General features: G+C 73.3%; 93 protein-coding genes and 4 pseudogenes (1 of these 97 running past the window's edge). 46 read left to right on the forward strand and 51 right to left on the reverse strand.

Annotated elements, in window-relative coordinates; all coding sequences use genetic code 11:
• A pseudogene (locus tag ABTY40_RS16530) lies at positions 1–97 on the reverse strand (serine dehydratase beta chain); the annotation flags it as partial.
• Between ABTY40_RS16530 and ABTY40_RS16535 the strand changes: the two are divergent.
• Positions 93–173, forward strand: a pseudogene (locus ABTY40_RS16535) (serine dehydratase beta chain); the annotation flags it as partial. The pseudogenes ABTY40_RS16530 and ABTY40_RS16535 overlap by 5 nt on opposite strands.
• A gap of 773 nt (positions 174–946) precedes the next feature.
• On the opposite strand, the gene ABTY40_RS16540 reads toward ABTY40_RS16535, so the two are convergent.
• The 5 genes from ABTY40_RS16540 to ABTY40_RS16560 all read right to left on the reverse strand — a co-directional run bounded on the left by ABTY40_RS16540 (position 947) and on the right by ABTY40_RS16560 (position 7053).
• Positions 947–2758 (reverse strand): S8 family serine peptidase, encoded by a 1812-nt coding sequence (locus tag ABTY40_RS16540; RefSeq protein WP_352060141.1) that lies wholly within the window; start codon positions 2756–2758, stop codon positions 947–949.
• Between the two features lie 640 nt (positions 2759–3398).
• Positions 3399–3617 carry a hypothetical protein gene (locus tag ABTY40_RS16545; RefSeq protein WP_352060142.1) on the reverse strand — a complete coding sequence of 73 codons (219 nt, stop codon included), beginning with the start codon at positions 3615–3617 and terminating at the stop codon, positions 3399–3401.
• 213 nt (positions 3618–3830) lie between these two features.
• On the reverse strand, positions 3831–4865 hold the full coding sequence (locus tag ABTY40_RS16550) for an MASE1 domain-containing protein (RefSeq protein WP_502990596.1): 1035 nt from the start codon (positions 4863–4865) through the stop codon (positions 3831–3833).
• Between the two features lie 147 nt (positions 4866–5012).
• Positions 5013–5855, reverse strand: coding sequence for a PP2C family protein-serine/threonine phosphatase (locus ABTY40_RS16555; protein WP_352060144.1), 843 nt, complete (start codon positions 5853–5855; stop codon positions 5013–5015).
• A gap of 280 nt (positions 5856–6135) precedes the next feature.
• Positions 6136–7053, reverse strand: a complete 918-nt coding sequence (locus ABTY40_RS16560; RefSeq protein WP_502990597.1) for a LysR family transcriptional regulator — start codon at positions 7051–7053, stop codon at positions 6136–6138.
• A gap of 98 nt (positions 7054–7151) precedes the next feature.
• Between ABTY40_RS16560 and ABTY40_RS16565 the strand changes: the two genes are divergently transcribed.
• Positions 7152–8363 carry an MFS transporter gene (locus tag ABTY40_RS16565; RefSeq protein WP_352060146.1) on the forward strand — a complete coding sequence of 404 codons (1212 nt, stop codon included), beginning with the start codon at positions 7152–7154 and terminating at the stop codon, positions 8361–8363.
• A 590-nt stretch (positions 8364–8953) separates the two neighbouring features.
• Here ABTY40_RS16565 and ABTY40_RS16570 read toward each other — a convergent pair.
• Both ABTY40_RS16570 and ABTY40_RS16575 read right to left on the reverse strand, forming a co-directional pair.
• A complete protein-coding gene (locus ABTY40_RS16570) occupies positions 8954–10345 on the reverse strand; it encodes a cellulase family glycosylhydrolase (RefSeq protein WP_352060147.1) in 1392 nt (463 codons plus the stop codon).
• Between the two features lie 62 nt (positions 10346–10407).
• Positions 10408–12645: pseudogene (locus ABTY40_RS16575) on the reverse strand (glycoside hydrolase family 9 protein); the annotation flags it as partial.
• A gap of 38 nt (positions 12646–12683) precedes the next feature.
• On the opposite strand from ABTY40_RS16575, the pseudogene ABTY40_RS16580 reads away from it, so the two are divergent.
• Together ABTY40_RS16580 and ABTY40_RS16585 are read left to right on the forward strand one after the other, a co-directional pair.
• Positions 12684–12982 (forward strand): annotated as a pseudogene (locus ABTY40_RS16580) (hypothetical protein); the annotation flags it as partial.
• A 280-nt stretch (positions 12983–13262) separates the two neighbouring features.
• Positions 13263–14399 carry a lytic polysaccharide monooxygenase gene (locus tag ABTY40_RS16585; protein ID WP_352060148.1) on the forward strand — a complete coding sequence of 379 codons (1137 nt, stop codon included), beginning with the start codon at positions 13263–13265 and terminating at the stop codon, positions 14397–14399.
• A gap of 735 nt (positions 14400–15134) precedes the next feature.
• Here ABTY40_RS16585 and ABTY40_RS16590 read toward each other — a convergent pair.
• Positions 15135–15275, reverse strand: coding sequence for a hypothetical protein (locus tag ABTY40_RS16590; protein ID WP_352060149.1), 141 nt, complete (start codon positions 15273–15275; stop codon positions 15135–15137).
• Between the two features lie 594 nt (positions 15276–15869).
• Here ABTY40_RS16590 and ABTY40_RS16595 point away from each other — a divergent pair.
• The 13 genes from ABTY40_RS16595 to ABTY40_RS16655 all read left to right on the forward strand — a co-directional run bounded on the left by ABTY40_RS16595 (position 15870) and on the right by ABTY40_RS16655 (position 27699).
• Positions 15870–17318: a serine/threonine-protein kinase gene (locus tag ABTY40_RS16595; RefSeq protein ID WP_352060150.1), complete on the forward strand. Its 1449-nt coding sequence runs from the start codon at positions 15870–15872 to the stop codon at positions 17316–17318.
• 193 nt (positions 17319–17511) lie between these two features.
• Positions 17512–18342 (forward strand): YihY/virulence factor BrkB family protein, encoded by an 831-nt coding sequence (locus ABTY40_RS16600; protein WP_352060151.1) that lies wholly within the window; start codon positions 17512–17514, stop codon positions 18340–18342.
• 104 nt (positions 18343–18446) lie between these two features.
• The gene (locus ABTY40_RS16605; protein WP_352060152.1) at positions 18447–19325 is read left to right on the forward strand and encodes a DUF72 domain-containing protein; all 879 of its coding nucleotides are present in this window, start codon (positions 18447–18449) and stop codon (positions 19323–19325) included.
• Positions 19326–19539: 214 nt separating this feature from the next.
• Positions 19540–19932: a hotdog family protein gene (locus ABTY40_RS16610; protein WP_352060153.1), complete on the forward strand. Its 393-nt coding sequence runs from the start codon at positions 19540–19542 to the stop codon at positions 19930–19932.
• A 50-nt stretch (positions 19933–19982) separates the two neighbouring features.
• Positions 19983–20417, forward strand: a complete 435-nt coding sequence (locus ABTY40_RS16615) for a hotdog family protein (RefSeq protein ID WP_352060154.1) — start codon at positions 19983–19985, stop codon at positions 20415–20417.
• 3 nt (positions 20418–20420) lie between these two features.
• Complete coding sequence (locus tag ABTY40_RS16620; protein ID WP_352060155.1) at positions 20421–21671, forward strand: cytochrome P450; 1251 nt, start codon at positions 20421–20423, stop codon at positions 21669–21671.
• 26 nt (positions 21672–21697) lie between these two features.
• Positions 21698–22459 (forward strand): 4'-phosphopantetheinyl transferase family protein, encoded by a 762-nt coding sequence (locus ABTY40_RS16625; RefSeq protein ID WP_352060156.1) that lies wholly within the window; start codon positions 21698–21700, stop codon positions 22457–22459.
• Between the two features lie 94 nt (positions 22460–22553).
• Positions 22554–24230: an AMP-binding protein gene (locus tag ABTY40_RS16630; protein ID WP_352060157.1), complete on the forward strand. Its 1677-nt coding sequence runs from the start codon at positions 22554–22556 to the stop codon at positions 24228–24230.
• A gap of 46 nt (positions 24231–24276) precedes the next feature.
• Positions 24277–25068, forward strand: a complete 792-nt coding sequence (locus ABTY40_RS16635) for a ferritin-like domain-containing protein (protein ID WP_352060158.1) — start codon at positions 24277–24279, stop codon at positions 25066–25068.
• Positions 25065–25610: a PaaI family thioesterase gene (locus ABTY40_RS16640; RefSeq protein WP_352060159.1), complete on the forward strand. Its 546-nt coding sequence runs from the start codon at positions 25065–25067 to the stop codon at positions 25608–25610. The genes ABTY40_RS16635 and ABTY40_RS16640 overlap by 4 nt, the downstream gene beginning before the upstream one ends.
• Positions 25611–25675: 65 nt before the next feature.
• Entirely contained in the window at positions 25676–25939 is a 264-nt protein-coding gene (locus ABTY40_RS16645) for an acyl carrier protein (RefSeq protein WP_352060160.1), read from the forward strand.
• A 6-nt stretch (positions 25940–25945) separates the two neighbouring features.
• Positions 25946–26797: an SAM-dependent methyltransferase gene (locus ABTY40_RS16650; RefSeq protein ID WP_352060161.1), complete on the forward strand. Its 852-nt coding sequence runs from the start codon at positions 25946–25948 to the stop codon at positions 26795–26797.
• Between the two features lie 11 nt (positions 26798–26808).
• Positions 26809–27699: an acyl-ACP desaturase gene (locus tag ABTY40_RS16655; protein ID WP_352060162.1), complete on the forward strand. Its 891-nt coding sequence runs from the start codon at positions 26809–26811 to the stop codon at positions 27697–27699.
• Between the two features lie 66 nt (positions 27700–27765).
• Here ABTY40_RS16655 and lgoX read toward each other — a convergent pair whose 3' ends face one another.
• Positions 27766–29688: an L-glutamate oxidase LgoX gene (gene lgoX, locus ABTY40_RS16660; protein ID WP_352060163.1), complete on the reverse strand. Its 1923-nt coding sequence runs from the start codon at positions 29686–29688 to the stop codon at positions 27766–27768.
• A gap of 219 nt (positions 29689–29907) precedes the next feature.
• Here lgoX and ABTY40_RS16665 point away from each other — a divergent pair, with 219 nt between their 5' ends.
• A complete protein-coding gene (locus ABTY40_RS16665) occupies positions 29908–31782 on the forward strand; it encodes a CASTOR/POLLUX-related putative ion channel (protein ID WP_352060164.1) in 1875 nt (624 codons plus the stop codon).
• Positions 31783–32039: 257 nt separating this feature from the next.
• The gene (locus ABTY40_RS16670) at positions 32040–32543 is read left to right on the forward strand and encodes a MarR family winged helix-turn-helix transcriptional regulator (protein ID WP_352060165.1); all 504 of its coding nucleotides are present in this window, start codon (positions 32040–32042) and stop codon (positions 32541–32543) included.
• An 11-nt stretch (positions 32544–32554) separates the two neighbouring features.
• Here ABTY40_RS16670 and ABTY40_RS16675 read toward each other — a convergent pair whose 3' ends face one another.
• The 6 genes from ABTY40_RS16675 to ABTY40_RS16700 form a co-directional block, all read right to left on the reverse strand.
• Positions 32555–34363 (reverse strand): PP2C family protein-serine/threonine phosphatase, encoded by a 1809-nt coding sequence (locus tag ABTY40_RS16675; RefSeq protein ID WP_352060166.1) that lies wholly within the window; start codon positions 34361–34363, stop codon positions 32555–32557.
• Positions 34360–35436 carry a SpoIIE family protein phosphatase gene (locus ABTY40_RS16680; protein ID WP_352060167.1) on the reverse strand — a complete coding sequence of 359 codons (1077 nt, stop codon included), beginning with the start codon at positions 35434–35436 and terminating at the stop codon, positions 34360–34362. Before ABTY40_RS16680 ends, ABTY40_RS16675 begins: the two co-directional genes overlap by 4 nt.
• Positions 35433–35876: an anti-sigma regulatory factor gene (locus ABTY40_RS16685; protein WP_352060285.1), complete on the reverse strand. Its 444-nt coding sequence runs from the start codon at positions 35874–35876 to the stop codon at positions 35433–35435. The genes ABTY40_RS16680 and ABTY40_RS16685 overlap by 4 nt, the downstream gene beginning before the upstream one ends.
• The gene (locus ABTY40_RS16690) at positions 35876–36295 is read right to left on the reverse strand and encodes an STAS domain-containing protein (RefSeq protein WP_352060168.1); all 420 of its coding nucleotides are present in this window, start codon (positions 36293–36295) and stop codon (positions 35876–35878) included. Before ABTY40_RS16690 ends, ABTY40_RS16685 begins: the two co-directional genes overlap by 1 nt.
• The gene (locus ABTY40_RS16695) at positions 36292–37188 is read right to left on the reverse strand and encodes an STAS domain-containing protein (protein WP_352060169.1); all 897 of its coding nucleotides are present in this window, start codon (positions 37186–37188) and stop codon (positions 36292–36294) included. The genes ABTY40_RS16690 and ABTY40_RS16695 overlap by 4 nt, the downstream gene beginning before the upstream one ends.
• 108 nt (positions 37189–37296) lie before the next feature.
• A complete protein-coding gene (locus ABTY40_RS16700) occupies positions 37297–38490 on the reverse strand; it encodes a PP2C family protein-serine/threonine phosphatase (protein WP_352060170.1) in 1194 nt (397 codons plus the stop codon).
• 187 nt (positions 38491–38677) lie between these two features.
• On the opposite strand from ABTY40_RS16700, the gene ABTY40_RS16705 reads away from it, so the two are divergent.
• Positions 38678–39112 carry a MarR family transcriptional regulator gene (locus tag ABTY40_RS16705; RefSeq protein ID WP_352060171.1) on the forward strand — a complete coding sequence of 145 codons (435 nt, stop codon included), beginning with the start codon at positions 38678–38680 and terminating at the stop codon, positions 39110–39112.
• Between the two features lie 315 nt (positions 39113–39427).
• Here the strand turns inward: ABTY40_RS16705 and ABTY40_RS16710 are convergent, their stop codons facing one another.
• Positions 39428–39799 (reverse strand): hypothetical protein, encoded by a 372-nt coding sequence (locus ABTY40_RS16710; protein ID WP_352060172.1) that lies wholly within the window; start codon positions 39797–39799, stop codon positions 39428–39430.
• Between the two features lie 269 nt (positions 39800–40068).
• On the reverse strand, positions 40069–40686 hold the full coding sequence (locus ABTY40_RS16715; RefSeq protein WP_352060173.1) for a hypothetical protein: 618 nt from the start codon (positions 40684–40686) through the stop codon (positions 40069–40071).
• A 152-nt stretch (positions 40687–40838) separates the two neighbouring features.
• Between ABTY40_RS16715 and ABTY40_RS16720 the strand changes: the two genes are divergently transcribed.
• Positions 40839–41165 (forward strand): DUF1232 domain-containing protein, encoded by a 327-nt coding sequence (locus ABTY40_RS16720; RefSeq protein ID WP_352060174.1) that lies wholly within the window; start codon positions 40839–40841, stop codon positions 41163–41165.
• Positions 41166–41189: 24 nt separating this feature from the next.
• On the opposite strand, the gene ABTY40_RS16725 is transcribed toward ABTY40_RS16720, so the two are convergent.
• Positions 41190–42998: an ATP-binding SpoIIE family protein phosphatase gene (locus ABTY40_RS16725; RefSeq protein ID WP_352060175.1), complete on the reverse strand. Its 1809-nt coding sequence runs from the start codon at positions 42996–42998 to the stop codon at positions 41190–41192.
• A 584-nt stretch (positions 42999–43582) separates the two neighbouring features.
• On the opposite strand from ABTY40_RS16725, the gene ABTY40_RS16730 reads away from it, so the two are divergent.
• Positions 43583–44029, forward strand: a complete 447-nt coding sequence (locus tag ABTY40_RS16730; RefSeq protein WP_352060176.1) for an SSI family serine proteinase inhibitor — start codon at positions 43583–43585, stop codon at positions 44027–44029.
• A gap of 292 nt (positions 44030–44321) precedes the next feature.
• Here the strand turns inward: ABTY40_RS16730 and ABTY40_RS16735 are convergent, their stop codons facing one another.
• Both ABTY40_RS16735 and ABTY40_RS16740 read right to left on the reverse strand, forming a co-directional pair.
• The gene (locus ABTY40_RS16735; protein WP_352060177.1) at positions 44322–44534 is read right to left on the reverse strand and encodes a hypothetical protein; all 213 of its coding nucleotides are present in this window, start codon (positions 44532–44534) and stop codon (positions 44322–44324) included.
• A gap of 75 nt (positions 44535–44609) precedes the next feature.
• Positions 44610–45620: a TerC family protein gene (locus tag ABTY40_RS16740; RefSeq protein WP_352060178.1), complete on the reverse strand. Its 1011-nt coding sequence runs from the start codon at positions 45618–45620 to the stop codon at positions 44610–44612.
• Between the two features lie 841 nt (positions 45621–46461).
• On the opposite strand from ABTY40_RS16740, the gene ABTY40_RS16745 reads away from it, so the two are divergent.
• Entirely contained in the window at positions 46462–47784 is a 1323-nt protein-coding gene (locus tag ABTY40_RS16745) for a hemolysin family protein (RefSeq protein ID WP_352060179.1), read from the forward strand.
• A complete protein-coding gene (locus tag ABTY40_RS16750) occupies positions 47781–48800 on the forward strand; it encodes a hemolysin family protein (RefSeq protein ID WP_352060180.1) in 1020 nt (339 codons plus the stop codon). Before ABTY40_RS16745 ends, ABTY40_RS16750 begins: the two co-directional genes overlap by 4 nt.
• Positions 48801–48958: 158 nt before the next feature.
• Here the strand turns inward: ABTY40_RS16750 and ABTY40_RS16755 are convergent, their stop codons facing one another.
• Positions 48959–49513: a helix-turn-helix domain-containing protein gene (locus tag ABTY40_RS16755; protein ID WP_352060181.1), complete on the reverse strand. Its 555-nt coding sequence runs from the start codon at positions 49511–49513 to the stop codon at positions 48959–48961.
• Between the two features lie 188 nt (positions 49514–49701).
• On the opposite strand from ABTY40_RS16755, the gene ABTY40_RS16760 reads away from it, so the two are divergent.
• Positions 49702–50826 carry an aryl-sulfate sulfotransferase gene (locus tag ABTY40_RS16760; protein WP_352060182.1) on the forward strand — a complete coding sequence of 375 codons (1125 nt, stop codon included), beginning with the start codon at positions 49702–49704 and terminating at the stop codon, positions 50824–50826.
• Entirely contained in the window at positions 50823–52175 is a 1353-nt protein-coding gene (locus ABTY40_RS16765; RefSeq protein ID WP_352060183.1) for a uracil-xanthine permease family protein, read from the forward strand. The genes ABTY40_RS16760 and ABTY40_RS16765 overlap by 4 nt, the downstream gene beginning before the upstream one ends.
• A 33-nt stretch (positions 52176–52208) precedes the next feature.
• On the opposite strand, the gene ABTY40_RS16770 is transcribed toward ABTY40_RS16765, so the two are convergent.
• The 3 genes from ABTY40_RS16770 to ABTY40_RS16780 all read right to left on the reverse strand — a co-directional run bounded on the left by ABTY40_RS16770 (position 52209) and on the right by ABTY40_RS16780 (position 57224).
• A complete protein-coding gene (locus ABTY40_RS16770) occupies positions 52209–53252 on the reverse strand; it encodes a LacI family DNA-binding transcriptional regulator (protein WP_352060184.1) in 1044 nt (347 codons plus the stop codon).
• Positions 53253–53396: 144 nt separating this feature from the next.
• Positions 53397–56405 carry a serine/threonine-protein kinase gene (locus ABTY40_RS16775; protein ID WP_352060286.1) on the reverse strand — a complete coding sequence of 1003 codons (3009 nt, stop codon included), beginning with the start codon at positions 56403–56405 and terminating at the stop codon, positions 53397–53399.
• 297 nt (positions 56406–56702) lie between these two features.
• Positions 56703–57224: a GNAT family N-acetyltransferase gene (locus ABTY40_RS16780; RefSeq protein WP_352060185.1), complete on the reverse strand. Its 522-nt coding sequence runs from the start codon at positions 57222–57224 to the stop codon at positions 56703–56705.
• 329 nt (positions 57225–57553) lie between these two features.
• Here ABTY40_RS16780 and ABTY40_RS16785 point away from each other — a divergent pair, with 329 nt between their 5' ends.
• The 4 genes from ABTY40_RS16785 to ABTY40_RS16800 all read left to right on the forward strand — a co-directional run bounded on the left by ABTY40_RS16785 (position 57554) and on the right by ABTY40_RS16800 (position 63492).
• Positions 57554–58039 (forward strand): cation:proton antiporter regulatory subunit, encoded by a 486-nt coding sequence (locus tag ABTY40_RS16785; protein WP_352060186.1) that lies wholly within the window; start codon positions 57554–57556, stop codon positions 58037–58039.
• Positions 58040–58595: 556 nt separating this feature from the next.
• Positions 58596–59822, forward strand: a complete 1227-nt coding sequence (locus ABTY40_RS16790) for a cation:proton antiporter (protein ID WP_352060187.1) — start codon at positions 58596–58598, stop codon at positions 59820–59822.
• Positions 59823–59908: 86 nt separating this feature from the next.
• Positions 59909–61537, forward strand: coding sequence for an adenosine deaminase family protein (locus tag ABTY40_RS16795; RefSeq protein ID WP_502990598.1), 1629 nt, complete (start codon positions 59909–59911; stop codon positions 61535–61537).
• 158 nt (positions 61538–61695) lie between these two features.
• Complete coding sequence (locus tag ABTY40_RS16800; protein WP_352060188.1) at positions 61696–63492, forward strand: thiamine pyrophosphate-requiring protein; 1797 nt, start codon at positions 61696–61698, stop codon at positions 63490–63492.
• Between the two features lie 31 nt (positions 63493–63523).
• Here ABTY40_RS16800 and ABTY40_RS16805 read toward each other — a convergent pair whose 3' ends face one another.
• On the reverse strand, positions 63524–64747 hold the full coding sequence (locus ABTY40_RS16805) for a cytochrome P450 (protein ID WP_352060189.1): 1224 nt from the start codon (positions 64745–64747) through the stop codon (positions 63524–63526).
• A 319-nt stretch (positions 64748–65066) separates the two neighbouring features.
• Between ABTY40_RS16805 and ABTY40_RS16810 the strand changes: the two genes are divergently transcribed.
• From ABTY40_RS16810 to ABTY40_RS16820, 3 genes are all read left to right on the forward strand, one after another.
• Complete coding sequence (locus ABTY40_RS16810) at positions 65067–65264, forward strand: hypothetical protein (protein ID WP_352060190.1); 198 nt, start codon at positions 65067–65069, stop codon at positions 65262–65264.
• A gap of 63 nt (positions 65265–65327) precedes the next feature.
• On the forward strand, positions 65328–65537 hold the full coding sequence (locus tag ABTY40_RS30890; RefSeq protein ID WP_502990599.1) for a hypothetical protein: 210 nt from the start codon (positions 65328–65330) through the stop codon (positions 65535–65537).
• A gap of 1 nt (position 65538) precedes the next feature.
• Positions 65539–66036 carry a DUF5709 domain-containing protein gene (locus tag ABTY40_RS16820; protein WP_352060191.1) on the forward strand — a complete coding sequence of 166 codons (498 nt, stop codon included), beginning with the start codon at positions 65539–65541 and terminating at the stop codon, positions 66034–66036.
• A 26-nt stretch (positions 66037–66062) separates the two neighbouring features.
• Here ABTY40_RS16820 and ABTY40_RS16825 read toward each other — a convergent pair whose 3' ends face one another.
• Positions 66063–67094 carry a DNA topoisomerase IB gene (locus ABTY40_RS16825; RefSeq protein ID WP_352060192.1) on the reverse strand — a complete coding sequence of 344 codons (1032 nt, stop codon included), beginning with the start codon at positions 67092–67094 and terminating at the stop codon, positions 66063–66065.
• Positions 67095–67306: 212 nt separating this feature from the next.
• Here ABTY40_RS16825 and ABTY40_RS16830 point away from each other — a divergent pair, with 212 nt between their 5' ends.
• Entirely contained in the window at positions 67307–67780 is a 474-nt protein-coding gene (locus tag ABTY40_RS16830; protein ID WP_345279637.1) for a hemerythrin domain-containing protein, read from the forward strand.
• A gap of 236 nt (positions 67781–68016) precedes the next feature.
• Here ABTY40_RS16830 and ABTY40_RS16835 read toward each other — a convergent pair whose 3' ends face one another.
• Both ABTY40_RS16835 and ABTY40_RS16840 read right to left on the reverse strand, forming a co-directional pair.
• Positions 68017–68433 (reverse strand): STAS domain-containing protein, encoded by a 417-nt coding sequence (locus ABTY40_RS16835; RefSeq protein WP_352060193.1) that lies wholly within the window; start codon positions 68431–68433, stop codon positions 68017–68019.
• Between the two features lie 133 nt (positions 68434–68566).
• Positions 68567–68968: an ATP-binding protein gene (locus ABTY40_RS16840; protein WP_352060194.1), complete on the reverse strand. Its 402-nt coding sequence runs from the start codon at positions 68966–68968 to the stop codon at positions 68567–68569.
• Between the two features lie 432 nt (positions 68969–69400).
• Between ABTY40_RS16840 and ABTY40_RS16845 the strand changes: the two genes are divergently transcribed.
• Together ABTY40_RS16845 and ABTY40_RS16850 are read left to right on the forward strand one after the other, a co-directional pair.
• On the forward strand, positions 69401–70630 hold the full coding sequence (locus ABTY40_RS16845; protein WP_352060195.1) for a family 2 encapsulin nanocompartment cargo protein terpene cyclase: 1230 nt from the start codon (positions 69401–69403) through the stop codon (positions 70628–70630).
• A 16-nt stretch (positions 70631–70646) separates the two neighbouring features.
• Positions 70647–71537 (forward strand): geranyl diphosphate 2-C-methyltransferase, encoded by an 891-nt coding sequence (locus tag ABTY40_RS16850; protein ID WP_352060196.1) that lies wholly within the window; start codon positions 70647–70649, stop codon positions 71535–71537.
• A 58-nt stretch (positions 71538–71595) separates the two neighbouring features.
• Here the strand turns inward: ABTY40_RS16850 and ABTY40_RS16855 are convergent, their stop codons facing one another.
• Positions 71596–73992, reverse strand: coding sequence for an ATP-binding cassette domain-containing protein (locus tag ABTY40_RS16855; protein WP_352060197.1), 2397 nt, complete (start codon positions 73990–73992; stop codon positions 71596–71598).
• A gap of 121 nt (positions 73993–74113) precedes the next feature.
• Entirely contained in the window at positions 74114–75067 is a 954-nt protein-coding gene (locus tag ABTY40_RS16860; RefSeq protein ID WP_352060198.1) for a glycerophosphodiester phosphodiesterase, read from the reverse strand.
• Positions 75068–75277: 210 nt separating this feature from the next.
• Between ABTY40_RS16860 and ABTY40_RS16865 the strand changes: the two genes are divergently transcribed.
• On the forward strand, positions 75278–76027 hold the full coding sequence (locus ABTY40_RS16865; RefSeq protein WP_352060199.1) for an IclR family transcriptional regulator: 750 nt from the start codon (positions 75278–75280) through the stop codon (positions 76025–76027).
• Positions 76028–76192: 165 nt separating this feature from the next.
• Entirely contained in the window at positions 76193–76663 is a 471-nt protein-coding gene (locus ABTY40_RS16870; RefSeq protein WP_345279653.1) for a hypothetical protein, read from the forward strand.
• 83 nt (positions 76664–76746) lie between these two features.
• On the opposite strand, the gene ABTY40_RS16875 is transcribed toward ABTY40_RS16870, so the two are convergent.
• From ABTY40_RS16875 to ABTY40_RS16890, 4 genes are all read right to left on the reverse strand, one after another.
• Entirely contained in the window at positions 76747–78189 is a 1443-nt protein-coding gene (locus ABTY40_RS16875; RefSeq protein ID WP_352060200.1) for a GH1 family beta-glucosidase, read from the reverse strand.
• Positions 78190–78308: 119 nt separating this feature from the next.
• Positions 78309–79223 carry a carbohydrate ABC transporter permease gene (locus ABTY40_RS16880; RefSeq protein WP_352060201.1) on the reverse strand — a complete coding sequence of 305 codons (915 nt, stop codon included), beginning with the start codon at positions 79221–79223 and terminating at the stop codon, positions 78309–78311.
• A 4-nt stretch (positions 79224–79227) separates the two neighbouring features.
• Positions 79228–80232, reverse strand: a complete 1005-nt coding sequence (locus ABTY40_RS16885) for a carbohydrate ABC transporter permease (RefSeq protein WP_352060202.1) — start codon at positions 80230–80232, stop codon at positions 79228–79230.
• An 89-nt stretch (positions 80233–80321) separates the two neighbouring features.
• A complete protein-coding gene (locus ABTY40_RS16890) occupies positions 80322–81662 on the reverse strand; it encodes an ABC transporter substrate-binding protein (RefSeq protein ID WP_352060203.1) in 1341 nt (446 codons plus the stop codon).
• 403 nt (positions 81663–82065) lie between these two features.
• Between ABTY40_RS16890 and ABTY40_RS16895 the strand changes: the two genes are divergently transcribed.
• Positions 82066–83106, forward strand: a complete 1041-nt coding sequence (locus tag ABTY40_RS16895; protein WP_352060204.1) for a LacI family DNA-binding transcriptional regulator — start codon at positions 82066–82068, stop codon at positions 83104–83106.
• A 109-nt stretch (positions 83107–83215) separates the two neighbouring features.
• On the opposite strand, the gene ABTY40_RS16900 is transcribed toward ABTY40_RS16895, so the two are convergent.
• From ABTY40_RS16900 to ABTY40_RS16910, 3 genes are all read right to left on the reverse strand, one after another.
• On the reverse strand, positions 83216–83965 hold the full coding sequence (locus ABTY40_RS16900) for a D-Ala-D-Ala carboxypeptidase family metallohydrolase (RefSeq protein WP_352060288.1): 750 nt from the start codon (positions 83963–83965) through the stop codon (positions 83216–83218).
• A 184-nt stretch (positions 83966–84149) separates the two neighbouring features.
• On the reverse strand, positions 84150–85886 hold the full coding sequence (locus ABTY40_RS16905) for a glycoside hydrolase family 6 protein (protein WP_352060205.1): 1737 nt from the start codon (positions 85884–85886) through the stop codon (positions 84150–84152).
• 17 nt (positions 85887–85903) lie between these two features.
• Positions 85904–87442, reverse strand: a complete 1539-nt coding sequence (locus tag ABTY40_RS16910) for a cellulase family glycosylhydrolase (protein WP_352060206.1) — start codon at positions 87440–87442, stop codon at positions 85904–85906.
• A 264-nt stretch (positions 87443–87706) separates the two neighbouring features.
• On the opposite strand from ABTY40_RS16910, the gene ABTY40_RS16915 reads away from it, so the two are divergent.
• The 5 genes from ABTY40_RS16915 (at position 87707) to ABTY40_RS16935 (ending at position 94868) form a co-directional block, all read left to right on the forward strand.
• Entirely contained in the window at positions 87707–90637 is a 2931-nt protein-coding gene (locus ABTY40_RS16915) for a glycoside hydrolase family 48 protein (protein WP_352060207.1), read from the forward strand.
• Between the two features lie 179 nt (positions 90638–90816).
• Positions 90817–92412 carry an arabinosylfuranosidase ArfA gene (gene arfA / locus ABTY40_RS16920; RefSeq protein WP_352060208.1) on the forward strand — a complete coding sequence of 532 codons (1596 nt, stop codon included), beginning with the start codon at positions 90817–90819 and terminating at the stop codon, positions 92410–92412.
• A 188-nt stretch (positions 92413–92600) separates the two neighbouring features.
• Entirely contained in the window at positions 92601–93665 is a 1065-nt protein-coding gene (locus tag ABTY40_RS16925) for a LacI family DNA-binding transcriptional regulator (protein ID WP_352060209.1), read from the forward strand.
• Entirely contained in the window at positions 93646–94185 is a 540-nt protein-coding gene (locus ABTY40_RS16930; protein WP_352060210.1) for a SigE family RNA polymerase sigma factor, read from the forward strand. Before ABTY40_RS16925 ends, ABTY40_RS16930 begins: the two co-directional genes overlap by 20 nt.
• Positions 94185–94868 (forward strand): hypothetical protein, encoded by a 684-nt coding sequence (locus ABTY40_RS16935; RefSeq protein ID WP_352060211.1) that lies wholly within the window; start codon positions 94185–94187, stop codon positions 94866–94868. Before ABTY40_RS16930 ends, ABTY40_RS16935 begins: the two co-directional genes overlap by 1 nt.
• A gap of 3 nt (positions 94869–94871) precedes the next feature.
• On the opposite strand, the gene ABTY40_RS16940 is transcribed toward ABTY40_RS16935, so the two are convergent.
• The 12 genes from ABTY40_RS16940 to ABTY40_RS16995 form a co-directional block, all read right to left on the reverse strand.
• Positions 94872–96023: a pectinesterase family protein gene (locus tag ABTY40_RS16940; RefSeq protein ID WP_352060212.1), complete on the reverse strand. Its 1152-nt coding sequence runs from the start codon at positions 96021–96023 to the stop codon at positions 94872–94874.
• A gap of 170 nt (positions 96024–96193) precedes the next feature.
• A complete protein-coding gene (locus ABTY40_RS16945; RefSeq protein WP_352060213.1) occupies positions 96194–97489 on the reverse strand; it encodes a pectate lyase family protein in 1296 nt (431 codons plus the stop codon).
• A gap of 3 nt (positions 97490–97492) precedes the next feature.
• Positions 97493–98299 carry a rhamnogalacturonan acetylesterase gene (locus ABTY40_RS16950; RefSeq protein ID WP_352060214.1) on the reverse strand — a complete coding sequence of 269 codons (807 nt, stop codon included), beginning with the start codon at positions 98297–98299 and terminating at the stop codon, positions 97493–97495.
• Positions 98296–99636: an ABC transporter substrate-binding protein gene (locus ABTY40_RS16955; RefSeq protein WP_352060215.1), complete on the reverse strand. Its 1341-nt coding sequence runs from the start codon at positions 99634–99636 to the stop codon at positions 98296–98298. The genes ABTY40_RS16950 and ABTY40_RS16955 overlap by 4 nt, the downstream gene beginning before the upstream one ends.
• A gap of 105 nt (positions 99637–99741) precedes the next feature.
• A complete protein-coding gene (locus ABTY40_RS16960) occupies positions 99742–101286 on the reverse strand; it encodes a glycoside hydrolase family 43 protein (protein WP_352060216.1) in 1545 nt (514 codons plus the stop codon).
• Entirely contained in the window at positions 101283–102128 is an 846-nt protein-coding gene (locus ABTY40_RS16965; protein ID WP_352060217.1) for a DUF6807 domain-containing protein, read from the reverse strand. Before ABTY40_RS16965 ends, ABTY40_RS16960 begins: the two co-directional genes overlap by 4 nt.
• On the reverse strand, positions 102125–103294 hold the full coding sequence (locus ABTY40_RS16970; protein ID WP_352060218.1) for a Gfo/Idh/MocA family protein: 1170 nt from the start codon (positions 103292–103294) through the stop codon (positions 102125–102127). Before ABTY40_RS16970 ends, ABTY40_RS16965 begins: the two co-directional genes overlap by 4 nt.
• Positions 103291–104208 carry a carbohydrate ABC transporter permease gene (locus ABTY40_RS16975; RefSeq protein WP_345279695.1) on the reverse strand — a complete coding sequence of 306 codons (918 nt, stop codon included), beginning with the start codon at positions 104206–104208 and terminating at the stop codon, positions 103291–103293. The genes ABTY40_RS16970 and ABTY40_RS16975 overlap by 4 nt, the downstream gene beginning before the upstream one ends.
• Positions 104205–105143, reverse strand: coding sequence for a carbohydrate ABC transporter permease (locus tag ABTY40_RS16980; RefSeq protein ID WP_352060219.1), 939 nt, complete (start codon positions 105141–105143; stop codon positions 104205–104207). The genes ABTY40_RS16975 and ABTY40_RS16980 overlap by 4 nt, the downstream gene beginning before the upstream one ends.
• Before the next feature lie 191 nt (positions 105144–105334).
• Positions 105335–107056: an L-arabinonate dehydratase gene (gene araD, locus ABTY40_RS16985; RefSeq protein WP_352060220.1), complete on the reverse strand. Its 1722-nt coding sequence runs from the start codon at positions 107054–107056 to the stop codon at positions 105335–105337.
• Complete coding sequence (locus ABTY40_RS16990) at positions 107053–107955, reverse strand: dihydrodipicolinate synthase family protein (RefSeq protein WP_352060221.1); 903 nt, start codon at positions 107953–107955, stop codon at positions 107053–107055. The genes araD and ABTY40_RS16990 overlap by 4 nt, the downstream gene beginning before the upstream one ends.
• A gap of 2 nt (positions 107956–107957) precedes the next feature.
• Entirely contained in the window at positions 107958–108608 is a 651-nt protein-coding gene (locus tag ABTY40_RS16995; protein ID WP_352060222.1) for a GntR family transcriptional regulator, read from the reverse strand.
• A gap of 317 nt (positions 108609–108925) precedes the next feature.
• Between ABTY40_RS16995 and yicI the strand changes: the two genes are divergently transcribed.
• Positions 108926–111169 carry an alpha-xylosidase gene (gene yicI, locus ABTY40_RS17000; RefSeq protein WP_352060223.1) on the forward strand — a complete coding sequence of 748 codons (2244 nt, stop codon included), beginning with the start codon at positions 108926–108928 and terminating at the stop codon, positions 111167–111169.
• Positions 111170–111248: 79 nt separating this feature from the next.
• On the opposite strand, the gene ABTY40_RS17005 is transcribed toward yicI, so the two are convergent.
• Positions 111249–114125: a glycoside hydrolase family 3 C-terminal domain-containing protein gene (locus ABTY40_RS17005; RefSeq protein ID WP_352060224.1), complete on the reverse strand. Its 2877-nt coding sequence runs from the start codon at positions 114123–114125 to the stop codon at positions 111249–111251.
• A gap of 362 nt (positions 114126–114487) precedes the next feature.
• Here ABTY40_RS17005 and ABTY40_RS17010 point away from each other — a divergent pair, with 362 nt between their 5' ends.
• A protein-coding gene (locus tag ABTY40_RS17010) for an extracellular solute-binding protein (protein ID WP_352060225.1) crosses the window boundary here: on the forward strand, positions 114488–115058 show its beginning. Its footprint extends 1130 nt past the window's final position; 571 of the gene's 1701 nt are visible here — the first part of the coding sequence; the start codon lies at positions 114488–114490; the stop codon falls past the right edge of the window.

Genomic DNA, 115058 nt, shown 5'->3' on the forward strand with positions numbered 1-115058 from the left:
CGCCGCCGACCGAGTAGTACGTCTTCTCGAGCACGAGGGCGCCCTCGTCGTCGTACGCGAGGACCGTCATGCCGTTGGCGTGGTACGGGAGCGCCCTCGGCGCCACCGGCCACGGCCACGGCACCCCGAAGGCCGTCCTGCTGGGCCTGGAGGGCCACTCGCCACGCACGGTGACACGGGTACAGCCAGCGCTCGGTGACGGGGATTTCCCGCACCGGCTCTGGCTGGAGAAAGATCATGAAGGCTCGGACCGTATGGGTGAACAAGCCGAGCCGCACAATCCCTTGATGTCCCATGCACTGCTCCGGCCAACCGGCATGCCCGTGGGGGCGACCATGCCGGTTGGCCGACGCCGCCGAATGTACTGACGCAGATTCTCAGTGCCTATACGGGCCCCGGCTCCTACGGATACGCAAAAAGGCTGGCCGGAACGCCGGGCTTCGACCACGTCGTGTTCGCCTCCAGCCTCGACTGTCTTACCCCGCTCCTCGAGCGCACCGCTGCGGACCGCGCGTAAGGTCGGCTTGGACGGCGGTGGCCTGGGCGAAGAGCTCCTCCTCCACCGCTTCTGCGTCCCGACATCGCCCGCCTGGCCGACTGGCGCGACGCTCCACCCTCGCGCCCGGGGCGATGGCGTTGAACTGCGTGCTGGGCCCGACGCTCTCACCCTCACCCGGCCGCGAGGCTGCCGACATGGTGCCGATTTCGGACGGGGCCTGGCCTTGGTCGACGCGTACGCCGTGGACCGATCCGTGGTGTGCACCGCGCGGGGCACACTGGTGCGTGCCGTGATCGCGCTGTGACGTAGCTCTGGACCGGCCTGCGAACGGGTTTCCTGGTCCCGGGAGACCCAACCTGGGCGTGCTGCACGCAACGGTGCGGGACCTGCCGGATGTCTGGGTGACCGGCAGGCCCCGCTGTAGGTCGGGCGGTGGATCAGAGCGGATCAGAAGGTGAGGCTCCAGGAGTCGATGTAGCCGGTGTCACCCGCGTAGGCGTCGGTGACGCGGAGCTTCCAGGTGCCGTTGGCGACCACGCCGGAGGCGTCGACCGTGTACGTGGTGATGACGTTGTCGGCGCTGTCGCTGGTGCTGGTGTTCTTGAGGACGGCGGAGCCGCCGTTCGGGGCGACGAGCTCGATCTTGAGGTCTCCGCGGTAGGTGTGCTTGATGTCCACGCCGACCTTCAGGGCGGACGGGGCGTTGCCGCTGATCCCGCTCACGGTGAGGGGCGAGGTGACCGCGGTGTTGTCCGGGATGTTCACATTCGCCGAGTTGGTGAACACGGTGCCGGTGGACGGCGCGGTGCCGCCGCCGAGGGTGGCGGTGGCGTCGGCGAGGCCCGCTCCGCAGCCGCCGGAGCAGGTCCCGGGCAGGGCACGGGCGTTGTTCTTGATGGCGGTTTCGATCTGGGCCGGCGTCATGGCCGGGTTGGCCTCGTTCATCAGCGCGGCGAGGCCTGCGATGTGCGGGGCGGCCATGCTGGTGCCCTGGTAGGCGGCGTAGGTCTCGCTGCCGACACTGCGGGTGCCGGTGTTCAGGGTGGACCAGATGCCGTTCGCGGAGCTGTCCGCCGTCTCGCCGCCGGGGGCGGCGATGTCGACGACGGTGCCGTAGTTGGAGTACGAGGCGCGGTTGCCCGCGCGGTCGGAGGCGGCGACGGTGATGACGTTGTTGCAGCTGGCCGGGTTGAAATCGGCCGCGTTCAGATTGTCGTTGCCCGCTGCCACGACCACCGTCGTGCCGCGGCTCACGGCGCCGTTGATGGCGCTCTGGGTGCCGGCGTCGCACGCACCGTCGCCGCCCAGGCTCATGTTGATGACGTCGGCGGGGTTGGGGTTGGCCGGAACGCCGGAGACGCTGCCGCCGGACGCCCAGATGATCGCGTCGATGATGTCGGCGGTCGTGCCGCCGCACTTGCCGAGCACACGGACCGGCTGGACGGTCGCGTTGTACGCGATGCCGGCGATGCCCTTGCCGTTGCCGGTGGTCGCGGCGATGGTGCCGGCGACATGGGTGCCGTGCCAGGAGTTGTTGGTGTCGCGCCGGGGTACGGGGAGCCCGAACTCGTCGGTGCCGCAGTCGCCCGTGTTCATCCAGTCGCCTGTGTCGGCGGCGTTGCTGTCGCGGCCGCCTCCGTCGTTCGCCATCCACGCGTCGGAGATGAAGTCGTACCCGGCGATCACGTTGGCGGTCAGGTCGGAGTGCGCGACGTACCCGGTGTCGATGACGGCCACCTTGACGCCCCGGCCGGTCGCCTTGTCCCAGGCGCCGGGGACGTTCATGCCGGCCGTGGTCTCGAAGAGGTCCCACTGGCGGTTGTACTCGGTGTCGTTGGGTGTCACGGCGGTGGCGTACATCCGCTTGTCCGGGACGGCGTAGGCGACGTCCGGGTCGGCGCGGAAGGCGGCGATGACGTCGGCGGCGTCCTTCTCTCCGAGCTTCGCGCCGAGGTCGACCAGGGCGGCTCCGGTGCCCAGGCGGCGGTCGAAGTCGAGCGACTCGCCGGTCTTCTGTCCCTTGGCGGTGGCGTCCCTGTCGGCGGCGGAGTTCGACGTGGCCTCCGCGGCCTGCGGCTTGTAGCCGACGATGAGGCGTTCCACCGGCTGCTCAGCGGTCGCGACCGGTGTGGCGGGTGCCGAAACGGCGGTGCCGGCCTGCGGCGCGGAGGCCCCGAGCGCCGTGACGGTGCCGGCGCCCAGCAGGGCCACCGAGGTCACGGCGACGAGGGATATGCGAAGCGGTCTGTACCCGTTCAAGGGATGGTTCCTCTCGTGGTCCCGCGAGCTGCCTGTCCGCCCATTACTGGACTGACCATGACAAGTCGCCCCCTGGGGCCAGGGCAGGGGCGTGGGGGGTCGGGGGTGGGGGTACCGGCCCGGCCGCACGGGCGGGGGCAACCCCCGCGCCCGTGCGGGCACCGGCACGGGGAAGGTGAAGGGGCGGCTCGTGCCGCCGACTTCATGCCCTCTTCGGCCAGTGGCTGGAACCTACGGTTGTGGGGGACCGCTGCCTATAGGGGTGCCCGGCCTCACGGATACCCGATTAACTCCCTCGGCCTCCCGGGCCGGCAGCACGACCGGCACCCCGACCCTGGCATGCCCGAAGACGGGGCCCTCTTCGGCGGCCGTGGCGCGTACGTGCGGGACGGGTGTGCGTACGGGAGCGGCTGTGCCGAGGCGTGGTCACATCCGGTTCGTCGGCCGCGGCGGTGGCGTTCAGGACGGCTGGTCGGCGACGGACGCCTCGGACGGTCCGGGGTCGCTCGCGGTGGGTGGCAGCCCGGTGAGGAAGGCGCGGATCTGTTCGGCCCCGGGGGCGGCGAGGGTGGCGTAGAGGTCGAGCGCCTGGCGGGCGAGGTCGGTGCGGCCGAGGTCGCGGTGGACGTGGGCCAGGCCGTCATGGCGCGGGCCTGCTCGGGGTGTAGCCGGACTCGCGGGCGAGGTCCGCGCGGAGCCGGGGCTGGTTCGCCAGGGTGCTGGTGGCGGGCGGTGCGGGGGAGTGGAGCCGGCCGGGGGCTTCGCGGAGGCGGTGGAGGGGTCGCGCGGTGGTCGCGGCCACGCGGGCGAGCAGGCTGGTGAGCGGGTCGAGCAGCCGGCGCAGTAGGAAGGTCTTCACTGCCCGTCCGGCCAACCGGGGCTGAGTCCGCGAATGCCCGCCGCAGCACGGCTTCTGATCCCGGTTCCTCCCCCCCGCACCGGTTCCGACGCCGCTTCTGTGAGACCGCCGCCCACGCGACATCGGAAATCTCCTGGCCCTCCCCCCGGACCGACGCCCCGACCGGTGAGTGCCGCACCCACCGTTGAGCGGATCCGTCGCGGACGCGGAAGGTCATGGATCCCGGGGGTCGCCGGGTGGGACTGGCCGGCTTTCGGAGGGCTCGGGCGGGGGCCCGGCGGGGGGACCCGGCGAGGGTTCGCCCGCCGCGAGGTGCTCCAGGACCTCCGCCAGTTCCTCGCAGGCGCGGCGCACCGAGCGGCGGGTCGCACGCTGCTCGGTGATGACGGAGGCGAGGAGCAGGGCGGTCAGGGCGGCGGAACCGTTGAACGTCTGGAGTTTGACCATGATCTCGACGTCCGACAGGCGCAAGAACGAGCCTTGGTCGGAGGTCGCCACGAAGGTGGCGAATACGGACGCGAAGAGGGCGCACAGCACGCTGCCGGCGAGCTGGAAGCGGAGCGCCGCCCAGACCAGCAAGGGGAAGACGAGGAAGAGCAGGCCCATCGGGCTGAGCACGGCCAAGGGGACGAGAACCAGGGTCGCAAGGCCCAGAAAGGCCGCCTCCTTCCAGCGTCGTACCCGGAACCGTCCGGCCTGCCCCGCGAGGACGAGCAGGAGCGGAGCGACGAGCAGAACCCCCATCGTGTCGCCCGCCCACCAGGCCAGCCACACGGCCCAGAACTCGCTCCCGTCCAGGGAGCCTGTCACCACCTGTAGTCCGACCCCCGCGGTCGCGCTGATCAGCATGGCGCTGAACCCCCCAAGGAAGATCAGTGAGAGTCCGTCCCGCAGCCGCGCCATGTCGAGCCGGAAGCCGACCCGTCCGAGCAGCAGGAAGGCGCAGAGCGGCGCGACGGTGTTGCTCACCACGGTGACCGTTGTGGTGGGCCCAGGGGTGGTGAGGGAGGCGATGACGAGGAAGGAGCCGAGGGCGATCCCGGGCCAGATCCGCGCGCCGAACAGCAGCAGGGCGGCGACGGCGACGCCGGTGGGCGGCCAGATGGGGGTGGCCACCACGCCTTCGACGACGAGGCGGCCCAGCAGGCCGAGCCGTCCGGCCGAGTAGTAGCAGACCGCCACGGCCAGCGAAATCAGCGCAGCCTCGGTAAAGGGCCGGAACTGCCGAATAACGAACACGCCAGCCATAAGACACCGGCCGGGCCGCCACGACCGGGCAAGAACCCCTGCGTGTCGGGCGCCGCCGTACGGCAGGAGTCCGGACCGGCTGGCGGAGTCCGGACCGGCCCGAGGTCTGGACCGACCCGCCCCGGGCCGACCCGGGGCGATCCCCCCTCAGCCTTCCACCGTCGACAGGGCGGGACCGCCGTCATGGCCGACGACCAGGACGGCCGCGTCGTCCTCGTGCCCCACCGTGGCCGCCAGCTTCATGACGGCGGTGGCGAGCGCGTCGACGTCCAGCCCGGCCACGGCGGTGATCCCGGCGAGCCTCGTCACCCGGTCCAGACCCTCGTCGACGTGGAGCGAGGGCCCCTCCACCACCCCGTCGGTCAGAAGGACGAAGACACCGTCGGCGGTGAGCCGGTGGCGCGTGGCCGGGTAGTCGACACCCCGGAGCACACCGAGCGGAGGCCCGCCCTCGCTGTCGTCGATGCCGGAGCGGCCGTCGCTGGTGGCCCAGATGTGGGGGATGTGACCGGCCCGGGCGCACTCCAGGGTGCCGGCAGCGGGGTCGAGCCGCAGGAAGGTGCAGGTGGCGAAGAGGTCGGCGCCCAGAGAGACCAGCAGGTCGTTGGTGCGACCGAGCAGCTCTCCCGGGTCTCCGCTGACGGAGGCCAGCGCGCGCAGTGCCACGCGGACCTGTCCCATGAAGGCGGCGGCCTCGATGTTGTGCCCCTGGACGTCACCGATGGACATGCCGATCCGCCCGCCGGGCAGGGAGAAGGCGTCGTACCAATCACCGCCGACGTTGAGCCCGTGGTTGGCGGGCTCGTAGCGGACGGCCAGCCGGGCGCCCGGAAAACTGGGCAGGTCCGAGGGCAGCATGCCGCGCTGCAGGGCCACGGCGAGCTCGACACGGGAACGCTGGGTCTCGGCCAACTCCCGAGCCTTGGCGGTCAGCGACCCGAGCCGGACCAGAAGGTCCTCGCTGTTGTCGGCCGGCCGTCTGCGGAACATCGATCACTCCGACGTCACGACGATCCTCGTATCACTCCGTCCCGTCCTCAGCACGCGGGACCCGGGGGACCACCTCGGTACGAACAGGTCCTTCCCCACTCTGCCCGCAGGGGACGACGCCCGCATCTCATCGACCCCGCACCCCGGCCCGAAGGCGCCGCCAGGAGGAGCGCCCGGGTCCGGGCGCCCCTCCTGGGCATCGCCCACCTCCGCCGGCGGTGAACCTGTCGCCCTGTCCCCGCAACCAGGTCACGGAAGGTGGCACCGGGAGGACCGCCGGTCACCGCCCCGGTGCGACGCCCTTCACCGCACGCGCGAAGGCGAGGGTGGTCGGGGAGGCATGGGAGCGGTGCCAGATCAGCCCCAGTGCGGAGGGGGGCAGGCCGTCGACCGGGACGAAGGCGAGGGAGCTGCGCCGTCCGTGGTAGTCGGCCGTGGAGCGGCACAGCAGCATCGCGCCCCGGTCCGCCGCCGCCAGGCTCAGGCCCTCCTGGAGGGTGTTGACGACCGGGCCCGCCGGGATCGGCCGCACTTCCGGGGTGTGGTCCGGGGCCTGCGCCAGGCGCCAGTACGCGGGCGCCGGACCGGGCGCCCCTCCCGCGCCCACGCCGATGAGCCGGCAGCCGGCCAGCTCCTCCGCCGACACCGACTCCCGGGCCGCGAACGGGTGCCGGACGGAGACGGCGAGGGTCTGCGGCTGCCGGGAGAAGACCGGCCCGAGCACCAGGTCCTCCTCCCGTACCGGCAGGAGTACCACCGCGCAGTCCACCTCCTGGCGGCGCACCGGCCCGAACGGGTCCGACAGCGGTATCTCCGTCAGCTCCAGGACGCACCCCGGGCACTCCTCCTCGAACACAGCCATCGCCTCGGCGAGGTGGTCGTCGACGGTGCCCTGGAAGCCGACCCGCAGCACCCCGCCCGCCTCCGCCCGGGCGGCGGCCCGCGCCTCGTCCAGGGTGGCGCGCAGCCCGTCGTACGCCGGCCGCAGGCTACCGGCGAACGACTCCCCGAGCGGGGTCAGCCGCACCCGGCGGCTGGTGCGCTCGACCAGCGGGGCGCCGATCCGCCCCTCCAGGGCGCGCAGCAGCTGGCTCACCCTGCTCTGAGAGACGTACAGCCGCTCGCCCGCCCTGCCGAAGTGCAGCTCCTCGGCGAGGACGAGGAACGCCTCCAACTCGCGGATCGCGATACCGCCCACGGAAGCCCGGCCTCCTCCACCTGATCGAGTAATCCCGCTCATGGAAGGATGAGGGATTGGCCGTTGTTCCCGAACGCCCCCGCGGGTTGGCTGGTCGTATGGCACAGACGGAGGAAATCGCAGGCAAGGCGCCCGGAGAGGGGCGGTCCGTACGACGCGGGGGCTGGCCCGCTGTCGCCGCAGTCGCCGGGGCGACGTTCACGGTGGTCACCTCAGAGATGCTGCCGGTGGGGCTGCTCACCCCCGTCGGCGGCGCGCTCCATGTGAGCGAGGGGACCGCCGGGCTCACCCTCACCATCACGGGGCTGGCCGGCGCGGTCTCCGCGCCACTGCTGACCCCGCTGCTCGGCAAGCTCGACCGCCGGGTGCTGCTGTGCTCCCTGATGGCGGTGCTCACGGTGGGCAACCTGCTCGCGGCGTGGGCCCCCAACTTCGGCGTGATGGTGGTCGCCCGCGTCCTCGTCGGCATCGGCATGGGCGTGGTCTGGGCGGTCGCCGCCGGTCTCGCCGTACGGCTCGTGTCCGGCACCGCCGTCGGCCCGGCCACCTCACTCATCTTCAGCGGGATCGCGGTGGCCTCGGTGCTGGGCGTCCCGGCCGGTACGTACATCGGCGAACTGGCCGACTGGCGAACGGCGTTCCTCGTCATCGCCGCTCTGGCCGCGGTCGTCCTGATCGCGCTCGCGGCCCTGCTGCCGCCGCTCCCGGCCGAGCAGGACATCCGGCTCGGTGGCGTGCTGAAGCTGTTCGGCAACCCGCGGGTGGCGACCGGGCTCGCCGTGGTGGCGTTCCTGGTCACCGGGCACTTCACCGCCTACACGTACGTACGGCCCGCGCTGGAGGAGATCTCCGGGGCCGGCCCCACGATGATCGGCGCCCTACTCCTCGTCTACGGCGTCGCCGGCGTCCTCGGGAACTTCGCGGCCGGCGCCGGGGCGGGCCGCTCCCCGCGCGGCACGCTCCTGGTGATCGCCGTCGTCCTGGCGGCCACGGTGGGGCTGCTGCCGCTGCTCGGCGGCTCGGTGCTGACGGCCGGCGTGATGCTCGCGGTGTGGGGCATCTCGTACGGCGGCGTGTCGGTGAGCACCCAGACCTGGCTGCTGGCCGCCGCGCCACAGGCCAGCGAGGCGGCGTCCTCGCTCTTCGTGGGTGTCTTCAACGGGGCGATCGCGCTGGGCGCCCTGGTCGGCGGTCTCACCGCGGACGGCGCCGGGATCGAGGCCGTGATGTGGCTGGGCGGCGTCCTGGCGCTCGCCGCCCTGCTGGTGGCCGCCCTGGGCCGGGCCCCGGAGAGCGGCCGCCTCGGCTAGACCGCCGGGCGGGGCCGCTCGGGCCTGTCGGGTCTGGGATGGTCCGCCCGGGCCGGGCCGCTCGGGCGCTTCCGGCCGGCGATGGTCCGCCGGACCAGGTCAACCCGGGCCTGTCGGCCCGCGCTGGACCGCCGGGCCCGGTCAACTCGGGCCCCGGGCGGCCCGGCCTCGGGAACCACTTGGGGACCGACCCGCCTTGACCGGGCGGACCATGACCAGGGTGGCCGGGGGCCGGGAAGTCGCTCCGCGAGACAACCGGCGTGCGCAACCTGGATCGCGGTGGCGCGGCATCGGAAGCGGTTGTCCCGGTGATCGGTGAGGCCTTCGCCGACGTGGCCCGCCATGCGCGCGCCCGGCGGGTTCCGGGCGCCATGGCCCTCCTCGGGCCCGTGCACCTGGCACCGCGCCCGCTGAGACACACGACCGCCACTCCGACCGCGTCGTCCTCGACGAGGACGCGCCGGCCGCCGGAGCCGCTCTCCGCACGGCCGCGGCCCTCACGGCCGGGCTTCACCCACCCGGCTGACCCGGAGCGCCTCCGCGCTGTCGGGGGCGGGGCTCCGGGCCGGCCGGAGCCCCGCCCCCCAGGGTCAGCCGGTGGGGAAGGTGTCGGTGGTGCTGATCCGGCTCTTGATCAGTGCGCCCGACTCCGTCAGCACGCCGCTGCTGCTGTAATCGGTGCCGTTGCAGGTGCCGGGGCGCAGTGCCGCGCTGGACTCGGGCGCGTCGGAGTAGGTCCAGTTCGCGTACCCGATCTTCAGCTGGTCGAGCAGGTCCAGCCAGGCCGTGGTGCTCGCCCGGTCCAGCGTTCCGCCGCCCGTGGCGCTCACCGTCCCGAACTCCGTCACGAACAGCGCCAGCTGGGAGGCCGCCCGGCTCACCGTGGCGCGGTAGTTGTCCTTGTGGCTCGCGGCGTAGAAGTGGAACGCGTACATGATGTTGGTGGCGTTGACGGGGTTGTTGACGATCTCGCTCTCGTTGGAGCCGTCCGAGACGCCCAGCGAGGACCAGCCGCGGGTGCCGACGATGACGACGGCGTCCGGGTCGGCGGCCCGGATCACCGGGATGACCTGCTCGGCGTAGTTCTTGACGGCCGCCCAGCTCACGCCGTTCGGCTCGTTGGCGATCTCGTAGATCACGTTCTTCTTGGCGGCGTTGCGGGCCGCGACGGACGCGAAGAACGTCTTCGCGCGGTCGAGGTTGTAGTTCGGGTCGCCCGGTGTCAGGGTGTGGAAGTCGATGATCGCGTACATGCCCCGCGCCCCGGCCATGTCGACGAGGCTGTTCACGCGGCTGGTGAAGCCGGCCGGGTCGGTCTCGTAGCCGCTCTCCTGGACGTACATGGCGATGCGCAGCAGGTCCGACTTCCAGTCCTTCGCGAGCGCGTCGAGGGACGCGGTGTTGTAGCACTTGCTGAACCACTGGATGCCGTGCGTGCTCATGCCCCGCAGCTGGACGGGGCGGTTGTACTGGTTGCACAGCTTCACGCCGCAGACGCGGAGCTGGCCGTTGACGTCCACGGGGGTGCCGGTGCCCGGGCCCGGCGTCGGCTCCCCGCCGCCCGGCGGGGTCTCCTCGACGCTCCCCGTGCAGGCGACGCCGTTGAGGGTGAACGCCGTCGGCTTCGGGTTGGCGCCCGTGAAGGAGCCCACGAATCCCAGGTCGGTCGACGCGCCGGTGCCCAGCGCGCGGTTCCAGTCGACGGGGGTGGCGGTGACCGTCGAACCGGACTGCGCCCAGGTGGAGTTCCAGCCCTGGACGACCTTCTGTCCGGCGTCGGGCATGGTGAACTTCAGGGTCCACCCGCTGACCGGCTCACCCAGGTTGGTGATCTTCACCGCGCCCTGGAAGCCGCCCTGCCACTGGCTGGTGACGGTGTAGTCGACCTTGCAGCCGACGGCGGCCGCCGCCGGCGGGTTCGACAGGGCCGTGAGCCCGAGGGCCGTCGCGCCGGTCGCGATCAAGGCCAGGAGGCGTTTCACCGTGTTCCTCCTCGTACGGGTCGGAAGGAGCCGTCGGGAGCGCTCCCGTGGGCCGCCGGTGTGCCCTGGTCGGCCACGAAGGAGGCCATCCAGGTCAGGGCGGAGTTCCAGTTGATGGTGAGCTCGTTGGTCGACCAGGACTGGATGTCGTCGATGAAGCAGAACTGCCCGGTGCAGCCCCGCAGTTTGCTCTGGGCGAGCGGGTCCTGGATGCTCGAGTTCGGCCCGCCGGAGAGCGAGCCGGCGGGCGGCTTGGGCAGTTTCGGGTCGAGCTGCCGGGCGTACCAGCGGCTGTGCTGGTTCTGCGCGCTGACCTCGCCGTAGTCCGTGACGTACGAGACGTTCAGGGCGTTGCGCCCCAGGATGTAGTCCATGCTCTGGACGGCCCCGTCGCGGTACTTCGCGCCGCCCGTGATGTCGTAGGCGGTGGCCAGGACGACGGCGTTGTTGAGCATCTGGTGGGTGGATCCCCAGTCGTACCTGTGACCCTCCGGGGCGTACGGCATGCCGTACGGGTGGGCCTTCAGGGTGGCCAGGTAGCGGTCGGCCCCTTCCCGTACGGACCGGCGGACCTGGTCGCGGCCGGGCAGCCGGTTCGGGACGGTGGCCAGGTCGAGGCGGGCGGGGACGGCCGTACGCGCCCAGTCGAAGCTGATCGGTCCGAAGACGTCTGCGGTGTGGACCGGGGAGTTCAGGATGTGGTCCCGGAACTCCCGGCCGCCCGTGGTCAGATACAGCTCGGTGGCCGCCCAGTAGAACTCGTCGCTGACGTCACGGTCGGCGTACGTGCCGCCGCCGATGCCGTCGCTCTCGGAGGCCAGCACGTCGGGGTGGGCGAGGGCCGCGGCCCACGCCTTGCGGGCGGCGGCGAGCGCGGTGGCGGCGAACCGGGCGTCGTACGCCCTGTAGAGGCGGGCCGCCTGGGCGGCGGTCGCCGCGAGGTTCAGGGTGGCCGCGGTGGTCGGCGGGTGCAGTTCGCGCTTCTGCGGGTCGTCGGAGGGCAGCAGGGGCAGGCCGGTCCACTGCTCGTCGTGGATCTTGTGGTGGACCATGCCGGCGAGCGGCTCGCCGTCCGGCACCTGCATCTTCAGCAGGAACTCCAGCTCCCAGCGAGCCTCGTCCAGGATGTCGGGGACCTTGTTGCCGCTCTCCGGAATGTTCAGGGTCCCGTCGCCCAGCTTCTCGGCGTGTCCGGTGCGGGCGATGCGGGCGCGCTCGTAGGTGCTGAGGAGCTGCCAGACGGAGATGCCGCCGTTGACGACGTACTTGCCGTGGTCGCCGGCGTCGTACCAGCCGCCGGTGACGTCGAGCGCGTAGTCGCACACGCCCGGCTGGCACGGCACGTTGCCGTCTCCCTGGTTCGGGGCGACGTCGATGTGCCCCGCCTCGCGGCCGTATCCGGGCCGCAGGTCGTCGCGGATCCCGGTCCCGCTGCGCTGGGTGTAGTAGAACTTCGCGGCGTCCAGGCGGAGCTTCTCGTACGCGGCGGTGCCGATGTCGAAGGGCCGGCTGGTCTCGCCGTCGGCGACCAGGGTGAGGCCCGACCCGGCCGCGCGGTGGCCGCCGAAGTCGATCGTGTGGACGTTCTGTCCGGAGGAGGGGTCCACCCCGCGCGGCACGGTGCGGCCGCTCGCGACGACAGCGCCGGACGGTTTCTTCAACTGCCAGGGCAGCGGCTCGGTCGCCTCGGTGACGAGCGTGGCGTTCTTGGGGCCGGCCGGCAGGTAGGCGACCTGGTTGACCCGGACCCGGGGACCGGTGTCGGGCTTGTACTCCTCCGGTGGCACCCCGCCGAGCAGGGACACGTCGTCGAGGCAGAAGCGCCAGGGTGAGGCGCCACCGCCGAGCTGGAAGGCGACCTGGCCCTGCGGTGTGTCGACGGGTGAGGTGAACGTGTAGGTGTACGTGTTGCCGGAGACGCTCAGCTGCGGGGTGACCTCGTGGTACGCGTCGTACGGCGCCACTTGGAGCCCCACGACGGCGCGGACGGAGTTGCCCTCGGGGGAGCCGGTCGCGCTGAAGCGGAACCGGTACGACTCTCCCTTGGCGAGCGTGAGGTCGTTCTGGCCGACGGCGGCGTCCCAGCGGTTCGCCGTGCCCCCGGGCACGTCGGCGCAGAGTCTGCCGTCGGCCGGTCCGACGGTGACGTTGCTCGTCCACCACGAGTCGGTGCCGGTGTCGAAGGTGCCGTTCCTGACCCGCTCGACCTCGTCCGCTCCCGCGGGGCCGGCCGGGACCGCGGTGAGCCCCGCCGCGAGCAGGGCTGTCAGGGACAGCAGGGCGGTTCTGCGTTTGTTCACGTGTCGGCTCCTCACAGGCGACAGGGAGAAACCCGCGAATGGGAGCGCTCCCATCGGGCGGGGTCATACTTGTGGCCGGTGCACCGGGCCGTCAACGCCCCGGACAGGACCGGTTGCACGAGAACACGCCGACGACTCCTCGCCCCCGGCAGGCACTTGGGGTCCAGTCCACCCGTCGCGCCGTGCGGCGGGCCGTCGGCGAACTGGGCCATGTGCCCGACCTCGCGGCGCGTTCACTGGCCGGGTGATCCGCCGGCGCTGTCGCCCGGTGGTGACGAAGACGGACCGGCGACTGTTCGGAGAGCCGTTCCTCTCGGAGGTCGTACGGGCGGTCGGGCTCATGGGGCGCGGATCGGCTCGGCCGCTCGCGCGGCCGGGACCTTCGACGCGCTCGACGTCGAGATGGGTTGTCAGCGGTCCGTGACTCTCCTACAGTCCCCTCCGAAGTCGCGAATGGGAGCGCTCCCAAATCCGAGCCCGGGGCCCCCGAGCCCGCGCCCCGGACCCCAGAGCCCGCGCCCGGGATCCCCAGACCCACGCTCGGGGCACCCACGACCGGCGAGCGCAAGGAGGAAGCAAGAGCCCGAACCACCCCCACACAGGTACAGGAGACATCCATGGTTCGACGCAAGAAACGACTGCTCTCGCTGGCGGCGGTCTTCACGACCCTGCTCGGCGGAATCGGTCTGGCCCTGCTGGGGCAAGGCAGCGCCCAGGCCCATGGCGTCACGATGATGCCCGGATCGCGCACCTACCTCTGTTACCTCGACGCCAAGACCAGCACCGGCGCGATGGATCCGACCAACCCGGCCTGCCGGGCCGCGTTCGACGAGAGCGGTGCCTCGTCGCTCTACAACTGGTTCGCCGTACTCGACTCCAACGCGGGCGGACGCGGCCCCGGTTACGTACCGGACGGAAAGCTGTGCAGCGCCGGTGACCGGTCGCCGTACAACTTCACCGGATACAACGCCGCCCGCGCGGACTGGCCCCGGACACACCTGACATCCGGGAAGACGATCCAGGTCAAGCACAGCAACTGGGCCGCGCACCCGGGCTCCTTCCGCGTCTACCTCTCCAAGCCGGGATACTCACCGACAACGGAACTGGGCTGGGACGACCTGGAGTTGATCCAGACCGTCACCAACCCGCCGCAGACGGGCTCTCCCGGCACGGACGGCGGACACTACTACTGGAACCTGAACCTGCCGTCGGGCCGCTCGGGCGACGCGGTGATGTTCATCCAGTGGGTGCGCTCGGACAGCCAGGAGAACTTCTTCTCCTGCTCCGACATCGTCTTCGACGGCGGAAACGGCGAAGTCACCGGCATCCGCGGCTCGGGCGGCACGCCGACCCCGACCCCGACTCCCACCCCGACTCCGACACCCACCCCGACCGCCACGTCGGCCCCGACCCCCACTCCGACCCCGACCCCGACCGATCCGCACACCGGGTGCATGGCCGTCTACCACGTGACCAACGCCTGGAACGGTGGCTTCCAGGGCTCCGTCGAGGTGATGAACCACACCACGACGGCACGTGACGGCTGGGCCGTGCGGTGGAAGCCCGGCGCGGGCACGAAGGTCACCAGTGTCTGGAACGGGGCTCTGACCACCGGATCCGACGGCACGCTCACCGTCGCGAACCTCGACTACAACCGGATCGTCCCGCCGGACGGCAGTGTCACCTTCGGCTTCACGGCGACCTCGACCGGCAACGACTTCCCGGTCGGCTCCATCGGCTGCGTCACCCCGTAGCCGCCGCCGCGTGAGAGAGCGCCGCTTCCCACCCCGCGCGGGAGGCGGCGCTGCTCCGCGCGGTGGCCGGGCATGCCGGGGCCCGTGCCGGTCGACGCATCGTCCGGCCTGTCCTCGACGGCCACTCGGCCCGTACTCGCCGAGCTGACCGCACACATCCGGCTCACCCACGGGCTTCCCGTGCGCTTCGGCTCCGCGGCGGGGCCGAGATCGCGCGGCGGGTGCGCGAGGGAGCCGAGTCCGACGTGCTGGCCGGCCGAAGGCGCGCCGGCCGCGGAGGGGTGCGTCCTCGGCGAAACGGTACGCCCGCTCTGGGTCTCCCGGCTCGTCGCTGCCGTGCCGGAGGGAACACCGGCACCCGCACTGCGCTCTGCATCCGACCTGCGAGCCGCGCGGTCGTCCGCGCGGAAGATCGCCTGCTCCACCGGCCCCAGCGGCACGGCCCTCGTCCTCCGGCCGGCCGGGCCTCGCCCGCGAAGGCCTCGACCTCCTCGGTTCCGACACGGCATCGGGGACCGCCCGCGCCAGGTGCATGCGGGCGGTCGGGAACCGGACCTGGACCGCCGGGTGGCTCACAGGAATGGGCCGCCCCGTGGCCGGCGGTCCGGCGCTCGGCGAGCGCGACCGCCCGCACGGTGCGGGCGCCGAGGGCGACGACGGTCCCTGTCGGGCGATGAAGAGGGCGGCCGGCCCGGGCGAGCACAGCGGGCCACCCTCACTCCTCCGCGCCGGCCCTCACGCCCCCTCGTCCTCGCCGTCCGTTCCCGCGGGCCGGGGGAGGGGGATGCGGGTCTGCCCCTCGATCGGCGCCGGGGTGCGCTCGCCGAGCCGGTCCTCCAACTGCCGGAGTTTCGTCCGGGTCTCCTCGGGCGTCATGTTCCCCTCCGTCACCGCTGTCGCCGACCGGGTTCCGACGGACGGCCGTGCCCCGGCGCCGCCGTCGATGCCGATGCCGATGCCGATGTCCCGGTCCGGGTGTACTCGCCGGTGGATCCGGTGATGCGGTGCGGCGGAACTCCGGCGGTCGTGGCCCGCACCGGCGGGGTGTCCCGTTCGTTCGCGCGGCCGTGGACGGAAGCGCCCGGCGGGCTTGCCGGACCGTCCACGAGGAACGGGTGGGCGTCGTGGGTCATGCTCGTCTCCTTCGCGGACGCGGCGGTCGTGTGCTGTCCTCACCTACCCCCTCCGGCGCGAACCACCACGGCTCCGGTCACCCCACCCCCGCGCGCCGACGCCTCCCACGCCACCGTCCCGCCCGCCACCGGCCGATCGCGTGCGCCCCGCTCCCTCATGCCGCGACGACGCCCGGCCCTCCTCCCGCGAAGCCGTCCGCGGGACGGGGGATGTACGGCGGCCGAGCGGGCACACGTGCACAGGTGCTCGCACCCGCGCGGCCGGCCATGCCAACGGCGGCGCACCCGTGGGCGGGCGGACGACGGCAGGTGACAACACGACGCAGGGAGCGCAGTGATGAAAGTCCGCTCGTGGCCGATTCGACCGGACCTCCGGCTCACCGCCCACACGGTGGCCGGCCGCTACCGGCTCGACGACCTGCTGGGTCGCGGCGGCGCCGCCGACGTGTACGAGGGAGTGGACCTGCGCCTGCGGCGGCCGGTCGCCGTGAAGGTCTTCCGTCCGGACGGTGCCGCCGGCACGGAGGAGCGGTTCGACGGCGAGGGCCGGCTGCTGGCCCAGTTGCAGCACCCCGGCCTGATCACCGTGTACGACTGTGGCCGGGACGACGGAACGCCCTACCTGGTGATGGAGCTGGTCAGGGGTGCGACGCTGCGCCGGCGGATCGCCACGGCCCCCCTGGCGCCCGCCGAGGCGTGCCGGATCGGAGCCGCGCTGGCCTCGGCACTGGCCCATGTGCACGAGGCCGGAGTCGTCCACCGCGACGTCAAGCCCGCCAACATCCTGCTGGACGAGGAAGGCGCTCCCCGCCTGACGGACTTCGGCATCTCCCGGCTGCTCGACACCACGGCCCAGACCGTGACGGGCGCCCTGGTGGGCACCGCCGCCTACATGGCCCCGGAGCAGGTGCTGGGGCGGGGTGCCGGGCCGGCGGCGGATATCTACAGCCTGGGACTGGTGCTCATCGAGTCGATCAAGGGGGAACTGGAGTACGGCGGGGCGCCGCTGGAGGCCGCGGTCGCCCGGCTGCACCGGCCCCCGGTCGTTCCGCGGGACATACCGGCGGCGGTCGCCGAACTGCTGGAAGCCATGACCGACGCGGACGAGGGCCGCCGGCCCGACGCCCGGGCCTGTGCGCGTGCCCTGGCCGCCCTGGCAGCGGAGGATCTCGCGGGAGCGGCCGACGCCCCCGCGGGATCCTCGCCGCTCGCGGCTCCGACCACGAGCGGCGAGGACGGCGCCGGCGAGCGGAATCCGGACACGCTGAGGTCGCACGGGGCGGGCGCGGCGGTAGGGGCCGCCGAGGCCGTCCCGGCAGAGGGCGGACCGGTGTCCGCACGATCCTCCTCCGGCCGGCCCGCCGCGCGCGGCGCCGGCCGGAACCTGCTGACCGCCGGCGCGGCGCTGACCGTCCTGGGCGTCGGACTGGCCGGCTCGGTGGGCGGGCCGTCCGCCGAGGCGGAGAACGCCGCGTCCGTTCCGCCCCGGCCCGCCGCGACCGCTCCCTCGCGCCCCGCCGCGACCGAGCCGGCCTCCCCGACCGCCTCGCCCACTCCACCCGCCCAAACCACCGCCGTCTCCGTGTCCGCGCCGCGCTCCGCCTCCCCCACGGGGGAGCGGCGGGCCGCCCGCTCCGAGGGCGCGGCGGTCGACAGCGGGACGCCGTCGGCTCCTGGCGTCTCGGAGCGGCCGCGCGGCCGTGGCCGTGCGGCCGGGCCGGCCCCCCGGAAGGGCGAGGCGCGGCAGGAGAAGCCGAAGCATGCCAAGGGCAGGCACGCGCGGTGACACCACCGCCGCGTCTCCCGGCGTTCACGCCGCCCGACGGGGTACCCGACGGTCGACCCGCCGACCGCCCCGCCGGGGCGGTGGCGGCCGGGTGGCGGCAGGTCCTGAAGGGAACGGTGGTGTCATGACGGTCGGTGTGCCCGCGAGGGGCTCGGCCCCCGATCGGCGCGAGCACGGAGCGTACGCGAGGGCCATGGCCCGTACACCGGTCGCCCTCTGGGAGGACGACCTCACCGACTGGGCGGCGGCGCTGACGTACTACGCGGTGCTGGCCGTCTTCCCGGCCCTGCTGGTGGTGGCCCTGTCCATCGCCCTGCTCGGCACCGACACCCCCCAAGAGGTCGTCGGGCAGCTGGCCGTCTTCGTACCGCAGGCGGCCCGTCCGGTTCTCGCCCAGGCCCTGGGCAACCCGCAGGAGGGCCAGTCGGTGGGCTGGCTGCTGCTCGTGATGACCGCCGCCGCCGCGCTGTGGTCCGCCTCCAGCTACCTGGCCGTCTTCCGGCGCGCGCTGCACGCGATGTACGGAGTCTCCGACTGCCGCCCGGCATGGCGGACCTTCCCCGCCATCGTGCTCAGGGCGTTGACCGTGCTCGCACTGCTGGTCAGCGGGGTGCTCACGCTCACGGCAGCCGAGTGGGCCGCCCGCGCCATCGGACGGGGCACGGGAACGGACCACCAGGCCGCCCTCATGTGGGCGGGCCTGAAATGGCCGCTGCTGTTCACGGTGGTCGTCGCCCTGGTCCTGCTCCTCTTCCGGTCCGGGCCGCCGGAGTCCCGCGGTGTCCGGCAGACGCTGCCCGGCGGCACCCTGGCGGTGCTGCTCTGGCTGCTGGCGTCGGCGGGCTTCGCCTTCTACGCGTCGCACATCGCGACGTACAACCGTCTCTACGGCTCCCTGGCCGGCGTGGTGGCCTTCCTGGTCTGGTTGTGGGTCTCCCACGTGGTGCTGCTGGCGGGCGCCCAATTCAACGCCGAACTGACGCGGGACGGGCGGCCGGAGCGGCCCGACCCCTGCTCGGGCTGACCGTGCCGGCGTCGCATCACGGTGACGCCCGTCCGGCCGCCGGGTCCCACGAGGGCGGCGCACGTTTTCCGGGGTACACGGGCCGTGACGAAGGGACGGCCGACATGGGCGAGATGCTGATCGGGACGTGTTCGTGGACGGACAAGGCGCTGGTGTCCAGTGGGTGGTACCCGTCCGGGCGGCGCGATCCGGAGGGGCGGCTGCGGTACTACGCCGAGCGCTTCCCCGTCGTGGAGGTGGACGCCGGCTATTACGCCCTCCCCAGCGTCCGCAACAGCGTGCTCTGGAGCGAACGCACGCCGCCGGGATTCCGGTTCGACGTCAAGGCGTTCTCACTCCTCACCGGTCACCCGACGCGCAGGGCCGCCCTGCCCGCCGACCTGCGTGACCACGACCTCCGGGACCCGGAGCTGCTCGACGAGGTGTGGCACCGTTTCGGCGCGGCCCTGCGGCCCCTCGGCGAGTCCGGCCGGCTGGGCGCCGTACTGTTCCAGTTCCCGCCGTGGTTCCGTCCGGGCGCGGGGGCGGAGACCGTGCTGCACCGCACCAGGAAGCGGGCGCATCAGTGGCCCATGGCCGTGGAGTTCCGCCATCCCGACTGGTGGGACGAGGACCGGCGGGAGCGCACCGCCGCCCTGTTGAGGGATCTGGACGCCGCCGCGGTGGCCGTGGACACGGCCCAGGGGCTCCCCACCTCCATGCCCGCCGTCACACCCGTCACGTCCCCCGGGCTCGCGGTGGTCCGCTTCCACGGCCGCAGCGCCGCCTGGGGGACCGGAAGCAAGGAGGACCGCTTCCGCCACACCTACACCCGGGAGGAACTGGCCGCCTGGCTGCCCCGCCTGCGCTCCATGGCGGACCGGGCCGAGGAGCTGCACGTCCTGTTCAACAACTGCTGCGGTGACGCCGCCGTACGCGCCGCCGAGACCCTGCGCGATCTGCTGGAAGATTCCCGGAGCCCGGGTGGTGCGCGGGAGGGCTGATCCCCGCCCCCGGTGGCCGCCCCGGCAGCCCGGCGCGACCCCGCGACGGCGGGGTCGGGACGGTGACAGCGATCCGGCCAATGTGACGCAGGCCACAATCGGGGAACGCCTTTCCGTGCGACCGCGCTGTGAGGCATGATTCGAGCAGGCCGCTACCTACCGGTAGGTAGTGACCGGCCATCTTTCGCCACGTCGGTTTCCCGTACTGGAGGGGATGTTGTCGTCCATCGCCATCAAGAACGCAGTCCACGGAGAGATCTCCGTCGGCACCGTTCTGACATGGGCCAAGCAGTACACCGACCAAGAGGTGCGCGACTACTACGCGTTGGCGGGCGAGCCGACCGAGTCGCTGCCCGAACACCTGCCGTACGTACTGACCGTCGCCCCGCTGACCAAGCTCGGCGGTGACCTCAACTACCTCTCGCAGCGCATGGACTGGCAGGCCGCCCGGCCGCTGGGGCGCAACGAGGAGATCGTCGCCGAGCTGGAGGTCACCCGCCTGGAACCGACCGCCGGGATGACCAAGATCGCCTTCGACGCGCGCATCCGGTGCGGAGGCGAGGTCGTGATCACCGGCCGCAGCAAGGGTCTCATCGTCAACGCGTGACCCTCCGTGCCGACACGTCAAGCGCTCCAAGAGAACGGATGGTTCTGCCCGTGAGCACCACCCGCACCAACACGCGCACGTTACGCACCGAAGACATCGACGTCTGCGCTCGCCTCACCGGCGATCTGGGCGCACACCACATGGGTGGACACGGCGACCGCCGGATGGCCCAGGGCGCGCTCACCCTCTCCGTGGTCCCTCTCCTCGCCGACCCGGGCGTACACATGCGGGACCTCTCCTTCACCTTCCTCGCCCCGGTGTACGAGGGCGACACCGTCACGGCGACCCTCCGCGCCACCGAGGCCGGCGCCGGGGAAGTCCCCGCCGGGACCGGGCAGGTGTCCGCGGACCGGGCGCTGATCACCTGTGAGATCAGTGTGGTCAACGACGCCGGCACGCCCGTCCTGACCGGCACCGGCATCGCCGAACTGCCCCGCGCGACGGCCGACGAACTGCTGAACGATCGTGACGGCGGGGGGAGTTGACCCGTGCCTGACGAGAACCCCACCGCGGGCCTCAAGCTGCTCACGCCGGAGGTCTTCACCGACCCCTACCCCACCTACGCGCTGCTGCGCGAGCACGATCCGGTGCACTGGGACGACCAGCTCAACGGCTTCCTGCTGACCCGCTACGACGACGTGAACGCGGCGCTGCGCGATCACGAGACCTTCTCGTCCCGGCGCATCCACCTGCTCGCCGCGCGCGGCGGGGCCAACCCGACTCCCGCGATGCAGCGCTTCATCTCGCTCGCCTCGCAGTGGATGTGGATGCTCGACCCGCCCCAGCACACCCGGGTGCGCAAGCTGATGAACCAGGGATTCAGCCCGCGCGACGTACGGCTGCTCGAACCACGGGTGGCGGGCATCGTGACCCGGCTCGTCGACGCCATGCTGGAGAAGGAGGACGGCTTCGACCTGATTCCCGACCTGAGCTACGCGGTGCCGGCCGGTGTGCTCCTCGCCCTCTACGACCTGCCCGAAGAGGACGGCTCGCTCATCACCCAGTGGTGCGACACCATCAAGATCTTTCTCGGTGGCGCCCCCGACCTGCTCGGCACGCACGCTCCGGCGGTCCGGTCGCTGCAGCAGATGATGGACTACCTGGGCGCCGTGATCGCCGAGCGCAGGAAGGCCCCCAAGGACGACCTGATCTCCCGCCTGGTACGGGCCGAGGAGGACGGCGAGCGGCTGGGCGACGAGGAGCTCTGCTCGAACCTGCTGCTGCTGTTGGTGGCCACGTACGAGACCTCCGTCGACATGATGGGCAACGGGCTGCGCGGGCTCCTCACCCAACGGGACCAGTGGGAATTGATCAAGGCCCGGCCGGAGCTCATCCCGGGCGCCGTGGAGGAGATCCTCCGCTGGGACGGTCCGGTGCAGCTCACCCACCGCCTGGTCACCCGCGACATCGAGCTGCACGGCACCGCCGTCAAGGAAGGCCAGCTCGTCTACCTGGTGCGGGGAGCGGCCAACCGCGACCCGGAGCACTTCCACGACCCGGACCGGATCGACGTGACCCGCACCGAGACGGGGCACGTGGCGCTCGGCACCGGCGTGCACTTCTGCATCGGGGCCGGCCTGGCCAGGCTGGAAGGCGTCTGCGTTCTGCGGGAGCTGACCCGCCGGGCACCCGACCTGGCGCTCGACGAGAGCCGCCCGTACCGCTGGCGCGCCGACAACCTGCAGTTCCGCGGACTCGCCACGCTGCCGGCCAGAGCCGGCGGCCGGGCACCGGCATAGTCCACGGCACCGCCGGCGGGGACCCCATGGCACCGTCGACCGGCGCCGGCCCGCACCGAGCTCCCTCCCTTCACGTCCACCTCGCGGATCTGTCCGCCGTGTACGCCGCGGCGGAACAGGGCCCGCCCGAGTTGCCCGCACCGGAGAACACGGCACTGCGCGACCGGTACGCCCCGGGCCGCAGACGTGCCCAGGCGCAGGCGTCCCGGCTTCTCGTCCGGGCCGCCCTGAGCCGGGCCACCGGATGGCCGGCGCACCGGGTGCCCGTCGTCACCGACGCCGGCGGCCGCCCGCACCTGTCCGGGACGCCGGCGCCGTGGCCGTACTTCAACGTCAGCCACGACAGCGGGCTGCTCGCACTGGTGCTCGGCACGGGGCCGTGCGGGATCGACGTGGAGGACACCGGCGAGGACGTGCTGCGCGAGGTCGCCGACCGCTTCTGCGGCAACGCCGATCGCGCGCTGCTCTCGGAACCGGGCGGGGCACGGCGCCTGTGGGCGGCCAAGGAGAGCGTGGCCAAGGCGCTCGGGCACGGACTGCGCGCCGGACTCTCCACGATCCACTTCACCGGCCACCCCGGCCGCGAGTGGACCGAGGCCACCTGGCGCGGCCGCCCGGCCGGGCTGCGGACGCGCGTGGTGAAGCTCGGCGACCGTCACCTGGCGGTCACCGCGGCGGCGGTGCCCGCCGTCGTGCGCCTCACCCGGTGGGCGCCGCACCCCACCGGCCCCGACGGCCGCTGGGAGCTGCGCCCCGGCGCCTCCACCCACATGACCACGGGTCGCTGACGACCTCAGCGACCTCGACACCAACGCCGTACGGAAGGCATGGACGTCCGGGTGACGCCTGCCGTCGTACGCCGTCGTACGAGAGGGGGAACCCATGGACGAACCGACCCTGCACGCCGCCCTGGACCGGATCGCCGCCCGACACGGGGACGTCACCGTCGACTTCCCGGCCGACAAGGTGGCGCTGAGCCTGACCGCGCTGAGTGCCCGATCCCGGGGGATCGCGGCGCACCTGCGAGAGTTGGGCGTAGGAGACGGCGACCGCGTCGGCGTGCTGTCCACCAACGAGCCCGACTTCCTGCTGATCCTCTTCGCGCTCAGCCGACTCGGCGCGTGCGTGTGCCCGCTGCCCATGCACGCGAAGGAGGGCGCCGACCGGCTCGTCGGCGTGCTCGACGACGCCGGGATCAAGGACGTGGTGGTCTCCAGCCGCCTGGCCGCGATGATGCCCTTCATCGAGGAGGCGCTCCCGGGCCGCCGGGTGCTCGGGGCGGCCGGGATCCTGGCCCACGGGGAACAGGACCATGCGGACGAGGTGAGCGGCGCGGACGTGCCCGCCACGAGCGAGATCGTCCTCCAGTACACCTCGGGCAGCACCTCCCACCCCAAGGGCGTCCGCCTGACCCACGCCAATGTCCTCGCCACCCTGCGCGCGATCCGCGACGGCATCGAACTCACGCCCGCCGACAAGAACTCCAGCTGGCTGCCGCTCTTCCACGACATGGGCCTCTTCGGCACGCTCACCGGCATCCTGACCGGCGTGCCCTGCACCATCTGGCGGCCCTCGGCGTTCGTCAAGGACCCGGCGCGCTGGCTGCGGCAGTTCGCCGACGGCGGTTACACCATCAGCCCGATGCCCAACTTCGCCTACGACTACCTGGTGGAGGCCGTGCCGGCCGACGAGGCCGCGACGTACGACCTGTCCCGCTGGCGGGTGGCGTTCAACGGCGCCGAACCGATCGCCGTGGACTCGCTCGAGACCTTCTTCGGGCACTTCGCCCCGTCCGGCTTCGACCCGCGCACGATGCTGACGGTGTACGGCCTGGCGGAGGCGACGCTCGCGGTGACCTTCCCGCCGCTCGGGCGCGGTCCGCGCTTCGACTGGGTCGACCGCGCCGCGCTCGCCGAGCGGGGCGTCGCCGTACCGGTCGAACGGACGGAACCGGGTGCGCGCGGCGTGGTCGCCGTCGGCCGGCCGGTGCTCGGGATGGACCTCCGGATCGCCGACCCGGACAGCGACGGCGGCGCCGTGCTCGGCGACCGGTCGGTCGGCGAGGTGCAGCTGCGCGGCCCGTCCGTCACGGCCGGGTACGTCGACGACGCCGGCACCCTCGACCAGCCGTTCACCGCCGACGGCTGGCTGCGCACCGGCGACCTCGGCTATCTCGCCGACGGTGAACTGCACATCACCGGGCGCAGCAAGGAGATGCTCATCCTGCGCGGCGACAACTACTACCCGGACGACGTGGAGAGCGCCGTACGGACCGACGAGGCCGTGCACCGCCGCCGCTGTGTGGCCTTCGTCCACCAGGAGCACGACCCCGGCCAAGGGCGGGACGACGAGCGGGAGTTCATGGTCCTCGTCGCGGAGACCGACCGCCCCGGGGCGGAGCACCCCGCCCTGTCCGACCGCCTGCGCACCCTGGTGCGCCGGGCTCTGGGCCTGCACGACCTGCGCGTCGTGCTCGTGGCCCCGGACACCTTGCCGCGTACCACCAGCGGAAAGCTCCAACGGCTCGCCGCCAGGAACGACTTCGCCACCGGCCGCTGAAGCCGGCTCCCGCCGCAGCTCACTGCCACGACCAAGGGATGAACTGATGCACAGTTACGACGTCTTCACCCAGTACGAGCGCAACCACTGGAAACTGACGGACATCGACTTCTCCGCCGTCGACAAGGACAAGGTCAAGCCCGAGTACGTGACGATCGCCAAGAGCGCCGTGATGGGCGAGTCGAACGTCATCGCCGCCGTGCACGGCTTCCTGAACGAGTTCGTCGACGACTACGACTTCTCGACCTTCGCCGTGGTCTGGGGCAACCAGGAGGTCCAGCACCACTACATGTTCAAGGCCTGGCTCGACGCCATAGGCGAGAAGGTGGACGACGCGGCGGTGGCGGCCATGCGCGCCCCGTACGACCCGGGCATCACGCCGTCCGCGACGCTGGCCACCAACATCATCTCCGAACTGACGGTCAATCATATCTACCGCAGGGTGGCCGGCGCGGTGGACGAGCCGGTCCTCCACACCCTGCTCCTGAACGCCAGCCGGGACGAGGCCGGACACGCCCGCGAGTTCATCCACTACTGCAAGGAGCGGCTGCTCCGGCACCCCGAGGAGACGGCATCGGTCCTCGAGACGCTGTACGTCTACACCTCGGACAAGCGCATCAAGCACCCCGTGGGCATCTTCAAGAGCGAGCTGACCGAGCTGGAGGACCACGAGACCATCGACACCGCCTTCGAGCTGTTCCTGGAGAGCATCGCCGACGCCGACGAACTGCTGGAGCTCCAGGGGAAGATCCGCAAGGTGTTCGGCGGCATCGTGAACATGGACCTGTCCAGCAACGGCAAGGTCCGCCGCGCCCTCGCCGAGGTGATCGCCGCGTGACCGGGCCCACCACCGACGCGGGTTCGCGGGACGGCGTCGCGGCCGAACTGCCCTGGCGGGTCCTGCCGGACTACCAGTGCTTCGGCTGCTCGCCCGCCAACGAGCGGGGCCTGCGGCTCCAGTTCCGGCACACACCGGACGGCGGCCTCACGTGCGCCCTCACGTTCGACCGCACCTTCGAGTCCTACCCGGGCGTGGTGCACGGCGGCATGTCCGCCACCGTCTGCGACGAGATCATGGGCAATCTGCTGGTGCTCCGCCTGGGCGTCTCGGTCTTCACCACCAGCATGCGCACCCGCTACGTCGAACCCCTCGCGATCGGCGCCACCTACCACTGCACGGCGAGCACCGACGCGGTGGCGGGCGACAACGGCCCGTACACCGCCCACGCCCAGATCACCGACGCCGCCGGACAGGCCGTCGTCTTCGTCACCGGCTCCTACCAGCCGATCACACCGGAGCAGGCCAAGGCCCGGATGGCGATGTCCGACGACGAGGCCCGGCTCGTGGACCAGGCGCTGTCCGCGCTGCGCACCGACTGACCGGCGAGCCGCCCGGCCCCCGGCACAGCTTTTTCCGCAGAGACACGTACGAGGAGAGAACGCACATGTCCCAGATCCCCACCAAGGACGAGATCATCCGCACCGTGACCGACCTGGTCGCAGCGGAATTCGGCCGCCCCGCGGCCGAGCTGACCCCCGACCGCGACCTCACCTCGGTCGAGGGCGCCGACTCGGTCAAGGTGCTGCGGTCCGTCGCCCGGATCGAGCGCACCTACGACATCGAGCTGGAGGACGACCAGGTCTTCGGCTTCAAGACGATCGACGACGTGGCCGACGCCGTCGCCGCCCTCCTCGCCGAGCGGGGCTGACCGCCCATGACCGTCGACTCCGTGGAACCGGCAGCGCCGAAGACCAACCAGCACTACGACCAGGACCCCAGGGTCTTCGAGCTGTACCTCGACCGGACCCGCAAGTACAGCGCGGGGATCTACCGCACCGACGAGGACACCCTCGACCAGGCCCAGCAGAACAAGCTGCACTACGTCGCGGACCGGCTCGGCGTGAAGGAGGGCGGCCGGCTGCTCGACATCGGCTGCGGCTGGGGCTCACTGATCCTCTTCATGGCGGCCGAGTACGGCGCGACCACGACGGGCATCAGCCCCGCGCCCAACCAGCACGCCTACATAGCCGAGCAGGCCGCCGCGAAGGGCCTGACCGGGCGGGTGGACACCCGCGTCGGACAGATCGAGGACCTGGAACTCGAACCGCGCTCCTACGACGCGATCACCATGCTCGGGTCCATCGTCCACATGCCCGACCTCGACGCCGTCTACCGCAAGGCCTGGGCGGCCCTCAAGCGGGGCGGCCGCATGTACGTGTCCGAGAGCTGCTACCGCAACAACGCCAAGCGCGCCGAGTTCGCCGAGCGCGAGAACTCCGTGTTCGTACGGGACTCGATCTTCGGCTGGGGTGACATGCGTCCGCTCTCCGACCTGGTGCGCGGCGCGGAGGACGCCGGGTTCTCGGTCGTCGCCGTGGACGATCTGACCGAGGACTACTGGCGCACCATCGAGGACTGGCTCGCCAACGTGGAGCGCAACGCGGCACGCCTGGACGAGATCGAACCCGGCCTGTCCGAGCAGCTGACCCGCTATCTCAAGACGGCCAACGCGGGGTGGGGCTACACCACCAAGCACTACTCACTGACCCTCGCCAAATCACGCTGATGGAGGGCACGTTGTCCAAGATCGACGCCATACCCGCCCGGGGGAGGCGCGGCCAGGTCGGCGGGCCGTTGCTGCCCGCCACGGAGGTGGACGCGGCGGTCGGCGCCTTCCTGCGCACCTCACCCCCGGAGAAGCGCTGGGACACCGACTTCAGCTTCGACTGGTCCCGGGCCGACGCCGGCCGCCTGACGGAGGGCGAGCGGTCGGCGGTGCAGTTCGTCACCATCATCGAGGACCACCTGCCCGGCTACTTCGCGCTGTACGACCAGAACTTCCCGGTGGACGACAGCGTCGATCGCGAGACGTTCATCCACAACCGGGAGCTGTACCACTTCACCGTCCGCTGGGCGCAGGAGGAGGACACCCACGCACGGGCACTGGCCCGCTACCAGCTGGCCGCCGGCCTCGCCGAACAACAGGAACTGTGGGCCTCGCTGGCCGACGAGGGACGGAAACACTTCGACCTGCCCTACGCGCAGGCGGTCCAGTTCTTCGTGTACCCCCTGGTGCAGGAGAAAGCGACCCAGATCTACTACCAGCACCTGCGCCAGGTCGTCGGCGATCCGCTCCTGAAGGAGATCCTGGTCCGGCTCAGCAGGGACGAGGCCCGGCACTTCTCGTTCTTCGCGGACATGGTCGGGCGCTATCTGCACCACCACGGGGACGCGGTGGTGGAGCCGATCCGGGAGGTGATCGCCGAGTTCCGGATGCCGCTCGCGGACACCATCCGCGGGTACTGGCGCTGGGCCCTGAAGATCGCCGACACGGCCCGGTACGACCACACCGAGGCGTACGACCACCTGGTGAAGGTCGTCAACCGCGCCGTGGACGCCAGGTCGGACAAGGTCGACGAACTCGTCTCGTTCGTCCGGGCGTGCGGGCAGCTGGGCCCTCGGCTCTGAGCCACCCGGTGGGGGTCAGGGGCCGTTCCGGCGGAGACCGGAACGCCCCCTGACCGTGGCCGCCGGTCAGGGGCGCCCCGACGCCACCTTCCCGGTGTGCACCTCCAGAGCCGTGCGCACGGCGGATTCCAGCGCGCCTTCGATCCACGCCGGCTTGATGGAGGTGTGACAGCCCGCGAAGTGCAGGGGGCCCTCCGCCACCGGCACATGGGGGAACAGCTCCGTGTGCTGCCCGGGGAAGAGGACGGACGCCTCGCCGTACGCGTAGGGGTCGCGCATCCAGGACTGGGTGCGGCCCACCCCGGTGTAGAACACCTCGATCCGCTGCCCGTACACGTCCTGGACCCCTCCGAGCGCCCGGGGATACCGCTCCTCGTCGTCGAAGGCGTCCCACTTCAGGGCGTCGTCCGCCCAGCTGTAGGAGGCGAGCAGGACGCCGCCCTCACTGCCCGGTACGGGGTGGGAGGGTTCGAACATGAACCGGTTGGGGTTGTCGGTCGTCGACCCGCCGCCGATCACCATGGCGGCCTCGGGCTGGTCGCGCAGGGCCGAACGGTGCGCGGCGTAGTGGACCCGCTGAGCGGGGGAGATGTAGCCGGCCGGCACCGAGGGGTGCGCGCCCAGGAGGGAGCCGTCGGCCGGGGCGGTGCCGCGCCGGTACCGCTCGTAGAGGCCGGGCCTGATCGCCTCCAGCTCGCGCCGCCAGTCCTCCTCGTCGAACTCCCACCAGCGGCGCGAGAACTCCAGCAGGACCTTGGTCGCCGCGTCGTAGTGGAGCTCCGTGACGGCCCGCCGCTTGCCGTAGGAGAGCAGAGGGGTGAACGTGACGTGGCGCAGCCCCGAGAACGGCACCGTGACGATGGCCTCGTCACCGGTGAAGGACTCCCGCTCGACCGGGCCGTCCCGGCCCTCGGACACCGTGTGCACGGTGACGCCGCCGCGCGGGCCGTGCTCGACGCGGACGGCACGGCGGTCGAGGCGGACCAGGTCCTTCACGCGCGCGTAGAGCGCGTCCGCCAGGGTCGCGGTTCCGTCGGGCAGTTCGTAGAAGGCGGTGTCCGGGCTGATCAGCGCGGAGGACAGGAAGCTGTGCAGGAACGACAGGTGCAGCCGCGAGGTGACGTTCTGGACGGTGCCGACGAGGTCGATCGTCCTCTCGTCGAGCCCCGCCTGCTCGGTGAGGTACCGGAACATGGACCAGTGGCCGTACCGCTGCAGGACGGTGGTCCAGCCCTCGACCAGGTCCCGGCCCTGCTTGCCGTCGATGAGGGCGCGGGCGGGCGCGAGGGCGGTGCGGTAGATCTCCGCGGCCGTCGTGTCGAGGTACTTCTCCGGTACGCCGAAGTGCCTGTTCAGGACGCGGGGCCGGCGCTCGTACTCCGCGCGGCGCACGCGGACGCCGTTGGCCTGGATCCACGTCCGGTTCGCCGGCCGGCCCGAGGGGTCCACGTCCGTGAGGTAGAACCTGCGCCGTTCCAGGCCCAGGGCGTCGATCAGACCGATGACCAGCGGGTGGCTGCCGGGAATACGCATCGCACCGGCCTCCGCGTACTGCCGGGGGTCGGCGAAGGGCTGCGCGGCGTTCTCGTGGCCGCCGGTACGGAAGGTCTTGATGCGGCCCCCGACCCGGTTGCCGTTGGCCTCGATCACCGTGACGTGGTGCCCGGCCCGCCGGAGGAGATCCGCGGCGACGAGCCCCGCGGGCCCCGCCCCGACGACCAGGATCCGCTTGCCGCCACCGTGCGCGCGCGGAAGGCCCGTCTCCAGGAGGATCCTGGCGTACCGCGGGACGAGGGGCTCACCGTGTTCGTCCAGCACCAGAATGGCCCTGGCCACCCGCTCGCAGACGTCCCGGGGAGCGCCCCCGGGCACAGGAGGGGCGGCGGCCGCCGGCGCGGCCGCGGCCTGGGGAGCGGTGGGCAGGGTGAGGGCGAGCGCGCCGGTGCCGGTCGCGGTGACCAGGGCACGCCTCGTGAGCTGAGTATCCACAGGCGCACACCCTCCGCGAAGCGCCCGACACGGCGCGCGGGACACGCCCGCTCCTGCCGGGGATTCACCTGTATGTGGTGTGGGCGGCCATCGCCGCTGGTGGGGCGGACGCGTGACGTGGGGGTCCGACCGGCCGGGCTTCGTTGGCCGGCGCGGTGCGGACTCGCATGATGGCTCCGACGCTGACTTCCAGCGGAGCCCCGCGAGGCAGGAGTTCTTGTGCTGCAGAAGTTCCGCTATCGGGTCGACAACGTCATGGGACGAGGCGCCCCCGCCCTGATCGGCGTCCTCGCCGTCCTGTGCTGCCTGCTCGCGGCCCTCAACGGTCTGCTGCTGCTGGCGTTCGCCCCCGACGGCATCCGGCCGGACAACGCGCGCTCCTCGGTGTGGGCGGGGTTCCACCGGGTCCTCAGCCCCACCGTCCTGCTCAAGGACCGGGGGTCGGCCTTCTTCCTCGTGATCGCCGTCCTCATGGCCTTCGGCGGCATCATGCTGATGAGCACGCTCATCCCGGTGATCAGCGCCGGGCTGCAGAACCAGCTCGCACGGCTGCGCGCCGGCCGGACCCCTGTGGTGGAGAGCGGCCACACCGTCATCCTCGGCTGGTCCTCCCAGGTCCACGTGATCGTCGCGGAACTGGTCGAGGCCAACCGCCGCGGGCGCCGCGCCTGCATCGCCATCCTCGCGGAAAAGGACCGGCCGGAGATGGAGACCGAGATCCGCGAACGGGTCGGCGACACCGCCGGCACCCGGATCGTCTGCCGCACCGGCAACCCCGCCGACCCCCAGGACGTCGGCATCGTCAGCCCCGGTCGGGCCAGGTCGGTGATCGTCCTGGGCACCGAGGACGAAAGCCCCGACTTCGCCGTCATCAAGTCGCTGCTCGCCGTCGCCGGAACGCCCCGGGAGGACGGCACGGGCCCGCTCATCGTGGCGGGGGTCGCGGACGAGCAGAACCTCGCCGCGGCCCGTCTGGCGGGCGGACCGCGCTGCCGCGTCGTCAGCACCCAGGGCTTCATCGCCCGCCTGCTGGTGCAGAGCAGCCTGCAGTCGGGGCTCTCCCTCGTCTACAGCGAGCTGCTCGACTTCGCCGGCCAGGAGATCTACCTGACGCACCGGCCCGAACTGGCCGGACGGCGCTTCGACGACACCCTGCTCGCCTTCCGCGCCTCCACCGTCATCGGCCTGATGCGGCAGGACGGTCACATCCTGATGAACCCGCCCGGCGACGTCCGCGTCGAGGCCTCCGACCGGATGGTCGTCATCAGCGAGGACATCACCACCCTCGCCCTCGCCGACCCGGCCGCGGAGCTCACCCCCGTACCGCCGCAGCCCGCGGTGACGCCCCGCAGCACGGGCCGCAAGGTCCTCGTCCTCGGCTCCAACCGCCGGCTCGGAGCCATCATCGGGCAACTGGGGGCCCACCTTCCCGCCGGTTCACGCGTCGACGTCGTCGCCGAGACGCCGACCGCGGTCGGGGAAGGACGCGGTACGGGACTGGAACTCACCTTCCAGCAGGCGGACATCACCCGGCGGCACGTCCTCGAAGGCCTGTCCGTGGACACGTACGACCACGTCATCGTCCTCTGCCCCGGCGACCGCGATCCGCAGGAGGCCGACGCCGGCACCCTCGCCACCCTGCTCAACCTCCGCGATCTCGCGGAGCGCACCACGGACCCCTTCACCCTGGTGACCGAGATGGCCGACGACCGCAACCGGGTGCTGGCCCAGGCGGGCAAACCCGACGACCTCATCGTGAGCGGCAACTTCCTGAGCCTGCGCCTCTCCCAGATCTCGCAGAACCCCCATCTCGACAGGATCTTCGACGAGCTGTTCGCGCCCACCGGCTTCCAGATCGCCCTGCATCCCGCCGCGCACTACGTGCCGGTGAACCGGCCGGTCACCTTCGGCTCCGTCGTCGGCGCCGTCCGGCACCACGGGCACCTGGCCATCGGCCACCGCATCGCCCGGCACATCCGTCAGGCACCCCACCACGGAGTCGAGCTCAACCCGGACAGGGAGCAGGCGCGGACCTACACGGACGAGGACCAGGTCGTCCTGCTCACCGGCAGTTCGCTGATCCGCCCCGACTGACCGCCGGCCCCGAGCCGTTGGGAACGTCCCGGCATCTTCACGATCTCGCCGCGTCCACCACACCCCCGTGCCGGTTTGTCCACAAGCGCCCTGGGGCGCCCCGCCCTGGGCTAGGTTGCTGGGTGATCCGTTTCCCTGTCCCGCCCGGCTTCCTACGATGGCTCGACCGGCGGTGCTTGCTCGGCGACTCATCGGGTAACGCGTTTGAATGAGGGTGTTATCCATATGGGCAGGCGAATGCTGAAAGCGATGGGTTCGTGACTCGTCTCAGTGGCTCCGGAGACGACCGGGTGGAGGGAACGGGCGGAGATCCGTTGTCCCTCGCGCTGGAGATCGCCGACGCGGTGGACGGTCTCGCGCACCTGTGGGCCGCGGCGAGTCAGGAAGCCAGCCTGCGGCTGTCGCCGCACCAGCTGCGGGCGCTGCGGATCCTGCAGTCCGAGCCGGGGCTCAACCTCACCATGCTGGCGGAGGGCATGGAGATAGGCCTGCCGACCGCCAGCCGGCTGTGCGACCGGCTGGCGGCGGCGGGGCTGCTCGAGCGGGTGCTGCACCCGCACAAGCGCCGTGAGGTGCAGCTGAACCTCACGACGCGGGGCCGGCAGGTGCTGGACGAGGTGGCCGCCCACCGGTCGCGGGCGCTCGCCGAGGTGCTGACCGCGATGAAGCCGGCCGACCGGGAGGCACTGAGCCGGGGCATGCGCGCTCTCCTGGCCGCTCAGGACGCGGCAGCCCGGCACGTGGGCGGCCACCGGTTCTGACCGCGACCGGGTCAGCCTTCGGCGGTCCGCCGCTCGCCGGCCGCCTCGGCGTCCTGGGCCGGCGTCACCATGTGGCACATCAGCAGGCAGACGTCGTCGTCCCGTTCGGAGTCGTGCAGGAGCTGCTTGAGTACGGCGTCGGCCGCCGCGTTCAGGTCCTGCTCCAGCTCCGCCGTGTCGAAGGCGGCCATGGAGCGGGCGAGGCGCTCAATGCCCGGGTCGATGCCGTCCGCGCGGCGTTCGACCAGGCCGTCGGTGTAGAGCACCATGGACGAGCCCGGGGGCAGTTCGGCCCGGTGGTCCTGGTAGGTGAAGGGCACGGGGATCCCCAGCATCACGCCCGGCTTGGCGTCCAGGACCCGTACGGAGCCGTCGGCGGCGCGCACCACGGCGGGCAGGTGGCCCGCCGACGCCCAGACCACCTCCGGTTCACCCGGCCGGAACCGGGCGATCATCGCGGTGGCGTACAGCTCCGGCTGCAGGTGACAGAGCATGCGGTGCAGGTGGCTGAGGATCTCGCCGGGGCTCTTGTTCTCGACCGCGTACGCGCGCAGCGCCGTGCGGAGCTGGCCCATGAGGACGGCGGCCCGCAGCCCGTGGCCGGTGACGTCCCCTATGACGGCGAGCAGTCCGCCGTCGGGCTGGAGGAAGGCGTCGTACCAGTCGCCGCCGATGTTCAGGCCGCGCGTGGCCGGGAGGTACCGGGCTGCCAGGAGCAGGCCCGATGGGTCGGGCAGGTCGGTGAGCTGGGCGCGTTGCAGGGCCTCGGCGGTGTCGCGGTACTGCTCGTAGCGGCGGGCGTTGTCCAGGGCGATCCCGACGCGCCGGGCCAGTTCGACCAGCATCACGCCGGTGTCGGCGTCGAAGCGGGGACCGGGCGCGGTGAGGGTGATGACGCCCAGCAGGCGGTGGGCCGTGAGGGGGATCGCCAGGAGCGGCCGGTCGGGGGAGAGGGCGGAGGCCGGGAGGTCGTCCGTGCCGGGCAGCCCGCCGGGGTGGGCGGCGGCGTGCTGAGGGCGTCCGGTGCGGGCGGCGGCCACCGCGGCCAGCGAGTGCTCCCGTGCCCGGTACGCGCGCCCGTCGTGCCCTTCGTACGCGCCGCTGTCGTCGCCGCCGTCCTGGTCCGCGCCCTCCTCGTCGAAGAGCCAGACGTCGAGGTGTGCGGCGTAGTCCGGTACGAGCATGTCGGCGAGGCGGCGCAGGACGGCGGTGGCGCTGAGGGAGGCGGTGATGGCGGCGCTGGCGTCGGCGAGGAAGGTGAGCAGCCGGCGGGCTCGCTCGGCCTCGGTGCGTGCGGTCCGCTCGGCTTCGAGCAGTTCGCGCTGGGCGACGGCCGCGGCCTCCAGGTCGGAGTGGAGCGCGAGGACCCCCTGGTTGGTCTTGTGCAGCTCCTCCTCGTGGAGCCGCAGGAGATCCTCCTGCTCGTCGAGGAGACGCAGCACGGTCGCGGTGTTCTCGTCGGCACGCAGCAGGGCCTCGCCCAGCGGCACACCGCGCCGCAGGCCGGCCCCGGCCGGAGGAACGGGCAGAGCACACGTGAGGTCCGGCGCCTCCTGCGGGGCCGGTCGGGTCCCGGCGGGCCGCAGCCAGACGTCGAGCCGGCCGTCCCCGGACGATGTGCCCTGCCGGACGTGGAGGAGGAGTTCCCCTTCGCCGCCCTGGTCGAGGCAGTGGCGCAGCCGTGCGGTGAGGGCGGTGAGGAAGCGGGCGCGCTCCAACGCCGGAGCACCGCCCTCGGTGACGATCCGGTCGAGGGCGGCGCGGGTCCGGGCCGCGTCGGCGAACGTCGCCAGCTTCCGGAGGTGTGTGGTGGGGGTCATGGACTCCGGTCCGTGGGGGCAGGGGCCAGTACGGCTACGCAGGTGTCGTCGCGTTCGGGGCGCGCGGCGCTGCCGGCGTCGCGGAGGATGACGGCGGCGACGACCGCCGGGTCATGGGTGGCGAGCAGGGGATCGTCGGGGGGCGTCCAGCGGCTGGGGAGGCCGTCGCTGTGCAGGACGAGCAGGTGGTCCGGTCCCCAGGCCGCCTCGCGCAGGGGGACGGTGGCGGGGAAGTGGGCTCCGACGATGCCGGGGTGGGAGACGAGGTGGTGCCATCCGTCGGGAGTGCGGAGCCTGGCGCCGATGTTGCCGACTCCGGCGAAGGTGAGGCGGCCGGTGTCCTCGTCGAGCGCGGCGACGCCGACGGCGGCGCCGCGCGTGGTGCGCAGCGCGGTGTGGAGGTGGCGCAGGATGTCGGCGGGGGGAAGGTCGGCGTTGCGGCGCAGGGTCTCGACGGCGGCGCTGGAGGCGAGGGCCGCCTTGACGCCGTGTCCGAGCCCGTCGGCGAGCATGAGCGTGATCCGCGATCCGGAGCGCACGGCGGTGCAGGCGTCCCCGGAGTGCTCGGCGTGGGCGAGGGAGGTGGTGACGCCCCCGGCACGCACGCCTTGGCGCGGGGAGCCGGCCCGTGCACGGGAGGCGGTCCTGGTGGGCCGCTCCCGGCCGACGCGCGCCACGGCGACGGTGCCGCGGCCCGGTGCGCTGTGCAGGTCGAACTCGTGGGACACGCGCCGGCAGGTGCCGAGGCCCGCCCCGAGGGACGACCGGGCGGTGGTGGAGCCGTCCCGCAGCGCGGCGGCGACATCGGTGATGCCGGGCCCGTGGTCCAGGGAGGTGATCTGTACGCAGGGCTCGGCGTCGGTGACGGGGTGGGCCGGGCGGGCCGGCTCGATCATCACGCGGCCGCCGCCCGCGTGTTTGACCAGGTTGGTGGCGAGCTCGGTGGCCACCAGCGCCGCGACCGCCGTGGCGTGGGCGTCGAGCCCGATGTGGGCGGAGGCGGCCTCGGCGGCGACGCGGACGTCCCGGACCCGGGTGGAGTCGTGCACCGGGATGTCCCAGACCCTGCTCATGACGCACCCGTACGGGGCGAGGGCACAGCGGAGACCCAGTCGGTGACGGTGACGGTGGTGCCCTCGCCGGGGCGGCTGTCGATGGCGAACTCCGCGACCAGGCGCTTGGATCCGCTCAGACCCTTCCCGAGCCCGCCACCGGTGGTGTACCCGTCGGTCATGGCGAGGTCGAGGTCGCGGATGCCGGGGCCCCGGTCGACGAAGGAGAGCCGCAGGCCCAGGCGGTTCCCTTCGGCCAGCGGCGTCATCTCCATGTGGCCGCCGCCCCCGTGGACGAGGGTGTTGCGGGCGAGTTCGCTCACCGCCGTCACCAGCTTGGTCTGCTGGACCAGTCCGAAACCGAGAGCCGCCGCGGCCTGCCGGACCTGCTGGCGCACCCAGGCCAGATCGGCGTCGGAGCCGATGGGAAGGCGCGTGGCCGACACGAATGGGGCATGCATCACGCGCCCTCTTCCGGGTGGGCGGGCGGGGCCGCGGGGGAGGGGCGGCCCAGCAGGGACAGGGCCCTTTCGACGTCCAGGGCCGTGTCCAGGCCGGGCATGGTCAGGCCCAGTTCGACGAGGGTGATGGCCACGGACGGGCGCATCCCGGCCAGGACCGTCCGGGTGGCCAGCAGGCGGGCACTCGCGGCGATCTCGGCGAGGATCCGGCCGAGGAAGGAGTCGACGACGTCCACGCCCGAGATGTCGATCACCACACCGCCCACCGGCCCCGGGCTCGACGCGATGTGCTGGGTGATGTCCTGCTGGAGCTGTTCCGCCGCCGTGTCGTGCAGATCGCCCTGCAGGGTGACGAGCAGGACGTCGCCCAGTACCAGGACCGGCACCGGTCCCGGTCGGGTGGCGAAGGGCTCGGTCACCGCGCGTTCCCTCCCGTGGCCGGCCGCGGGGAGACGACGATGCCCTGTTTGCCGAGCGCGTAGGCCAGGGCGTCGGCGAGGCCGGCGCGGGTGATGATCGTCCCCAGGTCGATGCCGAGCTGCACGATGGTCTGGGCGATGGCCGGCCGGATTCCGGAGACGATGCACTCGGCGCCCATGAGGCGGGCGGCGGCGACGGTCTTCATCAGGTGCTGGGCCACCAGCGAGTCGACGGTGGGAACGCCGGTGATGTCGAGGATGGCGTACCGGGCCCGCTGGTCCACGATCGCCTCCAGCAGATTCTCCATCACGATCTGGCTGCGCGCGCTGTCGAGGGTGCCGATCAGCGGCACGGCCACGACACCGTCCCAGAGCCGGATGACGGGCGTGGCCACCTCCATGAGCTGCTGGCGCTGCCGGGCGATGAGTTCCTCGCCCGCCTCGACCGTCGTCTCCATGACCACGAGGCGGAGCGTACCGACGAGGATCGTGAGCGCGATCTCCCCGGCCCGGCCCCGGGGGTCGGCGGGGTCGTCGTACTCCGCGCGCAGCAGGGCGGTGACCGGTTCGCGCAGGCCGGCGACCTCACCCGCGATCTGCGCCGGGGTGGACCCGGCCTTCGCCCGCGAGGCCGCCATGCGGCCCAGCTGTTCCCGCACGGAGTCGAAGCCGGGGGCCCGCAGGTCTTCCAGCCGGCCGCTGCGGGCCACTTCGGCCAGGGCGTCCACGACGGCCTTGCACGCCTCGACCGCCTCGTCACGTGAGACGGTGAACACCGTACGGAACAGGGCGGCCTCCGCCCACCGCTGGGCGATCTGCTCGCGCCGGTGCTCCAGGAAGTCGCTCAGCTCCCGCGTCACGTCGAGGGCCGTTTCGTGCTCCGCCACCTGCATCGTCTCCCTGCCGCGAGGTTCGAGGCCGACCGGTCGGCCACCCCCGAGCAATTATTGCTACATGACAAACATTAATGCGAGGGCGCACCCCCGACCCACACGCGATCGTCACATCCGTCGTCCGCCCGTTCCGTCACCGGAAGGCCTTCCCCGCCAGTCCAGGCACACCACCAGGGCGTCGTCGTCCGGCGACGGTCGCCCGCGGTGCCCGGTGAGCTCCCGCAGGATGGCGCGCGGCACCTCGGCGGCGGGCAGCAGCCGCGTGGCGTGGATGGCCCGGGCGAGGGCCTCCTGTCCGTACTCCTCCCCCTTGGGGGAGGACACGGCGTGCACCCCGTCACTGACGAAGACGAGCCGGTCACCGGGCTCGACGTGGAAGTCCTGCGCCACGTAGTCGGTCTCCTCGAACATGCCCAACGGCAACTGGGCCTCGAAGGTGACGCGTTCCACGACCCCGTCGCGCAGCCGCAGCAGCCGGGGCGAGCCGGCGTCCACCACCCGCGTCCGTCCCGTGGCGAGATCGAAGTCGAACATGAGGACGGACAGGTACGCCCGCCCCTGATAGTGCGCGTAGACGGCCTGGTCGGCCAGGGCCGCCTGGTCGGCGATGGAGATGCCGGCCCGCCGGGCGTTGCGCAGCGCGTTGATGGCGAGGTTCGTGAGCAGGGCCGCCTCTATGCCCTCGCCCATGCCGTTGGTGACGTACAGCATCAGATGGTCGGCGGTCGAGGACCAGTCGAAGTTGTCACCGAAGATGGCGTACGCGGGCTCCAGTTGAGCCCCCAGGTCGTATTCGTCGCGCGAGCACGAGCGGCCCGGCAGCAGCTGCCACTGCATCTCGGCGGCCAGGGTGAGCCGGTCCTTGCGACGCGCCTGCAGATATACGTCCGTGTCGCGCTCGGCCACGATCACCTCACGGGCCAGGACGTCGGCGGCCTCGGCCAGCTCGACCTCCCACCGGCGTGCCGCGTCGCTGCCGGGCAGCGTCACGGACAGGACGCCGAGCCGGTCGCCGCGCACGCTGACCGGCAGGTGCAGCCGCGCCCGTCCGTCCTTCCTCTCCTCGCGGTACGGCCGCTGGGAGCCGAAGGCCCGGCCGGCCGGGCTGTTGTGCACGGACACCGGCTCCACCGTGAGCGGCAGCTCCGCCACGGGCTGGAGCACGGTGAGGCCGTAGTCGGCCATGAACAGCTCGACGTCCTCCGCGCCGTACTGTTCCGTCAGTACGGCACGGATGGCGTCGAGCAACTCGTGGGGAGCCGCCGCACGCAGCGCGCGTTCGGCGGCCAGGAATCTCTTCATGTCGGAAACACACCATTCCTTCTCCGTTGCGGGTGCCCCTCGCTCGGGGCCGGGTGGGGAACACCCCGGCCCGGGGGCCTCGGTGATCAGTGCGTACGCCTAGTACGCTGACAGGCATCCCAGTGCCTGCGAGAGTGTGACCGTGACTGCCTTCCGCCGCCGCCCAGAGCCCGACGAGGTCGCACGTGTGACGACCACGGCCGTCGAGCTGCTGGAAGTCGTGTGGGGCCGGGCGTCGACCGCACCCACCTCGGCCTCCCAGCTGCGGGTGCTGCACATCCTCGAACACCACGAGGGCATCAACCTGCGCACCCTCGCCGAGTCGCTCGCCTCCACCCCGCCCTCCACCAGCCGCCTCTGCGACCGGCTCGTGGCCGCCGGATTCGTCGAGCGGGCCGTGAGCCAGGGGGACAGGCGGGAGGTGCGGCTGCACCTGAGTGCCCGGGGCCGCGCGTTCCTCGCCGATCTGCGGGCCCGCCGGGAGCGGGAGCTGCGGCAGGTGCTGTCGGACATGCCCGCCGAGAAGCGGATCGCGCTGCTGGAGGGGCTGGAAGCGTTCTGCTCCGCCGCCGCGACCCAGATACACGGCGTCACCCCCGACGCGGACAGCCGGACCGCCTGAGCGCCCGTTCGCCACGCCGGTGCCACCGGCGCCTCACGGTGCGGGTGACCAGCACACGGAGACATCCCCGCCCACCGGAGCATTCCTGGTCCTTCCCCGTGCGCGTCCGACACGCCTACTCTGTTGCTCCATAGCCATAGTTGTCAAACGGCAACAATACGTCCGACGGCTCCGCCCGCACTCTGTTACCCCGTCGGCGCGGACATGTGCGGTCGTTGTGTGCCATGTCTCCCGGAGGAGTGACGTCCACCCGTCCGGAGGGCCGGAAACCCCCTGGCGTCCAGGGGGTTTCCGGTCTTCGGGAGCTGGCCGGGCTCAGGCCCCGAGCAGCCGCCGCGTCATCTCGCGGTAGGTGCGCAGCAGCACCCGGAGCCGCTCGGTGTCCTCGTTCGGACCGCCGGCCCGGCCGTCCTCCCGCCAGCCCGCCCGCAACGCGGCCCGGCGGTCCCGCAAGGAGGCGAGGAGCTGTTCCTCCGCCTCCGCCAGGACCTCGTCCGCCTCGGCGACCGACTCGTGGGGCGCGTCGACGAACCGTACGAGCGCGTGGTGCAGGCGTTGCTCGAGACGGTCGCGCGTGCCCTCGTCGAACAGGCGGTCACCGTCGTCCGGAGCCGGGCTCTCGCCGCAGGCGGGGCCGGCGTCCGGGCCGCCGGCGGCGTCCCGTCCGTGCGGCGCGGCGGGGGTCACGGCGGGATCGTTCCTGTCGCTCCCGCCGTTCCGGCCCGTGGCACCGGGATCCTCGGACGGGACGGTCGGCCGCCGCTGCCGCGGCAGTGCGGTGGGTGGAGGTACGGGAGGCGGGGGAGCCGGATGGCCGGTGCGCTGGGCGGGGACGCCGGGGGACGCCGGCCCCGCCCCGCCGAGGGGCGCGCCCCGGTCCGACGGGGGCGTGGACGCCTGCCGGGGGTCCTCCTCGTTCCCGCCCTTGGCCCACCGGTCATGGTTCTCGTGCGCCATCACGCACCACTTCCCTTCGGCTTGAGGAGATGGGGTGCCCGGTGCCGCCCGGACGCCGGGCGGGGGGCGAGGGGGGAACCGGCCGCCGTCAGCTCCTCGAACAGGTCACGCGCCCGGAGCAGCGCCGCCCGCATCTCCTCGGTGGAGGCCGCCTGGGTACGCGCCGCGTGCCGCAGCGCGCGCAGACCCTCCACCTGGCGGGGGTGGTGCACCGACAGTGCGGCGAGCTGTTCCTCGCGCCGGTCGGGCTCGGGGAAACCCCGGCTCGCGGCGATCCGGGTCAGAAGGTCGTCGGCGTCGGCGAGGGCCTGCCCCGGCGCGTCGACGAAGCGTTCCTGGAGGGTGGCCCACTGCGCGGCGTAGTGCTCGCGGACCGCCGCCTCCAGCGGCAGCGGACGGATGCGGCCGTACCGCTCGGCCCGCTCGCGCAGGTCACGGTGGGCCGACTCGCGGTCGCCGCCGTGCTGTTGGAGAGTGCGATCGTATTCGGGGCCGAAGCGCCGCTCGAGGGAGCGCCTGCCGCCGTCCGCGCCGGTACGGGCCCGGAGCAGGACGCCGGCCGCCACCAGCGCGGCGAGCAGCACCGCGAGGATGAGAACTGCGGTCAGGGTCGACATGGTTGCCTTCCTGGACGGTGACTCCTGGCTGGCCTTTCGTCACGGTGTGGTGGGGCGCCCGCCGATCCGCATTGCCGCTCGCCGGGAGGTCAAACCCCGGGGCACGCCGAACTGACCCGCGCGGCGGAGGCGTGACGGGGTAGGAGAGCGCCATGGACAACGCACCCTGGCTGATCGCGGCCCTGGTTCTCGTACTCGCCCTGGCGGGATGCGCGGCCGTTCTGCTCGTCCGCGTCCTGAGGGCCCGCAGGCTGCTGCTCGACGCCGGAGTCCCGCTGCGTTCCAAGGCCCTCTTCTGGACCGCGGTCGTGTACACGGTCTCGCCCGTGGACCTGCTGCCGGACCCCGTGTACCTGGACGACATCGGCGTGCTGCTGCTCGCCCTGCGGGCGCTGGGGGCCGCGGCGGCCGGAAACGGGCCGGCCCGCCGGGAACCGCCCCCGGGCGGGGAGCCGAAGGGGCTGCCGCCGTCCCCCTGAGGCGCCCGCCCGGCGGGGCCGGCCTCAGGAGGGCAGGTTCTGTTCCGCCCAGACCACCTTGCCGGTGACGGTGCGGCAGGAACCCCACCGGCGGCACAGCATGTTGATGAGCTGGAGACCCCGGCCGCCCTCGTCGCTGAGATCGGCGTGCTGGATCTGCGGCAGGTCGGGACCGGTGTCCGAGACCTCCACGACCAGGCGCTCGCCGCGCAGCAGCCGGAGCCGGCCGGGGCCGTTGCCGTAGCGCAGGGCGTTGCCCACGAGTTCGGAGACGACCAGTTCGCACACGTCGGCGAGCTCCGTCAGCTCCCACGCGGCGAGCTGGTCGGTGACCAGGCCCCGGGCGACGGACGCCGCGCGCCCCTCCCGGGGCAGGGTCCACTCGCGTACGTCGGTCGGGGCGTCCAGGGCGTCCGCGGCGGTCGTCGCGACGAGGAGCACGGCCTCGTCGAACCGGGCGGCGCCCGCCGGGGCGCACCCGATGAGGCCGCCGCCTTCGACCGCCTCGGGCGCCAGGCCGCCCGCCGCCGAACGCAGCAGGTCCAGCTGCCGCTCCAGGTCCGCGTGCCGGGACTTCACCAGGCCGTCCGTGTACATCACCAGACTGCCGCCCGGCGGCACGCGCAGCCGGACCGCGTCGTACGGGATCACCCCCGCTCCCAGCGGCGCGCCGACGGGGACGTCCGCGAACGCCGCGGCGCCCTCCCCGCCCAGCAGCAGCGGGGGCAGGTGCCCGGCGCTGGCCAGCGTGTAGGTGGAGTCGGCCGGATCGAACACGGCGCAGAGGAAGGTGGCGACCTGCTCGTCCTCCAGGTCGCGGGTGGCGAGGTCGAGCCGGGCGAGGACGCGCTCGGGCGCCATGTCCAGGGTCATCAGGGTGCGGGCGACCGCCCGCAGGCGCCCCATCGTGGCGGCGGCGGGCAGCCCGTGCCCCATGACGTCGCCCACCATGAGGGCCGTGCGTCCGCCGGGCAGGGCCATCACGTCGTACCAGTCGCCGCCCACTCCGTGGTGGGCGGTGGACGGCGCGTATTCGCCCCGCACGCGCAGACCGGGCGTCACGGGAGTCGCGCGGGGCAGCAGGGTCCGCTGGAGCGAGACGACGTGCTCGCGCTCGCGGCCGTACAGCCGGGCGTTGTCGATGTAGACGGCGGCCTGCGAGGCGAGCTGTTCCGCGAGGGCCAGGTCGGTGGCCGAGAACGGCGGGGTCCCGGGGCCGCGGACGAAGTCCGCGCTGCCGAGGAGCAGTCCCCGGGCGATCAGCGGGACCGCGAGGTAGCTGTGCACTCCGGCCGCCCGCATCTTGGCCGCGGCGCTCCGGGTCGGCGCGACCCTGAGGAAGTCGTCGTCCCGCATCCGGCTCACCAGGACCGGCTTGCCCTGCCGCAGGCAGTAGCGGTGGAGCAGTGTCTCGTGCGCCTCCTCGGCCCGGAAGGTGGTCTCGCCGACCGGAGTGGGTTCGAGGGAGGAGAGGGCGTCGACGGCGCAGACCGCGGTGGCGCGCATGGGCGGGACGCCGGTTCCCGTCCACCGCAGTCCCTCGTCGCCCCGCAGGACGCTCTCCAGGATGTCGACGGCGGCGCCGTCGGCGAAGCCGGGCACCGTGAACTCGGCCAGCTCCTGCGCGGTGCGTTCCAGGTCGAGGGTGGTGCCGATCCTGGTACCGGCCAGATTCAGCCAGGCCAGCCGGTCACGGGTGGTGATCCGGTCGAGGGGCGTCCTCGCGCCGCCCCGCCCGAGCCGCCCCCGGGCACCGGCCGAGCGGTGCGCCGCCGCACCCCTCCCGGCCGAGGCACGGCCGACCAGGCGCCGTCTCCCCTTGCCGTCGTTCACTCTTCCGGCCTCCCGACAGGAACTCGACCGCTGTTGGTGCCCAGCATGCACGTTTTCCGGCCGCTTGGCTTCGTCCCGGCCGCTGCCGTACCGACGGGAGTCGAAGAAGGCGGCGCGGTCCTGCCGGCGCCCCAGGACCACCCGGGGGAAAACCCGCTGGTCACAGGCCGGACCGGAGGAGTTCGCCCGGAATTCGCCCCGGAGGGCGGCCCTTCTCGCTCCCGGCGGAGGCGGGATCCGGGAACGAGGTGAACGCCCCCGCCCGGCCTTTCCGGGGCGCGGAGGCCCTCGATTCCGGACGATCGTGAGTCCGTGCGGAAGGTCCTGTTTTGAACCTTTTTCTCGACGCCGCAGGCCAGCGGATCGTTCGCGTTTGTACGGCCGCACCGGCCGCGCCCCGGAGGCGGTCGCGGGGGACCGGAACACCGCTTCTCATCTGGCCGAACGACCAGTCGGTCGGCCGCGTCGCGAGTGACGGCCGGAACCTTGCGACCAGGTGTGCGATCAGCCCGGGCCTCGACAAAACTCCGAGCCGCGGCCGATCGGCCCGCATCCTCACTGTCACCTCACGAAGGGACATTCCTGTGCGTTACTTCCGCACCCTCGGCGCCACCGCCTTCGCCACCGCGACGGGCCTCGCCCTCGTCGGCACCGCTCTCGCCGGCACCGGCACGGCCGAGGCGGCGCCCGCGAGCCTCTACGCGCCGTCGGCGCTCGTCCTCACCATCGGTGAGGGCGAGGACCCGGCGACCGCCACCGTCACCCGCGCGGTCACCCTGAACTGCGCCCCGACCCCGTCCGGCACCCATCCCGCACCGGAGGAGGCGTGCGCGGAACTCGCGGCGGCGGACGGCGACTTCACGAGCCTGACGGCGATAGGGGAGGACCGCCCCTGTACGCGCGAATGGAACCCGGTCACCGTCACGGGGGACGGAGTCTGGCAGGGGCGGCGCGTCACCTGGTCGGAGACCTACGGCAACCCGTGCGAACTGACGGCCCGCACGGCGGCGACCACGGTCTTCGCGTTCTGACGGAAGGCCGCGCCGCGAACCCGCGGGCGCCGGGCGGTCCGGCGAAGCCGGAGGGAGCCGCCGTGACCCGGCGGAAGCCCTCGGGCGCCGTGGGACCCGGCCGGGATGCCACCGGGATGTGACCGGACCCGACGGACCTCGGGAACGGTCTTCCCCGGGCGGACCCGAGCCACCGGCCCTTCGGACCTCACCGGTCGGGGCCGGTGCCTCGTACCCCCTCGCCGTCATCGCCGCGGGCCCGCGGGGCAGGCGCGCCGGGGCCCCGGCCGTGACGGCCGGCGTCCCGGGCGCGTCAGGACGGGGAATCGCGTCGCGGCATCCGTGCGGGCGGAGGTTCCTCCAGGTACTCGGGGCAGTCCACATTGCGGCAGGGACCCGGCCCCCACTCGGGGACGAAGAGGCCCAGCGTCTTGTGGCGGCGCTTCACCACGGTGTCGACGGTCTGCTTGCAGACCGGGCAGACAAGCACACCATGCTGCCCGGTCGGGCGCTCGTTTTTACCCATTTTTTAACGATAATCCCGCACCGGGCGCGAGGGAAGCCGGTGCTCGGGTCCGTCTCCGCGCGCGTCCGGGGGTGGTCAGCCCGGTGTCCGGGGCGGCGGGTCACCCGGGTCGCCGGGGTCGGCGTCGGGGCCGGCGGCCTCCCGCTCCTTCTGCCGGGGCGGCCGGCGCAGGCTGAACCAGACGGAGGCGGCGAGGATCGCGGCGATGACGGCCAGGCTGACCGGGGACGGGATCTCCGGAACCGCGGGGCTGATCAGTTTGTGGGAGGCCTGGAGGATCAGCTTGACGCCGATGAACGACAGAATCACCGCCAGGCCGGTGTTGAGGTAGTGGAAGCGGTCGAGGAGACCGGACAGCATGAAGTAGAGGGCGCGCAGGCCCAGGATGGCGAAAGCGTTGCTGGTGTAGACGATGAAGGCGTCGTCGCTCACGGCGAGGACGGCCGGAACGCTGTCGACGGCGAAGATCAGGTCGGCCGCCTCGATCGCCGCCACCACCGCGAGCAGCGGCGTGGCCACGCGCTTGCCGGCCTCCTTGACGAAGAACTTCGCCCCCGCGTACTCGTCACGGACCGGCACGATCTTCCTCAGCAGCCTGACGGCGAAGCTGTTGCCGGGGTCGAAGGTGTCGTCCTCCTCCCTGAGCAGCTTGTACGTGCTGTAGAAGAGGACGGCGGCGAAGACGAACAGGATCGCGGTGAAACGGCTGACCACGGCCACGCCGAGCGCCAGGAAGACGCCGCGGAAGACCAGGGCCCCGATGACACCGAAGAACAGCACCCGGTGCTGGTAGGCGCGGGGCACCTTGAAGTACCCGAAGATGACGGCGAAGACGAAGAGGTTGTCGACGGACAGACTCTTCTCCAGCAGCCAGGCCGTCGTGTACTCCGTGCCCGCGGTCGTTCCGAGGACGAGGAAGACCACCACGCCGAAGACCAGCGCGAGGCCCACCCACAGGCCGCTCCAGGCGGCCGCCTCCTTGAAACCGATCACGTGCGCGCTGCGGTGGGCCAGCAGGTCCACCGCCAGCGACACCACGACCGTCGCGGCGAACGCCGCCCACAACCAGAACGGGACCTCGAGCACGACGGCCACACTCCCCGTGACCTGATGAGCCGACCTGACTTGCCTGACCTGCTGACGTGCCTGACCTGCGCGGCCGGCGGTGTCCGTCGCCGGCCCCTTGGTACGAGTCTGGGGCATGTCGCGCCATGTCGCCGCTCGTGGGGGCGGGGTGCCGCGGCCGGAGAGGGGGCGCCGGCTCTCGATACCGGTTTGCCTTTCCTTTACAGTTCGGGGAGAGCCCTGGTGCTCGCCGCACGCGCCGGCGCACCGTTTCCGCCCCGAGGACGAGAAGGAGTGAGCGACCCGCAATGGGTGAGCCTCCCAGTACGAGCCGTGCCACCACCCGCCCTGTCGCCGGATCGAGCCGGGGGAGCGGGGGGTGGCACGGTGATCGAAGTGCTGCTTCCCGCCCCGGTCCTCACCCCGGCGTGCGCGGTGTCCGTCACGGCCGTGTCCTCGCCGGCCACCGGCGTGCCCCCGGCGCCCGGATCATGAACGGGCTTCCCCCTGCCGCCGTCGCGAGCGGACCGGCGCCGTCCCGGCCACGTGACGGCGGACGGCGTCGCGGCGGAACCGGCCGGTCCCGTCGCGTGTGATTCCGGGCTCCCCCTCGCGTACGCGTCGATACTCGGTTCCGACGCCCCGACGCCCCGACGCCCCGACGCCTCCCGGTCGAGCCCTGCCCGTCTCGGTCCCCGCCGATCCCTTCCCTTCCTCGACCCCCGGGCATTCACGTTTCGCCGTTCGCTTTTCGACCACTCGCTTTCCGACCGTTCACGATCAGATCTGACGTCGCCCTCCGAAGGAGCCCCTGCTTGTCCGCCCGATCGAAGCACCCCTCCGCGAAGGGGTGCGGCAGCCGATGAACGCCCTCACCGGCCTGCTCGCCGTGCTCGCGCTCACCGCCGGCACCGGCTACTTCGTCGCCCAGGAATTCGCCTACGTCGCCGCCGACCGCATCGCGCTCGCCGGCGAGGCGGCGGCCGGCGACAAGCGGGCCGCCCGCGCGCTGAAGGTCCTCGAACGCCTCTCCTTCATGCTCTCCGGCGCCCAGCTGGGCATCACCGTCACCGGCCTGGTCGTCGGCTTCCTGGCCGAGCCGTCCGTGTCGGCCCTGCTGCGGCCCGCCCTGGAGGGGGCCGGACTGCCCGCCGGCCTCGTCGCGACGCTCTCCGTCGTGCTGGCCTTCGTCGTGGCGACCGTGCTCCAGATGGTGCTCGGCGAACTCGCGCCGAAGAACCTGGCCCTGGCCGTGCCCGAGCGGCTCGCCAAGTCCCTCGCCTCCTCCACCCTCGTCTACCTCAAGATCGTCGGACCGGTCGTGCGCGTCTTCGACAGCGCCGCCAACGGACTGCTGCGCAAAGCCGGCATCGAACCGGTCGAGGAGCTCCACCACGGCGCCACCCTCGAAGAGCTCAGCCACCTCATCGGCGAGTCCCACGAGCAGGGCCGCCTGCCCGCCGACACGGCCGAACTCCTCGACCACGCACTGGAGTTCTCCGAGCGGACCCTCGACGAGGTCATGGTGCCGCGCGTCGACGCCGTGTTCGTACGCGAGGACGCCACCCTCACCGAGGCCGTCGGTCTGATCGCGGCGCACGGCCACTCCACCTACCCGGTCCTCGGGGACCACCCCGACGACACCTCCGGTGTCCTCGGCGTGCGCGACCTCGTCCGGCTGCCCGCCGACCGGTTCGACACCCTCACGGCGGGGGAGGCGGCCCGGCGCCCGCTGCTGCTCCCCGACACGCTGCCGCTGCCCCAGGCCGTGGCGCGGATGCGGGAGGCGGACGACGAGTTCGCCGTCGTCCTGGACGAGCACGGCGGCGTCGCCGGCATCGTCACGTACGAGGACATCGCGGAGGAACTGGTCGGTGACATCGCCGACGAGAGCGACGTCGTCGTCGCGCTCGCCGTGAAGGACGGGGACGGCTGGCGGGTCGACGCGGGCCGCCGCCTCGACGAGATCGAGGACGCCACCGGCATCGCCCTGCCCCAGGACGACGACTACGACACCGTCGCCGGGCTGGTCGTCGACCGGCTCGGCCGTTTCCCGACCATCGGTGACGGCCTCACCGTCGACGGCGTCCGCATCGAGGTCCTCAGCCTGGACCGGCACGTCCCCGAACGCGTCCGCCTGGCGCCGGCCGCCGGAGCCCCGTCCGCCGAGGAGGCGCAGGCATGAGTTTCCCCACGGCGCTGTTCGTCACCGTTCTGCTCCTCGTCGGCAGCGGCTTCTTCGTCGCAGCCGAATTCGCGCTCGTCGCCGCCAGGCGCCACCGGATCGAGAAGGCCGCCGCCGACGGCCGGCGCGGCGCCAAGGCCGCCCTCGCCGGCATGCGCGAGCTGTCGCTGATGCTCGCCGGCGCCCAGCTCGGCATCACCCTGTGCACCCTCGGCCTCGGCGCCCTCTCCAAACCGGCCGTCTCCCACGCACTCGACCCGCTCCTGATCGGGCTCGGCCTGCCCCCGGCGCTCAGCTACGGCATCGCCTTCGCCGTCGCCATGGTCGTCGTGGTCTTCCTCCACATGGTTCTCGGGGAGATGGCGCCCAAGTCCTGGGCCATCGCGCACCCCGAGCGCTCCGCCATGCTGCTCACCCCGCCGTTCCGGGCGGTGGTCACGGCCGTACGACCGCTGATCGTGCTCCTCAACACCCTCAGCAACGCCCTGGTCCGCCTGTGCCGCGTCCAGCCCCGCGACGAACTGGCCGCCGTCCACAACCGCGAGCAGCTCACCCACCTCGTGGCGGAGTCGGCGCGTCTCGGCCTGATCAACGAGACGGACTCGCAGCTGATCACCCGCTCGCTGACCGAACCGCAGACCCCGGTCTCGGCCCTGCGGACCCCCGCGGACGACATCGCCGGCGTCCCGGCCGGCGCCGGTCTCGACGCGATCCTCGCCCGCGCCGCCACGGCCGACCGCTCCCGCCTCCTCGTCCGCGACGGGGACCACGTCGTCGGCTCCCTCCACGCGCGCGACGCCCTCGTGGCCCGCACCCGCGGCAGGTCCGTGACGGCACGCGACCTCGCCCGGCCGGTGCCCGAACTCGCCCCGGACACCACGGTCGCCGAGGCCGTCGAGCACCTCCGCCGCCGCCGCGCCTCCCTCGCCCTCGTCCGGGACGAGCACGGCGGGCTCACCGGCCTGATCAGCCTCGACGACCTGCTGGTCCGGATCATGGGGCCGCAGACGGACTGACACGGGAGCCGGGCGTACGGGGCCGGGGGCGCGGCCCCGGTCTCAGCCGGTGCTCCCGACCCTGCGCCGGGCGCCCCGTCCGGCTCCGGCTCCCCTCGGACGCACCTCACCTCCGGTCCGGGTCCCGGGCCGCGGGGCTCCGTCCGTCGGCGGCGTCCTCACGCCCCCAGCAGCTCCAGGTGTTCCCCGATCGCGACGACGAGGACCCGGGAGCCGGGGTCCGTGGTGCGCCAGCGGTGGCGGACGCCGCCCGACAGGAGCAGGGAGTCGCCGCGTTCCAGACGGTGGAGCCGGCCGTCCGCCTCCACCTCCACCGCGCCGTCCGCCACGTACATCAACTCGTCGTGCCGGTGCCGGAACTCACGGTCCGCCTCGTGCCGGCCCACGAACTCCAGCGCGTGCAGCTGGTGACGGCCCCGCACCACCGGCCGGACACGCCCCTCCCGGTCCAGACCGCTGTCGTCCCCGGCGCGCACCACGTCGACGGTACGGGTCTCGTCCGAGGCCGCGAGCAACTGGACCGCCGTGGTGCCGAGGGCGTCCGCGATCCGCTGGAGCGAGCGCATGCTGGGGCGCGCCCGGTCGTTCTCGATCTGGCTGAGGAACGGTGAGGAGAGCCCGCTGCGCCGGCCGACCTCGGCGAGCGTCAGATCGAGCGCCCGGCGCCGGCGGCGCACGGCGGCGCCGACCCGCGGTGTGTTCGCGGCCTCCATGACTGGTCCCGTCCTTCCCGCCCCGCGGCGCCGTTCTGCCCGGCCGACGCGCCTGACCGCAGCCTACGCCGCGCACGGCGGACCCCCGCCGACGATTTCGTACTGCTGACACACGCGCTTCACACCCCGGGCCTACCGTCAAAGTCGGTTGTTCTCATCAAAGAAAGTTTGAAGCGAGGAGCTCCGACATGCCCCTGATCGACCAGAACTCGCGCCGCCGACGCCCGACCGGCCTCATCGCCCTGGACGAGACCGCCGCGTCCGGGGGCTACACCCTCTACGCCCCCCTCACCGGCACCGGCGAGGTCTACCTGATCGACCTGCGCGGCCGCACCGTCCACCGGTGGAACCTCCCCTACCGCCCCGGTCGCCACGCCCGGCTCCTCGACGGCGGAACCCTCGCCTACAACGGCGTCCTGCCCGGCGAGGAGGCGCTGTTCCCGATGTGGCACAAGTACCGGGGCGGCGTCATGCTCCACGCCGCACCCGACGGAACCGTGCTGCGGGAACACCGCGACCCGCTCCAGCACCACGACGCCCACCACCTCGACGACGGCCGCGTCCTCTACACCGCCCTCGAACCCCTCACCGGTGCCGACGCCGCGGCGGTCCGGGGCGGAGTGCCCGGCTCCGAGGCCGCCGGCGGCACCGTCTGGGCCGACACCGTCAAGGAGATCGGCCCGGACGGCGAACTCCTCTGGTCCTGGCGGGCGGCGGAACACCTCGACCGGGACTCCTTCCCGCTCCACGAGGCGTACGCCCGGGAACACTGGCCCCTGATCAACAGCGTCACGCCCCTGCGCGACGGCAACGTCCTCGCCAGTCTGCGCAGCGTCTCCGCCGTCGTCGTCATCAGCCGGGACACCGGCGAGATCCTCTGGCGCAGCCGCCCCGGAACGGTCAGCCAGCAGCACGCGCCCACCGAACTGGACGACGGCCGCCTCCTCGTCTTCGACAACGGCGTCTTCCGGCCCGGCCACGACGTCCCGTACTCCCGCGTCGTCGAGATCGACCGGGCGGCCGGAGACGTCGTCTGGGAGTACCACGACCCCGCCCGCGAGTTCTTCTTCGCGCCGTTCATGGGTTCGGCGCAGCGCCTGCCCAACGGCAACACCCTCGTCACGGACTCCCCGTCGGGGCGCCTCTTCGAAGTGACGAGGGACGGCTACCTGTGCTGGGAGTACGTGGTCCCGCACTTCGCCGGCTACGGCGAGAGCGAGGTCCGCGGACTGTTCCCGTCCGAACCCAACGCCGTCTTCCGCGCCTACCGTTACACCGCCGACGAGATCCCGTGGCTGGAGGCGACGGCATGACGACCACCCCGCCCGCCCCCGCCCCGGCCGACGCGCCCGATCCCGTCGACGCGCGGGTGCCCCTGCGCCGCCTGGCCCCCCTGGCGGCGCAGCACGTCCTCGCGATGATCGCCGCCCCCGTCTCCACCGTCTTCCTCGTCTCCGGCACCCTCCGCATGCCGCCCGGCGCGACGGCCTCGCTGCTCAGCGCCGTCCTGCTGCTGTGCGGGGCGGGCGCGCTCCTCCAGTCCCTCGGCGCGGGGCGGATCGGCGGCCGCCTCCCGTTCGTCATGCTGCCCGGCGGCGCGGCGACCGCCCTGTTCCTCCAGATCGCGCAGGAGCACGGCGCGCCGACCGCCACCGGCGCGGTCCTCCTGGCGGCGGGGCTCCTCCTGGCCGTACTGCCCCTGTACACCCGGGTCGTACGGCTCTTCCCGCCGCTCGTCATGGGCGTGACCGTGCTGCTCATCGGCATCGCGATGATCCGGGTCGCCGCCCGCCTCGTCACCGGACCGGACGGCACCGGCGAGCCGCGCGCGGTGCTCCTGGCCGGGCTCACGGTCGCGGCGACCGCCGCCGCGTACGTCCTGCTGCGCGGCGTCTGGCGCCAGACCTCCGTCCTCCTCGGCATGGCGGCCGGCACCGCCGTGGCGGTGGTGACCGGCCTGGGCGCCTTCACCCCGGCGGCCGGCGGCGGCTTCGCCCTGCCCGCCTTCCTGCCCTTCGGCACCCCCCGCTTCGACGTCCTGGCCGCCCTCCCGCTGCTGGTGTTCAGCCTCACCACCCTGGCCGAGATCACCGGCCAGACCGTGCTCAACAGCGAGACCGTCGGCCGCAGGCCGCAGCCGGCCCGTGACGTCCCGCGCGTCGCCCGCGCCGACGCCCTGGTCTCGCTGGCCGGCGGCCTGTTCGGCACCTCGCTCATGGTCACCAGCGCCGAGAACATCGGCATCGGCCGCCTCACCGGCGTCCGTAGCCGCTTCGTGACCGCCGGCTCCGGTGTCCTCCTCGTCGCCCTCGGCCTCGCCACCCCAGTCTCCCGCGCGCTGGCCGGCATCCCCGAGGCCGTCGTCGGCGGCTCCTCCCTCGTCGTCTACGCCGTCATCGCCGTGCTCGGCGTCGACATGCTCCGCCGCGCCGACCTCTCCGCCACGGGCCACGGCACCCTGACCGCGGCCCTCGCCCTCACCGCCGGGCTCCTGCCCCTTCTCGCCCCCGGCCTGTACGCGGGTTTCCCCACCTGGGCCCGCACCGTCCTCGGCAGCGGTGTCGTCGCCGGTACGCTCACGGCCGTCGCCCTCACGGCGCTCCCGCGACCGCGCGGCCAACGGGACGCGGAGGGAGGGGACGACCCGCCCGGCCGGCCGTGAGCGGCCGTGCCGCGCGTACGGCGGGGCGGCCGGTCACGGGTCCCGCGAGTCGATCGCGGGTCCGACCGCCGCGCCGCTGGAGGCGCGGATCATCAGGCGCGGGAGAAGGCGGTGGCCGGCCGGGGTGCCGCCGGAGAGGTGGCGGAGGAGTTCGCGCAGGGCCGTACGGCCGAGGTCCTTCATGGGGGAGTGCACGCTGGTCAGCGGTACGGGCAGTTCCGCCGCGACGGGGACGTCGTTGAAGCCGGCGAGGGCGAGGTCGGCGCCGACACGCAGGCCGAGGTCACGTGCGGCGCCCATCGCGCCGATCGCCGCCGAGTCGTTGACGGCGAAGAGGGCGGTGGGGCGACGCGCGGAGCGGAGGAGTTCGGTGGCGGCGCGCCGGCCGCCGGCGGTGTCGAAGCCGCAGGCGCGTACGGCCTCCGGGGGCAGCGGCAGTCCCGCCTCGCGGTAGCGGCCGGCGAAACCGGCGGTGCGGTCCGTGCCCGTACTGGCGAACGGCTCGCCCGCGATCACACCGACCCGGCGGTGTCCCAGGCCGAGGAAGTGCTCGGCCACCAGCCGCCCGCCGAGGTGGTCGTCGCAGACGACGGCCGGATGGCCGCCCTCCGTACGGCGGTTGACGAGGACGAACGGCGTGCCGCTCCGTTCGAGACCGGCCAGCGCCGCCCCGTCCAGGTGGGCGTCGCCGATGATCAGCCCGTCCACCCGCCGGGCGAGGACCATCTCGATCCGCTCGCGCTGCGTCGCCGGCTCGTCGTGCGTGTTCGTGACGAAGGTGGAGAACCCGCGCGCGGTGGCTTCCTCCTCGATGCCCTCGTAGATGGTGGCGACCACGACCTCGGACAGCCGGGGGAACAGGACGCCGATGAGCCGGCTGCGGCGCGTCCGCAGGCTGGTGGCATGCGGGTTGGGGCGGTAGCCGAGCTCCGTGGCCAGCTCCTCGACGCGCCGCGCCGTCCGCGCCGACGCCGCGCGCCGCCGGGCGTCGGGCGAGCCGTGCAGGACCCGCGACACGGTGGAGACGTGCAGCCCGAGCCGCTCCGCGATCTCCTGCAGCGTCACCGAGTCCCCCATGCCGGCCCCTCCTTGGCGTCCCCGCGCTCCACGCCCGCCCGCGGCGGCCGTCACCCGTACCCGGTGGATCATCGCAGAACGGCTGCCGCGCGCCACGGCCGGTACCGGACACCGGGTCCCCCGCCCGCACCGCCGCCACCGCTGTCACCCCCGGCCGAACAGATCCAGCAGTTCCCCGCCGACGACCGGGCGGCCGTCCACCATGTGGCCGACGCGTTGCGCCTGGTACGTGGCCGCCCCGCGGCCCCGGGTGACCAGGTACACGTCGGGCGAGACGGCGAGGTTGGGGTGCGCCGCCCCGGCGTGGACCTCGGCGGCGGTCAGGGTGAGGACGGCGGCGAGACGGGCGACCGTGGCCGGCCGCGCGGGCGCCGCGAGAAGACTGCGCATCTGCGGGACGCACACCAGGATGCCGTCCGGCTCGGGGGTCCCGAACAGGGCCGGCGCCAGCCAGTCCGGAGCGACGGCGCGGGACGCCACGAACACGTCGTCCCGGTGCCACAGTTCCGCGATCACGTCACCGTCGCCCGCCTCGGTCCGGACGGTCCGCAGCCCGTCCAGCCGGCACACGTTCCGCCGCGCGCTGCTCCACAGCCCTTCGAGTTCGCCGTCGGAGAGCAGATGGGGCTGGACGAAGTCGACGTTGTCGCCCTGCCGGATCGCGAGGGCCGTCCTGAGGCCGGGCAGGACGTTCCGGTCGACCCGCTCCAGCGCGGGCGGGAACCGGTCGGGCGGCAGGAACACCGGATGGACCCGCTCCGCCAGTTCCTGTCCGAGCGCGACCGTCCGGGTACCGGGCTCCGTACCGGCGCGCGTACCGCCCTCCGTGCCCGCCTCCGTGTAGGCCCCCCGCCGGGGCGTGCGGGCCCGGTGCCCGGCCGCCCGGCCCGGCTCCTCCGGCCGGTCCGGTGCCGCCGGGGACGGAGTCGTACGCCGCTTTCCGGGCCACCACCTCGTGAGGCCCCTCCTCGCTCCGCGGCCACCCGGGGCCGCAGCGGCGTCCTGTGCCGGGGGCGCGGGTTCCGGGGCCGTCGCAGGTACCCCGGCCGCCACTCCCGGCAGGGCGGTCCGCTCGGCGGCCCGCCGCCGCCACACGCGGGCCTCCCGGATCCAGCGGGTGACCCGGGGGTGCGACTCGCCCCAGCGGCCCACCGCCGCCACCACCACCTCGGCGTACAGCTCGGCCGCCCGCGCCGGGTCCCCGGCGTCGCCGGTCCAGCCCGCCAGGTTCGCCCAGGTCTCCAGTGCCTCCAGGCTGTCCGCGCCGAAGTGGGCCCGGGCGCGGGGCAGCAGGTCCTCGTACATGTCCCGGGCGGCCTCGGCGTCCCCGGCGGTGCCGAGCGTGTACGCCACGCCCTCCAGTGCCTCCAGCGTGAGGGAGTGGGCCTCGCCCAGCTCCCGCCGGCAGTCCCCGTGCAGGTCCCGGAACAGTGCCAGGGCCCGTGCCGGGTCGAACGGCCGTGTCCAGAACGCCTCTTGGTGGCGCCACTGGGCGATCCGCTCGGCCGGCACCTCCGCGCCCGCCGCCCGCGCGTCCGCCAGGGCGTGCGCGTACTCCTTCGCGGCGGACTCCGGGCGCCCGGCCCGCCCGTACAGCTCGGCCAGCTCCACCCGCGCCTCGGCGACGGCCGCCGGCCCTGCGGAGGCCCGGGCGGCGAACTCGGCCGGGTCCGGCGAAGCCGCCGGTCCCGGCGTGTCCGACGACGCGCGGACACGCCGCAGTACGTCCTCCTGGAGCAGGATCGCCTCGCCGGTGTTGCCCGCCACCGCGAGCAGGGTCACCCGCAGCCGCCGCAGGCGCAGCACCTCCGGAGCGGCGGGTCCGAGCGCCACCGCGGCCGCCTCCACGAGCTCGCCCAGTTCGAAGGCGGCCTGCGCCGGCTCGGCCGCCTCGCCGCGCCAGCGGATCGCCTCGCCGCGCAGCACGAACGCCTCGGGATCCTCGGAGCCGTAGAAGTCGGCGGCCTCGCGGGCGAGTTCCCCGAAGGCCCGGCTCAGCTCCTCCGCCTCCCGCTTCGGTACGTGCCCGGCCCACTCCGCCACCCCCGGAACGGCCCAGGGCGGCAGCCCGCGCCCGGCCGGCTCCGCCGCACGCTCGCGGAGCGCGCGGATCCGCTCCCGCAGCCGCCGGTCCCGCCCCTGGTCCAGCATCGCGCCGAGCACCCGCGCCTCGGGCACGGCGTGCAGGACGGCGCGGGCGTACGACTCCAGCGCGGGGCGCAGGCCTCCCAGGGCCGCACCGAACGCGGTGGGGGCCTCCTCCGCCCGCAGTTCCGCGACGAGTTCGCCGGGTGTCGGGCGGTCCGCGGGACCGGGGGCGAGGCAGTCGGCGACGAGCCGCCGCAGACCGGGTGCGAGGCCCGTCAGGTCGGCGTCGCCCTCCACCGTCCGGACCTGGAGTTCGAGCGGGGTCGTGCCCCGCCACGGCAGCCGCGCCGTCGCCGCGTGGAACAGCAGCACGCCGAGCGAGAAGACGTCGCTCGCCGCCGTCACGCGCTCCGGGTCCGTGATCTGTTCCGGGGACATGAAGCCGGGCGTGCCCCACGCCTCGCCCCGGGTGACGGTCCGGTCCTCCATCCGGGCGATGCCGAAGTCGATCACGCGCGGCCCGTCGGCCGCCAGCAGGACGTTGCCCGGTTTGAGGTCGCGGTGGATGACACCCGCGCCGTGGATGCCGGTCAGCGCCACGGCGATGCCGCCGCCGAGGGCCCGCACGACGGGCTCCGGGAGCGGGCCCAGGTGCCGTACGAGGTGGTCGAGTGCGGGAGCGGGGACGAAGGCCTGCGCCAGCCAGGGCAGGGGAGCCTCGGTCTCGGCCGCGATCACCGGTACGACGTACGGGTTGCGGACCCGGCGGGCGGCCTGCACCTCACGGGTGAACCGGCGCCGGATCCGCTCCTCGCTCAGCAACTCGGCGCGGACCGTCTTCACCGCCGCGAGCACCCCGTCGGGACCGGCGCACAGGTGCACCTCGCCCATCCCGCCCGCGCCGAGCCGGTGCAGGACGCGGAACGGCCCGACCATGCGGGCGGTGGCCGTGTCCGCGCCGGCCGGGAGCCGCGCCGGCCGCGTCCACGGCGGCGGCGCGAGCACCGCGCCACCGGCCGCCCTTTCCCGGCCGGTGCCGGCCGCGTTCGGTGCCGTCCGTGCCATCACGTGCCGCGGGTCGCGGGGACGCTCCCCGTCCGCCCCGCCGCCCGGCCGCCGTTCCCCCGTCGCCCCCATCACGCACCCCCGTCGATCGCCCTCAACCGCGGTATGTGTCACGCCTTTTGACGCCGACACCATGGCATGCCCAAACGTTTGGCGCAATGGTTTGGGCAGAGGGTGGGCGCGGTGCTCACGAAGGGCCGGGGGCTCGCGGGAGGTCGTGGCGTACGGGGTCGGCGGGAGCCCTCGGCGCGGGGGCGGCGGGGCGGAGGGCCCGGTCGCTCCGCCGGGCCGGCGCCGTCAGCGCAGGTCGAGCAGCATCACACGGTGGAGGACGGTCCCGCCGCCGGGGCGCGTCTCGCCGACCGCGCGGTAGCCCCAGGACCGGTAGGCCGCCGACGCGGCGGTGTTCTCCGGGTGGACGTTGAGCAGCATCCGCTCGACCCGCAGGCCCTCGCGCAGCGTCTCGTGCAGCCGCCGCGCGATGCCCTGGCCGCGCCACGGACGGCGCACGGCGAGTTCCCGCAGTCCGAAGGTGCGGTGCCCGTCCTCCCGCCGCAGGTCGTCGGGGACCGCGTGGGTCAGTTCGTCCCACCAGACGGCGTCGGTGGGAAGCGGGTGGCCGTACGCGAGGCCGACCGGTTCACCGTCCGCGGTACGGGCCAGGGCGGCGCGGAAGCCCGGCCTCTCGGTGAGGGCGGGGAACCGGAGGAACGCGGCGGCGACGTCGTCCTCGGTCTCGAGGGCCGGGGGCTCGGCGAAGGCCTCGGCGTAGATCAGCCTGAACGCCTCCTGGGCCCGTACGGCGGCCGCGCCGTCCATGCGCTCGATGGTGACGGAGCCCCGTGACGTCCCCCGCCGCCCCATGTGTGCCCCCTCCGGCGGACCGCCGCCGCGCCCTCACTCCCGGAGCGCGGCCGCTCGAACTCGGGGATCCTACCGGCGTCGGACGTACGGCTGTTGAGGGGCGCCGCTCACCGGCGAGCCCGGGGGAGGGGCGCCGGCCGACGGTCCGCCGGTCGAGACCGGTCCCGCCACCCCCGGCCCCGTCCCGGGCCCCGCGTCTTCGCGAGCGGGTCGGGCTTGCCCGTCCGGTACGCGAGGGATCACGATCGACGGCGTCCGTCCGACCGCACAGTCCGGGAGTTCCCATGCCGGTTCCGCACACGAGCAGCACCCCCCTTCCCGGGATAGGGGTGCGCTACGACCTCACCACCCGCGAGCACCGCCGTCTGTCGGTCATCGCCCACCGCGACGGCAGTCGCACACTCAACGCCTACCGCCGGGACGACCCCGACGAGTGCGCCCTGTCGGCCCGGCTGACGGCGGGGGAGGCGGAGGCGCTGATCGGCGCGCTGATGCCGGCCCACCACAGCTCCAGCCTGCTGTCCACCACCGACCTCGGACTCGTCGCCGACCGGATCGAACTCTCCGCCCACGCCCACTGGAACGGGCGGACGCTCGGCGACACCCGGTTGCGCACGGAGACCGGGGCCTCCGTGGTCGCCGTGCTGCGCCGCGCCGAGGCGATCCCCTCCCCGGCACCGGACTTCCGGCTGGTGGGCGGGGACACGCTCCTCGTGATCGGCACCCGCGAGGGAGTCGAGGCCGCCGCCGTGATCCTCGGCCGGGAGTGAGCCCTTCCTCCCGGATGGGGCGCTCACTCCCCGTACGTGAAATATGTCCTACGGTAAGATTCTTTACCGGGCGCTTACGCTCGGTCGAGAGACGCGCTCATCTTTCGTGGGAGGGGAGCGAGCGGCCGTCCGGCCGCCGCCGGTGATCGGGTTCGGGGGTGCGCCGCGGTGCGAGACACACACGTCCCCGGTACGTCCGCCCTCGCGGCGCCCCGCAGGCGCCGCCGCCGTCCCGCCCGGGCCGTACGCATCGACAACACGGCCCGCGACAGCGTGCCCGATACCGGGCGCGCTCCCGCCCGCTCCTGACCGCCCGGCGACCGGACCGGCCGGGGCCCCGCGCCGCCGTCCCTCCCGGGCGGGAGCGCCGGCGTACGCCCCGCACCCCGGCCCCGCCGTATCCCACGGCCGCCGCCCGGCCACGCCCCGCGCCCCCGCCCCGCCCGCGCCCGCCGTCCCCTCGTACCGCACCCCGCACCGCTCGGCGGACCCGGGCCCCGCCCGCGTCCCGAAGGCACTGACGCCGTCACCGCACCCCACCGGAGGTCCGACGCCCGTGCACCACACGACCGCCCTGCTCATCGAACTCGGAGCCATCATCCTCGCCCTGGGCCTGCTCGGGCGCCTGGCCGGCCGGATGGGCTTCTCGCCCATACCCCTCTACCTGCTCGCCGGGCTCGCCTTCGGCCACGGCGGCATCCTGCCCCTCCAGGCCAGCGAGGAGTTCGTCGCCACCGGCGCCGAGATCGGCGTGATCCTGCTGCTGCTCCTGCTCGGCCTGGAGTACAGCGCCTCCGAACTCGTCACCAACCTGCGGACCCAGTACCCCTCCGGCGCCGTCGACCTGGTCCTGAACGCGGTGCCCGGCGCCGCCGCCGCGCTCCTCCTCGGCTGGGGCCCGGTCGCCGCGGTCGCCCTGGCCGGCGTCACCTGGATCTCCTCCTCCGGGGTCATCGCCAAGGTCCTCGGCGACCTCGGCCGCCTCGGCAACCGCGAAACCCCGGTGATCCTCGGGGTCCTCGTCATCGAGGACCTGGCGATGGCGCTCTACCTGCCGATCCTGACCGCCCTGCTCGCCGGGGTGAGCCTCGCCGGCGGCGCGGTCACCTTGCTCATCTCCCTCGGCACCGTCGGCGCCGTCCTGTACGTCGCCCTGCGCCACGGCCGCCTCATCAGCCGGGCCGTCTCCTCCGACAACGCCGAGATGCTCCTCCTCGTCGTCCTCGGTCTCACCCTGCTCGTCGCGGGCATCGCCCAGCAGCTCCAGGTCTCCGCCGCCGTCGGCGCCTTCCTCGTCGGCATCGCCGTCTCCGGGGAGGTCGCCGAAGGCGCCAGCACCCTCCTCACCCCGCTCCGCGACCTGTTCGCCGCCGTCTTCTTCGTCTTCTTCGGGCTCTCCACGGACCCCGCGGACATCCCGCCCGTCCTCGTCCCGGCCCTGATCCTCGCCGTCGCCACCGCCCTCACCAAGGTGGCCACCGGCTGGTACGCGGCACGGCGCGCCGGCATCGGAGGCGCGGGCCGCTGGCGGGCGGGCGGCACCCTCGTCGCACGCGGCGAGTTCTCCATCGTCATCGCCGGTCTGGCCGTGGGCGTCGAGCCCCGCATCGGCCCGCTGGCCACCGCCTACGTCCTGATCCTCGTGATCCTCGGGCCGCTCACCGCCCGCTTCACCGAGCCGCTCGCCCGGCGGCTCCCGCGCCGCCGCGGACCCGCCGGCCCGGCCGCCGCCGCCCCGGCGGAGGCCGAACGCACGGCCGACACGGTCGCGGTCGACGCCTGAGCACGTGAACGACCCGTGCCCCGGTCGGGTGGCCTTCGCCGCGAGATCCGCGTCGGGCCCGGCCGGGACGGTCACCGTACGTGATCATGTCGCGCGTGATCTCGACACCCACCGGAACCGGAGGCCGCACCGGCCTCCGCACCCGCCGTCTCCTGCCCGCCGTGCTCGGCGCGCTGAGCCTCGTCCCTCTTCTCGCCGCGACCCCGTCCGCGGCCTCACCCTCGGGCGAGCGCCCCGCGCCCCCGTCCGGCGCCCGGACCCCGGCGGAGGCGGCGACCGCCGCCTACCTGGACGCCGTCCGCGCCGACCCCCGCCTCGCCCGCCGCTTCTTCGAACGCCTCCCCAAGGGCGCCGACCTGCACAACCACCTCTCCGGGGCGGTGTCCACGGAGTACCTGATCCGGCTCGCCGCCGAGGACGGACTGTGCGTCGACACCCGCACGATGACCGCCGTCGCCGCCCCCTGCGGCACCGGCACCCGCCCGGCCGCCGACGCGCTGACCGACCGGGCCTTCCACGACGCGATCGTGCGCGCCTGGTCCATGCAGGACTTCCCACCCGGCGGCAACGGCCACGACCACTTCTTCGACGCCTTCGGCAAGTTCGGCGAGGTGACCTGGCGTCACCGCGGCAAGCTGCTCGCCGAGGTGGCCGACGACGTCGTCCGGCAGAACCAGTTCTACCTGGAGACCATGGTCACCCCCGCCTCGGAGGGGGCCCGGAAGCTGGCCGCGGAGGTCGGCTGGACCGACGACCTCGCCGCCCTCCACAAGCGGCTCACCGCCGGCGGACGCCTCGACCGGCTCGTTCAGGAGGCGCGCGCGGAGGCCGACGAGGCCGACGCCGAGTTCCGCGAAGCCGCCGCCTGCGGCACCGGGCGGGCGCGGCCCGGCTGCGCGCTGCCGGTCCGCTGGATCTCCCAGGTCTCGCGGGGCACCGCCCCCGAGCGGGTCTTCACCCAGATCGCCCTGGGCATGCGCCTGGCCGAACGCGACGGCCGCTTCGTCGCCGTCAACCTCGTCCAGCCCGAGGACGGAACCGTCGCGCTCCGCGACTACCGCCTCCACATGCGCATGATCGCCCACCTCCGGAACGTCTACCCGAAGGCCCACGTCACCCTGCACGCGGGCGAGCTGTGGCCCGGCCTGGTCAAGCCCGCCGATCTCACCTTCCACATCGCCGAGGCGGTCGGCGTCGCGGGCGCCGAACGCGTCGGCCACGGCGTCGACCTCGTCCACGAGGACGACTGGCGCCGCACCGCCCGCGCCATGGCGGCCCGCCAGGTCGCCGTCGAGGTCCCCTTCACCAGCAACGCCCAGATCCTCGGCGTCAAGGGCGACGACCACCCCTTCGCGACCTACCGCGCCCACGGCGTGCCGGTCGTCCTGGCCACCGACGACCCGGGCATCAGCCGCGTCGACATCACTCACGAGTACCAGTACGCCGCCACCACCTACGGCCTGTCCTACCCCGAGCTGAAGGACCTGGCCCGGGCCTCCCTCCAGTACGCCTTCCTGCCCGGCCAGAGCCTGTGGCGCGGTAACCCCACCCGCGACGGTTACCGCCTCACCGCGGCCTGCCGCGCCGCCCGCCCCGGCGCCGGCGAGCCCGGCGAGGCCTGCCGCGCGCTCCTGGCCGCGAGCCCCCGCGCCGCCGCACAGTGGCGCCAGGAGAGCGCCTTCCAGCGGTTCGAACGCGACTTCGCCGGCCACTGACGCCGAAACGCCCGTGCCCGCCGCGCCCGCCGGGGAGCGGCGGGCACCGTCACGAGCCCCGAGGTTTCCGCCCCGCCGCCCCGGGCAGCCGCGCACCGACCCCCGAGACGAGGCGTCCGACCCTTCGGGCGCGATCACAGGGACGGAGACGACCGGACATGAGCAAGACGACCGTCGGCGACCACCTCCTCGAACGACTGCGGGCCTGGGGGGTGAGCCATGTCTTCGGCTACCCGGGCGACGGCATCAACGGCCTGCTCGCCGCCTGGGGCCGGGCCGGTGACGAGCCACGCTTCGTCCAGGCCCGACACGAGGAGATGGCCGCCTTCGAGGCCGTCGGGTACGCCAAGTTCTCCGGCCGTGCCGGCGTCTGCGTCGCCACCTCGGGGCCCGGCGCGGTCCACCTCCTGAACGGCCTGTACGACGCCAAGCTCGACCACGTGCCGGTGGTCGCGATCGTCGGACAGACCGACCGCAGTGCCATGGGCGGTTCGTACCAGCAGGAGGTGGACCTCCACACCCTCTTCAAGGACGTGGCGGGCGCCTACCTGGAGACCGTCACCGTCCCCGAACAGCTCCCCAACGTCCTCGACCGGGCCATCCGCACCGCGTACGCCCGGCGCGCCCCGACCGCCCTGATCATCCCAGGCGACGTGCAGGAACTGCCGTACTCCCCGCCCGGGCACGCCCACAAGATGGTCCCCTCCAGCCTGGACGTCAGCGGCTGGGCGCCGGTGCCCGACGACGCCTCCCTCGCCCGCGCCGCCGAGGTCCTCGGCGCCGGATCCAAGGTCGCGATCCTGGTCGGACAGGGCGCGGCCGGCGCCGCCCGCGAGGTCGAGGAGATCGCGGACACCCTCGGCGCCGGCGTGGCGAAGGCCCTCCTCGGCATGGACGTGCTCAGCGACGAACTGCCCTACGTCACGGGCCCGATCGGCCTGCTCGGCACCCGCCCCTCGTACGAGCTGATGCGCGACTGCGACACCCTCCTGACGATCGGCTCCAGCTTCCCCTACTCCGAGTTCCTGCCCCCGTACGGGCAGGCGCGCGCCGTGCAGATCGACATCGACCCGCACATGGTGGGGATGCGCTACCCCTACGAGGTCAACCTGGTCGGCGACGCCGCCGCCACCCTGCGCCGGCTCCTCCCGCTGCTCACCCGCACGGAGGACCGCGCCTGGCAGCGGTCCGTGACCGAGGGCGTGCGCCGCTGGCACACCGTCATGGAACGCCGGGCCGCGCTCGCGGCGGACCCCGTCAACCCCGAGTACGTCGCCCGCACCCTCGACCCGCTGCTCCCCGACGACGCGATGATCACCACCGACGCCGGATCGGTCGCCACCTGGTACGCCCGCCACCTCACCATGCGCCGCGCCATGCGCGGCTCCCTCTCCGGCACGCTCGCCTCCATGGGCAGCGGCGTCCCCTACGCGATCGGCGCCAAGTTCGCCCACCCCGACCGGCCCGCCATCGCCCTCGTCGGCGACGGCGCCATGCAGATGAACGGCCTCGCCGAACTGGTCACCGTCGCCAAGTACGCCGGGGAGTGGGCCGACCCCCGCCTCGTCGTGGCCGTCTGGAACAACCAGGACCTCAACATGGTCAGCTGGGAGATGCGCGCCCTCGGCGGCGCCCCGCCCTTCGAGGCCTCCCAGTCCCTCCCCGACGTCGGGTACGCCGACTTCGCCCGTTCGCTCGGGCTGGAGGGCATCCGCGTCACTGCCCCCGAGGACGTCGAGGACGCCTGGCGGGAGGCCCTCGCCGCCGACGGCCCCACCGTCCTCGACTTCCGTACGGATCCGGCGGTGCCCCCCGTCCCGCCGCACGCCACCTGGGACCAGATGGAAGCCACCCTGACCTCCCTGGTCCGCGGCGGCGACCGCGCCCACGTCATCGCCCAGGGACTCAAGGCGAAGGCCCAGGACCTGCTGCCCCGCCGCTCCGACGACCGCTGACCCGCTCCGGCGCAGCCGGCCGGCCCCCGGCTCAGGCCCCGACCACCAGGCGGACTCCGCTGCGGGGCCGGGTCGGGATCCGGTTCAGCGGTATCCGCAGGTCCTGGTCCGGAACGGCGAAGTCCAGCCGGGCCAGCTCCCGGGCCAGCACCGACAGCACCGCGACCGTGACGTCCTCACCCGGGCAGCGGTGCCCCTCGCGCGGCCCCCCGCCCTGCGGGATCAGGTCGTCCCGGTGCGGCGCGGCCCGCAGGAACCGCTCCGGGTCGAAACGGTACGGCTCCTCCCACAGCTCCGGGTCGTGGTTCTGGCCGAACACGTCCAGGAGCAGCATCGTGCCCCGCGGCAGACGCTCGCCGTCCAGGATCAGACCGTCGGGCGCGAGGGCGCCCAGGAAGGGCACGAACGGGTAGAACCGCCGGACCTCGTGCGCGAACGAGACGGCGTACGCGCCCCGGTCGTCCTCCTGCGCGAGCCGCCGCCGCACGGCCGGGCGGCGGCTCATCGCGTGTGCGGCGAAGGCCGTGAACCAGGCGATCGCGACCGTGGGCCGCACGATGTTCAGGAGCTCCACCGCGGCCGTGTGCGGGTCCAGGAGCGAGCCGTCCGCCTCCCGGTGGGTCAGCACCGCCCCGAAGGGCGTGTCCGCGGCGGCGGCGCCGGACTCCCGGGCCTGAACCACCGCCCGGGACAGCAGCTCCTCCTGGCGTGCCCGCGCCCGGCGGGCCCGCAGATGCCGGGGACCGGGCGTCGCGAAGCCGTCGACCATCGCCACGCAGTCCCTGGCCAGCCGGTCGGTGGCCGCCCGATCGCCGCCGGGCAGCCCGGCCCAGTCGCTCACCGCGCGCGCCAGGACGAGCGCGGCCTCGTCGAAGAGGCGGACCTCCTGGCCGCGCCGGCCGCCGAGGGCCGCCCGGAACTCCTCCCGCACCCGCTCGGCGAGCGCGCCGACGGCGGCGGGTTCGGTGAGCCGCGCCAGGAACAGCGCCTTGCGTGCCCGGTGGTCCGTACCGTCCAGGGTGTGCACGGCCCCCCGCCCGAAGAGGGTGTCCAGGACCGGGCCGGGCAGCGCCCCGTGCCGCCGCGCGTGGCGCTCGTCGTAGAAGAAGGCGACCGCCTCCGGCCCGTGCAGCACCCGCACCGGCCGCCCCATCAGGCGGGTGCGCAGCGGTCCGTCGCCGGGGTGGTCGCGGCGCAGCCCGGGGAGCCAGGCGTAGCCCTTGAGGAGCAGGGCGAGGGTCTTGTCGGCGGTCACGGTGCCTCCCGTTCCGGCGGCCGCGCCGGTCGGCGCTCCGCCGCGTGTCGTCGCGTGCGTACGGGCCCGCTGCCGTCCCGTGCGGCCACGGCGGGGAGGGTGACGGGCCCGGTCCACCCCTGCGGGCCGGGGGCCCGGAAGGGTGGCTTCCGGGAGCGACTGCCCGGGGGCGGCGCGATCAACCACCACGGCCGCCGCAGGGCCCCACCGGGCCCGCGCACACCTCCGACCTGGGAAGAATCCTGTCGGGGATGTCTGTCCCGCAGTCGAGGGGGTAGTCGCTCAGGCGTAAGGAAGCGACGGCGGGAGGAGGCCCCCGATGCGCACCCGCGCGGAACGGAAGGCACCCGACCGGGCGCCGAGCGGCCGCCCCCGGCTCACGGACGAGGAGTTCCGGAGGCTGCTGGAGGAGGCCCGCGCGGAGGTCAGGCGGCGCTCGTTCGCCGCACCGCCCCCCGCGGAGCCCGCGCCCGCCCCCGGCACGGGGCACGTGGAACCCGGCGCGGCCGCCCACTGACCCCACCGCCCGACCGACAGGACCCGCCCGGCCGTCGCCGGCCCGACCCGCAGGAGAGCGACGATGATGGATCGCGGCAGCAACAAGTCCGGACCCCGCCTCGACGACGAGCGCAAGAAGGAGGTCGAGGGCCTGGTCCGCTCCGGCCGGCCCACCCGGGTCGAGGAGTGGCACGACCCCGAGCCGCCGGTCGACCCGCCGCCGTACGGCGAGCCGGGGGAGCGGTGGTCCCGCGCATCCGCCGGGGAACGCCGCACGGGAGAGGAGAGCTGACATGACCGAGGACTTCTCGGCCGCGGAGGACGCGCGCGGGGACGACGTCTACCAGCCGGAAGGCTCGGACGCCCCCAACCGGCCCAGCGGCCCGCTCGACCCCGAGAACGAACTCGGCACCCGTCCCACCGAATCCCTGGAGGGCCCGGGCTGGTCGCCGCCCGAGCGGCCGCGCGCCGTCACGGCGTACGGCACCACCCCGCGGGAGCAGCGCGAGGGCGCCCCGCTCGACGACCGGCTGGCCGAGGAACTGCCCGACGTCCAGCCCGGCGACGGCGACGAACTGGGGGACCTGCCCGACGGTGAGGGCGAACCCCTCGACCAGGAGGCCGGCGCCACCCGCGCCGGACGCCTGGCCGCACCCGACTCCGCCGTCCCGGGCGGCGTCACCGCCAGGGACGTGGGCCCGGACGACGGGATCGCGACCGCCGAGGAGGCGGCCGTGCACCGCGACACGGACGTCGACGGCGCCTACCCCGACGACCTGCCCGAGACGTAGAAGCGCTCCGGCGCCACTGGGCGGGGTCAGCCGCGTGCGGACGGGCCGTCCTCCAGCAGGTCGAGGACGGCCCGTTCGATCGCGCCCTGCGTCGCGGGCTGCCCGAACACGCCGTGCTCACCCAGCCGTTCGAGCGCCGGGGCGATGGTCACCCCTTCCGCGTAGCGCTCCAGCACGGCGGGCGCGATGTACGAGGCCCGGCAGACCGCGGGGGTGTTGCCCAGGTACGAGGCCACCTCCCGGACGGCCCGGACCACCGCCCGGCGGCGCGCCGTCACCGACTCGCGGCCGGCCCGCTCGGACACGGCGAGCGCCACCGCCGCCAGAACCGTGGCGTGCCAGGTGCGGAAGTCCTTCGCGCTCAGCTCCACCCCCGCCTTCTCCCGCAGGTACGCGTTGAGTTCACCGGCCCGCACCTCGTGCCAGGCGCGCCCCTCCCAGTACGCGAACACCTGGTCACCGCCGCCCCGGCGGCGCAGCAGGGCGCGCACCACCCGGCAGACCTCCTCGTCCACCACGGAGGCGGTGATGTAGTTCCCGGACTTCCCCGGGTAGGCGAAGGCGACCTCGCCCCGGGAGCAGCGGACGTGTTCGCGCAGGAGCGTCGTCAGTCCGTACGACTCGTTGTCCCGCCGGTAGCGGTCGCCACCCACCCGGAAGAACCCCAGGTCCAGGAGGCGGGCCGCACAGGCGAGCACCCGCTCCCGGCAGAGGCCCCGGCGGGCGAGGTCCTCCTCGACCGAACGCCTCAGCCGGGGGAGCGCGGCCGCCGCCTCCCGTACGTGGGCGTGCTTGGCGCGCTCCTGCCGGGCCCGGAACTCGGGGTGGTACAGGTACTGGCGGCGGCCCGCCGCGTCGGTGCCGATCGCCTGAAGGTGCCCGTTCGGCCAGGGGCAGATCCACACGTCCCGCCAGGCGGGCGGGATGGCGAGCGCCCGCACCCGCTCCTTCCCGGCGGGCCCCAGCGGCCGGCCCGTCTCGTCCAGCAGCCGGAATCCCTGGCCCTGGCGCACGCGCCGCCAGCCGGGTCGCTCGGGGTCGCTCGTCCGCAGTCGCACGCCTCACGGTTGCCCCCGCCACGCCCCGCGTACTCCTCGGCACCACCCGCACCGCTCACCTCGTCCGCACCACCCGACCCGTCCGCCTCTCCCGGCTCACCCGGCTCACCCGGACGGCGGCGCGGGCAGGTTCACCTCGGCGCGGCGGGGCATGCGTGGGAACGGAAGGGCCCGGCCGCGTGCCGGGCACGGTTCGGACAGGAAGGACGCCCATGGACGGCATCGTGCTGCTCCGCGAGGACCACAAGACGGTGGAGAAGCTGTTCAAGGAGTTCGAGCGGGCAGGCGAGGACGCGCACCGCCGCAAGCGGGAGATCGCCGACGAGGTCATCAAGGAGCTCACCGCCCACGCCTGGATCGAGGAGCGGATCTTCTACCCCGCCGCCCGGGAGGCGGCTCCCGACACCAAGGACCACGTCCTGGAGAGTGTCGAGGAGCACCACGCCGTGCTGTGGATGCTGTCCGAACTCGTGGACTTCGACCCCGAGGACGAGCGCTTCGACGCCAAGATGACCGTGCTCATGGAGAACGTCCGCCACCACGTCGAGGAGGAGGAGAAGGAGTGGTTCCCGGACGTCCGCAAGGCCCTGGGCCGCAACCGGCTCCAGGAGCTCGGCGAGGAGATGGAGCGGGAGCGGAAGAACGCCCCGGCCAACCCGCTGGACGTACCCAGCGCCGACGAGTGAACGCGCCGGGCGGCCGGGCGTGACGCCGGGGGCGGCCCTCGCGGGGAGGGGCCGTCCTGCCCGGGGCGCCGCCGCCCGGAGGGGGGAGACCGAGCGGCGGCTGGGGGGTGCACACCCGGCCCCGCGCCTACCCGGCCCCGCCGCGTTCACGCGTCGGAATCCCGGCGGATCCGAGACGGATCACAGGCGTTCCGCGAACGGGCCGCACCCGCTCCGGCCGGCGCCGGATCAGGCCGTCACGGCAGTCCGGCGCCGGCCCGGTCCGTCGCGAAGTGGAAGAGGCGGTGCGTGCCGGTGATCTCGAAGAGGCGGCGCAGCTGGCTCGGCAGCGGACCGACGAGCACCAGGCGGGGATGGCTGCCGTGGGCGGTGAGCAGCTCGTACAGGAAGGACGAGTCCCCGAAGGTGACGCGGGAGACGTCGAGGAACGTGCACACGCTCGCCGCCCTCCCGGCGTCCGCCAGCGCCTCGCGAAGGCAGCCGGCGCACTCGCTGTCGAACTCGCCGCTCGCCGTCAGCACCACGGTGCCGGGCGGCGCGGGCTCCTCCCATCCGATCCGGGCGTAACCTCTCGGCGCCCGGTAGAGGCGCCGACCGGAGGCGAGGAAGGTGTGGGGGACGAGACCCCGACCGGAGCGGTCGTTCGTCACCACGGGGATGCGCCTCGATCCTGGGGCCCGGGGAAGCGCGGGAGGACCGCACTCACGTCCCTCCAGTGTGCTCCCCCGGGGTGGGAGGCGCAGGTGGGGGCCCGGCTGCCCCGCCCGCGGCACGGCGCCGCGCGGATCAGCCGGTACAGATGTGCGCGTGCACGGTCTTGCCGTCGCCGTCCACGGGACGGATCGAGAGGTCGTCCGCCAGGCGGCTCACGAGCAGCCAGCCGTAGCCGCCGAGCGCGCCCGAGGGGTCGGGGGTCCGGGGGCGCGGCGGATCGGGGCTGTGGTCGGTGACGTCGATGTCGATGCCGTCGTGCCGCACGGCGAGGTCCAGCGAGCAGGGGCCGCGGGTGTGCCGGACGGCGTTCGTCACCAGCTCGCACGTCACGAGCAGCGCGTCCTCCTCGTCGCGACGGCGGACCGTCAGGCCGGCGAGCAGTGCCTCGTCGATGATGCCCCGGACCTCTTGCCGGGCCTGGGCGGCGGCCCCCGAGCCCCGCAGCTCGCGGTGTCGGCGGAGGAAGGGCGTCACGTGTCTCACTCCCTCGGTGAGCGGGGCGTTCTCTGAACCGTACGTCTGCCCGCCCCTCGCCGACAGATTCGTGACCTACGGGGAGAAACAGTGAAAAACCCTCGTATGGCTTGAAACAGCCGACACACGCGCCCGGTTGCCGGGTGGGCCGCCCGGAGGCGGAACGGGATTCCCGCGGACCGGCCGGGCGCCGTGGCCGAAGGGCCGTCCCACCCCGGCCGAATCCTGTCGCTCGCCGAAGTAAACCTCTCGCCGCGCAAGATCGCTGCATCGAGGTAATGCGCCCGTGCTCAAGGCGTACGGCAGGTCTACGGAGCGTTACTGTTCCCCCGGATCCGGACGGATTGCCGGAGATTCACCCCCCTTCTTTCCCTTTCGCTCGTCCGGCGTGCCCGTGTGCCGGACGCCGCCCCGCGAAGCAAGGAGCCACGGATGCCCGAACCCGGGCCTTCCCCCCTGCAGCCGAGCCCGCCCCCGGCCGGCTCCCCCGCGGCCGGTGCGCCGCGGGCCGTCACCCCCTCCGTCCTGGACCGGATCCTGCGCGGCCCCAGCGGCCTCGGCACGGCGGGCCTCCAGCTGGGCCTCGGCGGTGAGCCCCCGGCCGCCACGGCCACCGCGCCCGCGCCCTCCGGCACCACGGCCACCGCCCTCGCGCCCGAGCGCCCGGCCGTGCCGGAAGCCGAGGGCAAGGCCGTCCCCGGCCTCTACCACCACCCCGTCGCGGAGCCCGACCCCGCCCGGGTGGAGGAGGTCAGCCGCCGGATCAAGGCCTGGGCGGAGGACGAGGTCCAGCTCTACCCGGAGGAGTGGGAGGGCGAGTTCGACGGCTTCTCCGTCGGCCGCTACATGGTCGCCTGCCACCCCGACGCCCCCACCGTCGACCACCTCATGCTCGCCACCCGCCTGATGGTCGCCGAGAACGCCGTCGACGACTGCTACTGCGAGGACCACGGCGGTTCGCCCGTCGGCCTCGGCGGTCGTCTGCTCCTCGCCCACACCGCCCTGGACCCCCTCCACACCACGGACGAGTACGCCCCCGGCTGGCTGCGGTCGCTCGGCTCCGACGCCCCGCGCCGCGCCTACCGCTCCGCCATGGACTACTTCGTCCGGCAGGCGACCCCCTCCCAGGCCGACCGCTACCGGCACGACATGGCCCGGCTCCACCTCGGCTACCTGGCCGAGGCCGCCTGGGCCCAGACGGACCACGTGCCCGAGGTCTGGGAGTACCTGGCGATGCGGCAGTTCAACAACTTCCGCCCCTGCCCCACCATCACCGACACCGTCGGCGGCTACGAACTCCCCGCCGACCTGCACGCCCAGCCGGCCATGCAGCGCGTGATCGCGCTCGCCGGCAACGCCACCACCATCGTCAACGACCTGTACTCCTACACCAAGGAGCTCGCCGGCCCGGACCGGCACCTGAACCTGCCCGTGGTGATCGCCGAACGCGAGGGACTCTCCGAGCGCGACGCGTACCTGAAGGCGGTCGAGGTCCACAACGACCTCATGCACGCCTTCGAGGCCGCCGCCGCCGACGTGGCCGCGGCCCTCCCCGTACCGAACGTGGTGCGGTTCCTGCGCGGCGTGGCCGCCTGGGTCGACGGCAACCACTACTGGCACCGCACCAACACCTACCGCTACAGCCTGCCCGACTTCTGGTAAAGAACGGATCCTTCCAGTGACCACTGACCTCACCGGCACCGCCGCCACCGACGCCGCCCCGGCGGTCATCCCCGCCCCGGCGACGCCCTACCAGGACGACATCGCCCGCTACTGGAACAACGAGGCCCGCCCCGTCAACCTGCGGCTCGGCGACGTCGACGGCCTCTACCACCACCACTACGGCATCGGCGACGTCGACCACGCCGCCCTCGGTGACCCGGCGGACGCCGGCTACGAGGCGAAGCTGATCGCCGAACTGCACCGCCTGGAGTCGGCTCAGGCCGAGGTGCTGCTCGACCACCTCGGCCCCATCCGCGGCGAGGACACCCTCGTGGACGCCGGCTGCGGACGCGGCGGCTCCATGGTCATGGCCCACCAGCGCTTCGGCTGCTCGGTCGAGGGCCTCACCCTCTCGTCCACGCAGGCCGACTTCGCCAACAAGCGCGCCGCCGAACTCGGCATCGCCGAGCGCGTCCGCGCCCGGGTCTGCAACATGCTCGCCATGCCGTTCGAGACCGGGCAGGCCGCCGGCTCGTGGAACAACGAGTCGAGCATGTACGTCGACCTGCACGACCTCTTCGCCGAGCACTCCCGCGTCCTGGCCGTCGGCGGCCGGTACGTCACCATCACCGGCTGCTGGAACCCGCGCTACGGCCAGCCCTCGAAGTGGGTCTCCCAGATCAACGCCCACTTCGAGTGCAACATCCACTCCCGCCGCGAGTACCTGCGCGCCATGGCCGACAACCGGCTCGTCCCGCAGGCCGTGATCGACCTGACCCCGCAGACCCTCCCGTACTGGGAGCTGCGCGCCACCTCCAGCCTGGTCACCGGCATCGAGGAGGCGTTCATCAACTCCTACAAGGACGGCTCCTTCCAGTACGTCCTGATCGCCGCCGACCGCGTCTGACGCCCGGCACGCGCGGGGGCCGGGACCGTCCACCGACGGCCCCGGCCCCCGCGTCCGGTCAGGCGCCCACGTACTGCGCGAGGTGCTCACCGGTCAGCGTGGAGCGGGCCGCCACCAGCTCCGCCGGTGTCCCCTCGAAGACGATCCGGCCGCCGTCGTGACCCGCCCCGGGGCCCAGGTCGACGATCCAGTCGGCGTGGGCCATCACCGCCGGGTGGTGCTCGATGACGACGACCGACTTGCCCGAGTCCACCAGCCGGTCGAGCAGCCCGAGGAGCTGCTCCACGTCCGCCAGGTGCAGCCCCGTGGTCGGCTCGTCCAGGACGTACACCCCGCCCTTGTCCGCCATGTGCGTGGCGAGCTTGAGCCGCTGCCGCTCTCCGCCCGACAGGGTGGTCAGCGGCTGACCGAGCGTCAGGTAGCCGAGGCCCACGTCGGAGAGGCGCTCCAGGATCCGGTGCGCGGCCGGGGTGCGTGCCTCACCGGCGGCGAAGAACGCCTCCGCTTCGTCCACCGGCATGGCGAGGACCTCGCTGATGTCCCGCCCGCCGAGGCGGTACTCGAGGACCGAGGCCTGGAACCGCTTCCCCTCGCACTCCTCGCAGGTCGTCGCGACCCCCGCCATCATCGCCAGGTCCGTGAAGACCACTCCCGCACCGTTGCACGTCGGGCAGGCGCCTTCCGAATTCGCGCTGAACAGCGCCGGCTTCACCCCGTTGGCCTTGGCGAACGCCTTGCGGATCGGGTCGAGCAGCCCCGTGTACGTCGCCGGGTTGCTGCGCCGCGAACCGCGGATCGGCGCCTGGTCGACCGAGACCACCCCCGCCCCGGGAGGGATCGAGCCGTGCAGCAGCGAGCTCTTGCCCGACCCCGCGACCCCCGTGACCACGCACAGCACCCCGAGCGGGATGTCGACGTCCACGTCCCGCAGGTTGTGCGCGTTCGCGCCCCGGATCTCCAGCGCACCGGTGGGAGTGCGCACCGACTCCTTCAGGGAGGCCCGGTCGTCCAGGTGGCGGCCCGTCACGGTGTCCGAGGCCCGCAGCCCCTCCACGGAGCCCTCGAAGCAGACGCTGCCGCCCGCCGTACCGGCCCCCGGACCGAGGTCGACCACATGGTCGGCGACGGCGATGGTCTGCGGCTTGTGCTCCACCACCAGAACCGTGTTGCCCTTGTCCCGCAGCCGGAGCAGCAGGGTGTTCATCCGCTGGATGTCGTGCGGGTGCAGGCCGGTGGTCGGCTCGTCGAAGACGTACGTGGTGTCGGTGAGCGAGGAGCCGAGGTGGCGGATCATCTTGACACGCTGCGCCTCGCCGCCCGAGAGGGTGCCCGCCGGGCGGTCCAGCGACAGATATCCCAGGCCGATCTCCTCGAACGAGTCGAGCGTCCGCCGCAGTGTGCCGAGCAGCGGCGCCACCGACGGTTCGTCCAGAGCGCGCACCCAGGCCGCCAGGTCGGTGATCTGCATCGCGCAGGCGTCGGCGATGCTGATCCCCTTGATCTTCGAGGCCCGCGCCCCCTCGCTCAGCCGGGTGCCCCCGCAGTCGGGGCACGTCGTGAAGGTGACCGCCCGCTCCACGAACTCCCGGATGTGCGGCTGCATGCCCTCCTTGTCCTTGGACAGCATCGACTTCTGGATCCGGGGGACCAGCCCTTCGTACGTCATGTTGATCCCCGCGATCTTCATCCGCGTCGGCTCGCGGTACAGGAAGTCGTGGAGCTCCCGCTCGGTGAACTCGCGGACCGGCTTGTCCGCGGGGAAGAAGCCGGACTCGCTGTAGAGCCGGGCGCTCCAGCCGCCGCCCTTGAAGCCGGGCACGGTGATGGCGCCCTCGTCGAGCGTCTTGGACGCGTCGTACAGCTGCGCCGGGTCGAGCTCCGAGACGGTGCCCCGCCCCTCGCAGCGCGCACACATGCCGCCGGTGCGCGAGAAGGTCGCCTTCTCCGCCTTCGTGGTGCTGCCGCGCTCCACCGTGATGGCCCCGCTCGCCCGCACCGAGGGCACGTTGAAGGCGTACGCGCTCGGCGGTCCGATGTGCGGGTCGCCCAGCCGGCTGAAGAGGATCCGCAGCATCGCGTTGGCGTCGGTGGCCGTCCCCACCGTGGAGCGCGGATCGGCGCCCATCCGCTGCTGGTCCACGATGATCGCGGTCGTCAGCCCTTCCAGGACGTCGACCTCGGGGCGGCCCGGTGTCGGCATGAAGCCCTGGACGAAGGCGCTGTACGTCTCGTTGATCAGCCGCTGCGACTCCGCGGCGATGGTGTCGAACACCAAGGAGCTCTTGCCCGAGCCGGACACACCGGTGAACACCGTCAGGCGCCGCTTCGGGATCTCGATGCTGACGTCCTTCAGGTTGTTCTCGCGCGCCCCGTGCACGCGGATCAGGTCGTGGCTGTCCGCGACGTGCGGCGCGGCCGGCGCCGTACCGGCCTGTGTCCCCTTGGCCTTGCTCATCGTGTCTCCCCTGTGCCGGGCGGGCCGCTCGCCACGCCCTCGTGGCCCGAAGCGTAGGCGATGCCCGCCCGGCGGGAGAGGAGGAACGCCAGGCCCCCGGGCACCCCGCCCGGGGCCCGGTCTACGCCCCCGCGGCCCGGCCCGCGAGCCAGCCCGCGAGCTCCGTCGGACGGTTGGTGATGACTCCGTCGACGCCCAGGGCGTCCAGCTCCTTCCAGCGGGCCGGCCGGTCCACCGTCCACACGTTCACCGCCACCCCGGCCGCGTGCAGCTCCTGCACGGCGAGCGGGCGGGCCGACAGGCCGCGGTCGGAGACGTTGTACGCGGCCAGGCCCAACTCCCCGGCGACCGCCACCGGGTCGGGGTCCAGCGCGTCCCGCAGCAGTCCCAGGGGAAGCTCCGGGGCCAGCTCGCGGACGTACCGCAGGGCGGCCGGGTCGAAGCTCTGGACGAAGACCCGGTCGGTCATCCGCAGGCTCCGGACCTCCCGTACGATCCGGGCCACCTCCTCCCGGCCGTGCGGGCCCTTGATCTCCAGGAGCAGCCGGCCACCGCGCGTGTGCAGGTCCGTCAGCTGGGCGGCCAGGGTGGGGACCCGGGCCCCGGCGAAGGCGGGCGCGAACCAGGACCCGGCGTCCAGGGCGTCGAGCTGGGCGGAGGTGAGCGAGCGGATCGGCCCCGTACCGTCGGTGGTCCGGTCGACGGTGGAGTCGTGCAGGACGTACGGCACACCGTCCTTGCTCGGCTGGACGTCGTTCTCGATCCAGACCGCTCCGCCGCGGCGGGCCACCTCGTCCGCGATCAGGGTGTTCTCGGGCGCCGCCGAGGAGGCGCCCCGGTGGGCGATGACCGTCAGCGGCTCCCCGGCCCGGCGGACCCAGGAGCGGGAGGCGGCGGGCGCGCCCGGCGCGGCCGGCGCGGCGACGGGGGCGGACGCGGCGCGCGGCGCGCCGCCGGCCGGTTCGGACAGGAGCAGCGACGGGGCGGCGAGGACGAGGACGGCGGCGAGCGCCGTCGACCCGTAGCCGAGGTGGTGGGGACGCGCCGGGGGCGCGCTCGGTGGTACGTCGTTCATGAACGCCGAGCCTAGGGGCGGTGGATGACCCTGACGGGACCCCACACCGGACGCCGTGTGACGAGTCGGCAAAGGACGGCCTTCCGCTCCCGGAACGCGACGCGCGGAGCGAGCCCCTCGCCGGACGGCCCGGCCCGGGTGCATGGTGGAAGGCGTGCCCGGAGCCGTGCCATCGGGGGACAACGGCCGGGCGGAGAGTCAGGGGGACTCATGGACACCGGTACGACCACGGCGCGAAGAACGGCCAGGGTGACGGCGCCGCCGGCCGGGGGACAGGGCGCGGCGGCCGGCGGGCGCGGGCGCGGCGTGCTGGAGGGGGCGTTCGCCCTCCTCGACGCCCTCCGCAGGACCGGCGACGAGGCCGGCGTGACCGAACTGGCCCTTGCCTGCGGCGTTCCCAAGGGCAGCGTGCACCGGCTCCTCGACCAGCTGGTCGCCGTCGGCGCCGTCGAACGCAGGGGTTCCCGCTACCGGGTCGGGCCCCAGCTGTACCGCCTCGGCCAGGCCTGGGAGCCCCACCCCGGGCTGCGCCCCGCCGCCCGGCTGCCGGTCCAGCGGCTGCGCGCCGCCACCGGCGCCGGTGTCGTCCTCGTGGTGCTGCGCGAGGACATGGCGATCACCGTCGGCTCCGCGCCCGGCGAACTGGAGGCCCTGGTCCCGGTCCGCGACGGCACCGCCTTCCACCTCGACACCGCCGCCGGCCGGGCCCTGCGCGGCCCCCGGCGAGGCGGCGGCGCGGTCTTCGACCGGGAGGACGTGATGGACGGCGTCTGCTGCGTCGCGCTTCCGGTGCGCGCCCCCGACGGGCGGATCGTCGCCGCGCTCGCCGGGATGGTCCCGGCCGGCCGGCGGCTCGACGCGCTCGCCCAGGCCGTGGCGGAGGCGGGCGCCGCCATCACCCGGGTCCTCGCCCGGGGCGTGCCCCGCGGCACCGTCCCGTCCGCCGCGCTCGTCCGCTGACCGGCCGCCGGAGCGGGTCCGTTCCGTCCAGCGGAACGCGCGTAGAGCCGGCGGGACGGCCCGGGGCACAGTAGGTGTCGTGCCGGGGGGAACGGCACACCGGCCCGCCGGAGCGCGGGCCGGAACCACTGTCACGCGAGTGACCCGAGTGTGGGGGGACACCACATGCGCACCAACCGAGCCGTACGCCTCGCCGCCACCGCTCTCCTGGGCCTCGGCAGCGTCGGCCTCTTCGCCGGCACCGCCCAGGCCGAGCCGATCGACTACGTGAAGATAGAGCTGTTCGAGCTGCACTGCCAGAAGAACAGCGAGGGCGACCACGACGAGGCCTACCTCAAGATCACCGACGCCAACGGCAACGCCGTCAAGGTCTGGCCGGGCAACGGCATCAAGTACCAGACCATGGGCACCGGTTACGTCCGGTCCATGGCCGACGGCAACGGCAACGCCGCCCTGATCCTCGGCAAGGAGCAGGCCCGCACGATGACCCTGTGGGACTACGACTCCACCAGCGGCGACGACAAGCTCGGCGCCACGCTCGTCACCGGCAGCGAGGTCGGCGCCGAGACGCAGTGGCGGACCGTCGAGGGCTCCGGCGGCGTCTACGTGATCGGCTACCGGGTCGTCGACATCTGAGCCGTCCGACGGGTGCCCGCGCCCGCGAACGGGGGCCGTGCCGGAACCACCGGCACGGCCCCCGCCGTGTGCCCGCCCCGCCGTCAGACGCCGTCCGGGGCGTGCAGCTCACCCGAACGCGCCACCCGCGCATACCACCGCGCGCTCGACTTCGGCGTGCGCTCCAGCGTCCCGTAGTCCACGTGGACCGCGCCGAACCGCTTGGCGTACCCGTACGCCCACTCGAAGTTGTCGAGGAGCGACCACAGGAAGTAGCCGCGCACGTCCGCCCCGTCGGCCATCGCCCGGTGCACCGCCTCCAGGTGCGCGTGCACGTACGCGGCGCGCTCCGGGTCGTGCACCGTGCCGTCCTCGCCGACCACGTCCTCGTACGCCGCACCGTTCTCGCTGATCACCAGCGGAAGGTCGGGGTACGCGGCGGCGAGCCGGGTCAGCAGGTCGTACAGGGCGCTCGGGTCCACCGCCCAGCCCATGGCCGTCGGCTCGCCCGGCGCCCGGTGGAAGGCGACCGAGTCGGCGCCCGGCCACGGGGAGAACGCGCTGTTCCCGTGGCCGTCGTCCTGCGGCTTCTCCGCGCCCTCCGCGACCTGCGAGACCAGCGTCGGCGTGTAGTAGTTGACCGCGAGCAGGTCCAGCGGCTGATGGGCCGCCGCCGTGTCCCCGGGCCGGACGAACGACCAGTCCGTCAGGTGCGCCGTGTCGGCCAGCAGGTCCTCCGGGTAGGCGCCTTCCAGCATCGGGCCCAGCCAGATCCGGTTGCCGACGGCGTCGATCCGGCGGGCCGCCTCCCGGTCCGCGGCCGAAGCCGTGAGCGGCCGCACCTCGTGCAGGTTGAGCGAGACGGCGATCTGGCGGTCGGCCGGCAGCGCCGCCCGCAGCGCCTGCACCGCGAGTCCGTGGCCCAGGTTGAGGTGGTGGGCGGCCCGCAGGGCGGCCACCGGGTCGGTGCGGCCCGGGGCGTGGACCCCGGAGCCGTACCCGAGGAAGGCACTGCACCAGGGTTCGTTGAGCGTGGTCCACCGCGTCACCCGGTCACCGACCGCCCCGGCGACGATCGCCGCGTACTCGGCGAACCGCTCGGCCGTCGCACGCTCCGGCCAGCCGCCCGCGTCCTCCAGCTCCTGCGGCAGGTCCCAGTGGTAGAGGGTCAGGGCCGGCTCGATCCCGGCGGCGAGCAGCTCGTCCACGAGCGCCCGGTAGAAGTCCAGGCCCTTCTGGACGGCGGGTCCCCGCCCGGTCGGCTGCACCCGGGACCAGGAGACGGAGAACCGGTAGGCGTTCAGGCCCAGTTCGGCCATGAGCGCGACGTCCTCGCGGAAGCGGTGGTAGTGGTCCACGGCCACGTCCCCGGTGTGCCCCGCGAAGACCTTGCCGGGCGTGTGCGAGAAGGTGTCCCAGATGGACGGGGTGCGGCCGTCCTCCCGGGCCGCCCCCTCGATCTGGTACGCGGCGGTGGCCGCGCCCCACAGGAAGTCGGGCGGGAACGAACGGGTGGCGGTGAGCGGCCGGGTTTCGGACGCGGTCATAGGAGGGGGCTCCCAACGGGGTACGGGTCGGGTCTCCCACGGCCCGGCGCCTGCGACGGGCCGTGGGGGATCCGGTGACGGATGGGGACGCGCGCGGCGCGCGACGGGGTGCGGGCCGGTCAGCTCTTGACGGCGCCCGCCGTGATGCCGCCGACGATGTGCTTGCCCAGGAAGGCGAAGACGAGCAGCAGCGGCACGGTGGATATGAGGGCGCCGGTCAGGACGATCGCGTGGTCCACGCTGTGGTTTCCCGCGCCGAGCCCGGCGAGCGCCACCTGGAGGGTGGGGCTGCCGTCCGGGGTCAGCGCGATGAACGGCCAGAAGAAGTCGTTCCAGGACTGGACGAAGACGAGCATGCCGAGGACGGCCATGGCCGGCCGGGCCACCGGGAAGACCACGTGCCAGATGATCCGCAGGCTGTGCGCCCCGTCCATGCGGGCCGCCTCCACCAGCTCGACCGGCAGCGCCTCCACCAGGAACTGGCGCATGAAGAAGACGCCGAAGGCGGCGACCAGCGAGGGGAGTACCACGGACTGCAGCTGGTCGACCCAGCCCAGGTCGGTGATGATCCGGTAGAGCGGGATGACGCTGAGCTGCGGCGGGATCGTCATCGTGGCCACCACCAGGGAGAGCAGCATCGTGCGGCCCCGGAACGGCAGTTTGGCGAAGGCGAATCCGGCCAGGGTGGAGAACAGGACCGTGGACAGCGCGACCAGGCTCGCCACGATCGTGGTGTTGATCAGCGCCTCGCCCATGTCGACCTGGTCCCAGGCGAAGGCGAGGTTGTCCAGGAGCCGGGGACCGGGCAGCAGCGGCGCCGGGGCCTCGACGACCCGCTCGCCGGTGTGCGAGGCGGCGACCACGTTCCAGTACAGCGGGAAGAGGGAGACGAAGGCGGCCGCGGCCAGCAGGACGTAGGTGAGCGGACCCGCGTGGTGCTGCCGGCCGGCCGACGGACGGAACCGTCCGCGCGGCGGTGCGGGCGCCGCCGGGGCCTTCGGCTCGGCGGGCGTCGTGTCGAGTGTGCGGGCCATGAGGTCAGCCCCCCAGCTTCTTGCGGTGGTGGCGGGAGACGAGTGCCTGGACGCCGCCGATCAGGAGCAGGAGCAGCAGCATGACCCATGCGATGGCCGAGGCCTGGCCCAGCGCGCCGGTGACCCATCCCTTCTCGTACATCAGCAGGCTCAGCGTCTGGAACTGGTTGCCGCTGCCGCCGCTGATGCCGACGCTGCCGCCGTACAGCATGGGCTCGCCGAACAGCTGGGTGGCGCCGATGGTCGAGACGATGATGGTGAAGAGGATCGTCGGCCGGATCGACGGGATGGTGACGCTGAGGAACTGGCGCCAGCGCGAGGCCCCGTCGAGCGAGGCCGCCTCGTACAGGTCCTGCGGCACGGCCTGCATCGCCGCCAGGTAGATGAGCGCGTTGTAGCCGGTCCAGCGCCAGGTGACGATCACCGAGATGGCGATCTGCGCCGGCCACTTGGACGACTCCCAGTTCACCGGGTCGAAGCCGAACCAGCCGAGCAGGCTGTTGATCATGCCGTAGTCGGTGTTGAACAGCTGGGCGAAGACCAGGGTCGCCGCTGCGATCGAGGTGGCGTACGGGGCGAGGATCGCGACCCGGAAGAAACCGCGGGCCCGGAGCTTGTAGTTCAGCAGGTGCGCCAGGCCGAGGGCCATGAGCAGCTGGGGAACGGTCGAGATCACCCCGATGGTGAAGGTGTTCAGGAGCGCGTTCCAGAAGAACTCGCTGGTCGCGAGGTCGGAGTAGTTCTCCAGCCCCTTCCAGGAGGCCTCGCCGCCCAGTTCCACGCGGTGGAGCGAGAGCCAGCCGGTGTAGATCAGCGGGAAGAGGCCGAAGGCGGCGAAGGTGAGGAAGAAGGGGGCGACGAAGACGTAGGGGGTCGCCTTGAGGTCCCAGCGGTACAGGGTGCTGCGCCGGCCGCCCGGGGCGGCGCGCCGGCCGCGGGGGCCGGGGGAGGAGGGCGGCGCTGCGGGCGGCGGGGAACCGTCCCGGTCCGCCCGAACGGAGGTGGCCACGGGGGCGTCCTTCCAGGTCGATGCGTGCGGTGGTGCGGTCGGGTGCCGGCCCGCGCGCCGCCGGCGGGCGGGCCGGCACCCGGCCCCCGCTACTGGTCGATCTTGTCCTCGATCAGCTTCTTGACGTTCTCCCAGGCCTTGGCCGGGTCGGTGCCGCGCTGCTCGATGTCGAGGACGCCGTTGTCGGTGAGGAAGGTCTTCACCTGGCCGTCCCAGCGGCTGATGGCGGCGGGCCGGATGCCGGCCGCGGCGGACGAGAAGATCTTGCCGACGGGGGTGTCACCGAAGTACGGCAGCTTGGCGTCCTGGACCGCCGAGGAGGTGAGCGTGTCCTTGGAGGAGGGGATGTTGCCGTTCACCGCGAAGACCTTGGCGTGCTGCTCCGGCGCGGTCAGCCAGGCGGCGAGTGCGGCGGCCTCCTTGGCGTGCTTGCCGGACTTGGGCACGGCGAGGAAGGCACCGCCCCAGTTGCCGGCGACCGGCGGCGCGGCGATGTCCCACTTGCCCTGGTTGGCGGGGCCGGCCTGGTCCTTGATGATGCCGGTCATCCAGCTGGGGCAGGCGACGGTGGCGAACCTCGAGTTCTTGAACGCCGCGTTCCAGGTGCCCTTCTCGTCGAACTGGCGCAGTTTCGCGGTCAGTCCGCCCTGCGCCGCCGCGACCGCCGTGTTCCAGGCCTTCTTCACCCCGGGGCTGTTCTCCCAGTCGAGCTTGCCGCTCGCGTCGGCGTACTGGACGGGGTCGCTGGAGATGACGGCGTTGAACAGGCCGCTCGCGGAGTCGTGGAAGGCGGTGCCGGCCGGGGCGTTCTTCTTGTACGTCTCGCCGGTCGCGAGGAACTTGGACCAGTCGCCGGCCCAGAGCTTGGCGACCTCGTCGCGGTCGGTGGGCAGCTTGGCCTTGGCGAAGAGGTCCTTGTTGTAGCAGATGGCCATGGGGCCGATGTCGGTGCCGAGGCCGATGACCCTGCCGTCGGCGGTGGTGGCCTGCTTGACCTTCCAGTCCAGGAACTTCGAGACGTCGGCGCCGCCCTCCTTGCCGAGGTCGACCCACTTGCCGGCCATGGTCTCGCCGGTCGCCTCGGCGATGTAGCCGACCTCGATGGCCTGGATGTCGGCGAGGCCGCTGTTGCGGGAGAGGCGCAGCTTCAGCGTGTCCCAGTACTTCTGGCCGTCGGCGACGTTCGACTCCTCGATCTTGATGTTCGGGTGGAGCCGCTCGTACTCGGCGTAGAGCTTCGCGCCGGTCTTGTCGTCGTAGCCGAAGGAACCGAAGGTCCCCACCCGCAGCGTGATGGTGCCGCCGTCCTTGCCCGCGGCCGCGTCGTCGCCGTCGCCGCCGCAACCACTGAGCAGGACCGTGCCGGTGACGGCGGCGGCGACCGCCGTGATCAGGGGCCGGCGTCCGCGTCTGCTGCTGGAAGTGCGCATTCCACTCTCCTCGTCCCAGGTGGTGCCCGTTGTGCGCCCGAAGCTCCGGCCGGCCTCCCGCGGCTCGGCGTGGCCCTGCCGGGACCGGTGGAGCGGGCTGTGTCCGCACCCCCCTGATGGGAGCGCTCCCACGTCGTTGCCGGAAGGTTGCCGCCGGGCGGGTGCACGTGTCAAGACATGAACGCGGATTCGTTACCGGAAGGTTTTACGGGGGTTTCGCGGCCCCGGGGAGGGGATGCCGCGTCATCTCCTGAACGCATCCGGCGTGACGGGAGGCCGCTCCACCCGCTAGGGTGGGAGCGCTCCCATGGCTTGAACGGTGCCGTGCCGCGGCGTGCCGAGTGCCGCCGGGCCGCACCGGCCCGAGGGGCGCGCGCCGGCCAAGGAGGGGAGTTCGGGAGTGGTGAGCGGACGGCAGGGCGGCAGGCCCACCCTGGAGCAGGTCGCGGCCCGGGCGGGCGTCGGCAGGGGCACGGTCTCCCGGGTCATCAACGGCTCCCCCCGGGTGAGCGAACAGGCCCGGCGGGCCGTCGCCCGTGCCGTGGCCGAACTCGGCTACGTCCCCAACCAGGCGGCCCGAGCCCTCGCCGGCAGCCGCACCGACGCGATCGCCCTCGTCATCCCCGAGGCCGAGGCCCGGCTGTTCGCCGAACCGTACTTCCTCGACCTCATCCGCGGGGTCAGTGCCGAACTCGCCGACGCGGACAAGCAGTTGCTGCTCACTCTGGTGCGCAGCGAGCAGGAGCGGCAGCGCTTCGAGCAGTACCTCGCCGCCCAGCGCGTCGACGGGGTCCTCCTCGCCTCGGTGCACGGCGACGACCCGCTGCCCGACCGGATCCGCGAACTGGGCATCCCGGTCGTCATGAACGGCCGCCGCTCGGAGGCCGAACCGGTCCCGTACGTCGACTCCGACAACATCGGCGCGGGCCGTGCCGCCGTCGCCCACCTCGTGGCGCGCGGCCGGGAGCGGATCGCGACCGTCACCGGCCCCCTCGACATGTACGTGGCACGCGCCCGGCTCGGCGGCTACATGGCCGGGCTCGCGGAGGCCGGGCGGATCCCGGACAAGTCCCTCGTGTCGGCGGGTGACTTCACGGAGGAGGGCGGGCGGCGGGCGATGCGGCTGCTGCTCGACCGCAGGCCGGACCTGGACGCGGTCTTCGTGGCCTCCGACGTGATGGCCGCCGGCGCGCGCGGCGCCCTGCGCGAGGCGGGCCGCCGGGTGCCTCACGACGTGGCCCTGGTGGGCGTCGACGACTCACCGGTGGCCCGGCTCATGGACCCGCCGCTGACGAGTGTGCGCCAGCCCATCGAGGAGATGGGCCGCACCATGGCGCGCATGCTGCTCCAGGAGATCGCCAGGACCCCGGAGGAACCGCGCCGCCGGGTCCTGCCGACGGAGCTGGTGGTACGGGACTCCTGCCGGGCCGTGTCCGGAGCCTAGGTCGTGTCCGGCACGCGCCGGGGACAGCTCAGGCTCCCGCTCCATCGGGAAGCGGCTTCCGTACCGAGCCGGGGGCCGCGCGGGACGCGGGCGCGGCCCCGCGGGGCGGTCAGATGCCGCAGCTGGAGGCGGACCAGAAGCGGCTGCTCCGGTGGTCGACGTGGGTGTGGTCGTTGTGGCCCGGGTAGCCGGGGCCGAGGATGCCGTTGAAGCCGTGGTTGCGGGCCTGCTGGGCGAGGCGGCAGAGCGAGTGCGGGCCGGAACCGAGGTCCGCGGCGTCGCCGTAGAGGTGGCGGCTCGTCGAGGCGCCCCCGACGGCGTCGTTGCACGCGTGGCTGCGGAAGCCGCTGGTGACCCGGATGGGCTCGTCACCCAGGGCGTGGCGCAGGGCCTCCAGCTTCCACATGGTGCGCAGGGCGTTGGCCTTGGCGGTGGTGGCGCTGACCGCGCCGCCCGCCCAGGTGGTGTTGCAGTTGTTCAGTTCCGCGTAGGAGAAGTGGACCGGCGTGCAGTCGTCGTCCTGGAGCTCGTAGATCTTGCTGAAGGTGGCGGGTCCGGCGACACCGTCGGCGCTGAGGCCGTAGGCGGTCTGGAAGCGTTTCACGGCGGCCGTGGTGGCGGGCCCGTAGGAGCCGTCGATCGCGAGGACGCCCCCGTAGCCGGGGTGGCCGGCCACGCGGATCTGCAGCTGGGTCACATCGGCACCGGAGGCGCCCTGGGAGAGGGTGCGCGACCAGGTGTAGCAGCCGTCGGCCCGGGCGGTGCCCGGGGTGGCGACCACCGCCGCGAGGCCGGCGGCGAGGAGGGCGAGGGTGAGCAGCAAGCGGGGAAGGATCGAGCGGGGAGCACGTACGTGCATCGTGCGGTCCTCCATCTGCGCGGGAATGTGCACCATGACGTGCACCTGCCATGCGCAGGGTGGCGGCCGGGGTTGACGCGCGTCAACCACGCGGGCGCGCCGTCATTCGTCGGACCAATGGCGAAGGCGCGCGGGCGGGTGCCGCACCCGGCCCGCCGGGCCGGGTGCGGCACCCGCCGGGGTGCTACAGCGCGGGGTGCGCGTTCTTCAGGAGCTCCTGGAACTGGGCCGAGAACCACTGGCCCGAGATCGGGGCGTCCGGCAGCGCGCCCGACATGCTGTACCCGTTACGGGGGTTGCCCGTGTAGGTGGGGTCGCACATGCGGTCGAAGCCCTTGCCCTCGTTGTTCGGGATCTCCTTGCTGGCACCGTCGGACTCGCCCGGGGGCTTCATCCAGACGTACGCGTCGATGCCGGCGGCGGGAGCCGCCTGCGGCCGCTCACCGAGACCGGCGCCGGCCTGGTTGCACCAGTTGCCGGGGTTGATGCGCCGGTCGTACCGGCCGCCGTTGACGTAGGTGTCGACGCTGGTCGTCGCGCCCGGGCCGGTGGGACGCTGGGCGCCGCCCCAGCCGTTGCGGGAGGTGTCGATCAGCATGCCGAGGTTGCTGTCGAAACCGAGTGAGACCAGCTTGGCCCGCATGGCCTGGGCGTAGGACAGCTCGTCGGCGTACTGGTTCCAGTCGATCCACTTCGACGTGCGCACGGAGGTGCCGTTGACGCTGTCGGTGATCTTGAAGTTCTCCTCCTTCAGGGCGCTGTAGTTCGCCGTGTTCACGATGAAGCCGTGGACGTTGGCGACTGTGGAGCCCTCGGCGGTCGCCGCCTGCTTGAACAGCTCGGCGGACGGCCCGAAGTTGGAGTCCCAGCCGAGCCAGCCGTGGTGACCGGCGTCGACGTAGTTGTAGACGTTGGGGATCGCGCCGAGCTTGGCCAGCGCGTAGCCGACGCCCTTGATGTAGTTGCCGTTCTCCTTCATCACGTTGCAGTTGGCCGTCTCGGTGGGGCGGCCGGCGACGTTCGTCACGAGGTTGGGCAGCGAGTCGATCTCGACCGTGGTGACGACCCGCAGACCCGCGTACTTCGGGTCGGCGAGGATCGCGGCGATCGGGTCGATGTACTCCGTCTTGTAGCGGCCTATCTCCGTCGGGCCCAGCTCGCCGTTGGAGGCGAGCGCCGCACAGTCGCGGCCGGGCAGGTTGTAGATGACCAGCTGGACGACGAGTTCGCCGCCGCCCTTCTGCCGCAGGGCCTCGTCCAGGTGGGCGCGCAGGCCCATGGAGCCGTTGGCACCGTTGATCGCGGCGATGCGGTCGAGCCAGACGCCGGTGGGCTGGTTGGAGACCTTGGTGCCGCCCGGCTCGGCGGCCGCCTTGGCGGACCACTCCGGGTTGACGTACACCTTGGCGCCCGCGTACGGGTTGTCGGCCTTCGTCCCGGCCGGCGGCGGGGTGGTCGGGGGCGTCGTCGGCGGGGTCGTCGGGGGAGTGGTCGGCGGTACGGAGTCGTTGCAGGTGACGCCGTTCAGCTTGAAGCTCGTCGGCACCGCGTTGCTTCCGGTGTACGAGCCGTTGAAGCCGAAGGAGGCCGAACCGCCGGTGGCCAGGCTTCCGTTGTAGGACAGGCTCTTGGCGGTCACGGCCGGGCCGGACTGGGTGATCGTGGCGTTCCAGCCCTGGGTGACCTTCTGGTCGCCGGCGTACGACCACTCCAGGGTCCAGGCGGAGACGGGGTCTCCGGTGTTGGTGACGACGACACTGGCGCCGAAGCCGGTGTTCCACTGGTTGGTGACCCGGTACTCCACCTTGCAGCCCGGGGCGGCGGCCCCGGCGGAGGCGGTGCCGAGAACGGTGGCGGTGGCGCCGGTGGCGGTGACGAGGCCGAGTGCCGCCAGGAGGGCGGTACGGCTGGTGCGGCTCATGGGGATGGGGGTTCCTTTCAGGAGGTGAGGGCGCGCAGGTGGTCGCGCAGCCCGATGCCGAACGCGGTGGGGGTGCCGTCGTACGAACTGATCAGGGCGGGACCCGAGTTGCAGTTCCACGTGTTCCAGGTCCAGCCCAGGTACGACAGGCCGCGGTCGTCGAACCACTTCATGACGCGGTCGATGAACGCGTGTTGGCAGGTGTTCTCACCGATCTCGCCCGCGAGCAGGGGTACCTCGGCGGCCACGGGGGCGAGGGTGTCGTTCCAGCACGTCTCGGCGGCGCAGGTGTTGAAGTTGTAGACGTGCCAGGCGGCGGCCAGTTGGCCCGCCGGGTCGGTGGGGCGGTACCTGAGCCACTGGCTCAGGTCGTTGGCGTAGGCGATGCCGGGGACGAGGACGAGGTTGGTCGCGCCGGTGGCGCGGACCGCGTCGACCAGGTCCTGCATGCCGGCGACCTCGTAGCCGATGCCCGGGCAGGTGCCGCCGTCGCGCCAGCAGGCCCACGCCTGGGCGGCCGTCGGGGTCGCCCGGTCCGGGTAGGGCTCGTTGAACAGGTCGAAGACGACCCGCCGGTCGTGCTTGAAGGACTGGGCGACCGAGGTCCAGAACTCCGGCGTGTACCGGGCGTTCGGCATCGGCTTCTGGCAGGAGGCGTGCACGTCGGCGCAGCCCGCGGAGTTCCCGGTGTACTGCCCGTAGGTCCAGTGCAGTTCGACCACGGGGGTCATGCCGTGGGCGAGCACCCGGTTCACCAGGTCCTTGACCGCGTTCACGTACGCCGCGCCGCGGTACTCGGGCTTGATGTTCTCGTGGCCGAGCCAGCATTCCTCGTTGAGGGGGATGCGGACGGTGTTGGCCTTCCAGCCGGCGATGGCCCGGATCGAGGCGTCGTCGACGGGGCCGTCCCAGATCCCGTGGCCCTGGACGCAGGCGAATTCACCGCCGGACCGGTTGACGCCGAGGAGACGGCGGGTCGCGCCGTTCTGGTCGACGAAGCGGTTCTGGCTGACGCCGAGTTCGGGCGCGCCGGTGACCGGGGCCGGGGGAGTGGTGGGCGGAGTGGTCGGTGGGGTGGTCGGTGCGGTGGTCGGCGGAGTCGTCGGGGTGGGGGACGGGCTCGGCGTCGGGACGCCGGCCGTGGTGCAAGGGGTGCCGTTGAGCGTGAAGGCGGTGGGGGCCGGGTTGGTCCCCGTCCAGGAGGCGAGGAAACCGGTCGCCGCCTTCGCACCCGTGCCGAGCGAGCCGTTCCAGCTCTCGTTCCGTACGGTCACGGCGGCGGCCGACTGGGACCACGCGCCGCCCCAGCCCTGGCCGACGACCTGGCCTGCGGCGAAGGAGAAGCCGAGGCTCCATCCGTCGAGCGCGGGGCCGCCGTTGGTGACGGTGACGGCACCCTGGAAGCCCCCGGCCCACTGGTTCGTGACCGAGTACTCCACCGTGCAGCTGGGCGCGGCCGCGGCTCCGGAGGCCGTACCCATGAGGGCGAGCGCGCTGCTCGCCATCGTGAGCGCCGCTCCTGCGAGCAGCGCGGTCGGACGTGGGGGATGGCGCATGAGCGAGTCCTCACAGCGAGGGCACACCCCTGACGGTGCGCCGACTGGATGGAACCGCTCCCACTGGTCGGCCAGACCGTAGCGCCAACGGCCGCCAAGGAAAAGAGGCCCCGGCCAAATTCCCCGGCGACTGACTTCGACTCTTCACGCACCTTGACGGCGTTGCGGCCCAACTGCACAGTGGGAGCGCTCCCACTGGTTCAAGGCTTGACCGTCTCCTGCTCTCGCATCCCCGACCTTCCGAGCCGCGAGGAGAACCACCCCATGCCACGAACACGCTCAAGGCCCCGCTCGCGTCCCCGCAGACCGCTGACGGCGCTGGCCGCGGCCCTCTCCCTGCCCCTCGGCCTCCTGGCCGCCGGTGCCGCCGGCACCACCACCGCGCGGGCCGCCGCCGCCGTGCAGTGCAGCGTCGACTACCGGACCAACGACTGGGGTTCGGGCTTCACCGCCGAACTCACCCTGACCAACCGGTCCTCCGCGCCCCTGAACGGCTGGACCCTCACCTACGCCTACACCGGTGACCAGAAGCTCACCAACGGCTGGAGCGGTCTCTGGTCCCAGTCCGGCAAGAACATCACCGTCACCAACGCGTCCTGGAACGGCACCCTCGCCGCCGGGGCCGCCGTCACCACGGGCGCCCAGTTCACCTCCACCGGCGCCAACACCGCCCCCACCTCCTTCGCCGTCAACGGCACCCCCTGCGCCGGCGCCCACCAGCCCCCGGTCGCCGTGCTCACCAGCCCGGCCGCCGGAGCCGTCTTCACCGAGGGCGACCCCGTGCCGCTCGCCGCCACCGCCGCCGCGGCCGACGGCGCGACCGTCGAGAAGGTGGAGTTCTACAGCGACACCACCCTCCTCGGTACGGACACCACCGCTCCCTTCACCCTCGGCGCCACCGGCCTGGCCGCCGGCGCCCACTCCCTCTACGCCCGGGCCCACGACAGCCTCGGCGCCTCGGCCGAGTCCGCGCCGGTCGGCATCACCGTCGCCGCCGGGCCGGCCCTCGTCGCCGCCCCCGCCACCCTCTCCGTACGCCAGGGCTCCACCGGCACCTTCGACCTGAAGCTCTCCACCCGGCCCGCCGCGAACGTCGCCGTGAGCGTCGCCCGCACCTCGGGCACCACGGGCCTCAGCGCCACCCCGGCCTCCCTCACCTTCACCCCGGCGAACTGGAACACCGCCCAGAAGGTGACCGTCGCGGCGGCCGCCACCGGCACCGGCACCGCCGTCTTCACCGCCACCGCCCCGGGCCACGCCAAGGCGGAGGTCACCGTGGCGCAGCTGGCCGCCGGCTCCACGTACGACGCCCGCTTCCTCGACCTGTACGGGAAGATCACCAATCCGGCCCACGGCTACTTCTCGCCCGAGGGCATCCCGTACCACTCGGTGGAGACCCTGATCGTCGAAGCCCCCGACCACGGGCACGAGACGACCTCGGAGGCGTACAGCTACCTCATCTGGCTCCAGGCCATGTACGGCAAGATCACCGGTGACTGGACCAAGTTCAACGGGGCCTGGGAGACCATGGAGAAATTCATGATCCCCACCCGCGCGGACCAGCCCACCACCTCCTCGTACAACGCTTCCAAACCGGCCACCTACGCCCCCGAGTGGGACCTGCCGTCGCAGTACCCGGCCCGGCTCGACTCCGGCGTCACCTCGGGATCCGACCCGATCGCCGCCGAACTCAAGAGCGCCTACGGCACCGACGACCTCTACGGCATGCACTGGATCCAGGACGTCGACAACGTCTACGGCTTCGGCAACGAGCCGGGCAAGTGCGCGGCCGGGCCGACGGCCACCGGCCCCTCGTACATCAACACCTTCCAGCGCGGCCCGCAGGAGTCCGTCTGGGAGACCGTCACCCACCCCACGTGCGACAACTTCTCCTACGGCGGGAGGAACGGCTACCTGGACCTCTTCACCGGGGACGCCTCCTACGCCCGGCAGTGGAAGTTCACCAACGCGCCCGACGCCGACGCCCGCGCCGTGCAGGCCGCCTACTGGGCCGACCTGTGGGCCAAGCAGCAGGGCAAGGGCGGCCAGGTCGCCGGGACGGTCGCCAAGGCCGCCAAGATGGGTGACTACCTGCGCTACGCGATGTTCGACAAGTACTTCAAGAAGGTCGGCAACTGCGTCGGTCCGACCGCCTGCCCGGCCGGCACCGGCAAGAACAGCGCCCACTACCTCATGTCCTGGTACTACGCCTGGGGCGGTGCCACCGACACCTCCGCCGGCTGGTCCTGGCGGATCGGTTCCAGCCACAACCACAGCGGCTACCAGAACCCGCTCGCCGCGTACGCGCTCAGCTCCTACGCCCCGCTGAAGCCCAAGTCGCCCACGGCGGCGGGCGACTGGGCCACGAGCCTCGACCGGCAGCTGGAGTTCTACCGCTGGCTCCAGTCCAGCGAGGGCGCCATCGCGGGCGGCGCCACCAACAGCTGGCAGGGCCGCTACGCCACCCCGCCGGCCGGCACGCCCACCTTCTACGGCATGTTCTACGACGAGAAGCCCGTCTACCACGACCCGGCGTCGAACCAGTGGTTCGGCTTCCAGGCCTGGTCGATGGAGCGGGTCGCCGAGTACTACCAGCAGACCGGCGACGCCGAGGCGAAGACCGTCCTCGACAAGTGGGTCACCTGGGCGCTCTCCAAGACCACGATCAACCCCGACGGCACCTACCGCATCCCGTCCACCCTCCAGTGGTCCGGCGCGCCCGACACCTGGAACGCGGCGAACCCCGGCGCCAACAACGGGCTGCACGTCACCGTCGCCGACTACACCGACGACGTCGGCGTGGCCGCCGCCTACGCCAAGACGCTGACCTACTACGCGGCCAAGTCCGGCCACGCCGAGGCCAAGCGCGTCGCCAAGGCCCTTCTCGACGGCATGTGGCAGCACCACCAGGACCCGCTGGGCATCGCAGTCCCGGAGACCCGCGCCGACTACAACCGGTTCGACGACCCCGTCCACGTCCCGAGCGGCTGGACCGGCGTCATGCCCAACGGCGACCCGGTGAACTCCACCTCCACCTTCGCCTCGATCCGCTCCTTCTACCAGGACGACCCGGCCTGGCCGAAGGTCGAGGCCTACCTGGCGGGCGGCGCGGCGCCCGTCTTCACCTACCACCGGTTCTGGGCCCAGGCGGACATCGCCCTCGCCATGGGCTCGTACGCGGAGCTGCTCGAATAACAGCCCGCCCCGCCAGGAGCGGCTGCGCGTACGACGGTGCCGGGCGGACCCCGTGAAGGGGCCCGCCCGGCGCCGGGCGGTTCCGCGGGGGGTGATCCATTGACGCCCCGCCGCCACCCTCCTACGTTCTCGTCCGGACGTACGGCCACGGGTCGAAATCTCGAACGAGAGGGACTGGCATGTCGCACCCGGAACACCCCGAGCACGCCCGACACCCCCAGCACGACGGACACCCCGAGCGCCCTGAACCTCCCGCACCGGCCGTACCGGCCGCGCACCGCGCCCGTTTCACCCTCGACCCCGACTTCACCGTCGGCCCCGTCGACCCCCGCCTCTACGGCTCCTTCGTCGAACACCTGGGCCGCTGCGTCCACACCGGCATCCACGAGCCCGGCCACCCCGCCGCCGACGCGGACGGACTGCGCACCGACGTCCTGGAACTCGTCCGCGAGCTCGGCGTCACCGTGATCCGCTACCCCGGCGGGAACTTCGTCTCGGGCCACCGGTGGGAGGACTCCGTCGGCCCCGTCGCCGAGCGCCCGCGCCGGCTCGACGTCGCCTGGCGCAGCACCGAGTCGCACCGTTTCGGCCTGAGCGAGTTCATGGCCTTCCTCCGCAAGCTCGGCCCGCGGACCGAGCCGATGATGGCGCTCAACCTCGGCACCCGCGGCGTCATGGAGGCCATGGAGCTGGTCGAGTACGCCAACCACCCCGGCGGCACCGCCCTCTCCGACCTGCGGGTCGCCCACGGGGACAAGGACCCCTTCGGCATCCGCATGTGGTGCCTCGGCAACGAGATGGACGGGACCTGGCAGACCGGCCACCGGACCGCCGAGGAGTACGGGCGCCTCGCCGCGCGGACCGCCCGGGCGCTGCGGCAGATCGACCCCGGCCTCGAACTCGTCGCCTGCGGCAGCTCCGGACGCGACCTGCCGACCTTCGCCGCCTGGGAGGCCACCGTCCTGGCGGAGACGTACGAGGTGGTCGACCACGTCTCCCTGCACGCGTACTACGAGGAGACCGACGGCGACCGCGACTCCTTCCTCGCCTCCGCCGAGCACATGGACGTCTTCATCCGGGAGGTGATCGCCACCTGCGACCACGTCGCCGCCCGGCTGAAGTCGCCGAAGAGGCTGACGCTCTCCTTCGACGAGTGGAACGTCTGGTACCAGCGCCGGCCCAACCCGCGCCCGGTGGAGGACTGGCAGGAGGCGCCCCGGCTCCTGGAGGACGTCTACACCGTCACCGACGCCGTCGTCGCCGGCTCGCTCCTGATCACCCTGCTGCGGCACGCCGACCGGATCGCCGTGGCCTGTCTCGCGCAGCTGGTCAACGTCATCGCCCCGATCATGACCGAACCCGGCGGCCCCGCCTGGCGCCAGACCACCTTCTTCCCCTTCGCCCAGGCCTCCCGGTACGGCCGCGGCACCGTCCTCGACGTCCGGGTGACCTCGCCCACCCACCGCACGGAGAAGTACGGGGAGGTGCCCCTGCTCCACGCCACGGCCGTGCGCGGGGAGGACGGGACGCTGACGGTCTTCGCAGTGAACCGCGACCGCCACGCGCCGCTGCCCCTGGACGTGGCCCTGCGCGGCCTGGACCTGGACCGCGTGGTGGAGCACAGCGCGCTCGCCGACGCCGACCCCGAGGCCCGCAACACCCTGGAGGCCCCGAACCGCGTCGTACCGCACCGGGTGACCGGGACGGTGCTCGACGAGGGGGTGCTGCACGCCCTTCTGGAGCCGATGTCGTGGAACGTCATCCGGCTGGCGTGACCCGGGCGGGTCCCCCGGCCCGGAGCCTGCGCCGGCCCGCGGGCCGCTGGACCCCACCGGCCCGCGGGGCCTTGCCGGCGCCCCGTCTGGACAGCCCGCCGAGCGGCCGCTTAGGGTCGGGGTCCGAATCAACGTCACCACCGTCGGGCGGACGCCCGGAAGACCGGGAACAGCCGAGGAGAGCGCACGTGGTCACCCTCGCCGACGTCGCCCGCCACGCCGGGGTCTCGGCCAGCACCGTCAGCTACGTCCTCAGCGGCAAGCGGTCCATATCCGCTCCCACCCGCGAGCGGATCCGGCGCAGCATCGACGCGCTCGGCTACCGGCCCCACGCCGGAGCCCGGGCCCTGGCCAGCAGCAGGACCGGCATCCTGGCCCTGATGATGCCGCTGCGCACCGGCCTGTACGTGCCGGTGATGATGGAGATCGCCATGGCCGTCACCACCACGGCCCGGGCCCACGGTTACGACGTCCTCCTGCTGACCGGCGAGGAGGGACCCGAGGCCGTCCGCCGCGTCGAGGGCAGCGCCATCGCCGACGGCATGATCGTCATGGACGTGGAACTCGACGACCCCCGGCTCCCCGACCTGCGGGCCGCCGAGCGCCCCGCCGTCCTCATCGGTCTGCCCGCCGACACGGCCGACATCACCGGACTGGACTGCGTCGACCTCGACTTCACCGCCGCCGGCGCCCGCTGCGTCGACCACCTCGCCGACCTCGGCCACCGCCGGATCGCCGTCCTCGGCGAACCCCCCGCCGTCCACGAGCGCGGTACGGGCTACGCCGCGCGCACCCTCGCCGGCCTGCGCGAGGCCGCGGCGCGGCGGGGCGTCGGCCTGCTCCACCGGCCCGTCGAGGGGACGTACGCGGCCGTCGCCGCCGCCGTCACCCGCGTCTTCGAGGAACGCCCCGGCACGACCGGCCTCGTCGTCCAGAACGAGGCGGCCGTCGAACCGCTCCTGGCGCTCCTGCGGCACCAGGGGCGCGCCGTGCCCGAGGACGTCTCCGTCGTGGCCGTCTGCCCCGACCAGGTCGCGCTGCACGCCTCCGTACCGCTGACCGCCGTCTCCGTACCCGCGCGGGACATGGGGCGCCGCGCCGTCGAGCGGCTCGTCGCCCGGCTCGCCGGTGAGGCCCCGCGCGGCACGGAGCTCCTCGCACCGCTGCTGACCGCCCGGGCCGGCAGCGGCCCCGCCCCGCGCACCGCGCCCCGCACGCACCCCGAGGACCGCCGTGGTCACGACGGACGCTGACCACGGCGACGGCGCGAGCGAGTTCCGGGCCTTCTTCGAGGACCACTACGCCGAACTCGCCCGCCTCGCACACCTGTTGACCGGCGAGACCGACGCCGCCGACGACCTCGCCGCGGACGCCATGCTGGCCCTCTGGCACCGCTGGGACCGGGTCCGCGCCGCCGACCACCCCGCCGCCTACGCGCGCGGCGTCGTCGCCAACCTGGTCCGCACCCGCATCCGGGGCACCGTCCGTGAGCGGCGCCGCATCGCCGCCTTCTGGGACCGGCGCCCCGAGCACACCGAGGACCCGGACGTCCCCGCCGTCCTGGACGTACGGACGGCCCTGCGCGCGCTGCCCTTCCGCAAGCGCGCCTGCGTCGTCCTGCGGCACGCCTTCGACCTGTCCGAACAGGACACGGCGCTCGCGCTCGGCGTCTCCGTCGGTACGGTCAAGAGCCAGACCGCCAAGGGCATGGCCGAGCTGCAGCGGCTGCTCGGCGACCGTGCCGCCCACGAACTCGCCGCGCGGAGGAGCTGATGGACGACGCACAGCTGCGCCGCGACCTGCGGGAGGCCGCCGCGGACCACCGGCCCGACCGGGCCCGCATCCTCGCCCGGGTCGAGCGGGGCCTCGCGGACCCGGCACCGCCGCGGACCGTACGGCCCCGCCGGCGGACCGCCGTCGTGGTGGCCGTGGCCGCCGCCGTCGCGGGCGTCGTGGGAGTCGCCGGGATCGTCGCCACCGGCACCGGGGACCGGCGGCCGGCCGGGCCCGCCGCCGTGCGGCCCGCGCAGCCGCCCGGCCCGGTGGCACGGGCGGCCGGCAGCATCGACCCCGGTAGCAACCGCTGGTGGGCCCAGAGCGATCTGGCCCTGACGACCCGGACCGAGGTCTCCGGCCTCACCGTCGAGGTACGCGTCGCCCGGACGGGCGGCGTCGTCAGCACCGGCCACTGGCGCACCCGGCCGGCCGAGGACTTCACCGTCTCGGTCACCGGCGAAGCGGACGCCCTGGTCTACCGCTGGACCCTCCGGCCGGGCCGCACGCTCCCGCCGGGCCCCCACACCTTCGCCGCCCAGTACAACCACGCCGAAGGGGTGCGGGACGCCTCGGCCGACACGTACACCGTCGTCCTGACCGGCCCGGACGGGGGCCGCGCCACGCTCACCGGCGGCTTCGGCGCCGCCCCGCGGCAGGGCGGACCCGGCACGGGCCGGTGACGCTCAGGTCTCCGCGCCCGCGCGGAACCGGCGCGGTTCCCAGTCGCCGAGGTAGGCGCGGGGCGTGGCCCCGGCGGCGCCGTCCGCGGTGAGCTGGGGCCGGTTCTCCGGGACCGTGATCCGCGCGCCGGGGCCGGTGTTGCGGTACTCCGCGAAGCGCTGGGCCTGCCACGGGTGGGCCTCGCGCATGTTCGCGTACGGGGCGGCGGCGTCGATCCCCGGGCCGAGCACGCTGTCGCGGACCACCAGGGACGGCCGGGCGGTGGTGTCCGAGCTCGGCACCCACGGCCGGGCCAGCTTGTAGAAGCCGTCCGGGGCCTCGCTGGTGACCCGGCAGCGGGAGGCCAGGAACCCGGAGGGGTTCGCGGCGGCCGTGGACGGGGCGAAGACGAACCCGTACGGGGCCCCCGCCAGGTCCGGGCGGACGAGCGTACGGAAGTGGCAGTGCGCGAAGACCGCGGTGGCCCGCCCGAAGACGAAGTCGACGTCGCCCTCCACGTAGCAGTGCGCGAAGTACTGGCGGGCGAAGGCGAACAGGGCGGCGGAGTCCGCGTACAGCGTGTCCTGGTGGCCCAGGAACCGGCAGTGGAAGAAGGCCGACCGGTCCCCCGTCACCTTGACCGCCACCGCCTGCGTGCCCGGGTTCCCCGGCAGGTCCGTGCGGAGGAAGTCGTTGGCGAAGGTGACGCCCCGGGCGGTGAAGCCGTCCGCGCGGAGCGTGGTGGTCGCCGAGCCGCTGGTGCCGTAGGTGCCGCCGCCGGGCCGGGGCGTGCCGGCCGCGTTGTCGTACACCACGACCACGTCGCGGGGGTCGCCGGTGGCGCCGATCCAGGTCATCCCGGCCCGTGCCGCGTCCACGGAGACCGTCTCGCGGTACGTACCGGGCGCGAGCACCAGCGTCCAGCCGGGTCCGTCGGCGGCGTCCACCGCCGCCTGGACGCCGGTGTGGTCGCCGAGCCCTCCGGGATGCACGTACAGGGTGCGGTCGTCGGGGCGGCGCGACGGCGAACCGTGGCGGCCGAAGGGCCGCGCGGAGTTCACGGGCCGGGCCGCGGCCGGGCCGGAGGGCAGGGCGAGGGCCAGGGCCGCGCCGGCGCCGCCGGTGAGGAGGGCGCGGCGCCCGGGGCCGGAACGGGGGTCGTGCGAGGAGGGCACGGGGAGGCTCCTTCGCTGGTCGGTGAGGTGAGGTGAGGTGAGGTGAAGTGGGGTGAGGTGAAGTGAAGTGGGGGCGGGTGCCGGGACGGAGGTGTCCGCCCGGCACCCGGGACAGGACGGCCGGAACCGCTCCGGACACGGCCCGGATCCCCGGCGCGCGGGAGCGCCGCTCAGCGCAGGCGGCCGGCGCCCGCGCGGTGGCCGACGACTCCGGGCACGGCCCGCGGGTGGTCGACCCGGGTGCGCAGCGTCGGCGTCCAGCCCGCGTCCGCGCGCAGCGTCTCCTCGGGGAACTGCGCGTTGTGCACGGCGAGCAGGTCGACCGGCTCCCCGTTGACGACGTTGCCGGCCGTCGTGACCGGCGCGTCCTTCCACTTCTTGAGGATCCGCCCGGCCGGCACGCCCCCGGCGAGGGTGAAGGCGTTCTTCTCGGCGACGAGCCGCGACTCCAGCCCGATGCCGAGGCTGTACGCGTAGGGCGCGCCCCGCACCAGGAAGTGGTTGTTGTACGCGTCGACCTGACCGAAGCGCACCCGCGGCGCCCGCTCCACCACGTTGTCGAAGAGGTTGTGGTGGAGGGTGACCCGCAGCTTGCCCCGGTCGGTGGCGCCCGCGCCGTCGCTGTTGCCGATCATCAGGGTCTTGTCGTGGTCCTTGAACACGTTCCACGACACGGTGACGAGGTCGGCGCCCCGCACCACGTCCAGTTCGCCGTCGTGCCGCTGGTACAGCTCGCCGAAGTAGGACGGCAGGGAGCTGTCCGGGTGGGCCCCGTCGGTGAAGGTGTTGTGGTCGATCCACACATGGGTGGAGCCGTGCACGACGAGGCTGTCGTACTCCGAGTTCCAGGCGCCCCGCGCCCCGTCCGTGGGGTCCCACTGCGGGAAGCAGTCGAGCGGGCTCTCCAGGGTGAGGTTGCGGACGACGACGTTGTCCACGCCCTGCACCTGGAGGCTGCCACCGGTGATGCCGGCGTTCCGGCCGACGCCCACGATCGTCGTGTCGGCGGGCACCTGCGCCTTGATCGCCCGGGCCTGCGCGGCGGCGGAGGCCGCCCGCAGCTCCTCCTGGGGGCCGCTGACCTCCTTCTCGTACCCCCACACGGCCGGGTCGTAGTCGGCCAGGTAGCGGGCGAAGTCGTAGCCGGGCGCGGCGAAGGCCCCGCAGCCGGCGGCGGTCGCGTCCAGGGTGCCGACGACCCGGACGATCCTCGGCCCGGTGCCGGGGGCCGCGAGGGCCGCCCGGAACTCCTCCCAGGTGGTGACCGTGAAGACCCGGGAGGGGGCGGCGGCCGATCCACCGGTCGTGCCGGTGCCCAGGGCGGCCCAGCCGTCGCCGGCCGGCAGGACCGCGCGGGCCGGGTCGCCGCCCGGCCGGTGGCCGGCGTGGGCACCGGCCGCGGGGGCGGTGACGGTGAGGACGAGGGCGGCCGCGGCCACGGCTGCCCGTCGCGTGCGTCGGTTCACGGTTCAGTTCTCCTCTGGGGCGGGCGGCCAGGTGATGAGGCCGGGAGGGACCGCGTCGTCCAGGCGGCGCGTCTCGCGCGGCGCGAGGACCCGGGTGCGGAGCAGTTCGCCGGCGACGAGCCGGGCCACCGCGATCGCGCCGGGCGGGTTGAAGTGGGTGTTGTCCTGCTCGGTGGCGGTCCAGTTGAAGTACGTCTTCGTGACCTCGGGGCCGAGCCGCTGCCACAGGGCGAGCGACAGAGCCTCCACGTCCAGGAGCGGTACGTCCGCCTCCCGGGCCACCTCGCGCAGGGCCGCCGGGTACGCGCCGAGCGTGCGCAGGGCGGTGCCGGCGGCGTCGAACTTCCGCCGTTCGACGGAGGTCGCGAGCACCGGGAGCGCTCCCCGGGACCTGGCGCCCTCCACGAACACCCGCAGGTTGTCCTGGTAGGTGGTCCAGGGATCGGTTCCGCGCGCGGGGTCGGCGGTCTTCTGGTCGTTGTGGCCGAACTGGACGAGGAGCAGGTCACCGGGGCGGATCGCCGCGAGGACCGTGTCGAGCCGTCCCTCGTCCAGGAAGCTCTTGGTGCTGCGGCCGTTGACCGCGTGGTTGGCGACGGTCAGCTCCCGGTGCAGGAAGAACGGCAGGGCCATGCCCCAGCCGGTCTCGGGAGCCGCGTCGGCGTACTTCTGGGCGGCGGTGGAGTCGCCCGCGACGAAGAGGGTGCGCATCCGGCGGGATCCTTCGGTACGGGCGGCGGCCGGGCCCCCGGCCAGGGCGAGCGCGAGGCCCGCCCCGGCCGCGACCACCCGGCGGCGGCCGACGCTCACTTGTTCTGCTGCTTCCACTCGGCCTGGGCGGTGTTGAGCTGCTCCGCCAGGGCGTCGAGGAACTGCCCGGCCGTGATCCTGCCGAGCAGGACCTTCTGGAACTCGGCCTCGTTGTCGGCCTTGGAGATGGTGTTCCAGTCCGGCAGGTAGTACGGCAGCTCCACGATCGTGGCCTTGCCGCTGAAGAGGACGTCGGCGGCCAGCTTGGTCGGCTCCGCCTCCTGGATCCACGGGTCCTTGGCCGCCTCCGTGTTGGCCGGGATCGCGCCGGCCGACCTGTTCCACTTGCTGTTGGACTCGTGCGAGGCGGCGAACTCGATGAACTTCCAGGCGGCGGCCTTGTTCTTGCTGGACGAGAAGAGACCGAGGCCGTCGACCGGGTTGGAGACCTGCACGCGCGTGCCGTCGTCCAGGGTGGGGTTGGGGATGCCCCGGAACTTCTGTGTGCCGAGCGCCTTCACGTGGTCCTGGTACGACCCGAGGTTGTGGTTCAGCATGCCGATCTCGCCACTGTCCCACTGGGCGACCATCTTGGTGAAGTCGTTGTTGACGTCGGCCGCCGGGGTGTTCTTCTTGAAGAGGCCGGCGTACTTTTCCAGGGCCGCCACGTTCTTCGGGTCGTTGACGGTGGTCCGGTCGCCGTTCCAGAACTGCTTGATGCCGCTCTGGCCGTACATGGCGTCCAGGGCCTGCGCGATGGAGCCCGCGCCGCCCCGGATGGTGTAGCCGAAGCGGTTCTTGTCCCTCTGCGTGAGCTTGTCTGCGGCCTCGTAGAACTTCGACCAGGTGGAGGGCTCCGCCAGTCCGGCCGCCTTGAACAGGTCGGTGCGGTAGTACAGGACGCCGTTGCTCGCCGAGGTGGGGACGGTGAACAGCTTGCCCTGGCCGCCGGCCGACCGGACGCTCTCGACCATGCCCTTGTTCAGCTTGCCCTTGAGCGAGCTCGCCTCGATCCGCTCGTCGAGCGGTTCCAGGGCGTTCTGCGCGGCGATGCCGGCGAGCATGGCCGCGCCGACCCCGCCGACGTCCGGCAGGCCGCCGCCCTGGATGGCGGTGTCGTACTTGGACTGGACCTCCTTCGAGGCGACGCCGACGTACTCGACGTCGATGTCCGGGTGCGCCTTCTCGAAGTCGGCGATGATCTCCTTCCAGACGTCGGTGCGGACACCGCCGTTGTTGTCCCAGAAGGTGATCTTTCCCTTGCCCGAGCCCTCGGCGCCCTGGTCACCGCCCGCGCCGCTGCCGTCGTCACCGCAGGCGGCGACGGTCAGGGCGAGCACTCCGGACAGGGCGAGGGCGAGGGCGGCTCTGCGCCGTCCGCCGGAAAAGATGGTCATCGTCGGCTCTCTTCTCTCGGGTGTTGCGAAGGGGTGTGGGGAAGTGGGGGAGTGCGCCGGGCGGCACGCGGGGACGTCCGGCGCGGAGGCGTACGCCGGGGGCGCTCAGGGGGCCGGGGTGACGCGGAAGCCGGTGAAGACGGCCGTCCCGGCCGGTCCCGCGCCCCCGGCCGGCGCGCCCGCGAACAGGCCGAGGAGCGCCCCGACCCACCGCCAGGGGGTCGCGGCGAACTCCGGCCCCAGCGGCACCGGAGCCCCGCCGTCCTCGTAGGAGAAGCGGCAGCGGGCGTCGGCCGTGACCCCGATCCGCAGCCGGACCTCCGGGCCCGTCACCGGCCGGGAACGGGCCGCGTCCCGCTCCCGGTCCGCGTTGCCCGGCGCGAAGCGGTGCACCAGCCGGACCGTGCCGTCACCGGCCCGCTCCAGACCGATCCAGGCGTAGGCGTCGCCGAGGACGACGAGCCCGGCGCGGGCCCCGGCCGCGGCGCCGTCGAGCCGCAGCCCGACCTCGACGGTGAGGGCCCCGGCCGGCAGCCGCTGCGTCAGCACGTGCGGCACGCTCCGCAGGTCGTCGAGGTGCTCCGACCGCACACAACCGAGGCGCAGGCCGTCGCCCGTGTGCTGACTGGCCCAGCCCTCGCCCGGGTTGGCCGTCCACTGCCACTGGCGGCCGAACCGCCCGCCGGGAAAGGTGTCGTCGACCGCCGGACGTGACGGCGGCTGCTCCGGCAGGTCCGGCTTGCGGTGGACCCGGACGGGCGCGCCGTCCGCGCCGATCACCGGCCAGCCGTCCTCGTCCCAGCGCATCGGCTGGAGGTGGACGAGCCGGCCGTACGCCCCGCACTGCTGGAAGTGCAGGAACCAGTCCTCCCCGCGCCGGGTACGCACCCAGCCGCCCTGGTGCGGCCCGTTGACGTCGGTGTCGCCCTGCGCGAGGACGATCCGCTCCTCGTACGGGCCGAAGAAGGACCGCGAGCGGAACGCGCCCTGCCAGCCGGTGGCGACGCCCCCGGCGGGCGCGAGGATCCAGAACCAGCCGTCGTACCGGTACAGCTTGGGGCCCTCCAGGGTGAACCAGCCGGGGATCCGGTCGGCGTCGACCAGGACCCGGCTTTCGTCGAGGACCTTCTCCCCGTCCGGGCTCATCCGGTGGCCGACGAGGCGGTTGTTGACGCCGGCCCGGGACTTGGCGAGCGCGTGCACCAGGTACGCCTCGCCCGTCTCGTCGTCCCACAGGGGGCAGGCGTCGATCAGGCCCCGGCCGGCCTTCACCAGGTGCGGAGCCGTCCACGGACCGCGCACCGAGGGCGCGTTGACCTGGAAGACGCCGTGGTCCGGGTCGCCCCAGAAGATCCAGAAGCGGCCGTCGTGGTGGCGCAGGGACGGCGCCCACACCCCGCGGTCGTGCCGGGGCGCCGCGAACGCCGCCGCCGGTTCGAGGCGTTCCAGGGCGTGACCGACGAGCGTCCAGTTGACGAGGTCCCGCGAGTGCAGCAGCGGCAGGCCCGGGGCCCGGCCGAAGCTGGACGCGGTGAGGTAGTGGTCCTCGCCGACCCGCAGGACGTCCGGGTCCGACCAGTCGGCCGACAGGACCGGATTGCGGTACGTGCCGTCGCCGAGGTCGCCGCCCGGCGTCACCGGGGCGGTCACGAGGCCACCGCCCTGCGGGCCAGGGCGGCGGCCCCGTCCCGGTCGAGGCGGCCGTCGGCGACGACGGTCACGACCCGCCGTACCACCGTCTCCCCGGCGGCCACCGGCAGCCGGGCGCCGGAGGCGAGCGAGGAGCCGACGCCCGGGTACGCGGCGGCGCGGACGAACCACGGGTCGCGCCGGGTCGTCGCGGTCGCCCCCGCGAACACCAGGCTCCACTCCCCGCCGACCAGCGCCACCCAGTCGCCGGGGACGCCGTGCACCGTCTCCTCGCCGTCGCCCGAGGCGCCGAACACCGCAGGCGGCGCCGCCTCCTTCGGGGCGCGCCAGAAGAAGCCGCCGTACGCGGCGCCCGGGCGCCCGTTGGTGGCGGGGCTGCCGATCGACAGCGCCCGCCCCGACACGTTGGCCAGGGAGAAGGTCAGGTCCAGCGCCCACGCGGTGTCCGTGAGCGGCACGACCGCGACCGTACGGTGTTCGCGCAGCAGCCGGTGTCCGCCCGCCGTCCAGCTCAGCTCCTCCACGAAGCCGTCGGGGTCGCACAGCTTGAACCCGTCGTGGTGCTGGACGCCGTGGTTGTCCAGGGCGACCGGTCCCCGGTCGCGGACGAAGGTCCGCCCGCCCCAGAAGTTGTACCCGGCCACGTCCGGCACGGCCACGCCCGCGCCGAGGTGGTGGCGGTGGTCCCCGGGGACCGTCTCGGTCACCGTCCGTCCGGCGAGGGTGGTGACGGGGTGCAGATGGGGCCGGGGGGCATGGTCGGCGGCGAGGTCGGGGCGGGTGGTGTAGCGGGCGACGGTCCGGCCCGCGCAGCGCAGCGCCACCGGGCGCTCGGTCGTCATCGGGCCTCCGCCCGGATCGGCGACGCCCACGGGGCGCCGAGTTCGGAGAACAGCTTCAGTTCGGCGGCGCTCGCGTCGACCAGGGCGTCGATCCCGTCGACCACCCGGCGCGGCGCGCTCCCGCCCGGTGCGGCGCGCCAGTGCCCGGCGGGCAGTGCGCGCGGCTCGGGCGCGGTCCGTACCGCCTCGACCACCCGCATGAACGCCCCCGTCGCCACCGGCGGCACCAGCAGCGGCTCGCCCCCGGTCACGTGCGCGACCAGGTTCTCCAGGAGGTCGGTGCGCCCGTACTCGGTCTCCACCGGGCCGTGCCCGGCCCGCTGCACCAGCACCCGGTCCTGCCGGTACCAGAAGGTGATCCGGCCCCGGGAGCCGTGCACGACCACGTACGGCTCCGCGGGCCGCTCCGCGCAGAGCGTGGCGGCCACCGTCACCGGGTGCCCGGCCGCCGTCAGGACCCGGACCGCGGAGGTGTCGTCGGACTCGATGGCGTGCGCGTGGTGCAGCTCGGTCTCGATGTGCTCGACGTCCACCGAGCGGTCCGCGCCGGCGAGGGCGAGGGCCGTGGCGACCGCGTGGGCCAGCGGGTTGGTGAGGGCGCCGTCCACGACGTCCACCCCGCCGAGGCGCCGGTGCCCCGCCCAGGGCGCGCGCCGGAAGTACGCCTCGTCACGCACCCACGCGCCCGCCGCGCCGACGCCGAGGAGTTCGCCGATCGCGCCCCGGGTGATCAGGCTCCGGATGGCGGGCACGGCGTGCGAGCCGAGCGACTGGAAGCCGATCTGGCAGGCCCTCCCGGCCGCCTCGACGCCTTCCGCCATCCGCCGGAACGCGGCGTACGACGGGGCCGGCGGCTTCTCCAGGAGGACGTGCGCCCCGTGGCGGGCGGCGGTCAGGGCCATGTCGGTGTGGGTCTGGATGGGGGTGCTGAGCACGGCGATCCGGGCCCCGGTGGAGGCGAGCAGCGCCGCCAGGTCCGAGGACTGCTCCGGCTCCCCGAGGCCGTCCAGCTCCGCCGCGTCGAGGGGCCGCAGTTCGCAGATCCCGGCGAGGCGGACGAGACCGAGCCGTTCGAGGCGGTGGATGTTGAGGAGGTGGCTGCGGCCGTGGCCGCGGGCGCCCGCGAGGACGACGGGCAGCGGTTCACCGGTGCGTACGGCGCTCATCCCTTCACCGCCCCCGCGCTGAAGCCGGTCACGAGCCACTTCTGGATGAAGGCGAAGACGATGACGACGGGGACGGCGGCGATCACCCCGCCGGCGGCGAGCGCGCCCAGGTCGACGCTGTCGGCGCCCATCAGGGTGTTGAGGCCGACCGGGATCGTCTGCTTGCTCTGGCTGCTGAGGAACATGAGGGCGAAGAGGAAGTGGTTCCAGGCGTGGACGAAGGCGAAGGAGCCGACGGCGACCAGGCCGGGGCGGAGCAGCGGGAGGACGATGATCCGGAAGGCGTGGAAGCGGTTGCAGCCGTCGACCCAGGCCGCCTCCTCCAGGGAGTACGGCACGTTCCTGATGAACCCGCTGATGAGGATCATCGACAGCGGCAGCTGGAAGACGGTCTCCGCGATGATGACGCTGCCGATCGAGTTGATCATCCGCAGCTCGGCGAAGATCTGGAAGAGCGGCACCAGGAGCAGGGCGCCCGGCACGAACTGGGAGCAGAGCAGGGCCAGCATGAAACCCTTCTTGATCCGGAAGTCGAAGCGGGCCAGGGCGTATCCGCCGGCGAGCGCCACGACCGTGGTCGTGACGAGCACCGCCACGCCGATGATCAGGCTGTTCTGGAAGAAGACGCCGAAGCTCCGCTCGGTCCACACCTTCTCGAAGTGGGCGGTCGTCATCGGCCACGGCACCAGCGAGGTGGAACCCGCCGGGCGCACGGCGAACAGCAGGATCCAGTAGAAGGGGACGAGGGTGAATACGAGGTAGATCCCGAGGGGCAGGTAGATCTGCCAGCGGGGGATCTCGTCCCAGGAGCGGCGGTGCCGGCGGCCGGTGGCCGGCGGGGTGCGGTCGGGGGGCGGCGCGGCGTGCGCGGCCCCGGGGGACGGGGCGGCGGTCAGGGTGGTCTCGGTCGTCACTTGCTGTCGCCTCCGAACTTGCTCAGGCGCAGATAGACCATGGAGCAGAAGAGAAGGATCACGAACGCCACCGTCGTGAGGGCGGAGGCGTATCCGAAGTTGTGGGCGTCGACGCTGGTGTGCGCGATGTACAGCGGCAGGGTGGTGGTGACGCCCGCGGGGCCGCCGCCCGTCAGTGTGTAGAGCAGGTCGACGTTGTTGAACTCCCACACCGCCCGCAGCAGTGTGGACAGCACGATCGCGTCCCGGATGTGCGGGAGCGTGATGTGGAAGAACTGGCGCATCCGGCCGGCGCCGTCGACCTCGGCCGCCTCGTACAGGTCCTTCGGGACGGACTGGAGGTCGGCGAGGATGAGGATGGCGAAGAACGGCACACCGCGCCAGAGGTCGGCGATCACCGCCGCCGGGAAGACGGTCCCGGTGTCGGAGAGCAGGGAGGTGCCGTACTCGCCGATGCCCAGGTCGGCCAGGTAACGGGTGATGCCGGTCTGGGAGTTGTAGAGCAGCACCCAGATCGCGGAGGTGAGCACCCCCGAGACCGCCCACGGCGAGAAGACCAGGGCCCGGCCGAGGGCGCGGCCCACGAAGGTCTGGTTCACGATCAGCGCGAGGGCCAGTCCGAAGAGGAGCTGCAGGGTCACCTCGACGACGACCCACTTCAGGCTGAAGGTCAGCGTCCCCCAGAACTTCGGATCCTCGGTGAAGATCCGGGTGAAGTTCTCCAGGCCGGCGAAGCCGTTCCGCCAGGGCTTGGTCGGGTTGTAGTGCTGGAGGCTGTAGTAGAAGACGCTGAGCACGGGATAGGCGATGAAGCCCAGCATCAGCAGTCCCGCTGGGGCGATCAGCAGGTACGGCAGCCGGCGGGGGGTCGATCCCGTGCGGCGGCGACCCCGTGCCGTGGTGGCGGGGGGCGAAGGGGTCACAGCTGAGGCCATGACGGCGGCTCCGTTCTCGGGCGGGCGGTGCGGGGGTGCGCGGCGCGTCGGTGAAGCGCTTCGCGAACGCTGTTCGAAATCCCGGACGACCGGGTCGGGGCGGTGCGGGGGAGCGGGCGGAAGGGGCTCCGCTCCGCTCCGGGGCCGCGGTGGGGCGGCCGGACCGGACGCGGCCGGCGTGACGGGCCGGGTCAGCCCGCGTACGGATCGGGGGTGGTCCCCGGCCTCGCCAGGAACGCGAAGTCGCAGCCGGTGTCGGCCTGGGAGATCTGCTCCATGTACAGCGCCCCGTAACCGCGCTCGTACCGGGCCGGCGGCGGACTCCACGCGGACCGCCGGCGGTCCAGCTCCTCGTCCGTCACGTGCAGGTGGAGGGAGCGGGCCGCGACGTCGAGGGTGATCGTGTCGCCCGTACGGACGAGGGCGAGGGGTCCGCCGACATGGGACTCGGGCGCCACGTGCAGCACGCAGGCCCCATAACTCGTCCCGCTCATCCGGGCGTCGGAGATCCGCACCATGTCCCGCACCCCCTGCTCCAGGAGGTACCGGGGGATCGGCAGCATCCCGTACTCGGGCATGCCCGGACCGCCCTTGGGGCCCGCGCCGCGCAGCACCAGGACGTGGTCGGCGGTGATGCCGAGCGCAGGGTCGTCGATCGTCCGCTGCATCGTGCGGTAGTCCTCGAAGACCACGGCCGGACCGGTGTGCTTCAGCAGCCGCGGCTCGGCCGCGATGTGCTTGATGACCGCACCGTCCGGGCAGAGGTTGCCGCGCAGCACCGCGACCCCGCCCTCGGCCGCCAGCGGCCGGTCCCGCTCCCTGATCACCTCGGCGTCGTGCACCAGGGCGCCGTCGAGCTGCTCCCGCAGGGTGGCGTGGGAGACCGTCGGCCGGTCCAGGTGCAGCACGTCGGTCAGCCGGGAGAGGAAGCCCGGCATGCCGCCCGCGAAGTGGAAGTCCTCCATCAGGTACCGCCCGCCGGGGCGCAGGTTCGCCAGGACCGGCACGGTCCGGGCGATCCGGTCGAAGTCGTCGAGCGTCAGCGTCACGCCCGACCGCCCGGCCATCGCGATCAGGTGGATGACGGCGTTGGTGGAACCGCCGAGCGCCAGGACGGCGGCGACCGCGTCCTCGTACGCCTCCCGGGTCAGGATCCGCGAGAGCCGCAGGTCCTGCCGTACGAGCTCCACGATCCGCAGCCCCGAGGCCGCGGCCATCCGGTCGTGCCCGGAGTCGACCGCCGGCACCGAGGAGGCGCCCGGCACCGTCACGCCGAGGGTCTCGGCGGCGGCGGTCAGCGTGGAGGCCGTGCCCATCGTCATGCAGTGACCGGGCGAGCGGGCGAGTCCGTTCTCCAGCTCTGCCATCTCGCAGTCGCCGATGGTGCCGGCCCGCTTCTCGTCCCAGTACTTCCACATGTCGGTGCCCGAGCCGAGGGTCTCGCCGCGCCAGTGGCCCGGCAGCATCGGACCGGCCGGCACGAACACGGTTGGCAGGTCCACCGAGGCCGCGCCCATGAGGAGCGCCGGGGTCGTCTTGTCGCAGCCGCCCATCAGCACCGCCCCGTCGACCGGGTAGGAGCGCAGCAGCTCCTCCGTCTCCATCGCGAGGAGGTTCCGGTAGAGCATGGGCGTCGGCTTCTGGAAGGTCTCCGACAGGGTGGAGACCGGGAACTCCAGCGGGAAGCCGCCGGCCTGCCACACCCCCCGCTTCACGGCCTGCGCGCGGTCCCGCAGGTGCACATGGCAGGGGTTGATGTCGGACCAGGTGTTGAGGATCGCGATCACCGGCTTGCCGAGGTGCTCCTCGGGCAGGTAGCCGAGCTGCCGGGTCCGGGCGCGGTGGCTGAACGAGCGCAGTCCGTCGGTGCCGTACCACTGGTGGCTGCGCAGTTCCTCGGGCCTCTTCGTCACAGCGGCCACCCCGCGGCTATCGCTGCGACCTCGGCGCGCTCCGCCTCGGGGAGTTCGCGGCTGGGCGGGCGGATGTCGCGGCGGCACAGGCCGAGGGAGGCGAGGGCCTCCTTGACCACGGTCACGTTGTCGGCGTTGCCGTTCGCGGCGCGCAGTTCCTCGAAGCGGCGGATCCGCTCCCAGACCTTCATGGCGGTCGGGTAGTCACCGGCCCGCAGGGCGCCCAGCATCTCCAGGGAGAGCGCGGGGGAGACGTTGACCAGGCCGGAGGTGAAACCGGTCGCTCCGCTCGCGAAATAGGAGGGCGCGTACGGCTCGGCGAGGCCCGCGACCCACACGAACCGGTCGAGGCCCGCGTCCCGGGCGAAGCCGGCGAACCGGGCCGCGTCCGGGACGGCGTACTTCACGCCGATCACGTTCGGGCAGGCCGCGCCGAGTTCCGCGAGCCGCGCGCCGCCGAGGGCCGGGTTGCGGACGTACGGGACGACACCGAGCTCCGGGACGGCCTCGGCGATCGCCCGGTGGTAGGCGACCCAGCCGCTCTCGGAGACGTACGGGTGGACGGGCTGGTGGACCATCACCATGTGGGCGCCCGCCTCGCGGGCGTGCCGGGCGGCCTCGACGGCGGCCGGCACGTCGTGGCCGACGCCGACCAGGACGACGGCGCGCTCGCCCGCCTCCTCGACGGTGGCCTCGGTCAGGGCGCGGCGCTCCTCGGGGGTGAGCGCGTAGAACTCGCCGGTGTTTCCGTTCGGCGTGAGGGTGCGGACACCGCCGTCGAGCAGCCGGCGCAGCAGCGCCCGGTGGGCCCCGGCGTCGACCGTGCCGTCCGCCGCGAACGGGGTGACCGGGATGGCCACGACGTCGGCGAGGGCGGCCCTCAGGGTTTCGGATTCCATGGTCACTCGCAGTTCACAGAAGGTTCGGGGAAGGCACGTTCGACGAACGAGGCGATGTGGTCGTGGACGGCCCGGCCGGCCCCGTCGACATCGCCGGCGGAGGCGAGTCGCAGGATCTCCGCGTGCTCGGCGGCCTCGCGCTCCCAGGACGGGACGGAGGCCCAGGCGACCGTGGAGACCAGCGCGGCCTGGTCGCGCACCTCGTCGAGCATGCGGCCGAGCAGCGGATTGCCGCAGGGCAGGTAGAGGGCGCGGTGGAAGTCCCGGTTGGCCAGGGACCGTTCCGCCGGGTCCTCGGCCGCGGAGGCCCGCAGCAGGGCGTCGTGCGCGGCGTCGAGCGGGGCGCCCGAGGCGACGGCGCGGCGGACCGCCTCCGGCTCCAGGAGCAGCCGTACGTCGTACACGGCGCGGGCCATGTCGGCGTCGACCATCCGGACGGTGACGCCCTTGTACTGGCTCATCACCACCAGCCCGCTGCCCGCGAGGGTCTTGAGCGCCTCGCGCACCGGTGTCTTGGACACCCCGAAACGCGCGGCGAGTTCGGCCTCCACGAGCGCCTGGCCGGGTCTGAGTCCCCCGGTGAGGATGTCGTGCTTGATCGCTTCGAGCACGTACTGCGTGCGCGAGGGGATGGGGCTGGGGGCGAAGGCCATGGAGCACTCTCAGATCTCGTGTATCGCGTCTCATATATGACGTACGAAGTGCAACGGCCATGAAGCTATGGGGGCGTTCACGTTTCGTCAATGCTTCGCGCAAGCGTTTTCTACGAAGGGGCGCCGAGGTCGCCGGCGCGGCCGGGCCCTCGGGGAGGCCGTGTCGCGCCCACGGGCCGGTCGTCCTCGGTCCGCCGCCCGTCCGGGCCGGATACCGCCCCGCAGGTCTGGTTCGCCGTTTTGTTTTCTGGGATAACTATTGAGGGTTCGGCACGGCGCCTCCGTGCGGCCCCTCCCACCCCATCCCAAGGACCGGCATGAAGTTCACCGACGGCTTCTGGCTGATGCGCGAGGGTGTCCACGCCTCGTACGCCACCGAAGTCCGCGATCTGCTCCCGGAAGCCGACCGCTTCACGGCCCACGCCTCCGTCAAACGGGTCGCCGCCCGTGGCGACACCCTCAACTCCGCCCTCCTGACCGTGGAGTGCGCCGCGCGGGCCGAGGGCGTCATCGCGGTCCGCGTCACCCACCACGCCGGCAGGTCCCACCGCGGCCCCGACTTCGCCCTGACCACCACCGGCACCGGCGCGGGCACCGTCCGCACCGAAGGCCCCGTCACCGAGCTCGTCTCGGGCCCGCTCCGGCTGCGCCTGGACCGCTCCCGGCCCTGGTCCCTGGAGTTCGGCGACGGCGACGGCCGGCCGCTCACCACCTCCGGCCGCAAGGGCACCGCCTTCGTCACCACCCCCGACGGGGCCCACCACATGGCCGTCCAGCTGGCCCTCGGCGTGGGCGAGCAGATCTACGGCCTCGGCGAACGCTTCACCCCCTTCGTCAAGAACGGCCAGAGCGTCGACATCTGGCAGGCCGACGGCGGCACCAGCAGCGAACAGGCCTACAAGAACGTCCCCTTCTACCTCTCCTCACGCGGCTACGGCGTCTTCGTCAACCACCCCGGCCGCGTCTCCTTCGAGGTCGGCTCCGAGGCAGTCGGCCAGGTCCAGTTCAGCGTCGAGGACCAGACCCTGGAGTACCTCGTCGTCGCCGGACCCACCCCCAAGGAGGTGCTCGCCCGCTACACCGCCCTCACCGGCCGCCCCGCACTGCCCCCGCCCTGGTCCTTCGGTCTCTGGCTCACCACCTCCTTCACCACCCGCTACGACGAGGCGACCGTGACCTCCTTCGTCGACGGCATGGCCGAACGCGACATCCCGCTCTCCGTCTTCCACTTCGACTGCTTCTGGATGCGCGAGTACCACTGGTCGGACTTCCGCTGGGACCCGGAGACCTTCCCGGACCCCGAGGGCATGATCGTCCGCCTCAAGGCCCGCGGCCTGCGTATCGGCCTCTGGATCAACCCGTACATCGCCCAGCGCTCGGAACTCTTCGCGGAGGGCGCGGCCCGCGGCTTCCTCGTGCGGCGCCCGAACGGGGACATCTGGCAGTGGGACCTGTGGCAGCCCGGCATGGCGCTGGTCGACTTCACGAACCCCGAGGCCCGGGCGTGGTTCCAGGACCGTCTGCGGCCCCTGCTCGCCCAGGGCGTCGACTGCTTCAAGACCGACTTCGGCGAGCGGATCCCCACCGACGTCGTCTGGCACGACGGTTCCGACCCGGAGCGGATGCACAACTACTACGCCCAGCTCTACAACCGGACCGTCTTCGCGCTCCTGGAGAAGGAGCGCGGCCCCGGCGAGGCCGTCCTCTTCGCCCGCTCCGCCACCGCCGGCGGTCAGTCCTTCCCCGTCCACTGGGGCGGCGACTGCTGGGCCTCCTTCGAGGCCATGGCCGAGTCCCTGCGCGGCGGACTCTCGCTCTCCCTGAGCGGCTTCGGCTTCTGGAGCCACGACATCGGCGGCTTCGAGGGCACGCCCGAGCCCGAGGTCTTCACCCGCTGGCTCGCCTTCGGCCTGCTCTCCTCGCACAGCCGGCTGCACGGCAGCGACTCCTACCGGGTCCCGTGGGAGTTCGGCGAGGAGGCCGTCGCCGTCGCCCGCCGCTTCACCCGCCTCAAGCACCGGCTCATGCCCTACCTGTACGGAGCGGCGGCCGAGGCCCACACCACCGGCGTCCCCGTCATGCGGCCGATGCTCCTGGAATTCCCCGACGACCCGGCCTGCCGCACCCTGGACCGCCAGTACATGCTCGGCCCCGACCTGCTCGTCGCCCCCGTCCTCGCCCCCGGCGGCGCTGTCGAGGTCTACCTCCCGGCGGGCGACTGGACCCACCTCCTCACCGGCGAGACGGTCACCGGCCCCGCCTGGCGGCACGAGACCCACCCCCTGGACAGCCTCCCCCTGTACGTCCGCCCCGGCGCCGTCCTCCCCCTCGCCGCCGACACCGACCGCCCGGACGGCGACTGGCTCACCGGCCTCACCCTCCTCACCGCCCCGGGCGCACCCCCCGGCACCACCGTCACCGTCACGGTCCCGGACCACCGCGGAGCCCCCGCCGCCTCCTACACGGTCACGCACACCCCGGGGGGCCCTCGGGCGACGGCGACGGGCTCCTCCCGGCCGTACACCGTGCGGACCCTGGGGAAGGGAGGCGTGGACGGCTGAGGGGCGAACCCCGCCGGCCTTCCCGGGGCGTCCGCAGGCCGTGGGTGCCCGGCCTCCGCGCGCCCCCGGCGAGGAGTCCTCAGCCCGCGAAGGTGAAATGCGCCAGGCGCAGCGGGCCGCGGAGTTCGGTGTGGAGGTCCACCACGTCCCGGAGGGCGATCGGGGCGCCGAGCGTGCGGTAGGCATAGGGGCCGCCCGTCGGAGGGACGGTGACACGGGCCAGGACGGTGCCGTCGGGGAGGGACAGGACGACCTCGCCCTCGCCGGCGACGGCGAGGGCCACCTCCGTCGCCCCGTCGCCGAAGTCGCACGCACGGTGGACCAGGCGGCCGCCGGCCCCGGGGGAGACCGGGGTCACCGCGTCGCCCGCGTGCTTGGCGCGGTCCACGATCACCGTGCCGGACTGCTCGTCGTAGTCGGCCGCCTCCAGTCCCGCCGTCAGGACCGGGCGCGGCCCCGGTGCCGTGCCCGCCACCTCGATCCGGACCGTGCGCCGCAGGTCCGCGCTGGAGGGGCCGGCGTGGATCTCGTACGGGCCGGGCTCCACCGTCCAGCGGCCGTGTGCCACGTCCCAGTGGCCGAGGGACTCCAGCGGCACCGTGAAGGACAGTTCCGTGCCGGCGCCGGGTTCCAGGCGCACCCGTGCGTGGGCGACAAGTTCGCGGTGCGGGCGCGGTACGGAGGGGGCGACCGCCCGGCCGTACACCTGGACCACCTCGTCGGAGGCGACGGCACCGGTGTTGGTGACCGCGCAGGAGATCCGGAGCGCCCGCCCGTCGACCGCCGCCGTCAGCGCCTCGTAGCCGAAGGTCGTGTACGACAGGCCGTGCCCGAACGGGAAGAGGGGCGTGCCGTCGAAGTACAGGTACGTCTGCCGCCCGCCGATCACGTCGTAGTCGAGCATCCCCGGCAGGTCCGCGTCCGAGGCGTACCAGGTCTGCGGCAGCCGGCCGGCGGGGGAGACGTCCCCGGCGAGGACGCGGGCGAGCGCCGTGCCCGCCGCCTGGCCGCCGTGGGCCGTCCACAGCAGGGCGGGCAGGGAGGCGGCCGCCTCCGGCACCGCGTACGGGTAGGACGAGACCAGGACGAGGACGGTACGCGGGTTGACGGCGTGCGCGGCCCGCCACAACCGCTCCTGGTGCGAAGGGAGCGCCAGCGTCGTGCGGTCCTCGGTCTCCCGGCCGCCGATGTGCGGGTCGTTGCCCGCGACCACGACCACGGTGTCCGCGCCCGCGGCGGCCCGGGCCACCGCCTCCTCGCCGCGCTCGACCGTCTCGACGGTGAACACCTCGGCCGATGCCCGCCCGGCGGCAACCTTCACGCCGCCGGCGGCGACAGAGACGTAGCCGCCCGTCCCGAGGTGCAGAAGGAGGTGCCCGCCGTCATGGGCTTCGAGCCGGAACGTCTCCTGGACGACCCAGCCGCCGGGTTCGTCCGCCGAGGCGCGTACGAACCCGTCCCCGGCGACCGACAGATACCGGCCTCCGGGCGCCCGCAGGGTCAGCACCCCGTCGCCCCAGTCGACCAGGTCGAGGACGGATCCGGTGGCGTCGGCCGTGAGCGGCGGGAGGTCGGTGCGGCCCGCCACGAGGGCGGGGTCGAGCGCCGCCTCCGCGTCGCGCGGCCCGTCCCGCGGCCCCGTCTCCGGGACCCGCAGCACGTCGCCGGAGGCGGTCCGCAGCCGGATTCGGTCGACACCCTCGGCGAAGTCCACCCGGTGCGCGCCGAACCGCTCCCGCAGACCGTCCAGGGGGGAGGAGCGGTGGAGGAGGGAACCGCTGTACCAGTCCAGCTTGTTGGCGTCGCCGAGCAGGCCGACGACCGCGATCCGGCCGGCCGCCTCGCCCAGCGGCAGCAGCGGACGCCCGCCCTCCGGGGAGGCGCCGCCGCCCAGCGGCTCGTTGCGGAGCAGGACGATCGCGGCCTCGGCGGCCTCGCGGGCCAGCTGCCGGTGTTCGGGCGTGTCGAACCGGTCCTCGCCCGCGTACGGATCGAGCTCCGGGTCGAACTCGCCCAGCAGGAAGCGGACGGTCAGCTGCCGCCGTACCGCCCGGTCCACGTCCTCCTGACCGATCAGCCCCCGCTCCAGGGCGCGGCGCAGGCGGCCGAGGACGACCGAGGGATCCGTGCCGTGATCGGTGAAGGAGTCGACCCCGGCGCGCAGCGCGGCCGCCACCGCCTCCTCGTGGCTCGGGAAGTAGCCCTGCGAGCCGGCCAGGTTGGACGGCGCGCCCGCGTCGGAACAGACCAGCAGCTCCTGGTCCGTCCAGCTCCGCAGCTCGGTCTCCAGGTGGGGGGAGAGGTGGTTGGGCCGTCCGTTGACCAGGTTGTACGCGGGCATGACGCCGGCCACCGCACCCGCCTCCACGGGGCCGCGGAAGGCCCGGAGGTCGTACTCGCGCAGCACGCGCGGCCGTACGGACGCCGAGGAGGTGTCCCGTGCCGCCTCGTTGTTGTGGGCGAGCCAGTGCTTGAGGACCGGCGCGGTGCGCCAGTAGAGGGGGTGGTCGCCGCGCAGGCCCCGGGTGAACGCGGTGGCGATCGCGGAGGTCAGCAGCGGGTCCTCGGAGTAGCCCTCCTCGCCCCGCCCCCACAGCGGGTTGCGCAGCAGGTTGACGGTCGGCGCCCACACGTTGAGCCCGACCCGGTCGTCCTCGGCACGCATGGCCCGGGCCTCGCGGGAGACCGCCTCGCCGACCCGGCGCACCAGCTCGGGGTGCCAGCTCGCGCCGAGGCCCACGGCCTGCGGGAAGACGGTCGCGGGGCCCATCCAGGCCACACCGTGGAGGGCCTCCTGGCCGGTGCGGAAGGCGGCGAGGCCCAGCCGCTCGACGGCGGGCGCGAACTGGTGGAGCAGCGCGAGGCGTTCCCCGGGGGTGAGCCGCCCGAGGAGGTCGTCGACGCGGCGGGGGACGGGGAGGGCCGGATCACGGAAGGGCGGCCGGTCTGCGGTCACGTGCGAATCCCTTGGGCGGCGGGGCGGCGGGGGCGGCGGAGGCCGGGGAACCCGACCGTTTCGAAGCGCTTCGATGCTCGACCGGCGTGTTACCCATGTCAAGGCGTGGGGGCGTCTCATGTGCCGTACACCGCCGCGTACATGAGGATGCGGGGCGGGCTTCGCGGGCCTGACATTCTCGGGAGCGACTCTTGCCGCGTCTGTGACGTTCACCTAACCTCGCAGCAATATCGAAGCGCTTCGACTTCGGTTGTCGCAGCGCCCGGGGCTCCGTCCCGCCCGCACCACCTCCACCACCGCAGCCGGCCGGCGCTCCGAAAGGACGCCGCGTGTCCTGGCGCGTGCCATGAAGGGTTGACGCAATGACGCCGAACGCCGTCTCCACGGGCTCCCGGAGAACCACCCCGAGCCGAAGGGGCTTCCTCGCCTCCACCGCCGTCGCCGCCGTCGCGACGGCCGGCGGCATCCCGCTGCTCACCGCCTGCGGCGGCGGCGGGGACACCGGGAAGAAGGACGGCACCACCAGCGGCAAGGACGCGGCGAAGCTCCTGCCCGCCCACGTGCCCAGCACCGTCGTCGCCCCCGACATCGCCCCGAGGAACGGCTCCGCCGCCGGTTTCACCCGCGCCCTGCCGAGCAGCGCCCTCAAGGCCTCCGTCGGGGCGAAGAAGGGCCAGGGCAGCGCCCTGACGGTCATGGCCCCCTTCTGGGGCACCCCGCCCGGCCCGGACAACCCGTACTACCGGGCCATGAACGAGGCCATTGGGGTCCGCGCGACCTGGCAGAACCAGGACGGCAACGTCTACGACCAGAAGCTCGGCGCCGTCCTCGCCTCCAGCGACATCCCCGACGTGGTCGTCGTGCCCGGCTGGAACCTGGGCGGAAAGATCCCGAGCGCGATCGGTGCCAAGTTCGAGGACCTCGGGCCGTACC

The sequence above is a fragment of the Streptomyces sp. NPDC126503 genome, from assembly GCF_040302405.1.
In the GTDB taxonomy this organism is placed as follows: Bacteria; Actinomycetota; Actinomycetes; order Streptomycetales; family Streptomycetaceae; genus Streptomyces; species Streptomyces gulbargensis.

What these genes read in the sequence shown, in the direction of transcription:
- ABTY40_RS16995 (WP_352060222.1), bottom strand. Translation starts at nt 108,608, where the DNA reads ATGGCCTTCGCCCCCAGCCCCATCCCCTCGCGCACGCAGTACGTGCTC.
- ABTY40_RS30890 (WP_502990599.1), top strand. Translation starts at nt 65,328, where the DNA reads ATGATGGATCGCGGCAGCAACAAGTCCGGACCCCGCCTCGACGACGAG.
- ABTY40_RS16720 (WP_352060174.1), top strand. Translation starts at nt 40,839, where the DNA reads ATGGACAACGCACCCTGGCTGATCGCGGCCCTGGTTCTCGTACTCGCC.
- ABTY40_RS16860 (WP_352060198.1), bottom strand. Translation starts at nt 75,067, where the DNA reads ATGAACGACGTACCACCGAGCGCGCCCCCGGCGCGTCCCCACCACCTC.
- ABTY40_RS16630 (WP_352060157.1), top strand. Translation starts at nt 22,554, where the DNA reads ATGGACGAACCGACCCTGCACGCCGCCCTGGACCGGATCGCCGCCCGA.
- ABTY40_RS16695 (WP_352060169.1), bottom strand. Translation starts at nt 37,188, where the DNA reads ATGCAGGTGGCGGAGCACGAAACGGCCCTCGACGTGACGCGGGAGCTG.
- ABTY40_RS16735 (WP_352060177.1), bottom strand. Translation starts at nt 44,534, where the DNA reads ATGGGTAAAAACGAGCGCCCGACCGGGCAGCATGGTGTGCTTGTCTGC.
- ABTY40_RS16970 (WP_352060218.1), bottom strand. Translation starts at nt 103,294, where the DNA reads ATGAGCGCCGTACGCACCGGTGAACCGCTGCCCGTCGTCCTCGCGGGC.
- ABTY40_RS16865 (WP_352060199.1), top strand. Translation starts at nt 75,278, where the DNA reads ATGGACACCGGTACGACCACGGCGCGAAGAACGGCCAGGGTGACGGCG.
- ABTY40_RS16585 (WP_352060148.1), top strand. Translation starts at nt 13,263, where the DNA reads ATGGTTCGACGCAAGAAACGACTGCTCTCGCTGGCGGCGGTCTTCACG.
- ABTY40_RS16900 (WP_352060288.1), bottom strand. Translation starts at nt 83,965, where the DNA reads ATGCACGTACGTGCTCCCCGCTCGATCCTTCCCCGCTTGCTGCTCACC.
- ABTY40_RS16565 (WP_352060146.1), top strand. Translation starts at nt 7,152, where the DNA reads ATGGCACAGACGGAGGAAATCGCAGGCAAGGCGCCCGGAGAGGGGCGG.
- ABTY40_RS16875 (WP_352060200.1), bottom strand. Translation starts at nt 78,189, where the DNA reads ATGACCGCGTCCGAAACCCGGCCGCTCACCGCCACCCGTTCGTTCCCG.
- ABTY40_RS16645 (WP_352060160.1), top strand. Translation starts at nt 25,676, where the DNA reads ATGTCCCAGATCCCCACCAAGGACGAGATCATCCGCACCGTGACCGAC.
- ABTY40_RS16890 (WP_352060203.1), bottom strand. Translation starts at nt 81,662, where the DNA reads ATGCGCACTTCCAGCAGCAGACGCGGACGCCGGCCCCTGATCACGGCG.
- ABTY40_RS16880 (WP_352060201.1), bottom strand. Translation starts at nt 79,223, where the DNA reads ATGGCCCGCACACTCGACACGACGCCCGCCGAGCCGAAGGCCCCGGCG.
- ABTY40_RS16770 (WP_352060184.1), bottom strand. Translation starts at nt 53,252, where the DNA reads ATGGGGGACTCGGTGACGCTGCAGGAGATCGCGGAGCGGCTCGGGCTG.
- ABTY40_RS16715 (WP_352060173.1), bottom strand. Translation starts at nt 40,686, where the DNA reads ATGTCGACCCTGACCGCAGTTCTCATCCTCGCGGTGCTGCTCGCCGCG.
- ABTY40_RS16635 (WP_352060158.1), top strand. Translation starts at nt 24,277, where the DNA reads ATGCACAGTTACGACGTCTTCACCCAGTACGAGCGCAACCACTGGAAA.
- ABTY40_RS16905 (WP_352060205.1), bottom strand. Translation starts at nt 85,886, where the DNA reads ATGAGCCGCACCAGCCGTACCGCCCTCCTGGCGGCACTCGGCCTCGTC.
- ABTY40_RS16845 (WP_352060195.1), top strand. Translation starts at nt 69,401, where the DNA reads ATGCCCGAACCCGGGCCTTCCCCCCTGCAGCCGAGCCCGCCCCCGGCC.
- ABTY40_RS16775 (WP_352060286.1), bottom strand. Translation starts at nt 56,405, where the DNA reads ATGGCACGGACGGCACCGAACGCGGCCGGCACCGGCCGGGAAAGGGCG.
- ABTY40_RS16675 (WP_352060166.1), bottom strand. Translation starts at nt 34,363, where the DNA reads ATGACCCCCACCACACACCTCCGGAAGCTGGCGACGTTCGCCGACGCG.
- ABTY40_RS16980 (WP_352060219.1), bottom strand. Translation starts at nt 105,143, where the DNA reads ATGGCCTCAGCTGTGACCCCTTCGCCCCCCGCCACCACGGCACGGGGT.
- ABTY40_RS16555 (WP_352060144.1), bottom strand. Translation starts at nt 5,855, where the DNA reads ATGTTCCGCAGACGGCCGGCCGACAACAGCGAGGACCTTCTGGTCCGG.
- ABTY40_RS16855 (WP_352060197.1), bottom strand. Translation starts at nt 73,992, where the DNA reads ATGAGCAAGGCCAAGGGGACACAGGCCGGTACGGCGCCGGCCGCGCCG.
- ABTY40_RS16600 (WP_352060151.1), top strand. Translation starts at nt 17,512, where the DNA reads ATGGCCCGTACACCGGTCGCCCTCTGGGAGGACGACCTCACCGACTGG.
- ABTY40_RS16965 (WP_352060217.1), bottom strand. Translation starts at nt 102,128, where the DNA reads ATGACGACCGAGCGCCCGGTGGCGCTGCGCTGCGCGGGCCGGACCGTC.
- ABTY40_RS16955 (WP_352060215.1), bottom strand. Translation starts at nt 99,636, where the DNA reads ATGACCATCTTTTCCGGCGGACGGCGCAGAGCCGCCCTCGCCCTCGCC.
- ABTY40_RS16650 (WP_352060161.1), top strand. Translation starts at nt 25,946, where the DNA reads ATGACCGTCGACTCCGTGGAACCGGCAGCGCCGAAGACCAACCAGCAC.
- ABTY40_RS16795 (WP_502990598.1), top strand. Translation starts at nt 59,909, where the DNA reads ATGTCGCGCGTGATCTCGACACCCACCGGAACCGGAGGCCGCACCGGC.
- ABTY40_RS16870 (WP_345279653.1), top strand. Translation starts at nt 76,193, where the DNA reads ATGCGCACCAACCGAGCCGTACGCCTCGCCGCCACCGCTCTCCTGGGC.
- ABTY40_RS16590 (WP_352060149.1), bottom strand. Translation starts at nt 15,275, where the DNA reads ATGACGCCCGAGGAGACCCGGACGAAACTCCGGCAGTTGGAGGACCGG.
- ABTY40_RS16625 (WP_352060156.1), top strand. Translation starts at nt 21,698, where the DNA reads ATGGCACCGTCGACCGGCGCCGGCCCGCACCGAGCTCCCTCCCTTCAC.
- ABTY40_RS16760 (WP_352060182.1), top strand. Translation starts at nt 49,702, where the DNA reads ATGCCCCTGATCGACCAGAACTCGCGCCGCCGACGCCCGACCGGCCTC.
- ABTY40_RS16935 (WP_352060211.1), top strand. Translation starts at nt 94,185, where the DNA reads ATGGACGACGCACAGCTGCGCCGCGACCTGCGGGAGGCCGCCGCGGAC.
- ABTY40_RS16800 (WP_352060188.1), top strand. Translation starts at nt 61,696, where the DNA reads ATGAGCAAGACGACCGTCGGCGACCACCTCCTCGAACGACTGCGGGCC.
- ABTY40_RS16810 (WP_352060190.1), top strand. Translation starts at nt 65,067, where the DNA reads ATGCGCACCCGCGCGGAACGGAAGGCACCCGACCGGGCGCCGAGCGGC.
- ABTY40_RS16915 (WP_352060207.1), top strand. Translation starts at nt 87,707, where the DNA reads ATGCCACGAACACGCTCAAGGCCCCGCTCGCGTCCCCGCAGACCGCTG.
- ABTY40_RS16745 (WP_352060179.1), top strand. Translation starts at nt 46,462, where the DNA reads ATGAACGCCCTCACCGGCCTGCTCGCCGTGCTCGCGCTCACCGCCGGC.
- arfA (WP_352060208.1), top strand. Translation starts at nt 90,817, where the DNA reads ATGTCGCACCCGGAACACCCCGAGCACGCCCGACACCCCCAGCACGAC.
- ABTY40_RS16595 (WP_352060150.1), top strand. Translation starts at nt 15,870, where the DNA reads ATGAAAGTCCGCTCGTGGCCGATTCGACCGGACCTCCGGCTCACCGCC.
- ABTY40_RS16605 (WP_352060152.1), top strand. Translation starts at nt 18,447, where the DNA reads ATGGGCGAGATGCTGATCGGGACGTGTTCGTGGACGGACAAGGCGCTG.
- ABTY40_RS16910 (WP_352060206.1), bottom strand. Translation starts at nt 87,442, where the DNA reads ATGCGCCATCCCCCACGTCCGACCGCGCTGCTCGCAGGAGCGGCGCTC.
- ABTY40_RS16700 (WP_352060170.1), bottom strand. Translation starts at nt 38,490, where the DNA reads ATGAAGAGATTCCTGGCCGCCGAACGCGCGCTGCGTGCGGCGGCTCCC.
- ABTY40_RS16685 (WP_352060285.1), bottom strand. Translation starts at nt 35,876, where the DNA reads ATGCATGCCCCATTCGTGTCGGCCACGCGCCTTCCCATCGGCTCCGAC.
- ABTY40_RS16755 (WP_352060181.1), bottom strand. Translation starts at nt 49,513, where the DNA reads ATGGAGGCCGCGAACACACCGCGGGTCGGCGCCGCCGTGCGCCGCCGG.
- ABTY40_RS16990 (WP_352060221.1), bottom strand. Translation starts at nt 107,955, where the DNA reads ATGGAATCCGAAACCCTGAGGGCCGCCCTCGCCGACGTCGTGGCCATC.
- ABTY40_RS16750 (WP_352060180.1), top strand. Translation starts at nt 47,781, where the DNA reads ATGAGTTTCCCCACGGCGCTGTTCGTCACCGTTCTGCTCCTCGTCGGC.
- yicI (WP_352060223.1), top strand. Translation starts at nt 108,926, where the DNA reads ATGAAGTTCACCGACGGCTTCTGGCTGATGCGCGAGGGTGTCCACGCC.
- ABTY40_RS16765 (WP_352060183.1), top strand. Translation starts at nt 50,823, where the DNA reads ATGACGACCACCCCGCCCGCCCCCGCCCCGGCCGACGCGCCCGATCCC.
- ABTY40_RS16780 (WP_352060185.1), bottom strand. Translation starts at nt 57,224, where the DNA reads ATGGACGGCGCGGCCGCCGTACGGGCCCAGGAGGCGTTCAGGCTGATC.
- ABTY40_RS16610 (WP_352060153.1), top strand. Translation starts at nt 19,540, where the DNA reads ATGTTGTCGTCCATCGCCATCAAGAACGCAGTCCACGGAGAGATCTCC.
- ABTY40_RS16820 (WP_352060191.1), top strand. Translation starts at nt 65,539, where the DNA reads ATGACCGAGGACTTCTCGGCCGCGGAGGACGCGCGCGGGGACGACGTC.
- ABTY40_RS16680 (WP_352060167.1), bottom strand. Translation starts at nt 35,436, where the DNA reads ATGAGCAGGGTCTGGGACATCCCGGTGCACGACTCCACCCGGGTCCGG.
- ABTY40_RS16785 (WP_352060186.1), top strand. Translation starts at nt 57,554, where the DNA reads ATGCCGGTTCCGCACACGAGCAGCACCCCCCTTCCCGGGATAGGGGTG.
- ABTY40_RS16550 (WP_502990596.1), bottom strand. Translation starts at nt 4,865, where the DNA reads ATGGCTGGCGTGTTCGTTATTCGGCAGTTCCGGCCCTTTACCGAGGCT.
- ABTY40_RS16830 (WP_345279637.1), top strand. Translation starts at nt 67,307, where the DNA reads ATGGACGGCATCGTGCTGCTCCGCGAGGACCACAAGACGGTGGAGAAG.